At 71.2% G+C, this 110846-nt stretch carries 110 protein-coding genes, 3 tRNA genes and 2 pseudogenes (2 of these 115 cut by a window edge); 47 read left to right on the top strand and 68 right to left on the bottom strand.

Going from position 1 to position 110846, the window contains the following annotated elements:
* Positions 1–305 carry the 3' portion of an ASCH domain-containing protein gene (locus H1W00_RS08215; RefSeq protein WP_241732831.1) on the top strand. 109 nt of this gene lie to the left of the window's left edge, so only the last 305 of its 414 coding nucleotides appear in the window; its start codon lies off the left edge, out of view; the stop codon is at positions 303–305.
* A 74-nt stretch (positions 306–379) separates the two neighbouring features.
* Here H1W00_RS08215 and H1W00_RS08210 read toward each other — a convergent pair whose 3' ends face one another.
* The 4 genes and pseudogenes from H1W00_RS08210 to H1W00_RS08205 form a co-directional block, all read right to left on the bottom strand.
* The gene (locus H1W00_RS08210) at positions 380–760 is read right to left on the bottom strand and encodes a hypothetical protein (RefSeq protein WP_241732830.1); all 381 of its coding nucleotides are present in this window, start codon (positions 758–760) and stop codon (positions 380–382) included.
* Positions 761–772: 12 nt separating this feature from the next.
* Positions 773–820 (bottom strand): annotated as a pseudogene (locus H1W00_RS17160) (hypothetical protein); the annotation flags it as partial.
* A 104-nt stretch (positions 821–924) separates the two neighbouring features.
* The gene (locus H1W00_RS16245; RefSeq protein ID WP_206679987.1) at positions 925–1209 is read right to left on the bottom strand and encodes a hypothetical protein; all 285 of its coding nucleotides are present in this window, start codon (positions 1207–1209) and stop codon (positions 925–927) included.
* 105 nt (positions 1210–1314) lie between these two features.
* Positions 1315–2001 carry a hypothetical protein gene (locus tag H1W00_RS08205; RefSeq protein WP_241732829.1) on the bottom strand — a complete coding sequence of 229 codons (687 nt, stop codon included), beginning with the start codon at positions 1999–2001 and terminating at the stop codon, positions 1315–1317.
* Between the two features lie 154 nt (positions 2002–2155).
* On the opposite strand from H1W00_RS08205, the gene H1W00_RS17055 reads away from it, so the two are divergent.
* A complete protein-coding gene (locus H1W00_RS17055) occupies positions 2156–4129 on the top strand; it encodes an ATP-binding protein (RefSeq protein ID WP_181755256.1) in 1974 nt (657 codons plus the stop codon).
* Positions 4126–4773, top strand: a complete 648-nt coding sequence (locus tag H1W00_RS08195) for a response regulator transcription factor (RefSeq protein WP_181755255.1) — start codon at positions 4126–4128, stop codon at positions 4771–4773. Before H1W00_RS17055 ends, H1W00_RS08195 begins: the two co-directional genes overlap by 4 nt.
* Positions 4774–4860: 87 nt before the next feature.
* Here the strand turns inward: H1W00_RS08195 and H1W00_RS08190 are convergent, their stop codons facing one another.
* Positions 4861–8379, bottom strand: a complete 3519-nt coding sequence (locus H1W00_RS08190; protein WP_181755254.1) for an SdrD B-like domain-containing protein — start codon at positions 8377–8379, stop codon at positions 4861–4863.
* Positions 8380–8596: 217 nt separating this feature from the next.
* On the opposite strand from H1W00_RS08190, the gene H1W00_RS08185 reads away from it, so the two are divergent.
* The gene (locus H1W00_RS08185) at positions 8597–10276 is read left to right on the top strand and encodes a sigma-70 family RNA polymerase sigma factor (protein ID WP_181755253.1); all 1680 of its coding nucleotides are present in this window, start codon (positions 8597–8599) and stop codon (positions 10274–10276) included.
* Between the two features lie 133 nt (positions 10277–10409).
* On the opposite strand, the gene H1W00_RS08180 is transcribed toward H1W00_RS08185, so the two are convergent.
* Genes H1W00_RS08180 through H1W00_RS08170 form a run of 3 tightly spaced genes read right to left on the bottom strand, consistent with a single transcriptional unit; the run spans position 10410 to position 13227 of the window.
* The gene (locus H1W00_RS08180) at positions 10410–11987 is read right to left on the bottom strand and encodes an FMN-binding glutamate synthase family protein (RefSeq protein WP_181755252.1); all 1578 of its coding nucleotides are present in this window, start codon (positions 11985–11987) and stop codon (positions 10410–10412) included.
* Positions 11988–12040: 53 nt separating this feature from the next.
* Positions 12041–12703: a histidine phosphatase family protein gene (locus H1W00_RS08175; protein ID WP_181755251.1), complete on the bottom strand. Its 663-nt coding sequence runs from the start codon at positions 12701–12703 to the stop codon at positions 12041–12043.
* Between the two features lie 26 nt (positions 12704–12729).
* Positions 12730–13227 carry a winged helix-turn-helix transcriptional regulator gene (locus H1W00_RS08170; protein WP_181755250.1) on the bottom strand — a complete coding sequence of 166 codons (498 nt, stop codon included), beginning with the start codon at positions 13225–13227 and terminating at the stop codon, positions 12730–12732.
* Between the two features lie 54 nt (positions 13228–13281).
* On the opposite strand from H1W00_RS08170, the gene H1W00_RS08165 reads away from it, so the two are divergent.
* Genes H1W00_RS08165 through H1W00_RS08150 form a run of 4 tightly spaced genes read left to right on the top strand, consistent with a single transcriptional unit; the run spans position 13282 to position 18097 of the window.
* Positions 13282–14643 carry an MFS transporter gene (locus H1W00_RS08165; RefSeq protein ID WP_181755249.1) on the top strand — a complete coding sequence of 454 codons (1362 nt, stop codon included), beginning with the start codon at positions 13282–13284 and terminating at the stop codon, positions 14641–14643.
* Positions 14640–15410 (top strand): acyl-CoA thioesterase, encoded by a 771-nt coding sequence (locus tag H1W00_RS08160; protein WP_181755248.1) that lies wholly within the window; start codon positions 14640–14642, stop codon positions 15408–15410. Before H1W00_RS08165 ends, H1W00_RS08160 begins: the two co-directional genes overlap by 4 nt.
* 29 nt (positions 15411–15439) lie before the next feature.
* Complete coding sequence (locus tag H1W00_RS08155; protein WP_181755247.1) at positions 15440–16690, top strand: hypothetical protein; 1251 nt, start codon at positions 15440–15442, stop codon at positions 16688–16690.
* Positions 16691–16732: 42 nt separating this feature from the next.
* Complete coding sequence (locus H1W00_RS08150) at positions 16733–18097, top strand: NAD(P)-binding protein (RefSeq protein ID WP_181755246.1); 1365 nt, start codon at positions 16733–16735, stop codon at positions 18095–18097.
* A 14-nt stretch (positions 18098–18111) separates the two neighbouring features.
* Here H1W00_RS08150 and H1W00_RS08145 read toward each other — a convergent pair whose 3' ends face one another.
* Positions 18112–18588, bottom strand: a complete 477-nt coding sequence (locus H1W00_RS08145) for a nucleoside deaminase (RefSeq protein WP_181755245.1) — start codon at positions 18586–18588, stop codon at positions 18112–18114.
* A gap of 107 nt (positions 18589–18695) precedes the next feature.
* Here H1W00_RS08145 and H1W00_RS08140 point away from each other — a divergent pair, with 107 nt between their 5' ends.
* Complete coding sequence (locus H1W00_RS08140; protein ID WP_181755244.1) at positions 18696–19037, top strand: YciI family protein; 342 nt, start codon at positions 18696–18698, stop codon at positions 19035–19037.
* Here H1W00_RS08140 and H1W00_RS08135 read toward each other — a convergent pair.
* A complete protein-coding gene (locus H1W00_RS08135) occupies positions 18928–20145 on the bottom strand; it encodes a DUF6544 family protein (RefSeq protein WP_181755243.1) in 1218 nt (405 codons plus the stop codon). The two genes, H1W00_RS08140 and H1W00_RS08135, sit on opposite strands and share 110 nt — an antisense overlap.
* 117 nt (positions 20146–20262) lie before the next feature.
* Between H1W00_RS08135 and H1W00_RS08130 the strand changes: the two genes are divergently transcribed.
* The 5 genes from H1W00_RS08130 to H1W00_RS08110 all read left to right on the top strand — a co-directional run bounded on the left by H1W00_RS08130 (position 20263) and on the right by H1W00_RS08110 (position 24373).
* Positions 20263–21180 (top strand): ABC transporter ATP-binding protein, encoded by a 918-nt coding sequence (locus tag H1W00_RS08130; protein WP_181755242.1) that lies wholly within the window; start codon positions 20263–20265, stop codon positions 21178–21180.
* Positions 21177–22784, top strand: coding sequence for an ABC transporter permease (locus tag H1W00_RS08125; protein ID WP_181755241.1), 1608 nt, complete (start codon positions 21177–21179; stop codon positions 22782–22784). The genes H1W00_RS08130 and H1W00_RS08125 overlap by 4 nt, the downstream gene beginning before the upstream one ends.
* Before the next feature lie 11 nt (positions 22785–22795).
* Positions 22796–23173, top strand: a complete 378-nt coding sequence (locus tag H1W00_RS08120; RefSeq protein ID WP_181755240.1) for a PNPOx family protein — start codon at positions 22796–22798, stop codon at positions 23171–23173.
* Between the two features lie 65 nt (positions 23174–23238).
* Positions 23239–24075 carry a sigma-70 family RNA polymerase sigma factor gene (locus tag H1W00_RS08115; RefSeq protein ID WP_181755239.1) on the top strand — a complete coding sequence of 279 codons (837 nt, stop codon included), beginning with the start codon at positions 23239–23241 and terminating at the stop codon, positions 24073–24075.
* A 61-nt stretch (positions 24076–24136) separates the two neighbouring features.
* Positions 24137–24373 (top strand): hypothetical protein, encoded by a 237-nt coding sequence (locus H1W00_RS08110; protein WP_181755238.1) that lies wholly within the window; start codon positions 24137–24139, stop codon positions 24371–24373.
* Positions 24374–24379: 6 nt separating this feature from the next.
* On the opposite strand, the gene H1W00_RS08105 is transcribed toward H1W00_RS08110, so the two are convergent.
* Complete coding sequence (locus tag H1W00_RS08105; RefSeq protein WP_181755237.1) at positions 24380–25024, bottom strand: M23 family metallopeptidase; 645 nt, start codon at positions 25022–25024, stop codon at positions 24380–24382.
* 38 nt (positions 25025–25062) lie between these two features.
* Between H1W00_RS08105 and H1W00_RS08100 the strand changes: the two genes are divergently transcribed.
* Positions 25063–25818: a glycoside hydrolase family 16 protein gene (locus H1W00_RS08100; RefSeq protein ID WP_181755236.1), complete on the top strand. Its 756-nt coding sequence runs from the start codon at positions 25063–25065 to the stop codon at positions 25816–25818.
* An 18-nt stretch (positions 25819–25836) separates the two neighbouring features.
* Here the strand turns inward: H1W00_RS08100 and H1W00_RS08095 are convergent, their stop codons facing one another.
* Positions 25837–26355, bottom strand: coding sequence for a mycothiol transferase (locus tag H1W00_RS08095; RefSeq protein WP_181755235.1), 519 nt, complete (start codon positions 26353–26355; stop codon positions 25837–25839).
* Entirely contained in the window at positions 26345–26968 is a 624-nt protein-coding gene (locus tag H1W00_RS08090) for a MerR family transcriptional regulator (protein WP_181755234.1), read from the bottom strand. Before H1W00_RS08090 ends, H1W00_RS08095 begins: the two co-directional genes overlap by 11 nt.
* A gap of 78 nt (positions 26969–27046) precedes the next feature.
* On the opposite strand from H1W00_RS08090, the gene H1W00_RS08085 reads away from it, so the two are divergent.
* A complete protein-coding gene (locus tag H1W00_RS08085) occupies positions 27047–27460 on the top strand; it encodes a DUF8059 family membrane protein (RefSeq protein ID WP_181755233.1) in 414 nt (137 codons plus the stop codon).
* A 4-nt stretch (positions 27461–27464) separates the two neighbouring features.
* Here H1W00_RS08085 and H1W00_RS08080 read toward each other — a convergent pair whose 3' ends face one another.
* On the bottom strand, positions 27465–28235 hold the full coding sequence (locus H1W00_RS08080) for an AfsR/SARP family transcriptional regulator (RefSeq protein WP_181755232.1): 771 nt from the start codon (positions 28233–28235) through the stop codon (positions 27465–27467).
* Positions 28236–28483: 248 nt separating this feature from the next.
* On the opposite strand from H1W00_RS08080, the gene H1W00_RS08075 reads away from it, so the two are divergent.
* The 3 genes and pseudogenes from H1W00_RS08075 (at position 28484) to H1W00_RS08060 (ending at position 31123) form a co-directional block, all read left to right on the top strand.
* A complete protein-coding gene (locus tag H1W00_RS08075; protein WP_181755231.1) occupies positions 28484–29407 on the top strand; it encodes a manganese catalase in 924 nt (307 codons plus the stop codon).
* Between the two features lie 112 nt (positions 29408–29519).
* Positions 29520–30578 (top strand): annotated as a pseudogene (locus H1W00_RS08070) (putative manganese transporter).
* Positions 30579–30643: 65 nt separating this feature from the next.
* Positions 30644–31123 carry a hypothetical protein gene (locus H1W00_RS08060; protein WP_181755228.1) on the top strand — a complete coding sequence of 160 codons (480 nt, stop codon included), beginning with the start codon at positions 30644–30646 and terminating at the stop codon, positions 31121–31123.
* On the opposite strand, the gene H1W00_RS08055 is transcribed toward H1W00_RS08060, so the two are convergent.
* Positions 31120–31416, bottom strand: coding sequence for a DUF2277 domain-containing protein (locus H1W00_RS08055; RefSeq protein WP_181755227.1), 297 nt, complete (start codon positions 31414–31416; stop codon positions 31120–31122). The genes H1W00_RS08060 and H1W00_RS08055 overlap by 4 nt on opposite strands.
* A 426-nt stretch (positions 31417–31842) precedes the next feature.
* Here H1W00_RS08055 and H1W00_RS08050 point away from each other — a divergent pair, with 426 nt between their 5' ends.
* From H1W00_RS08050 to H1W00_RS08040, 3 genes are all read left to right on the top strand, one after another.
* Positions 31843–32364 carry a phosphoribosylamine--glycine ligase gene (locus H1W00_RS08050; protein WP_181755226.1) on the top strand — a complete coding sequence of 174 codons (522 nt, stop codon included), beginning with the start codon at positions 31843–31845 and terminating at the stop codon, positions 32362–32364.
* A 168-nt stretch (positions 32365–32532) separates the two neighbouring features.
* Positions 32533–35646: a hypothetical protein gene (locus tag H1W00_RS08045; protein WP_181755225.1), complete on the top strand. Its 3114-nt coding sequence runs from the start codon at positions 32533–32535 to the stop codon at positions 35644–35646.
* A 291-nt stretch (positions 35647–35937) separates the two neighbouring features.
* Positions 35938–36855 carry a tocopherol cyclase family protein gene (locus H1W00_RS08040; RefSeq protein WP_206679986.1) on the top strand — a complete coding sequence of 306 codons (918 nt, stop codon included), beginning with the start codon at positions 35938–35940 and terminating at the stop codon, positions 36853–36855.
* A gap of 4 nt (positions 36856–36859) precedes the next feature.
* On the opposite strand, the gene H1W00_RS08035 is transcribed toward H1W00_RS08040, so the two are convergent.
* Positions 36860–37456, bottom strand: a complete 597-nt coding sequence (locus H1W00_RS08035; protein ID WP_181755223.1) for a malonic semialdehyde reductase — start codon at positions 37454–37456, stop codon at positions 36860–36862.
* An 85-nt stretch (positions 37457–37541) separates the two neighbouring features.
* On the opposite strand from H1W00_RS08035, the gene H1W00_RS08030 reads away from it, so the two are divergent.
* On the top strand, positions 37542–37961 hold the full coding sequence (locus H1W00_RS08030; protein WP_181755222.1) for an SAM-dependent methyltransferase: 420 nt from the start codon (positions 37542–37544) through the stop codon (positions 37959–37961).
* 27 nt (positions 37962–37988) lie between these two features.
* On the opposite strand, the gene H1W00_RS08025 is transcribed toward H1W00_RS08030, so the two are convergent.
* Both H1W00_RS08025 and H1W00_RS08020 read right to left on the bottom strand, forming a co-directional pair.
* Positions 37989–38798, bottom strand: coding sequence for a PIG-L deacetylase family protein (locus H1W00_RS08025; protein ID WP_181755221.1), 810 nt, complete (start codon positions 38796–38798; stop codon positions 37989–37991).
* Positions 38799–38837: 39 nt separating this feature from the next.
* Entirely contained in the window at positions 38838–39845 is a 1008-nt protein-coding gene (locus tag H1W00_RS08020) for an NAD(P)-dependent alcohol dehydrogenase (protein ID WP_181755220.1), read from the bottom strand.
* A 69-nt stretch (positions 39846–39914) separates the two neighbouring features.
* On the opposite strand from H1W00_RS08020, the gene H1W00_RS08015 reads away from it, so the two are divergent.
* Positions 39915–40541 (top strand): maleylpyruvate isomerase family mycothiol-dependent enzyme, encoded by a 627-nt coding sequence (locus H1W00_RS08015; RefSeq protein WP_181755219.1) that lies wholly within the window; start codon positions 39915–39917, stop codon positions 40539–40541.
* A gap of 7 nt (positions 40542–40548) precedes the next feature.
* Here H1W00_RS08015 and H1W00_RS08010 read toward each other — a convergent pair whose 3' ends face one another.
* The 5 genes from H1W00_RS08010 to H1W00_RS07990 all read right to left on the bottom strand — a co-directional run bounded on the left by H1W00_RS08010 (position 40549) and on the right by H1W00_RS07990 (position 45349).
* Complete coding sequence (locus H1W00_RS08010) at positions 40549–41379, bottom strand: alpha/beta hydrolase (RefSeq protein ID WP_206679985.1); 831 nt, start codon at positions 41377–41379, stop codon at positions 40549–40551.
* Positions 41380–41488: 109 nt separating this feature from the next.
* Positions 41489–42430 (bottom strand): serine/threonine dehydratase, encoded by a 942-nt coding sequence (locus H1W00_RS08005; RefSeq protein ID WP_181755218.1) that lies wholly within the window; start codon positions 42428–42430, stop codon positions 41489–41491.
* A 31-nt stretch (positions 42431–42461) separates the two neighbouring features.
* The gene (locus tag H1W00_RS16240) at positions 42462–42935 is read right to left on the bottom strand and encodes an SRPBCC family protein (protein ID WP_181755217.1); all 474 of its coding nucleotides are present in this window, start codon (positions 42933–42935) and stop codon (positions 42462–42464) included.
* A 6-nt stretch (positions 42936–42941) separates the two neighbouring features.
* Positions 42942–44363 (bottom strand): SDR family NAD(P)-dependent oxidoreductase, encoded by a 1422-nt coding sequence (locus H1W00_RS07995; RefSeq protein ID WP_181755216.1) that lies wholly within the window; start codon positions 44361–44363, stop codon positions 42942–42944.
* Between the two features lie 221 nt (positions 44364–44584).
* Positions 44585–45349, bottom strand: a complete 765-nt coding sequence (locus tag H1W00_RS07990; RefSeq protein ID WP_181755215.1) for an SIP domain-containing protein — start codon at positions 45347–45349, stop codon at positions 44585–44587.
* Positions 45350–45368: 19 nt separating this feature from the next.
* Here H1W00_RS07990 and H1W00_RS07985 point away from each other — a divergent pair, with 19 nt between their 5' ends.
* From H1W00_RS07985 to H1W00_RS07965, 5 genes are read left to right on the top strand one after another with little or no spacing between them, the layout of a single operon-like run.
* Positions 45369–47321, top strand: a complete 1953-nt coding sequence (locus tag H1W00_RS07985) for a M13-type metalloendopeptidase (protein WP_181755214.1) — start codon at positions 45369–45371, stop codon at positions 47319–47321.
* A gap of 1 nt (position 47322) precedes the next feature.
* Complete coding sequence (locus tag H1W00_RS07980) at positions 47323–48531, top strand: MFS transporter (RefSeq protein WP_181755213.1); 1209 nt, start codon at positions 47323–47325, stop codon at positions 48529–48531.
* Positions 48532–48588: 57 nt separating this feature from the next.
* Entirely contained in the window at positions 48589–49779 is a 1191-nt protein-coding gene (locus H1W00_RS07975) for an HNH endonuclease (RefSeq protein WP_181755212.1), read from the top strand.
* Positions 49776–51128 carry a TrpB-like pyridoxal phosphate-dependent enzyme gene (locus H1W00_RS07970; protein WP_181755211.1) on the top strand — a complete coding sequence of 451 codons (1353 nt, stop codon included), beginning with the start codon at positions 49776–49778 and terminating at the stop codon, positions 51126–51128. Before H1W00_RS07975 ends, H1W00_RS07970 begins: the two co-directional genes overlap by 4 nt.
* A 13-nt stretch (positions 51129–51141) precedes the next feature.
* Positions 51142–51711, top strand: a complete 570-nt coding sequence (locus tag H1W00_RS07965) for a GNAT family N-acetyltransferase (protein ID WP_181755210.1) — start codon at positions 51142–51144, stop codon at positions 51709–51711.
* On the opposite strand, the gene H1W00_RS07960 is transcribed toward H1W00_RS07965, so the two are convergent.
* The 15 genes from H1W00_RS07960 to H1W00_RS07890 form a co-directional block, all read right to left on the bottom strand.
* The gene (locus H1W00_RS07960; protein WP_181755209.1) at positions 51698–52657 is read right to left on the bottom strand and encodes a DUF6226 family protein; all 960 of its coding nucleotides are present in this window, start codon (positions 52655–52657) and stop codon (positions 51698–51700) included. The two genes, H1W00_RS07965 and H1W00_RS07960, sit on opposite strands and share 14 nt — an antisense overlap.
* Positions 52620–53333 (bottom strand): ABC transporter ATP-binding protein, encoded by a 714-nt coding sequence (locus H1W00_RS07955; RefSeq protein ID WP_181755208.1) that lies wholly within the window; start codon positions 53331–53333, stop codon positions 52620–52622. The genes H1W00_RS07960 and H1W00_RS07955 overlap by 38 nt, the downstream gene beginning before the upstream one ends.
* The gene (locus H1W00_RS07950; RefSeq protein ID WP_181755207.1) at positions 53330–54472 is read right to left on the bottom strand and encodes an ABC transporter permease; all 1143 of its coding nucleotides are present in this window, start codon (positions 54470–54472) and stop codon (positions 53330–53332) included. Before H1W00_RS07950 ends, H1W00_RS07955 begins: the two co-directional genes overlap by 4 nt.
* Before the next feature lie 76 nt (positions 54473–54548).
* A complete protein-coding gene (locus tag H1W00_RS07945; protein WP_181755206.1) occupies positions 54549–55121 on the bottom strand; it encodes a TetR/AcrR family transcriptional regulator in 573 nt (190 codons plus the stop codon).
* A 7-nt stretch (positions 55122–55128) separates the two neighbouring features.
* Complete coding sequence (locus H1W00_RS17050) at positions 55129–57927, bottom strand: esterase-like activity of phytase family protein (RefSeq protein ID WP_194956249.1); 2799 nt, start codon at positions 57925–57927, stop codon at positions 55129–55131.
* A 62-nt stretch (positions 57928–57989) separates the two neighbouring features.
* On the bottom strand, positions 57990–59612 hold the full coding sequence (locus H1W00_RS07935; RefSeq protein ID WP_181755204.1) for a carbohydrate-binding domain-containing protein: 1623 nt from the start codon (positions 59610–59612) through the stop codon (positions 57990–57992).
* Complete coding sequence (locus tag H1W00_RS07930) at positions 59609–60364, bottom strand: polyphosphate polymerase domain-containing protein (protein ID WP_181755203.1); 756 nt, start codon at positions 60362–60364, stop codon at positions 59609–59611. Before H1W00_RS07930 ends, H1W00_RS07935 begins: the two co-directional genes overlap by 4 nt.
* Entirely contained in the window at positions 60361–60912 is a 552-nt protein-coding gene (locus tag H1W00_RS07925; protein ID WP_181755202.1) for a DUF4956 domain-containing protein, read from the bottom strand. Before H1W00_RS07925 ends, H1W00_RS07930 begins: the two co-directional genes overlap by 4 nt.
* 75 nt (positions 60913–60987) lie before the next feature.
* Entirely contained in the window at positions 60988–61929 is a 942-nt protein-coding gene (locus tag H1W00_RS07920; RefSeq protein ID WP_181755201.1) for a quinone oxidoreductase family protein, read from the bottom strand.
* Between the two features lie 85 nt (positions 61930–62014).
* Positions 62015–62087: transfer RNA gene (locus H1W00_RS07915), tRNA-Ala, on the bottom strand.
* A gap of 19 nt (positions 62088–62106) precedes the next feature.
* On the bottom strand, positions 62107–62814 hold the full coding sequence (locus H1W00_RS07910; RefSeq protein WP_338072856.1) for a histidine phosphatase family protein: 708 nt from the start codon (positions 62812–62814) through the stop codon (positions 62107–62109).
* Positions 62811–63170 (bottom strand): ribosome silencing factor, encoded by a 360-nt coding sequence (gene rsfS / locus H1W00_RS07905; protein WP_181755200.1) that lies wholly within the window; start codon positions 63168–63170, stop codon positions 62811–62813. Before rsfS ends, H1W00_RS07910 begins: the two co-directional genes overlap by 4 nt.
* Complete coding sequence (gene nadD, locus H1W00_RS07900) at positions 63167–63793, bottom strand: nicotinate-nucleotide adenylyltransferase (protein ID WP_181755199.1); 627 nt, start codon at positions 63791–63793, stop codon at positions 63167–63169. The genes rsfS and nadD overlap by 4 nt, the downstream gene beginning before the upstream one ends.
* Before the next feature lie 2 nt (positions 63794–63795).
* Complete coding sequence (locus tag H1W00_RS07895) at positions 63796–63945, bottom strand: hypothetical protein (protein WP_181755198.1); 150 nt, start codon at positions 63943–63945, stop codon at positions 63796–63798.
* Positions 63946–63958: 13 nt separating this feature from the next.
* Positions 63959–65203, bottom strand: coding sequence for a glutamate-5-semialdehyde dehydrogenase (locus tag H1W00_RS07890; RefSeq protein WP_181755197.1), 1245 nt, complete (start codon positions 65201–65203; stop codon positions 63959–63961).
* Between the two features lie 35 nt (positions 65204–65238).
* Here H1W00_RS07890 and H1W00_RS07885 point away from each other — a divergent pair, with 35 nt between their 5' ends.
* Complete coding sequence (locus tag H1W00_RS07885; RefSeq protein WP_181755196.1) at positions 65239–66291, top strand: FUSC family protein; 1053 nt, start codon at positions 65239–65241, stop codon at positions 66289–66291.
* On the opposite strand, the gene H1W00_RS07880 is transcribed toward H1W00_RS07885, so the two are convergent.
* From H1W00_RS07880 to H1W00_RS07840, 9 genes are all read right to left on the bottom strand, one after another.
* A complete protein-coding gene (locus H1W00_RS07880; RefSeq protein WP_181755195.1) occupies positions 66263–67399 on the bottom strand; it encodes a serine hydrolase domain-containing protein in 1137 nt (378 codons plus the stop codon). The two genes, H1W00_RS07885 and H1W00_RS07880, sit on opposite strands and share 29 nt — an antisense overlap.
* A gap of 19 nt (positions 67400–67418) precedes the next feature.
* Positions 67419–67958, bottom strand: a complete 540-nt coding sequence (locus tag H1W00_RS07875; protein WP_181755194.1) for a QsdR family transcriptional regulator — start codon at positions 67956–67958, stop codon at positions 67419–67421.
* 56 nt (positions 67959–68014) lie between these two features.
* Positions 68015–71005, bottom strand: coding sequence for a hypothetical protein (locus tag H1W00_RS07870; RefSeq protein WP_181755193.1), 2991 nt, complete (start codon positions 71003–71005; stop codon positions 68015–68017).
* 62 nt (positions 71006–71067) lie between these two features.
* Positions 71068–72153 carry a glutamate 5-kinase gene (gene proB / locus H1W00_RS07865; protein ID WP_181755192.1) on the bottom strand — a complete coding sequence of 362 codons (1086 nt, stop codon included), beginning with the start codon at positions 72151–72153 and terminating at the stop codon, positions 71068–71070.
* Complete coding sequence (obgE, locus tag H1W00_RS07860) at positions 72150–73730, bottom strand: GTPase ObgE (protein ID WP_181755191.1); 1581 nt, start codon at positions 73728–73730, stop codon at positions 72150–72152. The genes proB and obgE overlap by 4 nt, the downstream gene beginning before the upstream one ends.
* Positions 73731–73812: 82 nt before the next feature.
* Positions 73813–74067, bottom strand: coding sequence for a 50S ribosomal protein L27 (rpmA, locus tag H1W00_RS07855; protein WP_181755190.1), 255 nt, complete (start codon positions 74065–74067; stop codon positions 73813–73815).
* 12 nt (positions 74068–74079) lie between these two features.
* Positions 74080–74385: a 50S ribosomal protein L21 gene (gene rplU / locus H1W00_RS07850; protein WP_078701245.1), complete on the bottom strand. Its 306-nt coding sequence runs from the start codon at positions 74383–74385 to the stop codon at positions 74080–74082.
* Between the two features lie 97 nt (positions 74386–74482).
* A complete protein-coding gene (locus H1W00_RS07845) occupies positions 74483–76750 on the bottom strand; it encodes an Rne/Rng family ribonuclease (RefSeq protein ID WP_181755189.1) in 2268 nt (755 codons plus the stop codon).
* A gap of 134 nt (positions 76751–76884) precedes the next feature.
* Positions 76885–77661: a TIGR03936 family radical SAM-associated protein gene (locus H1W00_RS07840; RefSeq protein ID WP_338072855.1), complete on the bottom strand. Its 777-nt coding sequence runs from the start codon at positions 77659–77661 to the stop codon at positions 76885–76887.
* Positions 77662–77725: 64 nt separating this feature from the next.
* On the opposite strand from H1W00_RS07840, the gene H1W00_RS07835 reads away from it, so the two are divergent.
* The 3 genes from H1W00_RS07835 (at position 77726) to H1W00_RS07825 (ending at position 80619) form a co-directional block, all read left to right on the top strand.
* A complete protein-coding gene (locus tag H1W00_RS07835; protein WP_181755187.1) occupies positions 77726–78538 on the top strand; it encodes a CAP domain-containing protein in 813 nt (270 codons plus the stop codon).
* Between the two features lie 2 nt (positions 78539–78540).
* Positions 78541–79740 (top strand): MFS transporter, encoded by a 1200-nt coding sequence (locus tag H1W00_RS07830; RefSeq protein ID WP_181755186.1) that lies wholly within the window; start codon positions 78541–78543, stop codon positions 79738–79740.
* Positions 79741–79839: 99 nt separating this feature from the next.
* A complete protein-coding gene (locus tag H1W00_RS07825; RefSeq protein WP_181755185.1) occupies positions 79840–80619 on the top strand; it encodes a hypothetical protein in 780 nt (259 codons plus the stop codon).
* Between the two features lie 16 nt (positions 80620–80635).
* On the opposite strand, the gene H1W00_RS07820 is transcribed toward H1W00_RS07825, so the two are convergent.
* From H1W00_RS07820 to H1W00_RS07810, 3 genes are read right to left on the bottom strand one after another with little or no spacing between them, the layout of a single operon-like run.
* A complete protein-coding gene (locus H1W00_RS07820; protein WP_181755184.1) occupies positions 80636–81034 on the bottom strand; it encodes a hypothetical protein in 399 nt (132 codons plus the stop codon).
* Between the two features lies 1 nt (position 81035).
* Positions 81036–82967, bottom strand: a complete 1932-nt coding sequence (locus H1W00_RS07815) for a TIGR03960 family B12-binding radical SAM protein (protein ID WP_181755183.1) — start codon at positions 82965–82967, stop codon at positions 81036–81038.
* 38 nt (positions 82968–83005) lie between these two features.
* Entirely contained in the window at positions 83006–84751 is a 1746-nt protein-coding gene (locus tag H1W00_RS07810; protein ID WP_181755182.1) for an Ig-like domain repeat protein, read from the bottom strand.
* A gap of 155 nt (positions 84752–84906) precedes the next feature.
* Here H1W00_RS07810 and H1W00_RS07805 point away from each other — a divergent pair, with 155 nt between their 5' ends.
* The 4 genes from H1W00_RS07805 to H1W00_RS07790 are packed head-to-tail and all read left to right on the top strand — an operon-like array spanning position 84907 to position 88318.
* Complete coding sequence (locus tag H1W00_RS07805; RefSeq protein ID WP_276568723.1) at positions 84907–85638, top strand: response regulator transcription factor; 732 nt, start codon at positions 84907–84909, stop codon at positions 85636–85638.
* The gene (locus H1W00_RS07800; protein ID WP_181755181.1) at positions 85638–87056 is read left to right on the top strand and encodes a sensor histidine kinase; all 1419 of its coding nucleotides are present in this window, start codon (positions 85638–85640) and stop codon (positions 87054–87056) included. The genes H1W00_RS07805 and H1W00_RS07800 overlap by 1 nt, the downstream gene beginning before the upstream one ends.
* Positions 87057–87092: 36 nt before the next feature.
* Positions 87093–87839, top strand: a complete 747-nt coding sequence (locus H1W00_RS07795; RefSeq protein ID WP_181755180.1) for a PspA/IM30 family protein — start codon at positions 87093–87095, stop codon at positions 87837–87839.
* Entirely contained in the window at positions 87836–88318 is a 483-nt protein-coding gene (locus H1W00_RS07790; protein WP_181755179.1) for a DUF2505 family protein, read from the top strand. Before H1W00_RS07795 ends, H1W00_RS07790 begins: the two co-directional genes overlap by 4 nt.
* A gap of 3 nt (positions 88319–88321) precedes the next feature.
* Here the strand turns inward: H1W00_RS07790 and H1W00_RS07785 are convergent, their stop codons facing one another.
* Together H1W00_RS07785 and H1W00_RS07780 are read right to left on the bottom strand one after the other, a co-directional pair.
* A complete protein-coding gene (locus H1W00_RS07785) occupies positions 88322–88618 on the bottom strand; it encodes a hypothetical protein (RefSeq protein WP_181755178.1) in 297 nt (98 codons plus the stop codon).
* Positions 88615–90021: a wax ester/triacylglycerol synthase family O-acyltransferase gene (locus H1W00_RS07780; RefSeq protein ID WP_276568722.1), complete on the bottom strand. Its 1407-nt coding sequence runs from the start codon at positions 90019–90021 to the stop codon at positions 88615–88617. The genes H1W00_RS07785 and H1W00_RS07780 overlap by 4 nt, the downstream gene beginning before the upstream one ends.
* Before the next feature lie 158 nt (positions 90022–90179).
* On the opposite strand from H1W00_RS07780, the gene H1W00_RS07775 reads away from it, so the two are divergent.
* Positions 90180–90902: a hypothetical protein gene (locus tag H1W00_RS07775; RefSeq protein WP_181755176.1), complete on the top strand. Its 723-nt coding sequence runs from the start codon at positions 90180–90182 to the stop codon at positions 90900–90902.
* Positions 90903–90910: 8 nt separating this feature from the next.
* On the opposite strand, the gene H1W00_RS07770 is transcribed toward H1W00_RS07775, so the two are convergent.
* Positions 90911–92026: a P-loop NTPase gene (locus H1W00_RS07770; RefSeq protein ID WP_181755175.1), complete on the bottom strand. Its 1116-nt coding sequence runs from the start codon at positions 92024–92026 to the stop codon at positions 90911–90913.
* Positions 92023–92655 (bottom strand): hypothetical protein, encoded by a 633-nt coding sequence (locus H1W00_RS07765; RefSeq protein ID WP_181755174.1) that lies wholly within the window; start codon positions 92653–92655, stop codon positions 92023–92025. Before H1W00_RS07765 ends, H1W00_RS07770 begins: the two co-directional genes overlap by 4 nt.
* Positions 92656–92756: 101 nt before the next feature.
* Here H1W00_RS07765 and H1W00_RS07760 point away from each other — a divergent pair, with 101 nt between their 5' ends.
* Positions 92757–93002, top strand: a complete 246-nt coding sequence (locus H1W00_RS07760; protein ID WP_181755173.1) for a helix-turn-helix domain-containing protein — start codon at positions 92757–92759, stop codon at positions 93000–93002.
* On the opposite strand, the gene H1W00_RS07755 is transcribed toward H1W00_RS07760, so the two are convergent.
* Together H1W00_RS07755 and H1W00_RS07750 are read right to left on the bottom strand one after the other, a co-directional pair.
* On the bottom strand, positions 92959–93450 hold the full coding sequence (locus H1W00_RS07755) for a hypothetical protein (protein ID WP_181755172.1): 492 nt from the start codon (positions 93448–93450) through the stop codon (positions 92959–92961). The two genes, H1W00_RS07760 and H1W00_RS07755, sit on opposite strands and share 44 nt — an antisense overlap.
* A 47-nt stretch (positions 93451–93497) precedes the next feature.
* Complete coding sequence (locus H1W00_RS07750) at positions 93498–93926, bottom strand: Hsp20/alpha crystallin family protein (protein WP_276568721.1); 429 nt, start codon at positions 93924–93926, stop codon at positions 93498–93500.
* A 91-nt stretch (positions 93927–94017) separates the two neighbouring features.
* Between H1W00_RS07750 and H1W00_RS07745 the strand changes: the two genes are divergently transcribed.
* The 3 genes from H1W00_RS07745 (at position 94018) to H1W00_RS07735 (ending at position 95383) form a co-directional block, all read left to right on the top strand.
* Positions 94018–94329 (top strand): MerR family transcriptional regulator, encoded by a 312-nt coding sequence (locus tag H1W00_RS07745; protein WP_181755171.1) that lies wholly within the window; start codon positions 94018–94020, stop codon positions 94327–94329.
* 131 nt (positions 94330–94460) lie between these two features.
* Positions 94461–94943 carry a LysM peptidoglycan-binding domain-containing protein gene (locus H1W00_RS07740; protein ID WP_181755170.1) on the top strand — a complete coding sequence of 161 codons (483 nt, stop codon included), beginning with the start codon at positions 94461–94463 and terminating at the stop codon, positions 94941–94943.
* Positions 94940–95383, top strand: coding sequence for an Rv3235 family protein (locus H1W00_RS07735; RefSeq protein ID WP_181755169.1), 444 nt, complete (start codon positions 94940–94942; stop codon positions 95381–95383). The genes H1W00_RS07740 and H1W00_RS07735 overlap by 4 nt, the downstream gene beginning before the upstream one ends.
* Positions 95384–95410: 27 nt before the next feature.
* On the opposite strand, the gene secA is transcribed toward H1W00_RS07735, so the two are convergent.
* From secA to H1W00_RS07685, 10 genes are all read right to left on the bottom strand, one after another.
* Complete coding sequence (secA, locus tag H1W00_RS07730) at positions 95411–98152, bottom strand: preprotein translocase subunit SecA (protein ID WP_181755168.1); 2742 nt, start codon at positions 98150–98152, stop codon at positions 95411–95413.
* A 9-nt stretch (positions 98153–98161) separates the two neighbouring features.
* Positions 98162–99376, bottom strand: coding sequence for a DNA glycosylase AlkZ-like family protein (locus H1W00_RS07725; protein ID WP_181755167.1), 1215 nt, complete (start codon positions 99374–99376; stop codon positions 98162–98164).
* Positions 99373–100035 (bottom strand): response regulator, encoded by a 663-nt coding sequence (locus H1W00_RS07720; protein WP_286929526.1) that lies wholly within the window; start codon positions 100033–100035, stop codon positions 99373–99375. The genes H1W00_RS07725 and H1W00_RS07720 overlap by 4 nt, the downstream gene beginning before the upstream one ends.
* Before the next feature lie 28 nt (positions 100036–100063).
* Positions 100064–100687 carry a ribosome hibernation-promoting factor, HPF/YfiA family gene (hpf, locus tag H1W00_RS07715; RefSeq protein WP_181755166.1) on the bottom strand — a complete coding sequence of 208 codons (624 nt, stop codon included), beginning with the start codon at positions 100685–100687 and terminating at the stop codon, positions 100064–100066.
* Positions 100688–100729: 42 nt separating this feature from the next.
* Positions 100730–101422: a ComF family protein gene (locus H1W00_RS07710; protein ID WP_181755165.1), complete on the bottom strand. Its 693-nt coding sequence runs from the start codon at positions 101420–101422 to the stop codon at positions 100730–100732.
* Positions 101423–101483: 61 nt separating this feature from the next.
* A complete protein-coding gene (locus tag H1W00_RS07705) occupies positions 101484–103136 on the bottom strand; it encodes an LpqB family beta-propeller domain-containing protein (protein ID WP_181755164.1) in 1653 nt (550 codons plus the stop codon).
* Positions 103133–104662 (bottom strand): MtrAB system histidine kinase MtrB, encoded by a 1530-nt coding sequence (gene mtrB / locus H1W00_RS07700; protein ID WP_181755163.1) that lies wholly within the window; start codon positions 104660–104662, stop codon positions 103133–103135. The genes H1W00_RS07705 and mtrB overlap by 4 nt, the downstream gene beginning before the upstream one ends.
* Positions 104662–105360, bottom strand: a complete 699-nt coding sequence (mtrA, locus tag H1W00_RS07695) for an MtrAB system response regulator MtrA (protein WP_181755162.1) — start codon at positions 105358–105360, stop codon at positions 104662–104664. Before mtrA ends, mtrB begins: the two co-directional genes overlap by 1 nt.
* 2 nt (positions 105361–105362) lie before the next feature.
* Positions 105363–106790 (bottom strand): adenosylhomocysteinase, encoded by a 1428-nt coding sequence (ahcY, locus tag H1W00_RS07690; RefSeq protein WP_181755161.1) that lies wholly within the window; start codon positions 106788–106790, stop codon positions 105363–105365.
* A gap of 50 nt (positions 106791–106840) precedes the next feature.
* Positions 106841–108001 (bottom strand): PrsW family glutamic-type intramembrane protease, encoded by a 1161-nt coding sequence (locus tag H1W00_RS07685; RefSeq protein ID WP_181755160.1) that lies wholly within the window; start codon positions 107999–108001, stop codon positions 106841–106843.
* A 57-nt stretch (positions 108002–108058) separates the two neighbouring features.
* On the opposite strand from H1W00_RS07685, the gene H1W00_RS07680 reads away from it, so the two are divergent.
* Together H1W00_RS07680 and H1W00_RS07675 are read left to right on the top strand one after the other, a co-directional pair.
* Positions 108059–108135, top strand: a tRNA-Arg gene (locus tag H1W00_RS07680).
* A gap of 21 nt (positions 108136–108156) precedes the next feature.
* Complete coding sequence (locus tag H1W00_RS07675; RefSeq protein ID WP_181755159.1) at positions 108157–108375, top strand: amphi-Trp domain-containing protein; 219 nt, start codon at positions 108157–108159, stop codon at positions 108373–108375.
* An 11-nt stretch (positions 108376–108386) separates the two neighbouring features.
* Here H1W00_RS07675 and H1W00_RS16555 read toward each other — a convergent pair whose 3' ends face one another.
* Positions 108387–109124, bottom strand: coding sequence for a thioredoxin domain-containing protein (locus tag H1W00_RS16555; protein ID WP_181755158.1), 738 nt, complete (start codon positions 109122–109124; stop codon positions 108387–108389).
* Position 109125: 1 nt separating this feature from the next.
* Entirely contained in the window at positions 109126–109878 is a 753-nt protein-coding gene (locus H1W00_RS07665; protein ID WP_181755157.1) for a thioredoxin domain-containing protein, read from the bottom strand.
* 88 nt (positions 109879–109966) lie between these two features.
* On the opposite strand from H1W00_RS07665, the gene orn reads away from it, so the two are divergent.
* The 3 genes from orn to H1W00_RS07650 form a co-directional block, all read left to right on the top strand.
* Positions 109967–110575: an oligoribonuclease gene (gene orn / locus H1W00_RS07660; RefSeq protein WP_181755156.1), complete on the top strand. Its 609-nt coding sequence runs from the start codon at positions 109967–109969 to the stop codon at positions 110573–110575.
* Between the two features lie 54 nt (positions 110576–110629).
* Positions 110630–110705 (top strand) — tRNA-His (locus tag H1W00_RS07655).
* 48 nt (positions 110706–110753) lie between these two features.
* Positions 110754–110846, top strand: the 5' portion of a protein-coding gene (locus tag H1W00_RS07650; RefSeq protein WP_181755155.1) for a DUF1801 domain-containing protein. The gene runs 330 nt beyond the window's last position; only the first 93 of its 423 coding nucleotides appear in the window; it begins with the start codon at positions 110754–110756; the stop codon falls past the right edge of the window.

The following is a 110846-nucleotide window of genomic DNA, read 5'->3' as shown; positions in this document are numbered from 1 at the left end:
CGGGCATCCTGACCGAGTACGAGGTGGAGCAGGAGGAGCTCGAGCACGTCGGCGAGCGCCTCGCCCTGCTGGACGACGACGGGAACCGCATCGGGACCGTGGAGGTCACCGGCCTCTCGATCCACCCCTTCATCGAGGTGCCGTGGGAGTTCGCCGCCGCCGAGGGCGAGGGCGACGCCGACCTCGACGAGTGGCGAGCCGGCCACCGCGGCTTCTGGGCGACCGCCGGATCACCGGTCGAGGACGACACCCCGATCGTGTGCATCCGGTTCACCCTGGTCGACGTGGTCGAGCCCGGCGACTGATCCTTCGACCTTCCGGTCGCCGGGGCCACACCTTGGTACCAAGATCACCCGGACCGGCACCCCGCGCGGGCTCTTCACGCGGGCGGAAGCGCGCGGCCGAGCTGCTCGTACAGCGCCTCGACCGCGGCGGGCTCCAGCGGGCCTTCCGTCTCCAGCTTGGGATAGAGCTTGCGGGGCCACAGGACGTCGACCCCGTTGACGACGAAGTCGCCACCGAACAACGGCCATGCGGCCTCGATGAAACAGAGCACGCCCCGCACGGGAACCTCCGGACCGACAACGCCCCGGACCTTCTCACACTGCCCCAGCATTCCGTCGACGAGCTTCGTCCGATTCCGCCCCGCGACCATCAGCATCTCCACACGCGGACGCAGGATGCCGCCCTCGACCCGGAGCTTCGGCGCCTTGTCGACGTAGCGTTTCGGATCGATGACCCAGATGCCGGCGGGCGTCACGGCAATGTGGTCGATGTTGGCCCGGGATCCGGGGATGCGGCGATCGTGCAGGATTCGCAGCCGCTCGGACGCGCGAGCGTCGAGCGCAGCGCCGAGCTGCTCCTCACCCGTCGCACCCGTCGCCCAGGACTTGGTCGACTGACGCTCGTCACGCAGGGCAAGTATCAGTCCACCGATGCGAGGATGGCGGTCGCGAACCCCTGCTCGTCCTTCGCCTTGCGCCGTTCGTACTCACGACGCGCTGAGGCGCCCGCGGTGCCGGGATCCACAGCGACTGCTTCGTGCGCTTCGACCTCGGCCGGTGCGACCGGGCACTCGACGCAACGGACGGTCCGGCTGGACCGTTCCCAGACCGCGAGGGCACGCACGGGAAGCTCGGTCCCGCACACCCGATACACGCCGGCGAAGCGCAAGCGCATGCGCTTCGCGGTCGCCACCTCAGAACTCATCCGGCGACTCTAATCTCGGTTCGCGGCGGCGTCCTGGAATCCCGTCAGCCTCTGGAGCAACACGGACCGGCACCCCGCGCGGGGTGCCGGTCCGGGTGATCGGGTTCAGCGGTTGATGGGGCTGCGGCCGAAGGCGAGGCCCGCGAAGGCGACGATCAGCCACAGGCCGCTCACGACGCCCGGGAAGCCGGGCAGGCCGAAGGCGCCGACGGTGATCACGACGGGCAGGATCGGCAAGATGCTGAAGACGCCGATCCAGCGGGACACGAGGCGCTCCCTGAGCGACATCCACACGACGGCCGCGGCGGCGACGGTCACCCCGAGGTAGCCGATGTAGGCGCCGAAGTCGTTCAGGACGAACAGGATGTAGAGCCCCTCGGTGTCGAAGGCGCCCTCCTCGCTGCCGGTGTAGAGCCCGAACGCGCCGCGCCAGCCGTAGCCGAGCGACAGGGCACCGGCCGCGGCGGTGAGGGCGAGCGGCACCACGCGGGCCGCGGTGCTGGCGAGGGCGCGCGGCTCCACGTGACGACGCCACGCGGCGGCGAGGAACAGCAGCAGCCCGACGGTCAGGTACCCGACGACGATGCTGGCGTGCGCCTTGCCGGTGCTGACCTCCTCGACGACGGCCTGACTGAACGGCTCGTCGACGTCCCAGCCGGACGGGTGGATGTCGAGTGCGAGGGTCGCGACGATGCTGCCGATGCCGGCGGCGACGCCCAGGAGCGGCCAGCGGCCTCGTCCGACGGTGGCGGCGTGCTCGGCCTGCGGGTGGGGCGCGGCGGTGGTGGTCATGGTGAGTCCCTTCGGGTGGAAGAACGATGTCGATTCGGTGTCCCGATGCTGCGGGGGGACGTGTCCCGGGCGGCAGGGACGAGCACCCCCGATCGCCCGGGATTCCTGCCCGGATCCACTCCGGGACACCGCGGCTGCGTGCCACGATGTGCTCGTGCCTCGTCCCACCGACCAGCAGCTGCGCCGCCTCGCCGCGGCCTGCGTGGTCGTGTCGCTGGCGTGCTCGATCGGCGCGGTCGCGCTGCACCTCGCGGCGCAGGCCCGCTCCCCCGAGGTCCCGGTCTTCGCGTGGTCGAACCTGGCCTTCGGGGCCACCTGGCCGCTCGCCGGGCTCGTCGTGGTCCGCGCGCAGCCGCGGAACCGGTGCGGCTGGCTGCTCGTCGGCACGTCGTGGATCTCGGTCTACCAGCTGCTCGGCGAGTACAGCATCTGGAACGCCTACGTCTCCGACCTGCCCTTCTCCGACTTCACCGACTGGACCTCGATGTGGGGTTTCGCGGTCTACCTGCTGGTGCTGCCGCTGGTGCCCCTGCTCTTCCCCGACGGGCGGCTGCCGTCCCGCCGGTGGTGGCCGTTCGCCTGGTCGATCGTGATCGCGGCGTCCACCCTCGCGGTGTGCCGCATGCTGGTCCCGGGCCGCAGCGACATCGACCCGAACGTCGTGAGTCCCCTCGACCTGCCCGGCCTCGACGTCCTCAACTACGTCGTCCTCGCCTCGGCGCTCTACTGCAACCTCGTCGGCATCCCGGTCGCGATCGTCGCGGTGCTGCTGCGGATCCGCCGCTCGGTCGGCGTCGAGCGCGCGCAGCTGCAGTGGCTGGCCCTCGGTGGTGTGTTCGTCCTGGTCTCGCTGCTGCTCTCCGCCTTCCCCGAGACCCCTCCGGCGGTCTTCGCCCTCGGCCTGCTGGGCATCCCCTTCGCGATCGCCGTCGCGGTCGTGCGTCACCGCCTCTTCGACATCGACGTCGTCCTGGGCCGTTCTGTCGTCTTCGTCGCCGTCCTCGCGGTGGTGATGGCCTGCGGCGCGTGGCTGCTGCTGCGGCTCGACCCCGAGGTCGCCGGCACGCGCCGTGGGGTCTTCCTCATCGCTGCCCTGGCCGTCTCCGCGGTGCTGCTGCGCGCCGCGGTGCAGCACGGCGTCGACCGCTGGCTCTTCCCCGAGCGTGAGAGCTCGAGGCTGCTCGGCCGCCGCATCGCCGACGCGATGTCAGGCTCGACCGAGCCGCGGGAGGCGCTGCGCGAGCTGGTGGCCGCCGTGCGATCGACGATGCGCCTCCCGTACGTCGGCTTCAGCGGCCCGGGCACCCCGAGCGTGGAGAGCGGCCGCCGCCCCGACCACGTGGTCGCACTCGACGCCGTCGCGATGGGGCGCGAGGTCGGGATCCTCGAGATCGGGCCACGCCGCGAAGGCGAGGGTTTCACCCGCCAGGAGCGCCAGGTGCTCGAGGAGTCGGCGGCCCAGGCCGCGATGCTCGCCTACGCGGCCGGACTCGTGTCGGACGTCAAGCGCAGCCGGTCCTCGATCGTCGGTGCGCGAGAGGAGGAGCGGCGGCGCCTGCGCAACGACCTGCACGACGGGGTCGGACCATCTCTCGCGGCAATCGCCCTGCAGGCCGACGTGCTGGCCAGCCACCTCCGCGAGAGTGAGCACGGCGACCACGCCGTCCTGATCCGCGACCGGCTGCGCGAGACGGTGGCCGACGTGCGGTCCGTCTCGCACGGGCTGCGGCCACCGATCCTCGACCAGGTCGGACTCGAGGAGGCCCTGCGTCAGCTGGTCTCGGGCATCGAGCCACTCGTCGGCGAGGCCGACGTGCCTTCGTTGCCCGACCTGCCCGCCGCCGTCGAGGTGGCCACCTACGTCATCGCGGCCGAGGCGGTGACGAACGCCGTGAAGCACAGCGCGGCGTCCCGCGTCCGGCTGGAGGCACGGCGCACCCCGGACGGGATCTCGCTGACCGTGAGCGACAACGGCCGTGGCCTGCCCTCGCACCCGCGTCCCGGCGTGGGGCTCACGAGCATGCGCCAGCGGGCCGCCGAGCTCGAGGGGACGCTCGACCACCGCACGCCTCCCGGAGGAGGCACCGCCGTGCACCTGACGATCCCGCTGCCCGAGGAGCGCCCATGACCACCGTCCTCGTCGTCGACGACCACGAGCTGTTCCGCGCGGGGATGCTCGCCGTGCTCGGCAGCCTGCCCGGCATCGAGGTCGCGGGCGAGGCCGCCACGGGCGAGGAGGCGCTCGACGCCGTGACCCGGTTGCAACCGGACGTCGTGCTGATGGACCTGAGGATGCCGGGCATGGGCGGCCTGGCCGCCACCGGCCGGATCACCGAGCGGCACCCCGGGACCAAGGTCGTGGTGCTGACGATGAACGAGGACCCCGGCTCCGTCTTCGCCGCCCTGCGGGCCGGTGCCCGGGGCTACCTGCTGAAGGAGTCCGGCGCGGAGGACGTGCGCCGTGTCATCGAGGGCGTCACCCGCGGGGAGGCGGTCTTCGGGCCCAAGGTCGCCGAGCACGTCGTGCGGTTCTTCGCCGGAGGTGGCGCGGGCGCCCCCGCGACGGCGCCGTTCCCGCACCTGACCACCCGCGAGCGCGAGGTGCTCGACCTGATGGCCCGGGGACTCGACAACGCGAGCATCGCGCGCCGCCTGTTCCTCTCGGAGAAGACCGTCCGCAACCGCGTCAGCGACATCCTGGCCAAGCTCCAGGCAGGCACCCGTGCGGAGGCCGTCGCGAGGGCCCGCGACGCGGGCATCGGCGAGGGCTGAGCCGCGTCCGGACGCAACGGTGCCCCGGTCTTCCGACCGGGGCACCGTCACCTCCCCATGCTGTGGGGCGGTCGCGTCGCTCGCTCGTTACAGCGTGCGTCGCCGTCCGCTCCACAGGATCGCTCCGCCCGCCCCGAAGAGGGCGAGCATCAGCGCCACGAGCCCGAGGCCGATGCTGGTGCCGGTCCTGGACAGCTGTCCGTCCGACGCCTCGGCGGGCTCGCTCGAGTCGGATCCCCCAGAACCCGACCCGTCGGACACCGCAGGGTCGTCACCCTCCGGGTCCCCCGTCTCCTCCCCCGTGCCGATGCCCGTCGGCGGGGTCTTCACGACGACGCCGGCGTCCCACGTGGGGTCGATGCCCTGCGTCGCGGTGATCTCACGGTGCTCGTAGTCGCCCTGCAGGGCGGCGTTCGAGTCGTCGAGGACGATCACCACGGTGAGGCCGTTCGCCGGGTCCGCATCGGAGTCGAGGGCGTCGTCGCCCCCGGCGTCCCGCTGCGTGAACTCGTACGTCCGCTGCTGCTCGGGGGTGAGCGTGAAGCGCACCCGGTAGGTGCCCGCCGCGAGCTCGTCGAACGCGTACCGGCCGTCGCGGTCCGTCGTGGTGGTCGCCAGGACGGCGCCGTCCTCGTCGAGCAGCTCGACGGTGACACCGGGCAGCGACTTCTCGCCGGAGCCCTGGATGCCGTCCTTGTCCGTGTCGATCCAGACGCGGTCGCCGATCGCGTACGACTTCGTCACGAACCCGAAGTCGAGCGTCGGGTCACGGTCGCCGTCCTGCTGCAGCTCGCCGGGGACCGTCGCGGCCTCCCACGTGGACGAGTCGAGCACGCGGTCGCCCTCGCCGGCCTTGGTCGGCATATAGGGCTTCAGCGCCTCCGCCGACGCGTCGCGGTCGATCCGGACGGTGTACGTCCCGTCGCCGGTCAGCGCGGGCAGGCGGTCGAAGGTGTACGCACCGTCCGCACCCGTCGTGACGGGGCCGACCGGCTGGCCGAACACGTCCACCACCGGCTTGCCGTCGGGTCCGACGACCTCGAGGACGACGCCCTCGATGCCCGGCTCGCCGTCGTCCTGGCGACCGTCGCGGACGGAGTCCACCCACACGAAGTCGCCGACGGAGACCGAGCGCAGGGGCACGATCTCGGCAAACGTGTCGCCGATCCGGTTGACGATCGGGGCCGAGGCGTCGTTGACCTTCACGGCCACGTAGGCCGCGAGCGAGCCACCCGCCTGCAGGCGGGTGCCGTCCTTCTGCCTGATCGTGACGGACTCGCTGCCGGCGTCGTACGCCGCGACCAGGTTGCCGCCGATGTCGACCGGTCCGGTGCTGGGATCGGCGCCGGTGGCCCGATCTGCCTCGTCGACGAACCCGAGGAAGTCGACCGCGCCGGGCAGCTCGTCCACGACGGGCAGGATGGCGACCTGGTCGTAGCTGCCGTGAGGGATGAACTCGATCCGGTAGACGTAGCGGTCCTGGACCAGCGAGCCCGATCCGTCCATCTGCGCCGCGATCGACTCGGTCCACTCCTGCGCCACGTTGTCCCAGATGCGCTTGCGGACCTCCGCCTCGTCGCCGTAGGACGTGGCCTCGCTGACGGTGTCGGACCAGTGCAGCGGGACGCCGTCCAGCCCGAACAGCGTGGCCTTGTTCCGGATCGTCTTCGTCTCCTTGCCGACGAACTCCTTCGTGGTCAGCGCGATCGTGACCTGGAAGCGCTTGTCGGCTCCGCGGGCGCTGACGACGGCGTCGCCCGCGCTGCTCAGCTCGATGACGAGGTCGTCGTCGGCGTTCGTCCGGAGCTCGAAGTGCGAGGCGTCGAGCGCGACGCCGTCGTAGGTGCCCTTGACCGTCACGCCGGAGAGGTCGCCCAGGTCGTACACGTCGGTGTCGACGTGATCGACGATGCGGCTGTGGCGGACGTCGATGCCCTTGCCCGCGGCGACCGTGAACGTGTAGTCGACCGTGACCGACTCGCCCGGCTCCACCGACTGCTGACGCGCGGCGCCGGTCTTGGTGAACACGCTCGGGTCGTTGACCCCGCCCGTCGTGTCGGGCAGCGCGACCACCGTGACGTCGCGCGTCACGGAGTGCGGGTTGCCGTCGCGGTAGTGGAAGTCGGCCACGTTGCGCCAGCGGTACGGCGTCGCGTCCTTGATGGTCGTGCTGCCGGCGACGGCGAGGCCGTCGACGGTGGTGAGCTGCGCCTTCACCGCGATCGAGGCGTTCGTGGTCGCGTCCTTGCCGACGTTGACGAGCAGCCGCTGTCCGTCCACGCAGTACTGGCCGACGAACGCGTCACCGGCGAAGGCCGCCGCGCTCGTGGGGCAGGTCTCGGCCTTCGTCAGCGTGACGCCGGTGGAGGTGAGGAAGTCGGCCGCGTCGGTGCGCCACGACGCCTGGGTGGGCAGCGTGTCGCTGATGACCACGTTGCGGCCCAGGACCTTGTTCGGGTTGCTGCCGTCCCAGCCGCGCAGGTCGGCCTTGAGCGTGTAGGTGAGGTCGGCCGGAGGCGTGAGGTTGCCTGCCTCGTCGGTGACGATGTTCTTCGTACCCCAGGCGGCCGTCTTGCCGAAGAGCGCTCCCACGTTGGGTCCGGGGTTCGGGTTCGCCACGGAGTGCCGCAGGCGGACGCCCGCCTCGCGCACCACCGAGGCCGAGCCGAAGCTCGCCGTGTTCGTCAGCACCGTCTCGAACTGGCCGTAGCCGCCCGAGAGCCGGTCGTACTGCGCCTGCAGGAGAGCCTCGATCGCCGCCACGTCGGTGACCTCGGCACGGTAGGTGATCGCGAGGATCGACGGGCCGGGCAGGTCGACGTCGCCACTGAACTGCTGACCGGTGACGGTCGGGGCGAAGGTGAACGGTGCGGTCTTCCGGTTCAGTCCCGCGGCGTCCCAGCTGGTCAGCTGACCGCCGAAGGAGCCGGCCACGTAGCCGAGTCCCGCGGGCAGCCGGTCGGCGATCTCGAAGTCGTCGCGCGCCTCGGGCGAGTTGACCCGCAGCGTGTAGGTGAGGTCCTGGTCCACGATCTCGGGCTTGAGCCTCACCCGGCCGTCGACGACCGTCACGAAGCTCTCGAGGTTGCCCGGGGCGACACCCTTCGAGAAGCCCTCGGAGACGTTCGCGAACTCGTCGCCCGAGTCGCGGACGATGACCTCGATCGAGCTCTCCTGGCCGTCCACCTTCCAGACGATGGTGTCCTCGGCGCTGCCGTCGACCTGGTTCACGGTGAACTTCAGGTCGAAGACGCCCTGGTTCACGCCGCTCGGCCACGGATCCTTGAAGGTGATGGCGACCTTGTTGCCGTCCTGGCGGACCGACTCGATCGCCGTGTTGGCGGCCGGGACGCCGGTGACCTTCACGTTCGGACCGAGCTCGAAGTCCACCGTCGCGCCGGGCTGGACCTGGGTGTCGTACTGCACTCGCAGGGTCAGCTCGTCACCCTCGTTGACGACCTCGGTGCCGTGGTACGTGGCGCCGTTGAGCAACAGGTTCGACGTGATCCCCGAGGTCGCGGCGACCGCGGGAAGTGCCAGCACGGTCAGCAGCAGCGCCAGTGCCGCCACGACCGCGACCCGAGCGGCCGACAGTGTTCGTCTCATCGATGTGTTTCCTTCGTGGTGGAGCTTCTCGTCCCCGAGAACGCGAACGTCTGAACATGTACTGGAGTGACGGGAGCGAAAATCTCGCGCCAAGAAGCACGCAACGTGTCCCTGTTCACATTGGGACGAAACGAGACATTTGTTCCGGGTGGTGTCGTAACGTGGCGGCCGAAGGGGAGGCAGAGCAGGGCCGGGACACGGACCGCTCCACGAGGCGATGACGGATCAGGAAACGCTCGCCGCGCCACCTGACACCGAGCTGGTGGAAGGGGTGCGGTCCGGGGACGAGCACGCGATGGCGCAGCTGTACGAGCGCCACCGTGCGGACGCGCTGCGCGTGGCCAGGATCGTCAGCCAGGACACCGACGCCGACGACCTCGCCGCCGAGGCGTTCGCGCGCGTCATCACCAAGATCACCGAGGGCGGCGGCCCCACGTCGGGCTTCCGGCCTTACCTCCACACGGTCATCCGCAACCTCAACATCGAGCGCCGTCGGCAGGCGGGCCGCGAGCAGGCGGCGTCGGACAAGCCGTGGCTGCTCGACTCGACCGACGAGGTCGAGCCCGAGGTCTTCGACGAGGTCGACGCCGACCGCGCGGCGCGCGCCCTGCGCTCGCTGCCGGACAACTGGCAGCAGTTGCTGTGGAAGCTCGACGTCCAGGGCAGCAAGCCGGCCGAGGTCGCCCGTGAGCTGGAGATCCCCGTCGCCTCGGTCTCGAGCACCGTCTACCGCGCGCGTGAGGGCCTGCGCGTGGCGTACCTCGACCAGCACGTTCCGCGCGCGGACGACGGCGACTGCGCGTGGACGCGCGCACGCCTCAGCCGCCTCGCCCGGGGCAGCCTGACCTCGCGGGCGACCGCGAAGGTCCACCTCCACCTCAACCAGTGCGCCGAGTGCGCCGCGCTCTACGACGACCTCCACCGGCTCAACACGAAGCTGGGCGCCTTCGTCTGGCCCCTCGTGCTCGCGGGTGGCGTCTCCGCGGGTGGGTTCCCGTGGTCGGTTGGCGCTGTCGCTTCTCCCCCGCCCTCGGGCCAGTCGTCCGGCGCTGCTGGCGGAGCGGGGACAAGCGTCGGCACGAGCGTCGGCGGAGTCGTCGCGGGTGCACCCGTGGCCGCGGTCGCCGCGGGGATCGTAGGCTTCGTCGCCGTCGTGGCGGCCGGCGCCCTGTGGCTCACCAGCAGCTCGGCCGAGCCTTCCGCGGCCCGGGTCGTCACCCCGGTCCTGGAATCGGTCGTCGAGGAGAGTCCCGCGAAGCCGAAGCCTGCGGCACCCACCTTGGCCGGCCCCCTGGGACTCCTCGCGACGCCGCTCGGCGTGACGCCGCTGCCGTCCGGCGACGATCCGACGACGCCCGCGCCCACCGATCCGCCTCCCTCGGACGAGCCGGCGCCGGAGACCAGCCCCGGGCCCACGCCAGAGCCCACGCCGGAGCCCTCGCCCCAGCCGACGGAGCCCCAGCCGACGGAGCCCCAGCCCACGGAGCCCCAGCCCACGGAGGAGCCGCCGGTCGAGCCGGTCGACCTCGGCGTCGGCGAGCCCACCGTGGTGGCGACGGGCGAGGACTCCCACTGGGAGCTGACCGTTCCGATCTCCGCGCAGGAGGGCGCCGCCGCCGAGTCGTTCACGCTGAGCGTCGACCTGACCATGAACGACGTGACGGGATTCGTGGAGCGGCGCTCGGCCGGGTGGAGCTGCGGCCCCATCGAGGAGGGCGGATCGAACGGCGACCCCTACTTCTTCGACACGGTGACGTGCGACTACACGTACCAGCCGGGCCAGGCCGTGACGCCGCTGCAGCTCGTGCTCATGGCCGTCGAGCCCTCGGGAGCCGTCACCGTCCGCGGCGCGGGCAACGCCGACCCCGACGCCTCGTCGGACTCCCGCCAGTTCTGACCGGCGCCCGCAGCTCGGCGTCGCCCCCAAGCCCCACGCCCACTTTTGTGACGCTGCTCGGCCGTCAGAGCTCAAACAGAGCGAATCGCGTCACAAAAGTTGGGTCGGGGGTGAGCGCGCCGAGTCGGCCGGGTCAGCGGAGGGGCTGACCCGCCTCCCGCTGGTCCTCACCCAGGGCGGCCATGACGCCGATCAACTCCTCCTGGAGCTTCGGGCCGAGCTCGCCCCAGCCCTTCTCGTAGCCGTAGAGGTCGCGCAGGGACTCCGAAGAGCGCTGGCCGTCGAGGATGTCGATGTCGTCGGCGGTCATCATCCCCGGGTGCACCACGCCGACGGCCTCGGAGACCTTGAGCAGGTCGCGGCGCAGGGCCAGGACGTAGCTGGCGAGCCGGTCCTTCTTCGACGTCGGGTCCAGCCCGCGGGTGTAGCGCGGGTTCTGCGTCGCGACGCCGACCGGGCAGTGGTCGGTGTGGCACTTCTGGGCCTGGATGCAGCCGATCGACAGCATCGCCTCGCGCCCGACGTTGACCATGTCGGCGCCCAGCGCGAAGGCCACCAGCGCGTTCTCGGTGAGGCCGAGCTTGCCCGCACCGATGAACGTGAGGTCGTCGGTCAGCCCCGCCACCGCGAAGCGCTTGTAGACCTCGGTGAACGCGATCCGGAACGGGTAGGCGACCGAGTCCGCGAAGATCATCGGCGCCGCGCCCGTGCCGCCCTCGCCGCCGTCGATGTTGACGAAGTCGACCCCGCGCTCACGGGGTCCCATGAGCTCGATGAGCTCGTCCCAGAACTCCATGTTCCCGACCGCCGACTTGATGCCCACGGGGAGTCCCGTGGCGTCAGCGACGAGCTCGACGAAGTCGAGCATCGAGTCCACGTCGTCGAAGGCGGTGTGGCGGCTCGGCGAGGCGCAGTCCACCCCCTCGGGGATGCCGCGGATCTCGGCGATCGTCCGGTCGACCTTCGCGCCCGGCAGCATGCCGCCGAGGCCGGGCTTGGCCCCCTGCGAGAGCTTGATCTCGATGGCGCGCACCGGGGCCGACTGCACGAGGTCGACGAGCCGGCCGAGGTCGAACCGCCCGTGCTCGTCGCGGCAGCCGAAGTAGGCGGTGCCGATCTGGAAGACGAGGTCGCCGCCGTGGCGGTGCGCCGGCGCGATCGACCCCTCCCCCGTGTTCTGCATGCACCCGGCGATGGCCGCGCCCGCGTTGAGCGCCTGGATGGCGGGTGCGGAGAGGGCGCCGAAGCTCATCCCCGAGATGTTGACCACCGAGGCGGGACGGAAGGCGTGCCGCCGGCCGCGTGGCCCACCGAGCACCTTCGCGGAGGGCAGCGGCATCCCCTCGCTGCCGTGCGGCGCGGTGGTGGCGCCGGGGCCGGAGAACGTGCGGTGCTTGATGATCGGGTAGCCGACGACGCGCTCGATGTCGTTGTCGGTGCCGAACCCGAAGTAGCTGTTCTCGCCCTTGGCGCTGGCGTAGACCCAGCGCCGCTGGTCACGCGAGAACGGGCGCTCCTCGTCGTTGCTCGTGACGATGTACTGGCGCAGCTCGGGACCGACCGTCTCGACCCAGTAGCGGAAGTGTCCGAGGACGGGGAAGTTGCGCAGGATCGCGTGCTTCTTCTGCGTGAGGTCGTAGGCGACCACGCCGCCGAGAGCGGCGGCCGCCAGCCCCGCGAGACCCGCACCCGCCCGTGTGACTGGTTCCATCCCTCAGGTCTAACCCCCCGCGTGCCCGCTGTCGACTCGACCGGGAAGCGGCGTCAGTCCTCGTCGACGGGCTCGCCGGTCGGGTCGTCCTGCCGGACGTCGAGGTGGGCGCCGCCCACGGGACCCTCGGGCCAGCCCACGAGGGTCCATCCGTTCCGCGGATCGCCCTGGACCTCGACCAGGCCCGTGTTCGGCAGCGGCGAGCGCTCGACGAAATCGACGTCGATCCCACCCACCCTCGCGCTGGTCCACGCGCGGATGGCGGCACCGTGCGACACGGCCAGCACCGTCTCGGCGCCCGATTGCGCGATGTCGGCGATCGCGGCGTCGTAGCGGTCGAGGAACTCGTGCCCGTCCTCGCCGCCGGGCATCCGCGCCGCCAGCCGTCCCCGCGCCCAGGCGAAGGCCGTGTGGAGGTAGGTCAGGTGGGCGTCGTGGTGACCGGCCATCTCGAGGTCGCCCGCGCCGATCTCACGCAGGCCCTCCAGCGAGGTCGGCTCGAGCGACCTGGCCGCCGCCAGCGGCGTGGCCGTCAGGGTCGTGCGCCGCAGGTTCGAGACGAAAACGGCGTCGATCGCTCGCTCACCGAGGGCATCCGGGACGGCCTCGGCCTGACGGATTCCCAACGGGGTCAGCTCGGCACCCGGCGCCGCGGTGTCGAGCAGTCCGCGCACGTTGGACGGCGTCTGGCCGTGGCGCAGCAGCAGGAGTCGCATGGCTCCACCCTGTCATCCGCCCTGAGCTAGACGGCCGCGCGGCCGCTGTCGACGTGCTCCGGAACGATGCCGCCGTCAGGTGCCCCGGGCCCGTGGCGCAGCTCGAGGTCACGCCCGCGCAGACGCTCGCCACAGTCGGAACACGTGAGCTCGGCGTGGGCGACGTGGCCGCAGGTCGCATGGACGATCTCCACGGGAGCGCCCTCGGGAGCGAGCCACCGGTCGCCCCACTGGCGCAGCATCGTGAGGACGGGCCACAGGTCGCGACCCTTCTGCGTGAGCACGTACTCGAACCGCGGCGGCCGCTCCGAGTACTGCACCTCCTCGAGGATCCCGTGCTCCACGAGCGTCTGGAGCCGCGCGGACAGGACGTTCCGGGCAATCCCCAGGCGCGACTGGAACTGCTCGAACCGGGTCACGCCCATGAGCGCATCGCGCAGGATGAGCGGGGTCCACCACTCGCCGATCACCTCGAGGCTCTGGGCGATCGAACAGTTCATCTCGGAGAAGCTGCTGCGGCGCATGACCCCAGACTAGTCGGTTGCGTCACGCAACGCACTAGGTCTACAGTCCGTTTCGTGACACAACTGACCACGCGGACCGCCTCGCCTCGCGCTGTGATGGCGGTCGTCGCCGTCGGCGTCCTCCTGTCGGGGTTCGACCTGTTCATCGTCAACGTCGCGCTGAACGACATCGCCGCCTCGATCGGCGAGAGCGAGCTCGCGAACCTGTCGTGGATCCTGAACGCCTACGCGATCACCTTCGCCGCGCTGCTCGTGCCGGCCGGGCGGATCAGCGACGTCATCGGCAGCAAGAACGGGTTCCTGGCCGGCCTCCTGGTGTTCACGCTCGCGTCCGCCGCGTGCGCGTTCAGCCCCGACCTCGGCACGCTCGTGGCGTTCCGGATCGTGCAGGCCGCGGGCGCGGCCCTGATGATTCCCTCATCGCTGGGCCTGGTGCTGACCTCCTTCCCGGCCGAGAGCCGCGCGGGCGCGGTGCGGCTGTGGGCCGGTCTCGGCGGCGTCGGCGCCGCGCTCGGTCCCGTGGTCGGTGGCGTCCTCGTGCAGGTCGACTGGCGGTGGATCTTCCTGGTCAACGTCCCGCTGGGCATCACCGCTGCGGTCGTGGGCTGGCGCCTGCTGCCCGCCACCACCGGGCATCCCGGGCGGCGCCCCGGCCTCATCGGAGCGCTGCTGCTGGTGGCCACCGTCGCCACTCTCGTCCTCCTCCTGGTCGACGGCTCCGAGTGGGGCTGGACCTCCACGCGGACCCTGACGGTCGCCGCGATCGTGGTGCTCGGGATCGCGCTCAACGCGTGGGCCGTGGCGCGGTCCGCAGACCCGATCGTGAGCCTCACACTGCTCCGGGCACCTCACTTCGCCTCGATGAGCCTCACCCTCCTGGCGTTCCACGTGGTGTTCGGCGCCATGCTGCTGTCCGTCGTGCTGTGGCTGCAGGACGTGTGGGGCCTCTCCGCGCTCCAGACCGGCCTGGGCATCGCGCCGGGCCCGCTCCTGGTGCCCTTCGTGGCGGTGTACGGCGCCCGGTTCGTGTCGACGATCGGCCCGAGGGCGGCGATCGCGCTCGGCACGGTCGTGTTCGCCGTGGGCGTGGCGTCGTGGGCGGTGCTCGCCGGCCCCTCCACCTCGTACGCCGCGACGATCCTTCCCGGCATGCTGCTCACCGGCGTCGGCGTCGGACTGGTCGTTCCGTCGTCCATGGTGCTGGGCTGCAGCGCGCTGCCACCGGACCAGAGCAGCACCGGCTCGGCCGTCCTGCAGACCGCGCGCCAGGTCGGCATCGCGGTGGGCGTCGCCGCCCTCGTCGCGGTCCTCACGGCGCAACCGGCGGGTGCCGACGCCTTCGCGGTCGCCTGGTGGATGACCGCCGGCTTCGCCCTCGCGGCGAGCCTCACCGCGATCGGACGGTCCGCGCGATGACCGCCGTGATCGCCGACGTCCTCGACGGCGCGCACGACATCGACCTCCAGCCGTTCAACGGGTTCGGCGGTCTCCAGGGCGGGGTCGTCGCAGCGATCATGCTCCGCGAGATGCGCGCGGTGGCGTCGCCCGACCTCGTCCCCATCGAGCTGACGGCGCACGTCGTGCGACCCGTCACCGAGCGCCTTCGGGTGCGGCCCGAGCTGACGCACGACGGGCGCTCCACGAAGCTCGCCAGCGCGACGGCCACGTCAGGCGGCAAGACCGCAGCGGTGGCCACCGCGGTGCTCGCGGCTCCGCGCCGTCCGGACGTGCCGACGGATCCGGGGCGCCCACCCGTCGTGGACTTCCCGCTCGAGGAGGCGCGACGCTTCGTGGTGCCGCCCGAGTTCGTGCCCATCAGCACCCGGATCGAGATCCGGCCCGCCACCGCTCCCCTGCCGTTCTCCGGCTCGTCGGAGCCCAACCTGAGCGCGTGGATCCGCATCAACGAGCGGGTCGAGGACCCGTGGGAGCGGCTGCTCATCCTCTCCGACGCCCTGGCCCCGTCGTTCGCGGCGGTCCTCAGCGAGATGCGCCGGATCCCCACCGTGCGCACCACCGTCCGGTTCACGCCCGAGGTGGCCACCGAGGAGGTCGACTGGGTGCTCGTCGACTCCACCACGGTCGACGCGAGCGGCGACGGCTGGCTCACCGAGGACATCCGCATCTGGACCCCCGACGGCGTGCCGCTGGCGACCTCGTCGCAGCTGCGAACCCTCCGCTAGCGGGTCCGCCGCGCACTAGGCTCGCGGGCGTGAGCACGCGTGACTCGGTCGGCTTCGCCGCGATCGTCGGAGGCCTTGCCGGGGCCGCCCTCGCCTCGCGGCGTGGCACTCATGCGGTCGTGGCCTCCTCGGTGGCCGGAGGGGCAGCACTGGCGGCGTCCGAGGCCGTGGCCCGCGCCCGCCAGGGCAAGGACGAGATCCCCGCGCTGTGGCAGCGGATCGCCGTGAGCGCGGCGCTCGCCGCACCGCTGGGCTGGACCGCGGAGCGAGCGGGAGCCGGACCGAGGGCGATCAGCACGGTCACCGGTGCCGCGATCGGCGCACTCGGCCTGCGACCGCAGAAGGTGGTGATGGGCCCCGTGGTCGGCGCCGCCGTGGGCCAGGCCCTGCACCGCGGAGGAGCCTCCGGGGCACTGGCGGCCACCGTGACGGTCGTGGCGCAGCGCAGCCTCTCGGCGCTGATCTTCCGCGACCCGCAGGTGAGCCTGCTGGCCGAGCGCGCCCGCGCCGCCGACCTGCCGTTCGTGGTCCCGCGTCCTGCCCGGTCGAGGTTTGTCGGCACCGACTACGTCCGGGCCCTCGCCGAGGAGCTCGGCGGGACCTACACGGCGGACCACCCAGACACGGGCATCGTCGCGTCGCTCGATGCCCTGACCGGTCCCGACTTCGACCCGCAGCACGTCGATCCGCTCGTGCGGGAGTTCTACGAGCACACCACCCGGTTCGCGCTCGACATCGTCCCGCGGTGGCGTGCGTGGGTCCGGCCCGGCTACCTGCTCTACCGCCGCCTGGTCGCACGGCCGCTGGGCCAGGCCAGCATGCCGATGAACCAGCGCGAGGCCCAGCGCGGCATCCGCAGCCGCATCGACACGATCTCGGGCGTGGACGGCACCGTGTCCGTCCGCGGCTGGATCCGGTCGTTCGCCGACGACGACGAGCCGATCATGCTCGGCATCTACACAACCTACGCGCACGAGGGAGCGGGCTACGTCAGCGTCGGCTTTCCCCTGCCCGAGGGCAGCTTCACCGCCACCCTGCGTCCCCGCTCACGACCCGACGGGGGCCTCGCCCTCACCAGCCGCGTCGACGACGGCCAGGCCGGGCACTACCTGTCCTACGTCGACACCGTCGCCGACGAGCTGACCACCCTGTCGGTGCCGGGCTTCGAGGAGGAGCTCGACGTCTTCGTCCGCGACGGCGCCCTGCGCGCGGAGCACGCGTTCCGGCTCTTCGGGTTCGGCTTCCTCGTCCTGGACTACCGGATCACCCGGAGGTCCTGATGGGCCGTTGACGCCACGCGCGCGCGGGCGCACGGTGAACGTATGAGCACCCAGCTCGACGTGGACTACCTCGTGGTGGGCGCCGGCGCCATGGGGATGGCGTTCACCGACGCCCTGGTCGACCACGCTGACGCCCGCGTCGCCCTCGTCGACCGACGGCACGCCGCCGGCGGTCACTGGCTCGAGGCGTACCCGTTCGTCCGGCTGCACCAGGCCTCCGCGTTCTACGGCGTCGCGTCCACCCTGCTCGGCGGCGGGCGGCTCCAGGAGAGCGGACCCGAGCGGGGCCTGCAGGAGCGCGCGACCCGCAACGAGATCTGCGGCTACTTCGAGTCGGTGCTGACGACGCTGACCGACTCCGGCCGGGTGGAGCTCCTGTCCGGCTGCGAGTACGCCGGCGACCGCACGGTGGTGTCGCTGGTCTCCGGTGAGCGGTTCAGCGTGCCCGAGAACTGCCGGATCGTCGACGCCCACTACCTGGCCCCGAGCATCCCGGCGGAGCAGCCGCCACCCTTCGCCGTCGAGGACGGAGCACACGTGATCGCGGTCAACGACCTCGCCCGCCTGAAGGAGGCGCCGAGCGAGTACGTCATCGCCGGGGCGGGCAAGACCGCGACGGACGCCTGTATCTGGCTGCTGGCCCACGGCGTGGATCCCGATCGGATCACGTGGGTGCGTCCGCGCGATCCCTGGCTGTTCGACCGTGCCGTGATCCAGCCCGAGCCGGCGATCTTCCTGGGCATGGTCGCCGACCTCATGGAGACCGCCCGTGAGGCGGCCTCGCCCGAGGACCTCTTCCTGCGCCTGGAGGACGCCGGGATCATGCTGCGGATCGACCGCGACGTGGCGCCCACGATGGCGAAGTGCCCCACCCTGGGCCGGTGGGAGCTGGAGCAGCTGCGCACGCTCGAGCACGTCGTCCGCCACGGCCACCTCAGATCGGTCGGCCGCGGGCGCCTCGACTTCGCCGATGCATCCGTGCAGGTGGCGCCCGACGCCGTGGTCGTCCACTGCGCCGCGGACGGCCTGAAGTACCCGCCGCTCGTGCCGATCTGGGGCCCTGACGCGATCACGCTGCAGCCCATCCGCGCCGGCTTCCCGTGCTTCGGCGCGGCGCTCGCCGGCTACGTCGAGGCGACCCGCGACGACGACGCAGCGAAGAACCGCCTGTGCGCCCCGACGCCCTACGGCGACTCGATGCGGCAGTGGATCGCGATGACGGTCCTGGGCGGCCGCTCCGCCGCCGCGGCGACCTCGGAGGCCGACGTGAAGGCGTGGTCGAACGGGGTCGCCCTCAACCCCGCGCGCATCCCCGAGGGGTATTCGTCAGCAGCCCTGGACGACGCGCGCGAGCGCCTCGCGGCCCACGGTGTCCCGGGGATGCAGCGGCTCGCCCAACTGGTGTGACGACGCCCGACGGCTCAGTAGCGCACGCGATCGACGCGCTCGAGCCACGCCGCGAACGGACGCGACGCGGCCTCCGTGCGTGCGCTGACCACCGGGATGCCCCACGTGGCCCGGTCCCGGGCGAACAGCTCGTAGAACTCCCGGTCGTCGAAGCCACCGTCGGCGGCGTCGTCCCGATCGGCGGCGTACACGATCCGGTCGACGCGTGCCCACAGCGACGCCGCGAGGCACATGGGGCACGGCTCGCACGACGCGTACAGCGTGAGCCCGGCCAGGGAGAAGTCGCCGAGCGCCCGGCCCGCCTCGCGGATGGCGACGACCTCGGCGTGGGCGGTGGGGTCGAAGTCGCGCGTGACCCGGTTCTGGCCCGTGGCGACGACCTCTCCGTCACGCACCAGGAGGGCGGCGAACGGACCGCCTCCGGCCTCGACGTTCTCGACGGCGAGATCGATCGTCATGCTCAGCCAGCGCGCGTCCTCCGGGTCCGTCATGGGGCGAGCGTAAACGCTGTTCAACGCCGCTGAGTCCCTCCGGGTCCACAATGGCCAGTAGGTGCCTGTCAGCCCGACGGGTCGTGGCTCCCGGAAGGAACCGTGAGATGGCGAAATTTCTGATCTCGTTCGTCGAGGGTGCGATGCGGGTTCCCGAGGCCGAGCTGCCCGACGTGGTGAAGGCCGCTCACGCCGTGGTGGACGAGGCCAAGGACGCCGGCGTCTGGATCCTCGGCGGCGGCCTGAAGAACCACTCCGAGGCCACCGTCGTCACGCCCGAGCGCACCCTGGTCGACGGTCCCGAGCCCTCCGCGAACGGCGCCATCGCCGGCTTCGCGCTCATCGAGGTGCGGACGTACGAGGAGGCCCTGGAGTGGGCCGCCGAGATCGCGGCGGCCTGCCGGTGCGACCAAGAGGTGCGCGAGCTCCTGCCGAGCGCCCGGACCTGACCGGGTCGAGGTCGACGTCCTCGAACTCCATCTCCACGTAGGTGAACCAGCCCCGCGGGTCACGCCACCGACCCACTCCCGAGGAGACCACGTGGTGGCCCTCGTCGTCGGTGTGGCCGGCGAGCGGGGTCGACCAGGTCTGTGGGACGAACGCCGTCCCGTCGTCCGAAGCCCGGAAGCGATCCTCGGACACGAAGCTGACGAGCCGGTCCCCGTCGAACGTGAGCACCGCCGTCACCATCTGCCGGCCGTTCGTGAAGACGCCCCGCACCTGACGGTCGTCGATCTGCGTCCACCGGATCGGCGCCCCGACGATCGCGCCCGGCGCCAGCACCACGAGGTCGTTGAAGACCGTGACCGTCTCCCCCTGGTCGAGCTCGGGCCCTGAGGCGTCGAGCACCGTGGCCACCGACAGCACCTTGGCCCGCATCGTCGCCCGCGCCCCGGCGTAGCTGTGCAGCACGAGCACCGGCAGCGCGTACCGACTGGCCTCCATGAGGAAGATGCGGCGCGGGTCGGCCCCGAACGTGTTGACCTGCTTTCCCGCGAAGCCCATCCACGGAGCGTCCGGGCCGGTGCGGATGCGACCGGTGAAGTCGGCCCGCACGCTCGTGGGGCGCGGCCGGCCGACGGCACCCGCGCTGCGGACGTAGGCCGCCACGGGCGCGGGAAGCGCGTCGAGATCCTCCTCCGTGATCACCGGAGCGAGGGAGTCCGCCTGGGCGAGCGCCTCCTCCACCTGGTGGTGCCACTGCGCGTGGAAGCTGAACGGGCCACGCAGCAGGAACGAGTACGCGGCCACCACCAGCAGGAAGGCATTGACCACGGTGCCGGAGCCCGAGACGTCCCACGACGTCATGATCGCGACCTGCGAGACCACCGCCGCGACCACCGCCAGCAGCCACCAGCCCACCACCCGACCCAGGGCTGCGAACAGGGCCGTGACCAGCAGGAGCACCGCGGCGACGAGCCACAGCAGCCCCAGTCCGGTGGACTTCTCGAGGGTGGGATCGTCGGCCCACCCGAATCTCTCGGCGGCCCCCAGGAGGTGAATCAGGCCGTGGACGGTCACCAGCGCCACGACGGTCCACCGAAGGAGATTCGTCATCGAGATCACTCCCTTCCTCCACTGTCCTCCCGCAGCGGGTCACCCGCCACCGATCGCGCACCCTGTACAGCCGGGCTCCCGTCCACGACGATCGACGGGAGGACGAGAGGAGGACCGATGCCCCACTCCCCCACGTCCGGAGAGCCGGCGATCGTCGTCGACGGGCTCGTCAAGCGCTTCGGCTCGTTCCCGGCACTCGACGGACTCGACCTGAGCGTCGCCACCGGTGAGGTCCACGGCTTCCTCGGCCCGAACGGAGCCGGCAAGTCCACCACGATCCGCGTCCTGCTCGGCCTGCTGCGCGCGAGCTCGGGCACCGTGCGCCTGCTCGGCGGCGATCCGTGGCGCGACGTGGTCGCCCTGCACCGCCGGCTCGCGTACGTGCCCGGCGACGTCGTGCTGTGGCCGGGGCTGTCGGGCGGCGAGGCGATCGACCTGCTCGGCAACCTGCGCGGCGGCCTGGACGAGCGACGACGCGCGCACCTGCTCGAGCGCTTCGAGCTGGACCCCACGAAGAAGGGGCGCCAGTACTCCAAGGGCAACCGGCAGAAGGTGGCGATCGTGGCGGCGCGGGCGGCCGACGTCGAGCTGCTGATCCTCGACGAGCCCACCTCCGGCCTCGACCCGCTCATGGAGGCGGTGTTCCAGGACGAGATCGCGCAGGAGAAGGAGCGCGGCCGCACGATCCTGCTGTCGAGCCACATCATGAGCGAGGTCGAGGCGCTCGCCGACCGCGTGAGCATCATCCGTGCCGGCCGGGTGGTCCAGACCGGGACGCTCGACGACCTCCGCGGGCAGACGCGCCTCACGATCAGCGCCACGCTTTCGAGCGTGCCGCACGAGCGCCTCGGCGTCCTCCACGACGTGCACCTCGACGAGCACCAGCGGCTGACCGCCACGGTCGAGCCGGCCCGCATCAACGAGGCGATGGCCGCACTGACCGAGCTCGGGATGACGGCGCTGACGGTGTCGCCCGCGTCGCTCGAGGACCTGTTCCTGCGGCAGTACGGCGACACCGGCGAGGACACCCGATGACGACCGCCGTCAGGGCCTCGCCGCTGACCGGGACCGGCCCGCTGCTGAAGGTCTCGCTGCACCAGGACGCCCGCCTCATCGCGCCGTGGGTCGTGCTGATCTCGGTGCTGTCGGCGTCGTCGATCCTGGCCTACGCGTGGGTGTTCCCCGACGCCGACGACCGTCGCGCGCTGGCGGCGACGCTCGGATCGAACCCCGCCCTGTCGCTCGTCTTCGGCCCGGCGCGCGACCTGATGACGGCCGACGGGTTCAACGCCTGGCGTGCCGGCCAGCTGGGCGCGTTCTTCGCCGGGCTGATGGCGATCCTCATCGTGGTGCGCAACAGCCGCGCCAACGAGGACTCCGGTCAGGCGGAGCTCATCGCGTCGGGGGTGATCGCGCGCCACTCGCGACTCGCCGTCGCCGTGCTCATGGCCGCCGTCGCCGCCGTCGCACTGGGCGTGTTCTGCTTCGTCGTCACGCTGCTCTGCGGCGGTGGCGTGGTGCCGACCCTGATCCTCTCGGCCAGCTTCACCGCATCGGCGCTGATGTTCGCGGGTGTCGCGGCGGTGACGTCGCAGCTCGCCTCCGAGGCGCGAACGGCGAGCAGCATGGCGGTGGGCACGCTCGGCGTCTTCTACGTCCTGCGCGGCTACATCGACTCGAGCGACTTCCCCGACTGGGTCACGTGGCTCACGCCGCTCGGGTGGCTCGAGGAGACCCGGCCCGCCACGGAGAACGACCCGTGGCCGCTGCTGCTGGCACTGGCCTTCGCGGTGCTTCTCGTCCTGGCGGCGTTCGTCCTGCAGGGGCACCGGGACTTCGGCCAGGGCATGGTCGCCACCCGACCCGGCCCGGCACGCGCCGGGCTCGCCGGCAGTGCGTGGGGACTGGCGTTCAGGCTGCACCGTGGCCTGCTCGCCGCGTGGTTGATCGGCTTCGCCGGGCTGGGCCTGCTCTTCGGCACCATCGCCACCTCGATCGGCGACCTCATCGCCGAGAACCCGGCCGTCGGCGTCGTGCTCGCCGCGAGCGGCGTGGGCAGCCTGACCTTCGCGTTCCTCATGACGATCCTGCAGATCATCGCGATCATCGCCGCCGCCATGGGCGTGCAGGTCGTGCTGCGGATCCATGCCGAGGAGACGGACGTCCGGGTCGACCCGCTGCTGGCCACGCCGCTGCGGCGGCCGACCTACCTGGCCAGCAACGCGCTCGTGGCGTTCGGCTCCACGGCCGTGGCGATGCTGGTCGCGGGCACCACGCTCGGCCTCGTCGCCTCGGCGGAGGACGAGACCGTGGAGTTCGTCGACGTGGTGGCGCAGGCCGCCGCGACGATCCCGGGCGTGTGGGTGCTGGTCGCGCTCGCGCTCGCCGTGGTGGGCGCGGCGCCGTCGAAGCGCCTCGTCGGCTGGCTCGGCGTGGTGGCCACCTTCGGCCTGACGATCCTCGGTCCGACGTTCAACCTGTGGGACTGGGTGCTCGACATCAGCCCGCTGCGCCACGTGCCCGACGTGACGTCCGCGTCGCCGGAGTGGAGCGGCCTGGCCTGGCTCGTCGGCTTCATCGCCGTGTTCACCACCATCGGCTTCGCCGGCTTCCGCCGGCGTGACATCGACAGCACCTGACAGGAGAGTCCATGCCCTTCCTCGGCCGGTTCCCCGCCCTTCCCCGGGTCCTCAACCCGTACATGCTGCCGCTCGCGAGAAAAGTGCCCCCGCTGGTGGTGCTGCGGCACTTCGGCCGGCGCACCGGCCGCACGTTCGAGGCGCCGGTGATGGCGTTCGCCACGGGTCGCGGCCACATCGTGGCGCTCACCTACGGGCACGACCCGAACTGGGCGCTCAACCTGCTCGCGGCGGGCCAGGGCGAGATGGTCCGCGCCGGACGCAGGTACGCGATCTCCGACCCGCGCAGGCGCACCGACGCCCACGCCGACGTGCCCGCGCCCATCGCCGCGATCCTGCGCGCCATGGACGTGCACGACTTCCTCGAGTTCACGACGACTCCGCTCTGATCGGTCACATCCGGCACGTCCCGATCGTCAGCGGGGTGAACGAACGAGATGGAAGGGTGGACGCCGTGGAGCAGACCGAACAGTTCGAGGCGGAGCGACCACGCCTCGTCGCGATCGCCGGGCGCGTGCTCGGCGACCCGGCCGAGGCGCAGGACATCGTCCAGCAGGCGTGGCTGCGCCTGCACCGCAACGAGACCCCGATCGACGACCTGCCCGCCTGGCTGACCACCGTCACCACGCGGCTCTGCCTCGACCGGCTGAAGTCCCGCACCCCGGTGCCGTTCGAGGACGTCGACCCCGGCGAGACCGAGGGCGACCCGGCCGACGACGTCGCTCTGGCCGACACCGTCGGGATCGCGCTCAGCGTCGTGCTGGAGCGGCTGGCCCCGCGCGAGCGGGTCGCCTTCGTGCTGCACGACAGCTTCGGCTTCGAGTTCGGCACGATCGCCGCGGTCCTGGACACCACTCCGGCGGCGGCGCGCAAGCTCGCCTCGCGCGCCCGCGCCAAGGTGACCCAGCCGCGGCCCGAGGACAGCCTCACCGACTGGGAGGTCGTGGACGCGTTCATGGCCGCGGCGAGGAACGGCGAGTTCAACCGCCTGCTGCAGCTGCTGGCGCCCGACGCGCTCGTGTCGGCGGACGACGCGGCGATCCTGGTCGGCACGCCCGAGCGCATCGAGGGGCGCGGCGAGGTGGCCGCGTTCTTCAACGGCAGCGCTCACGCGGCCCTGCCCGTGTTCGTCGAGGACCGTCCCGGCACCGCGTGGTTCCTCAAGGGAGCCGCGCAGGTGGTGTTCGACTTCACCATCCGCGACGGCCTCGTGCAGGCCATCACGTTCCGCGCCGCCCCCGAGGTGCTGGAGACGGTGCAGCGCCGCGACGGCGCAGATCCCCGGGGCTGATCGGTCACACCGACGCCCTCCCACTCGTCAGACAGATGAAGGCCCAACGAAGGAGAACACCATGAAGACCATGACCTGCCGCGACCTCGGCGGACCCTGCGACCACGCCCACCGCGGCGAGGACGCCGACGCCGTGATCAACGCCCAGGACAAGCACCTGAAGGCCGCCGAGAAGGCCGGCGACGCCACCCACCAGGAGGCGCGCGACGCCATGAAGGGACGCTGGCGCCACCCGAAGAAGTCGCTCGGTTGGTACAACGACATGAAGAAGAAGTTCGCCGAGCTGCCCGAGGACTGACGCGGGTCACGCAGTCACGATCTCGGACTCGCCCGGGAGGGTGGGGCCGTCCGGCCCTCGGAACGCCAGTGGCAGTCCCCTGGCCACGTTCCACTCGAGGCTGTCGGTCACCTGGAGGTGCACGTGCGGCTGGGTGCTGTTGCCCGAGTTGCCGCAGGCACCCACCGCGCGGCCCTCGATGACCTCGTCGCCGACGGCCACCCGTACCGACTCCTGCCGCAGGTGCGCAAGCAGGACGAACGGCCCACCCTCCCCCATTGCGATCACCACGTGGTTGCCGGCGATTGCGGCGGCACCGGCCCGCACCCGCCGCGCCTGCGTGAGCGCGTACCGCAACAGCGTCGGCGCGGATCGTCGCACCTCGTGGTCTGGCTCGCCGTCGTGGGCGACCACCACACGACCCGAGCACGGCGCCAGGATCGGGAGACCGAAACCCACGAAGCCCTCGGGTGGTTCGGTGGCCACCGCCGCGCGCCAGCTCCACGGCGCCGACCGGCCCCGCTCGTCCACCGCGACGAAGTCGATCGCGTAGGTCGTCCCCATCAGGTGGGTGCCATGGCTCGGCACGCGCCGCGCCGGGCTGTTGCGAGCCAGCCACCGGCCGGTGAAGGGATACGCCAGCTCGATGGGCGCGATATGACCGTCCGTCATGGCTTCCACTCTGGCACCCGGCACGTGCACCATGAGGCATGCCGAGTGTCTTTCACGACGACTTCGACGGGCCGGGCCTCGACCGGTCGGTGTGGCTCCCCCACTACCTGCCCGCGTGGTGCTCGCTGGAGTCCTCCGCAGCGGACGTCGAGGTCCGCGACTCCTGCCTGACCCTGCGCATCGCGCCGGAACAGGGCCTGTGGTGCGCCGACGACCACCAGCCGCCGTTGCGCGTCTCGGGCGTGCAGAGCGGCAACCACTCCGGACCTGTCGGCAGCACGATCGGCCAGCAGCCGTTCCGCGAGGGCCTGACGGTGCGCGAGGAGCAGGAGACGTTCTGGGGCTGGACCCCGAGGCTCACGTCGCTCGAGGTGGTGGCGCGGATGGACCTGTCGCCGCGCTCGATGGCCTCGTGCTGGCTGGTGGGACGCGAGCTCGATCCGCGCGAGTCGGCCGAGATCTGCCTCTTCGAGGTCTTCGGCGACACGCTCCAGGCGGGCTCCGCGGAGGTGGGCGCCGGACTGCATGCCTTCCGCGATCCCGACGTGCCTGAGGACTTCGCGACGACACGGTTGCCGATCGACGTCGCCGAGTTCCACACGTACGCCCTCGACTGGACCGCCGACGAGGTGCGGTTCTCGGTGGACGGCAAGCCGCTGCGCACCTGCGCGAGCCCACCGGCGTACCCCATGCAGGTGATCCTCGCGGTCTTCGACTTCCCCGAGCGCGCGCCCGGCGCGGACCCCGATCACGTCCCCCGGCTCGTGGTGGACCGCATCCGCGAGACGGCCTGACACGACGACGAGGACCGGCTACTCCCCGACAGGCTCACCGGCGAGTTCAGCGACGATGTCGAGGTGCCCGAGGTGGCGCGCGTACTCCTGGATGAGGTGGAGCAGGACGCGCTCGAGCGTGGCGGGCGCGCCTCTCCAGTGCGGCCCGGGGCGACCGACGTCGGCCAGGTCGTGGGCCGCGATCACGGCCCGACTGCGTGCACCTTGGGTCGCCAGCGCAGCGATGACGTCCTCGGTGGCCTCATCGGGTGCCACGTGCCAGGGCTGGTCCCGCTCGTGGTGGAGTCGGTCACCCCACGGCGCGTCGACCTCACGGCCCTCGAAGGTCCATTCCAGCCATCGCAGCTCCACGAACGTGAGGTGCTTGACGAGTTCGATCGGGGTCCATCCGGACGACAGACGACTGCGTCGTCGCTCGGCCTCGTCGAGGCCCTCGGTCTTGGCGATCACACGATCGCGGAAGTAGTCGAGGTAGCGGATGAGGACATCCGCTCGTGAGTCGGCCGGGAGTGACGGGCTCGGGAATTCAGCTTCCACCCGTCCACGATGACACGCCCGAGCCCGCCTCGTGCGCCATCCGCCGCAGCGTCGTCAGCACGGGCTCGTAGAGCAGGGTTCCGACGATGAGCTTCTCCGCGGCGACGATCGGATCGGTCTCACTGGTGACCCGTGGGACGTCGACGGCGGCCACGGTCGCGGCGGCCTCGGCGTAGGCGTCCAGCACCTCGTCGGTGGCCGGGAAGTCGAGCTCGTCGACGGTGTCGAGCGCGGCCGCCAGCGTCCGGCGGTGCGGGCTGTCCGGCTCCAGGTCCCAACCGCGCCGGGCGAGCAGGGCATCCACCTGGCGCCGGGACTCCTCGGACGGCTCGTCCTGCACGGGCGCGGACAGGTGCCACTGCGTCACGCCGCGGGCCTCGTGCAGCGATCCGGACGCGTCGAGCGCAGCGACCACGGCGCGGACCTCCTCGAGCGCCAGTCCGGCCACGTCGGTGAGGGCGCGGACCAGGCGCAGGCGCCGCAGGTGCGACTCGTCGTAACGCGCCCACGTGGCGCCCTCCGTTGCGCCGGGCGGGACGAGGCCCGCTCGCAGGTAGTACTTGATCGTCGCGGTCGGCAGTCCGCTGCGTGCGGAGAGTTCGGCGAGGCGCATGACGCCATCTTGACAGATGGGATAGTCAAGGTCTCCAATAAATGGGATAGTTCCACTATCCGAACATTAGAGTCCTCCATGGAACCCCTGCTCTCCGACGCCTCCCGTCAGCTGGCCGGCATCCTCTTCCTCGCGCTCGTGACCGTCGAGACGGGCGGCCTCTACATGGTTCGCATTGTCACGGGTCGCGAGCGCGCCACGCCGTTCCAGGAGAAGTTCGCCCGCGCCGGTCACGCGCACGCCGGCGTGCTGCTGGTGCTCGCGCTCGTCTGCCAGCCGTTCGTCGACGCCACCGATCTCACCGGTATCTGGGAGTGGCTGGCGCGCACCGGCGTCGCGGTGTCGGCACTGCTGATGCCGGGCGGCTTCTTCTTCGCCTCGATGGGTCGCGGACGCACCGAGCCGAACCGGCTGATCGTCCTGGTCTTCGCCGGAGGACTTCTCCTGGCGGTCAGCCTCGCCACGCTCGGTGTCGGGTTGCTCGTCGCCTGACGCCTCAGGCCCGCGTCGCCCGCTTCGGCGGGCGGTGCCGCGACCGGGACGGCCGACGCTTCAGCGGAGCCACCAGCTCCTCGATGGCCGGCGACGGCGGCAGGCCCAGCTCGTCGGCCAGCAGCTGCTCGTAGCCCTGGTACTGGCGCAGCGCCTCGGAGTAGTTGCCCTCCGCGAGGTGCACCTCGATCACGCGGCGGTGCGCGGTCTCGCGCAACGGTTCGGACCGCACGGCCGTCAGGCCTGCGAGCAGCGCGTCCACGAAGCGGCCCCGCTCGCGCAGCCGGGCGGAGTAGCGCTCGAGGGCGTGGAGGCGCTTCTGCCGGTAGCTCTCGCGCTCGACGCTCAGCCACTCGTCGTCCCAGTCGGGCAGCAGGTCCATGCCGAGGATGGCGAGGTCCTGGACCCCCGGGTGCGACAGCGGGTCGGCGGCCGCGCACAGCGCCTCGGCGAGCGCCTCTCCCCTCCACACGTCCACCTCCAGGTCGGCGGCGAGCCGCAGCGACGTCGCCTCCGACCTCACCAGCTGCCGTCCGCGCGGCCGCGGCAGCCGCCACAGCACGGAGCGCAGGTTGGAGGCGGCCTGCGCCGGGGGCGCCTCCACCCAGAGCCGCTCGGCCAGTCCGGTGCGGGACGCGGGGCGATGGCGGTGCGCGATCGCGAGCAGGGCCAGCAGGCTGCGCGCAGGCACGGAGAGCACGACCGGCTCCCCGTCGAAGACCAGGTCGAAGCCGCCCAGCAGGGAGAGTCGTGGCGTGGGCGGTGAGCGGTCCATGGGCGACCTCGGATGCGTGCTCGGGTGGGTCTGGCCCCGACCGGCTGCAGGGCCTGCGGTGTCGCGCAGGTACCCCCCCCTGAGGAGGGGCCCAAACGCGGTTGCCACGTCACCGGCACGGCTCGGTCACGCGCCCGAGGCGCAACGGCGGCGTGAGCGTCGCGGAAGGTCGTACGACGGGGTGACGCGCGGCCTCCACGGTGGTGCCGAGCGGTGCGAACGGCGCACCCGAGGCGGAGGAAGACACCATGTACCGGCACACCAAGTCGCTCCAGTTCCAGGTCAAGCCCGAGCGCCCCGACGCGCTGTTCGCCGCGAAGCTCCAGGAGCTCGTGGGCGGTCAGTTCGGCGAGATGACCGTGATGATGCAGTACCTCTGGCAGGGCTGGAACTGCCGGATCCCCGGCAAGTACAAGGACATGATCCTCGACATCGGCACCGAGGAGATCGGCCACGTCGAGATGCTCGTGACGATGATGGCGCGGCTGCTCGAGGGCGCCCCGTCCGAGACCCAGGCCCAGGCGGCGGCAGCGAACCCCGCGCTCGCGGCGGTGCTCGGCGGCCAGAACGTGCAGCACGCGATCGTCACCGGCGGCGCCGCGATGCCGACCAACAGCCAGGGCGTCCCGTGGAACGGCGGCTACATCGTCGCGAGCGGCAACCTGCTGGCCGACTTCCGCAGCAACGTCGCGGCGGAGGCGCAGAGCCGGCTGCAGACCGCGCGCGTCTACAACATGACCGACGACCCGGGCGTGAAGGAGACCCTCCAGTTCAACCTCGCCCGCGACACCTACCACCAGCAGCAGTGGCTGCTGGGCATCGAGCAGCTCATCGAGGACGGCTTCACCGACGGTCTCGAGGACTCGCACAAGGACGAGGAGAAGACCGAGCACGCCCGCACGTTCTACTCCTTCACCGAGGGCAGCCGCGCCGGCGAGGGCCGCTGGGCCCAGGGCAACACGCTCATCGGCAACGAGGAGCTGGTCTTCGCCGAGGGCGTCCCGTTGACCGACGACGTCAACCAGGTGCCCCCGCCGGATCCGCTGCTCTTCTCGACCTACGACGGGAGCATGGGCCCCGGCACCCCAGGCAACGCCGGTGGCGCGTTCAAGCAGGGTGCCGAGAACCTCCTGCACAAGGCCAAGGAAGCCCTGACCGGCGACGACAAGTGAGTCGCGGCCCGCGTGAGAGGAGAGGTTCCGTGCTCGAGATCGTGATCCGTCCGATGGCCGACGCCTTCATGCAGGTGGGCGTGTTCGTGGCCCTGCTCGCCGCCCCGTTCGGCTGGGCCCGGTACCGCTGGGGCGACCGCTTCGACGCGGCGCTGGAGCGGCACCGTCGCCTCGGCCCGCTGGTGGCGGCACTGCTGACGTCCCTCCGGGGTGTGGCGGCGCGATCATCGTCATGGCGGTCTACTCACGCGGGGCCGTGTCGTACGGGGCTGCGGTCGCGGCGCTGGTGGCCACGATGGGCGACGCGTCGTGGGTGCTCCTCGCGGCGGAGCCGGTGCTCACACTGAAGTTGAAGGTGCTTCTGGTGATCACGGGCGCCGTGACGGGGTACATCGTGGACGCGGCGGGGCTCGCGCCCCGTCTGCGCCGCGACCGCGTCGTCCGGGCCACCGGGTCGAGCGCTGCTCCATCTCGGATCAGTGCGGTGGGGGTGCTGCTCAGGGAGGCAGCGCCCTCACCCGCACCTCCCGGCGGGGCGGTCGCGGCACCGGCGCTCACCGCGTTCGGTCCGCTGCCGTTGGCGCTGTGGATGTTCCTGGCGGGCGGACTGGTGGTGAGCCTGCCCGTCACGTTCCAGCTCCTCGACCCGGCGGCCCTGGGCGAGTCGCTGTTCGGCGGCGTCGACCCCTACCTGGCGCTCGGCGCGATGGGCACGGCGCTGTGCCTGGTGGCGTTCGTGCGGGACGGCTGCAAGGTGGCCGACGACGACCCCGAGACGGCGAACCCGAGCTCACTGGCCGAGGTCCTGCGTCATGGCGGACGCGAGGTCGCCTTCGTGACCGTCTGGGTGGCCTTCGCCTACGTGGCGTAGGCGCTCGTCTCGGCCGGCACGGGCTTCGACGGCTCGCAGCTGCCGCTGTTCGGTGCCGTGGGCGTGCTCGTCGGCGCGTGCGTCGGCCTGATCCCGGGCTGCGCGATCCAGATCGTCTTCACGGGGATCTTCCTGGCAGGCGGCATGCCGCTCTCCACGCTCGCCGCCAGCACGGTGAGCCAGGACGGCGACGCCCTCATCCCCCTGCTGGCGCTCGAACACCGATCGGCCCTGCTGGCGACGGTGATCACCACGATCCCCGCGGTGGTCGTGGGGTTCGGCATCCTGCTGCTGGGCTGAGCCACAGGTCTGTCCAAGTGGCCGCGCTCGCGCCACACTGGGGCTGAGCGCTCCGGGGGGACACGATGGATGTCAACACGTTCTACGCGGTCTTCTCCGCCACCTGCTTCACGCTGGTCGGCCTGTGGTGGGGCGTGACGCTGCGCGACACGAGCTGGGTGGGCGACCCGGTGCGCCGCCGCGCGATCGGCGGGGTCTACCTGGCGTTCCTGCTGCCGGCGCTGATGGGACTGTTCGCGCAGGTCGGCGGCGTGGAGCAGCCGGCGATCTGGAGGGTCAGCTTCATCGTCATCGCCGCGGCGGGCTGCTTGGCGACGGTGCGCCTGCTCACGTCCGGCCACGAGCCCGCCCTCACCGCGATCCGGGCCGGCTCCATCGCCGTCTACGTGCTGGTGGCGCTCATGGGCGTGTTCCCCGGCGCGGCCGACCTCGTGGGCCTGCGACCGATCCAGGCCGAGGCGCTCCTGCTGGTCCTCCTGGTCGCGCTGGGGCACGCGCTCGTGTGGCACCACCTGGTGCACGACACGGCGGCGAGTTCGGCCTAGGCCGTCGCGGTCCGGTTCCGGACCTCGCGCTCCATCCGCTTCTCGTGACGCTCGCGCCCCTTGATCGCCTCGAGCTCACGGCTCTTCGGCGGCGCCTTCGTGACGAGGTCGTCGAGCAGCCGCCGCGTCGCCTCCGCGATCTCGTCGATCGCCCGCTCGAACGCCTCGGCGTTCGCCTGCGACGGCCGCGTCGACCCGCTCACCTTCCGCACGAACTGCAGCGCCGCCTCACGCACCTCGTCATCGGTCGTCGCGGGCTCGAAGTTGTGGAGCACCCTGATGTTTCGGCACATACTCCGACGGTAACCCGTGCGTTGCGGGCACGAAAGGCGCGAAGTAGCTGCTCGTCCGCTTCGCGTCACGCGATGTCCAGGCCCTACTCCGTTGGGAACTGTTCAGCGACGCGTGAGCGAAAAGCCCTCCAGCCGTTGAGCGCACGGAAGTCGCGTGCGGCGCGGAGGACCCCCGACAAACGCGAGAGGCGACGAATCGCTCGCGGGGCCCAAGCGATACGGGGGCCTTCAGGGCCGCGCGAACCGTGTAGACGCATGAGCTGGCGGGGTCAGCTGCGCCGCACCTCGAGACGTCTTTCGCATAAAGCTGTCGAACTCGGTCCCAGCCACGCTTTGGTCCAGCGTCGCACCGGTCCACGCCAGCCGGGATCGTGCGGTAATAGTTGCAATCGGAAGTGTCAGAAACTGCGCATAGGGTGACGCTCCATGGATGCAACGGTTGCCGCCCTCTTGATCTCGGCCTTGTCTTTGGTGCTTGCGGGGCTCTCCCTGGGATGGCAGGTTGCCCAATGGCTGCTCGCCGGCGGCCGACCAAGAGCAACCCTCATCCATGGGCTGGTCGACGGGAACAGCGTCTACTCCGGCCGGGTGAAAGAGGGGGTGCCACATGATCTTTCCAGCCTGCGGCGGCAGGGAATCATTGGTACCCAAGTTGTCGGAATTCGGGTGACCAATCACGGTCGAGCACCAGTCTCAATCTCGAGCGTTGCGGTACATACTCGCGGCGGCGCTCTTACCCTCAACCCCCTCGGTGGCCTGATTGGCCCTTCATTGCCCTACCAGCTCCTGCCTGGAACCAACGAGACATGGTACGTAGACGCCGTGGACGTCGCGAAACTCGCATCGTCGTCCCGCGAGGTACTAAATGAGAACGTCCAAGGGATCTACATGACCGCTGCCTTGGGAACGGGTAAGAGCATCAAAACGCCCGAATTCTTGCGCGCGTAGTCCGACGCTCTCGTACCCAAAGGCGCGCCCGCGACGGCGGTCGTTGCTGGGAGTTTTCGGTTGTGCCATTTGCGCATCATCAGGCACCTCTACGATGCTCACGTCGGCCAGTCGCTGAGCCGAAACTGACATACTTCGAATACGGGCGTCGAGAAGCAGGGCGTTCGCTTGACGCCCGGCATCGGCCCTGAGAACTGGACTAAAATGCGCTCTGAGTACGACCATGACACCGTTCTGCGAGACCTTGTCACGGCGTATCGGAAGGCAAAAGTCGACCTGTACTACGACGACAACCCTCGCCGCCTCGAACTCGTTCAGTACGAGGAGGACTTAGCTCAAAATCTTCATAGGCTCCGCGAACAACTGGCGGGCGATGACGAGTCATGGGTTCGATGCCGGGATTTCACGGGTGGCTTCACGTTTGTCCCCAAGTCGTTGAGGGAGCCGGAGAGCGTTCGCCGCTCCTTTTGGTCGGTGCCAGCGAAGTCGTGGCGCGGTCATTGGGACGGGAACGAGGACAACCGTCCAACAGCAGAATTCCGACTAATGGCAACCTGCAGCATTGACTTCCATGTCCTTTCGACCCTCTGGATGTTGCACGTCGGCACGTTCTTGGACATGAACTTAAGTTCCTCAGCGCGAGGTAGCCGACTTCAGTACTTGGACTTTGGGTCAATCGATCACCTGAGCACTGGCTCGTTCAAGAATTACCGGTCCGCATACCGGAGTTGGCGCAATGACGGCCTCAGAAGGATGCGGGAGGGACTCGACTCCGGCTCGGAGATCATCGCGATGACTGCGGATGTCACGGCGTTCTATCACCGTCTGGACGTCAGCTTTCTCCTCAACGAACAATTCCTCGACGATGCCCTAAGCCTCGAACTTGGACCGTGGCAGCGGAAGCTACACCGGCTGTTCGTCGACGCGCTCCAGTCGTGGGCGGCGTTTGTGGCGGAAGAAATCGACTGGCACGGAGGCTGCGGACTGCCGGTCGGGCTCCCTGCATCCGCCGTCGTCGCGAACCTGGCACTGAGGGAACTCGACAACGTCATGGACGAGATGGATCCTCTCTTCTACGGACGGTATGTCGACGACATCCTTCTGGTAGTCGAAGACGAGGGTGACACGCCGAACCAGGCAGCATTCCTTCGCAAGCTCTCCAAACGAACTGGCGGGCTCCTCATCCTAGGGAGTACCGACCCGGCTTCCGACGAGCACGGCCTCCGGTACGTCCCCGATTACCTCACTGCCTCGAAAGTCGTGTTCGCGAACGATAAGAACAAGACATTCCATCTTGCGGCACCCAGCGGGTACGCCGTGATCGACGCCATCAAGTCCAACATCGAAGAGCGAAACAGTGAGTGGCGCGCGCTCGCAGTCGTCCCACCGTCGCTCGCCGAGATCGAACCGTCCATTGCTCAAGCTCGGCGCTCGGACGGGGACCCGGCCCTCAACCTTCGGGACGCCGACGAAATCTCGGCTCGCAAGCAATCATTCTCCATTCGCATCCGAGATTTCGAGGGATTTGAACGCAACCTCGGCCCCGGCGCATGGGAGGCCGAACGGAAGGAGTTCTTCCACGCCGTCCGCGAACACGTCCTGTCACTCCCTTCGCTGTTCGAGTTGGCGAACTATCTGCCCCGCATCTTTGCGTTGGGGGCGGCGTGCTCGGACGCGAAGGTTCTCCTCCCGACCTTCGCGGTACTTCCCACCCTCCCGAAAGAAGTCCGCGACACCTGCGACATCAAGGTCTCCGACATTCCAATCGATGAGCGGCGTCGCAATCTTGTGCTTGACCGGTGGGCAACATATCTCGCAGACCAAGCGATAGATGGCCTCGCACGCGGCTGGGTTGGCCCGATGACCGGGAGCATCCTCCGCGAGACCCGTGAATTGCTGACTCCGCTAAAGCCGCGGCACGCTGAGATCCTCTCGAAGGTCAGCGCCGTAGGAGATGCACATGTGCGGCTAGCGCAACGCGACTTGGCACATCGTCCCTACAGATGGGGTGTTCTCGGCTTTGCTAAGGGTGAGCAAGTGCCCGCAGCTTCGCGTCGGAAGGCGCCGCTGCATCCGGTCATACGGGAAGGGCTCAACGCTCTCGCCAGAGCGCTACCGAACTGGCGTGGTCCAGTTCTTGGCAACTTTCGGCACGGAAGCCACGACGCGGGGCTCGCGTTCGCTACACGTCCACCGTCGATGATGGAGTTGTATCGAGTCCTCGCGCCGCACGCTCCCAACGGGTACGGCATCGCTGACTGGACCCTCGTCGACAAGGTCTTGAAGGCGTTCCGCGGTTACGGGCACCCGAGGACCATGCTCGAGAACCGCAAGGACCTCCCCTCGGTGATCCATGTGCCGATGGACCGCCGCAGATCGCCTGTCCGGATCGCTTTGGTGATGATGGAGACCAACGAGCAGGACACCATCGAATCGGCAAAGGGAAGCGGCGCGTCGCTGACAGGCGAGCGCTACAACGCCATCCGTGCGCTTCTCGAGTCTGTTCGTAAGGGCGTCGATGACGGAGCCCACTTGCCGCCCAACAAGAAACGCGATAGACGGCCCGACTACGTCCTCCTTCCGGAACTCTCCATCCCGGAGAGCTGGTTCGACGAGTTCGCCCTCGGCCTTATGCGGTCCGGGATCAGCCTTATCGCAGGGATCGAACACCAACCGCGACCGAGCAGCGGCATTTCCAATCAGGTGTGGGCTGCGCTCCGAACGAACAACCTGACGACCGACTACTTCCTCTACCGCCAGGACAAGCAGAATCCGGCATACCCTGAGCGTCCCATCCTGACCGAAACCAAGACGACGTGGACGCCTGAATTTCGATGGTCGAACCCACCGGTCATCGAGCACGGAGGCTTCAGATTCGGACTTCTCATATGCAGTGAGTTCACCAACATCAACTACCGTGCTCATCTGCGGGGCGGTGTCGACGCCCTCTTCGTACCCGAATGGAACCAAGATCTACATTCGTTCGAGGCTCTCGTCGAAGCGTCTGCGCTTGACCTTCATGCATACATCGCTCAGGCCAACACTCGCGGATATGGAGACACCAGACTCCGGGCGCCAAGCAAAGAAGAGTGGGGGCGCGATGTTGTTCGGCTCCGCGGAGGCGAACACGACTACTTCGTGGTTGGCGAGATGGACTACGACGGTCTTAGAGCTTTCCAAAACGCCCCGCCGACAACTCCGCCGCAGAACAAGCCGAAACGACTCACCACGTTCAAGCCAACTCCCGACGGATTCGTCCCGGACCCGGCGCGCGCGACCTGAGCGCCGAGCAACACCAACCCGGTGCCCGTCTCGCTGCCTCCGAGAGGAGTTCCTCCGCATCGATCCGGGGGGGGGGGACGCCGCGGGATGTCATCGCGTCGAGCGAATGCCGCCAGTTGAGTCCTCTGCGATAGTGCGGAAATGACATCGCCGCTGCGTCGTGCCGTCGGATCCGTGAAGGTCACGTACCGCGCGAACGGGGCGGACAGGCCGTTCGGGGACCCTTTGCCTGCGCACGGGGTCGCGATGGAAGGCTACTTCTGGCGTTTCACCGACCCCGCCACTGGCCGCGTGGTGATCGCACTGAACGGAGTGAACCGGGCGGCCGACGGGACGTGGTCGACCCTCGGGATCGCGGCGCACCCGAATGGCTTCCTCCACACCACGGCGCACCCCGAGGGCCACGCCGACGAACACGAGCTGGGCGTGACCTCGGGTGACGCCCTCAAAGGCACGACCGACAGCCTCCACGTCGACCTCGCGCCGGACGCGCGGCTCGACGTCCGGATCACGAAGCCAGTGCCCTGGCCGCGGCGCAGCTTCGGCGGGTCGAGCGTGTTCCAGTCGGTCCCCGGGCTCAACCAGTACTGGCACCCGTGGCTGCTCGGCGGGTCCGCGCACGGCACGGCCGTGGTCGGCGACGAGACGTGGGAGCTCGACGGCTGGTCGGTCTACGCGGAGAAGAACTGGGGCAAGGGCGGGTTCCCCGACTCGTGGTGGTGGGGCCAGGCGCAGGGCTTCGCCGACCCGTCGGTGTGCGTCGCGTTCGCCGGCGGCGAGGTCACCGCGGGGCCGCTGCGCACCACCGTCACGGCCGTGGTCGTGCGGCTGCCCGACGGCTCGGTGATCCGCCTCGGCGACCCGGTCGTCTCACCCGTGCGGGCGGAGGTCACAGACGAGCGCTGGTCGCTCCAGGGCCGCAGCGCGCGGTGGCGCGTCGACATCGAGGGATCGGGCAGCCTCGCCAGCGCTCACGTGCTGCCGGTGCCCCTCCCCCTCGAACGGCGCAACGTGCCCGGCGCGATCGAGCACCTCGGCGCGCACATGCGCGTCACAGTGCGGCACCGGGGCAGCGTCGCGTGGGAGGGCGAGTCGCACGTCGCCGCGCTCGAGCACGGTGGCATCGACCGGGCGCGCGCCGAGGTCACGCGCCGGGGTCACGGGCCGGACGCCGAGGACGCTCCCCCGACGACCCGCCCGCTCCTCTGACGGCTCAGAGCGCGGTGACGACCTGCTCGTGCTCGAGACGCGGCAGGCGGTCGAACCAGGCGTTCTCGCCGGGGTGGCCGATGTTGACGACGACCATCGACTTGTAGCCGGTGCCGGCCAGCAGGTCCTCGTCGATGCCGGCGGCGTCGAACCCGGTCATCGGGCCCGCGGCCAGGCCTGCGGCGCGCACGCCCATCACGAAGTAGCCGACCTGGATGCCGGCGTTGAAGCGGGCCATCGCCTCACGGGCGTCCGCGTCCGGGAACCAGTCCTTGGCGCCCTCCGCGTGCGGGAAGACGGTGGGCAGGTGCTCGTTGAAGTTCGTGTCGGCGGCCAGCACGGCCACCAGCGGCGCGGTCGCCGTCTTGTCGCGGTTCCCGTCCGCCATGTGCTTCAGCAGCCGCGAGCGAGCCTCGTCGCTGCGGATCAGCACGACGCGCAGGGGCTGGCAGTTCATCGCGGTCGGCCCGTACTTCACGAGGTCCTGGATGGCCGCGACCTGCTCGTCGGTCACCGGCTCGTCGGTGAAGGAGTTGGCGGTGCGGGCCTCACGGAACAGCAGGTCCTGGGCTTCGGGGGACAGACGCAGAGAATTGTTCACATTTCAACTAACGCGCCACGCCGAGCCGAGGATTCCACGTCCGGAGCGTGTCTCCGCTCACGTCGACGGCTGCGAGGATGACGTCATGGACCCGAGTCCGAAGCTTTCTTCACGACTCGCGGAGGTACTCGACGTACTGCCGCTGCGGCCCGGGCTGCGCGTTCTCGAGATCGGCGGCGCGCCCGGTCCACTGGCCCGTGCCATCGCCGCGGGAGTGCGGCCGACCGGTTTCGTCCTCGTCGTCGACCGGTCCGAACGCGGCACCGCGGCCACCGAAAGAGCCTGCGCAGCCGAGATCCGCGACGGACTCGTGGGCGTCAGGTGCTCGCCCGTGGAGTCGTTCGCCCTCGAGCCCGGCGAGCCTCCTTACGACCTGGCGCTCGCGAACCGCGTGGGTGCCTTCGACGGGCGCCAGCCCGCCGCCGCCGCGGCCGCCCTCGAGGCGATCACCGCGGCGACGACACCCGGAGCGCCGTTCTACATCGACGGCCGGCTCTGGACGTGACCCCTTCGGGGCACCCTCGCGTCTCAGTCAGCTCAGGCCCAGCGGAGGTTCCTCGGGTGAAGCCCCTCCACTGAGCCCCATCGCCTCCCGCGCGATCGGCGGCGGGGCCTGGAAGTCGAAGGCGCGGAACAGCACGGCGTGCGCGACGCCCACTCGGCGTCCCTGCATCTTGGTGATCCCCGTGATCATGGGGCGCGGCGGCGGATGTCCCTCGATGCCCGCGAGGTACTGACCGTGCGCCTCGAGCGAGGCGATCCCCTTCTCGAGCGGCTCGCCCGTGACGTCGACGCCGTGGGTCGGCGCGGAGTCACCGGACACGAGCAGCCACCGCGGCGACCACGGCTCCAGCCCCTCCGAGAGCAGCTCGGGGAACACCCACCGGTTGCCGGCGTCGCGCACCGCGTCGAGGGCCGCCAGCCCGGCCACCCGGTGATCGGCCTGGTTCAGCCCCGCGACGAACTCGATGTCCCACGAGCCCACCAGGACCGCGTCGGGCCGGAAGCGCCGGATCGCCATCGAGATGTCCCGGCGCATCGCCAGCGAGTACTCCAGGATCCCGTCGGGGTAGTCGAGGAACTGCACGTCCGAGACGCCCACGATCTCCGAGGCGGCGATCTGCTCGCGCTGCCGCAGCTCGGCCGTCTCCTTGGGCGGCAGCGCGTCCATGCCGGCCTCGCCGCGCGTCAGCAGGAGGTAGGCGACGTCGATGCCCTCGCTCGTCCACCGCGCGACCGCGGACGACGTGCCGTACTCGACGTCGTCCGGGTGCGCCACGACGCACAGGACGCGCTCGAAGGCATCGGACGGGAGGGGTGGAAGCAGCTCATCGGCGCTCATCCTCGGAGCGTACGCCCGGCCGGGGCCGATGCGACAGGCTCACGGACGGATGACGACCCGGCCCAGCGCCCGGCCCGACATGAGGTGGCGCAGCGCCTCGGGCGCCTGCTCGAGCGGGAACGTGCGGTCGACCACCACGCGCAGTTGCCCGGTCTCCATGAGCTGCGTCAGCGTGCCCATCAGCTCGCGCTTGTCCGGGGAGGCGAACGACGGGCCGCGCAGCTGGGGGTTGACCGCGGAGCGCGCCATGAGCCCGAGCTGGAGCGGGATGCCGCCGAGCCAGTGGTGTCCGCCCGCACCGAACGCATCGTGGCCGATGAGGAGGTAGCGACCGTGCGGGTCGAGCACGCGGCGCACCTCCCGGAACGGATGGTTGCCCGGCACGTCGAAGATGACGTCCCAGCGGTCGCCGCTGCGGGTGAAGTCCTCGGCGGTGTAGTCGATCACGCGGTCGGCGCCGAGCGAGCGAACCAGGTCGAGCTTGCTCGTGTGCTCGACCGCCGTGACCTCCGCGCCGTACGCCTTGGCGAGCTGCACCGCGATCGCGCCCACTCCCCCGCCGGCCCCGTTCACCAGCACCCGCGATCCCGCCGGCACCCACCGCTGCGGGAGGTTGTTGAGCGCGATGAGGCCGGCCGTCGGCACCGCCGAGGCCTCCTCGAACGTGACACCGGAGGGCTTGTGCGCGAGCCCCACCTCGGGCGCGGTCGCGAACTCGGCCCAGGCGCCGCCGTTGCGCCACTGGACGCCGCGGATCGTCTCGCCGAACACCTCGTCGCCCGGCTTGAACCGCGTGACCTCGCGGCCCACCGACTCGACCACGCCCGCGACGTCGGTGCCGGGCACCTGCTGGCGCGGACGCCGGACCCCGGAGCCCATGAGCCGCAGGACGGTGGGCTTCCCTGCCACGACGTGCCACACGTCCGGGTGCACCGACGCGGCCCGCACCCGGACCAGCACCTCGTCTTCAGCGGGCTCCGGGCGGTCGATCTCACCCACGCGGAGATCGTCGACGGACCCGTAGCGGGTCTGCAGGACGGCTCTCATGCTCGGCACCGTAGTGGACGACGGGTCCGTAGTCTGAGCGCCAACCGGTTCCGACCCTAGGGAGTGCGCATGACCGACGTCTGGCCGATCGTCCACGCCGAGCGCGATGCGCTGATCGCCGATCTGGAGCAGCTGCCCGCCGCCGCCTGGGACACCCCGTCCCTGTGCGCCGCGTGGACGGTGCACGTCGTCGTCGCGCACCTCGTGGACACGGCGCTCACCACGCGCGTCGGTTTCGTCGCGGGACTCGCGCGCGCACGGTTCGACTTCGACCGCCAGAACGACCGGGGCGTCCGGCGCCATCGCGGCGCGACTCCTGCGGAGACGCTTCGAGGGCTCCGTTCGGTAGCGAAGCGCACGACCACCCCACCCGCGCCGCTCGACAGCCGGCTCGTGGAGGCGATCGTCCACGGCGAGGACATCCGGCGGCCGCTGGCCATCGCCCGCGCCTACCCGCAGGAGGCCGTCGAGCGGGCGATCCACCTCCAGTCCCGCACGCCGCGGTCGTTCGGCGGTGGGAAGGAGCTCCTCACGCACGTGCGGCTCTCGGCAACGGACTCCGACGTCGCGCTCGGCGACGGCCCCGAGGTCAGCGGTCCGGCGCTGTCCCTCCTGCTCGTGCTGACGGGACGGGCGGTCGCGCTCGAGGACCTCGAGGGCCCGGGCCTGGAGCCGCTCACCGCCGAGCTTCGCTGAGGAGCTTTCACCTGACCTCGTTCGCCAGGCGCAGGACGGCGTCGGCGACCGGCGCCCCGAACATGACGGCGTCGTTGTGGTCGGCGGTGAGCTCCACGCGCTCGAACAGCGACGGGACCTCGTCCGCGACCTGCTCGCTGAGCGCCGTGGGGACGATCGAGTCGCGGTTCCCGTAGATCACCGTGACGGGCACGTCACTGTCCGCGAGGTGCTCGGAAACGGGGAACCGGTCGCGCAGCAGCAGGCGCACCGGCAGCCACGGGTAGTGGTGGGCCCCAACGTCGGCGAGCTCGGTGAACGGCGACCGCAGCACCACGCCCGCCGGCGGCGTCCTGACCTGGAGCGCCGCCACGACGCCGGTGCCGAGCGACTCGCCGAAGTGGATGGTCCGCGAGGGCGGGTAGCCGAGCTCCTCCAGCGCGACCGCGGCGGCGTCCGCATCGGCGGCGAGTCCCGACTCACTCGGCCGGCCTGGGTTCCCGCCGTAGCCGCGGTAGTCCATCAGCAGCACGGCAAGCCCGCGACGGCTCAGCGCCGTGGCGAACTCGGCGCGGCTCAACCGGTTCCCGCCGTTGCCGGGTGCGACGAGCACCGCGAGGCCCTTGTCGGTCGCCTCCGCCGCCGGGACGAACCAGGCTTCGAGGTCGAGCCCGTCCTCCGTGCGGAGAGTGACGTCCCGCGCGCCGTCGACCACCTCAGCGGCCGACGGCACCGGCTCGGAGTCCGGGAAGTAGATCAGCTGGCGCTGCAGGAACCACACGGCGAGCACCCCCGTCCCGACGATCAGCAGCGTCACGAGAAGGACCACCATCAGCCTCCTGCTCAGCGGCGCGGTCATCCCTCATGCTCGCGGCGGGACCCGCCCGAGGCAACCGCACGACCGGAGGGAAGTTGAGTCGCTGAGGCCCATATGTGGGCCGAATCGACCCATCATCAGGACCGCGAGGTCAGCGCGCGGGTCGCGAGGCCAGGGTGGCCGTGTCGGTGTTGGCGCCGCACACCACGACCGCGACGCGCTCGCCCGGCTGCGGCACGTACCGCCCGGAGTGCAGCGCCGCGTAGGCCGCGGCGGCGCCGTGCTCGGACGGCACGCGAAACTCGTCCCACAGCGCCGACCGGGCCGCGACGATCTCGTCGTCGGTGACCATGACCGGAACCGGCGACTCGGCCTCGACCGCTGCGAAGGCGAGGTCGCCGAGGCGGCGCGCGCCCAGCGAGTCGGCCGCCACTCCCGAGACGGACACGTCGACCGGGCCGCCGGCCTCCATCGCGCGGTGCAGCGTGGGGCACAGCTCGGGCTCGACCGCGACCACCCGGGCCCGGCCGAGCGCCGAGGCCGCGACGCCGGCGAACAGCCCGCCGCCCCCGACCGCGACGACGATCGTGTCGATCGACGGCTCGTCCTCGAGGATCTCCTCGGCCAGCGTCCCGGCGCCGGCGGCGACCTCCACCTGGTCGTAGGCGTGCGCGAGCACGGCCCCGGACTGCTCCGCGAAGTCGACGGACGCTCGGTACGCCTCCGCGAACTCGCTGCCGACCCGCCGCACCTCGGCTCCGTACGCCGCGATCCGGTCCACCTTCACCTGCGGCGCCGACTCGGGCACGAAGACGGTGGCCCTCAGGCCGAGCTCGCGGGCCGCGAAGGCCTGCGCCAGGCCGGCGTTCCCGCCCGACGCCACCACGATGCCGGCGTCGGTGATCTCACCGGCCTCGACACCGGCGAGCTGGCGATTGAACGCGCCGCGGGTCTTGAACACACCGCAGTGCTGGAGTTGCTCGAGCTTCAGCCACAGGGAGTCGTCGGCGGACGCCCGCCACAGCGGCGTGCGCCGCACGCGGCCTTTGATGCGTTGCGCTGCTGCCTGCACATCCTGCCGGGTGACCGTCACGCGTCCAGTATCGCGATCGCGCGCGACGCGCTCAGAGGGAGTCGAGGACGACCGGGTCCTCGCACGCCCGCGCCCACGCCGCGATCCGGGCGCGGATCTCGCGACCGAGCAGCCATTGGCCGATCGGCTCGGCGACGAAGCGCAGCCACGACGGGCGCACGGAGTAGGTGTACTTCCAGACGGCGCGCGTGCCGTCGCGCCCGTCCCGGACGTCAGGCACGAACCGCCAGCCGCCGCCGAACGAGGCGAAGAACCACGGACCCGTCACCATCGTCATGCCCACCGAGGTCGGCGGGCGGTAGGAGACGTACTCGGAGACCATGCGCGGCCCGACCCGGGCGCGGGTGTGCGTGCGCACGCCCTTGGCAGGCCGGTCCGCGTCGATCAGGTGCTGCTCACGGATGAAGGGGTCCCAGCGCATCCGGACGGCGCCCGTGGTCTGCGAGACCGCGAACGCCGTGTCGGGCGGGACCGGGACCCACGCCTCCGCCGTGACCTGGGGCATCGAGCCTCAGTGACCCCCGCCGATGGCGGCCGGGCCCGCCTCGCGGCGGATGTCGATCACGTGGCCGGTCATCGACGCGACCAGCACGTCGAGCGAGCGACGGGCGACCTCTTCCGACGACAGCAGCGTGCCCTCGGGCTCCTCGCCGAACGCCTTGGTGCGCATCGGGGTGCCCGTGCGCTCGGGGTTCACGCAGTTCACGCGCACCTCACCGGCCCACTCGTCGGCCAGCGCCTGGGTGAGGTTCACGGTGGCGGCCTTCGCCGACGAGTACAGCGAGTAGCCCTTGCGGCCGCGCGTGTAGGACGAGGACGTGAAGAGCAGCAGCGAGCCGTTCGAGTCGGCCAGCAGCGGCCGGAACTCCTGCGCGATGAAGATCGGCGCGAGGTAGTTGATCTCGGTGGCGGCCCAGATCGTCTCCTCCGACGTGTCCGCGAGGTCGCCGATCGGCAGGACGCCCGCGGTGTTCACGACGTAGTCGACGCGGCCGGCCTTCTCGATGACCTCACGCGCGGCCTCGGCGACGTCCTCGCGGCGGTCGACGTGCGTGCCCGTGGACGAGCGCGAGAACGCGTACACCTGGGCGCCGTACGACTCGGCCAGCTTCGCGATGTCGCCGCCGATCCCGTAGGAGCCGCCGAACACGACCATCGTCTTGCCCTCGAGCGCGGCGCGGTACCCCTCGTCGTCGAGCTCCTCCGGCGTCTCGGCGGAGGCCAGCTGGAAGAGCTTGTCGGCAATGTAGACGTCGATCGGCTCGGTGACCTTCATGTTCCGCTCGTGACCCTGGACGACCGCGATCGGCACGTCGGGGCGGTAGCGCAGCACGACGGTGCAGTCGTCGGTGGCGGTGAAGTCGGGGTCCTGCCACGCCTTCTCGTAGGCGTCGCGGATGATCGACGCGCGGAACGCCTGCGGGGTCTGGCCGCGGCGCAGCAGGTCGCGGCGCAGCACGTCGGAGATCGTGTCGAGGTCGCCGGAGCGCTCGTCATGAACCTGCACCACGGTGTCGGCCGACGGGATCGCGGTGTCGACGGCCTCGTAGGTGCCCAGCGCCTCGACGACGTCGGTGATGATCTTCTGCGAGACGAGCGGGCGGACCGCGTCGTGGAAGAGGACGTTGCACTCCTCCTCGCCGAGCGCCTTCAGCGCCAGGCTGGTGGTCTCGTTGCGGGTCGAGCCGCCCTCGAGGACCTGCGTGACCTTCGGGTAGGCGCCGTCACGGACGATCGCGTGCACCGGGTCGAGGTGGCCCTGCGCCATCAGGATGATGATCTCGTCGATCGAGTCGGCGGCCTGGAACACGGAGATCGTGTGCTCGAGGATCGTCTTGCCGGCGATCTTGATGAGCTGCTTCGGGATGGCCAGGCCCACCCGGGTCCCGGTGCCACCGGCGAGGATCACGGCCACGTTGCGCAATTCGGTCACCAGTCGAGGCTACCGGTGAGGCGTCACGGGATCTCGATACACCGTCTCGCTGCGCTCGCCGGCACTCGATCACCGGCGGCGGAGGGCCATATCGAGACCATGGGCACGGAGCCGGTGGTCGAGTAGCTCACGAGCGCAGCGAGGGGCGTATCGAGACCACGGCCACGGAGCCGGTGGTCGAGTAGCTCACGAGCGCAGCGAAGGGCGTATCGAGACCACGCTCAGGCGCCGGGGCGGATGACCGCGTCCTGCTGCTGCTTCTTCCAGGCGCGGAAGCCCTCCTCGGTCTCGCCGCAGCGCCAGTAGGCCGAGACGGAGATGTCGGGGCGGGCCACGCGGCCGTCCATCAGGTAGGGCCGCACGGACTTCAGCAGCGCCGACTCCCCGTGCACGAAGGCCTGCACGCGCCCCTCGGGCCACGCCCACGCGCGCACCGCCTGGTCGAGCAGCGTGGTGGAGCCGGGCGCGTCGCCGTCGCGGTACAGCCAGTTCACGTCGACGCTCGCCGGGCTGGGCAGGTCGATCTCGTGCCCGGGTCCGTCGACCTCGATGAAGGCCGTGGCGGCCGCATCGGGCTCGAGCGCCTCGATCGACGCGGCGATCGCCGGCAGCGCCGCCTCGTCGCCCACGAAGAGGTGGTGGTCGGCGTCGGGGCTGGGTCGGTACGCACCACCGGGGCCGCGGAACCGCAGCGTGTCCCCGGGCTTCGCGCGCAGCGCCCACGGGCCGGCGAGGCCCTCGGTGCCGTGCGTGACGAAGTCGATCGCGAGCTCGCCGGCCGCGGCGTCGACCCACCGCACCGTGTAGGTCCGCAGCACCGTGTCGTCACCGTCGGCGAAGACGAGCTTGACGTAGGTGTCGGTGGAGTCGAGGTGGTGCGCGAGGTACTCCTCGAACGCGGGACCGCCGAGCACCACGCGGCGCAGTCGCGGCGCCAGGTCCTCGGTGCGACGAACGATCAGTTCAACCTCGGTCTTCTGAGCCACGCTGTGTAGCCTAAACCGCGTGACCAACGGCCTCGATCCATCGACCTTCGACTCCCAGATCCGCCCCCAGGACGACTTGTTCCGACACGTGAACGGGCCGTGGCTGCGCGAGACGCCGATCAAGCCCGACCGGGCCACCGCGGGAGGGTTCGTCGATCTGGTCGACGAGGCCGAGATCCTGGTCCGCTCGATCGTCGAGAAGGCCGCCGCCGAGCCGCAGGACGACGAGCAGCGCAAGATCGGCGACCTCTTCGCCAGCTTCATGGACACCGAGCGCATCGAGCAGCTCGGCGCGGCCCCGCTGGCCGACGACCTCGCCCGCATCGACGCGATCGACTCGGTGCCCTCGCTGGTCCGCACCCTCGGCACGCTGGAGCGCGAGGGCGTCAACAGCATCATCGGCCTCTACATCGCCCCCGACCGTGGCAACCCCGACCGCTACGTCACGCACGTCGTGCAGGCCGGCATCGGCCTGCCCGACGAGTCGTACTACCGCGACGAGCAGTTCGCCGACGTCCGCGACGCCTACCGCGACCACATCGCCACGATGCTCGAGCTCGCCGGGTTCTCCGACGCCAGCGAGCGCGCCGACCGTGTGCTCGACCTCGAGACCCGCATCGCGTCGCACCACTGGGACCGGGTCGCCGTGCGCGACGCCCAGAAGACCTACAACCTCAAGACCCTCGACGAGCTCGGCGCGCTGACGCCCGCGTTCGACTGGCGCTCCTGGGCCGAGGCCGCCGGCATCGAGCAGGCCGTGCTGGCCGAGGCGGTCGTCTCGCAGCCGTCCTACCTCGAGGGCCTCCAGACCCTCCTCACCGACGACGTCCTGCCCGCGTGGCAGGACTGGCTGCGCTGGCAGCTGGTGCACGGCGCGGCGCCGTTCCTGTCCGACGACTTCGTCGAGGAGAACTTCGCGTTCTACGGCAAGACCCTCCAGGGCACCGACGAGCTGCGCCCGCGGTGGAAGCGCGCCATCGGCTTCGTCGAGGGCTCGATGGGCGAGGCCGTCGGCAAGATCTACGTCCGCACCGAGTACCCGGCCGAGGCGAAGTCGCGCATGGAGGAGCTCATCGCGAACCTGCTCGAGGCCTACCGCATCAGCATCCGCGAGCTGCCCTGGATGAGCGACGAGACCAAGCAGCGCGCGCTGGCCAAGCTCGACGCGTTCACCCCGAAGATCGGGCACCCCGAGAGCTTCAAGGACTACGACGCCCTCGAGACCGACCCGACCGACCTGGTCGGCAACGCCCGCCGGGCCCAGTCGGTGGCGATGGACCGCGAGCTGGCCAAGATCGGGCAGCCGATCGACCGCGACGAGTGGTACATGACGCCGCAGACGGTCAACGCCTACTACAACCCGACGATGAACGAGATCGTCTTCCCCGCCGCCATCCTGCAGCCGCCGTTCTTCGACGCGCAGGCCGACGACGCGGTGAACTACGGCGCGATCGGCTCGGTCATCGGCCACGAGATCGGCCACGGCTTCGACGACCAGGGCTCGCAGTACGACGGCACCGGCGCGCTGAGCAACTGGTGGACCGACGACGACCGCGCGGCCTTCGACGCCCTCGCCGCGCGGATCATCGCGCAGTACGACGACCTCAGCCCTGAGAACGCCGACGGGCAGACGGTCAACGGCGCGCTCACGATCGGTGAGAACATCGGCGACCTCGGCGGACTGGGCATCGCTCACCTCGCGTTCCGGCTGGCGCAGCAGGACAAGCCCGCGGAGCCCATCGACGGGCTCACCCCCGACCAGCGCTTCTTCCTGGCGTGGGCGCGCGCGTGGCAGGGCAAGGTGCGCCCGGCCGAGACGATCCGCCGCCTCACGGTCGACCCGCACTCGCCCCCGGAGTTCCGCTGCAACCAGGTCGTCAGCAACATCGACGCCTTCTACGAGGCCTTCGACGTGACGCCGGACGACGCCCTGTGGCTCGACCCGGCCGAGCGCGTCACGATCTGGGCCTGAGGTGACCTGGCCCGCGCAGCGCCGCACCGTCGGCACGCTGGCCCTCGCCCAGGTGGTCGGCGGCATCGGCAACGGTGCCGGGCTCGCGGTCGGCGCCCTGCTGATCGAGGACGTCACGGGCTCGGCCGGCTGGGCCGGTCTCTCCGTCGTCGCGATGACGCTGGGCGCCGCCGGCTTCACCATCCCGCTGTCGAACTTCGCGGTGCATCGTGGACGCCGGCCGGCGCTGACGGCCGGCTGGCTGGGCGGTGCCCTGGGTGCCGTCACCGTCGTCATCGGTGCCGAACTGGCCTCGCTGCCGCTGCTGCTGCTCGGCTTCCTGCTGTTCGGCTCCAGCACGGCAGCCAACCTCCAGTCGAGGTTCGCGGCCGCCGACCGTGCCGAGCCCGCAGCCGTGGGCCGATCGATCTCGCTCGTCGTGTGGGCCACCACCATCGGCTCGGTGGCCGGCCCGAACCTCACCGGTCCGGGTGCCTCCGTGGCCCGCGCGCTCGGCATCCCCGAGCTCGCCGGTCCGCAGGTGTTCTCCGCCATCGCGTTCACGGGCGCCGGGCTGCTGACGTGCCTGCTGCTCCGTCCCGCTCCGCCCGCCCGTCGCGCCGCCGCCGCCCCGCCCCCGCCGCGGATCGCCGCCGCACTCCCCCACGTCCGCGGCACCACCGCCGTAGCGATCGCCTCGGTCGCCCTGTCGCACGCGGTCATGGTGGCGGTCATGGCGCTCACCCCGGTTCACATGTCGGGCCACGGCGCCTCGCTGTCGATCATCGGCTTCACCATCAGCCTGCACATCGCGGGCATGTTCGCGCTCTCGCCCGTCTTCGGGTGGATGACCGACCGCTGGGGCGCCGAGCCCACGATCCTGATGGGCCAGGCGGTGCTGATCCTCGCGTGCGGCATCGCCGGCACGGCCGGGGAGTCCAACGTGCAGATCACGGTTGGCCTGGTGCTGCTGGGGGTCGGCTGGTCGATGTCGGTCATCGCGGGCGCCGCCCTGCTCACCCGCAGCGTCGACCCCGAGGTGAGGCCGCTCGTCCAGGGATTCAGCGACCTCACCATGAACCTCGCCGGCGCGTTCGGCGGACTGGTGGCGGGCGTCGTGGTGGCGCTGTGGAGCTTCGGTGCGCTGAGCGGCGTGGCCGCGCTGCTGACGCTGCCGGTCGTCGCGGCGATCCTGATGGCCTCGCGGCCGCCTGCGCGCAGTCTCACCTGACGAGAAAGCCCAACGCTTTCGGCCCCTTTCTCGAACATCTGTTCTACACTGGTCGACATGACCTCGCCCGCAGTCGATGCCTTCCTCGAGGTGCGGCGTGCGCGGGCACAGGCGGAGTTCGCCGAGTGGAACCTCGTGCTCACGCATCGCGAGCGGGAGATCCGCCGGATCGACGCCGGCGACGAGGTGTCGATCGGCAAGGAGCTCGCGCGGCGCGGGATCGCGCTCGAGATCGCTCAGCTGCTCGGCATCACCGAGAACTCGGTCTGGCGGATCGTCGTGCAGGGCGAGGAGGTCCGCGACCGCACTCTCGCCGTCTGGGGGGCGTTCCGCGACGGCGTCCTCGACGCGCGCCGCGTCGGCCTCATCGCCGACACCGTGGCGAAGCTCCGCTCCCCCGAGGCGATCGAGGCCCTCGACCGGACGGCCGTCGGCTACGCCGCCGAGCACACCCCCGGAGAGCTGCGCAGCTGGCTGAAGCGGCTGCGGGCCCGGCTCGAGCCCGAGCAGTTCGAGGACGACGCGGCCCGCGCCACCGAGCAGCGCCACGTGGAGATCTCGCACAACGACGACGGCACCTCGTGGCTGAGCGCCCTGCTGCCCACCGGCGTCGCCGTCGCCGTGGGCAATCGCCTGCGGGCCGCGGCCAAGGCGCTGCCCAAGATCGACCCCGACACCGGCGAGCGCGACCGCCGCACCCGCGAGCAGAAGCAGGCCGACCTGGTCGCCCACTGGCTCACGTGCAGCGAGGGCACCACCACCGACATCCGGGCCGAGATCGCCATCACGATCGACTCGACCGACCTGATCGGCCTCACCTCCGGCAGCGGATTCACCCGCGGCGACCGCGAGCCGGTCCCGGCCGAGTGGGCTCGCGAGCTGGCCACGAGCGAGCACACGCTCCTGCGCCGTCTGGTGCTCGACCCGCTCGGGAACGTCATGGACACGACGAAGCTCGGCTACCAGCCCAGCGACTCACTCCGCGAGGCGCTGCGCTGGCGCGACGGCACCTGTCGGGTCGCAGGTTGCCAAGCGGACATCAGGGACACCGACCTCGACCACGAGCTGGCGTACGACCGCGGCGGCACCACCTCGGCCGAGAACCTGAGATCCCTGTGCCGCCGGCACCACAACATGAAGTCGCACGGCCACCTCCATCGGCGCCACCTCCGGCCCCCGGTGCAGTTCGCCGAGTCCTACCTGCGGGGGGCTCCCGTGGTCTATCGCGCCACTAGGCTCGCCGCGTGACCGATCAGATCAGATTCGTGCTCTCCGAGTCCGACATGCCCACGCACTGGTACAACATCGTCCCGGACTTCCCCACGCCGCCGCCTCCGCCGCTGCACCCCGGAACTCACGAGCCGGTCGGTCCCGACGACCTCGCCGCGCTGTTCCCGCCCGAGCTGATCGCGCAGGAGGTCACCTCCGAGCGCTTCGTCGAGATTCCCGAGCCGGTCCGCGACGTCTACCGCCAGTACCGGCCGTCGCCGCTCGTGCGCGCACGTCGCTGGGAGAAGGCCCTCGGCACGTCCGCCCGGATCTACTACAAGTACGAAGGCGTCTCGCCGGCCGGCTCGCACAAGACCAACACGTCCGTGCCGCAGGTCTACTACAACGCGATCCACGGCATCAAGCGACTGACCACCGAGACCGGAGCCGGCCAGTGGGGTACCGCGCTGGCCTACGCCTGCTCGCTGTTCGGGCTCGAGTGCGAGGTCTGGCAGGTCGGCGCCTCGTTCGACACCAAGCCGCAGCGCCGCACCCTGATCGAGGTCTTCGGCGGCAAGGTCCACCGCTCCCCCAGCCGTCTGACGGAGTTCGGGCGCTCCCTGCCCGAGGACCACACCGGCTCGCTCGGCATCGCGATCAGCGAGGCCGTCGAGGTCGCCGCCCAGGACGAGACCATCAAGTACGCGCTGGGCTCGGTCCTCAACCACGTGCTGCTGCACCAGACGATCATCGGCGAGGAGGCGCTCAAGCAGCTCGCCATGGCCGGCGAGTCCGGTGCCGACCTGGTGATCGGCTGCGCCGGGGGCGGCTCGAACTTCGCCGGCCTCACGTTCCCGTTCCTGCGCGAGAAGCTGGCCGGGAACCAGTCCCCGCGGATCCTGGCCGTCGAACCGTCCTCGTGCCCGACCCTGACCCGCGGCGAGTACCGGTACGACTTCGGTGACACGGGTGGCATGACCCCGCTGATGAAGATGTACACGCTCGGCCACGACTTCGTGCCCTCGCCGATCCACGCCGGTGGCCTGCGCTATCACGCGATGGCGCCGCTGGTCTCCCATGCCTTGCACGAAGGACTGGTCGAGGCGGTGGCGCTGCACCAGAGCGAGTGCTTCGACAGCGCGGTCGAGTTCGCGCGCACCGAGGGCATCGTGCCCGCGCCCGAGTCGTCCCACGCGCTGGCCCAGGCGCGCCGGGCCGCGTTGGAGGCCACGGAGCAGGGCACCGAGCCCGTCATCGTCGTGGGCCTGTCCGGCCACGGCCTGCTCGAGCTGGGCGCCTACGACTCGTACCTCAACGGTCGCCTCGAGGACGATCCGCTCTCGGACGAGGACCTGCAGGCGGCGCTGGCCAACGTCCCCGTCATCTGATGTCATTCGACGCATGACGATCGAGGTGCGTCCGGCGACCGAGTTCGACGACGTCCGCACGATGGTGGGGCCCAAGCGGCCCGATGCCGAGTCGTGCTGGTGCCTCAGCTATCGCGTCCCGGGAAAGGTCAACCGCGAGCTGCACCGCGAGGCGCGCGGCGAGTACGTCCGCGAGCTGATGCAGCAGGGCCCGCCCGGCGTCCTGGCGTACGAGGGTGACGAGGTGGTCGGCTGGGCCGCGATCCACCCGCGCGCGGACACCTCGTTCGCGACGAACCGCAAGATCCCCCACGTCGACGACCTCGACGTCTGGAGCCTGTGGTGCGTGCGCGTGCGTCCCGGGCACCGGGGACAGGGCATCGCGCACCACCTCATCGAGGACGCCGTGGAGTACGCCCGTTCCCAGGGCGCGCCCGCCGTGGAGGCCTACCCCGTCGACAACGACGGCGCCAAGGTCGACCTGACGATGGCCTACGTCGGCACGCGCGCGTTGTTCGAGCGCGCCGGTTTCGCCAAGGCCGCCGACACCGACTCGGTGCTCAACCGGTTCCCGCGGGTGCTGATGCGGCTCAGCCTGTCCTGACCGGCCACGGTCCCCAGCGGTGCGGCGTGGTGGGCAGGTCCAGCGGCTCCGGCTCCCCCGAGCTCCCTCCCTCATGGTGCCCGGGATCCACGTGGCGGCCGTCGAACTCCACGTGGATCTTCCACGGGGCACTCCCCTCAGGACCCCGGCGCCATTCGGTCATGGCGCCCTCCACGATCGCGAACACAGCCGTTTCGAGCTCGTCGAGCATGTCGGGAACGGAGTCGTCGCACGCGTCGCAACCGCAGCCGGGCCACCAGTTCAGGTAGCCGAACCCGGCGCGAACCTTCACGCCGGGCAACGTGGCCCGGGACGTCACAGCGGCGAGCGTGGCTCCGTCGCCGGAGCGCGGCGTCAGCGTCACGTAGGTCTGCTCGCCCCTGACGAGCTCGGCCCGGTTGACGTCGTAGCGCTGCTCCAGGTGATCGAGCAAGGCTCGGGCCGTCGTGATGATCGGCTCGAAACGCTCGGGGTGAGCGCACTCGCTGTACATGCTCTTGGGCGTCTCTCCGACGCCCCACCGGTTGCCGTACTCGATCGGCCGCCCCTCGTCGTCCAGCCACGTGCCGAGGTCGAGCTGCGGTCTCACGTAGTCGCGCAGCACCCCGATCGGCACCGGGAACGGGAGGACGTGGGTCGCGGGATCGGCACCGATCACTGACGCGCCGCCGAACTCGTCCTCCACGACCGTGACCTGCTCGGTCGTGGCCTCGCCGATGCGCACGGGCAGGTGATCTCCCGCGGGTGTCGTCAGCGTGTACTGGTCGGCCAGGTAGCCGATGCCCCGCTCGTCGAGCGCCTGCTCGGCCTCGTGCCAGTCGACGCCCGGGGGCGTGGCGCGGCGGCCGAGGAGGTCGAACGCGGCGATGTCGTCACCGTCGAGCTCGATCCACCCGACCACCTCGCCGTCAGCGCGGCGGTGCGGAATCCATCCTTCGGGCAGCATGGGCCAACCCTGTCAGAGATCCGTCGACCATCTCCAGCACTCGGTCGCAGTGCTCGAGGACGTCGTGGTCGTGGGTCACCATGACCACGGCGACGTTCGCGTCGCGGGCGCGATCGGCGAGCAGCTGCACGACCTCGTGACTGCGACGCCGGTCGAGCGCCGCCGTGGGCTCGTCGACCAGCAGGAGGCTCGGATCGTTCACCAGGGCGCGAGCGATGCCCACGCGCTGGCGCTCGCCGCCGGACAGGTGGCCCGGGCGGTGCTTCGCGCGATGGGCCATGCCCACCGAGTCGAGCACGGCCGCAGGGTCGACCCGGCGGCTTCCCGCGAGCCGACTCGCCAGCCGCAGCTGGTCGGCGGCCGTCAGCGCGGGCAGCAGGTTGCCCGACTGGAAGACGAAGCCGATGTGCGCCAGCCGGAAGCGCGCGGCGGCGCCCTTCGAGAGGGTGGCCAGATCGGTGCCGTGGACGCGGACCGAGCCCGAGTCCGGGTGGGACAGCGCACCCGCGACGGCCAGCAGCGAGGACTTGCCCGAGCCCGACGGGCCCACGATGGCCACGAACTCGCCCGGCTGCACGGTCAGCGAGACCGCGTCGAGGGCGCGGACGCGCGAGTCGCCGTCGCCGAGCTCCAAGGTGGCGTCGACGATCTCCAGGGCGGGGGTGGTGGTGTTCATCGGCGGCCTCCCAGCGCGGCGAGTGGATCGATCCGGGTGATGCGCAGGACGGAGACGGCGGCGCCGAGCAGACCCAGCGCGATCGTCAGCGCGGAGGCGACGGCGATCGGCCCCGCCTCGAGCTCGAACGGCATCGCGTCGGGCATGACCGCACCCATCGCCACGCCGGCCGCGACGCCGATGCCGGTGAAGACCAGGAGGACGACGGTCGCCTGGGCGAGGCTGTCGCGCAGCAGGTAGCGGCTGGACGCGCCCATCGCCCGCAGCACGGCGAGGTCGCCGGCGCGCTGGATCGTCCAGACGGTGAAGAAGGCGCCCACGACGAGCGCGCAGATCACGTAGAGGAAGACCTGGATCATGCTGAGGGTCATCGTCTCGGCCTCGTAGCCCGGCGAGGCGTTGAACGACTCGGTGAGCGTCATGCTCGTCGTCCCGGCGGCGCGGTCGGCCGCGGCGAAGTCGACCTCCGCGCCGTCCTGCGCCTGCACGGCGATGGCACTGAACAGGGGGTAGTCCACGGCGGCGGTGGTGGCCTGCGTCGGCGGGCCGGGCTGCACGGAGTTCGAGGCGATGAGCTGCCAGGTCTCCAGCGGCAGGTACGCGACGTCGACGTGGCCGAAGGTCGCCTGGCCCTCGGTGAACCCAACGACGGTCAGCTCCACGTCGATCCGGTCGAGCGTCACGACGGTGCCGATCTCGACCCCGTCGTCGGCGAGCGTCTCGGATACGACGATCCCGTTCACGCCGGCGATGCCGTCACCGCTGGACGTGGCCGGGGCCAGGAAGCCGTTCGGGTCGACGCCGAAGAGCGTGAGGTCGACCTGCTTCCCCGCGTCGGTCGTGCTGTTGACGATGCTCACGCCCAGGGGCTCGGCGGCCTCGACGCCGTCGGCGTCACGCCACGGGGCGAGCTGGTCGGGCTCGATGATCGAGCGGCTGAACGCGTTGTCCTTCATCGTCCCCTCGTCGAAGGCGAACGCGGTGACCGGCATGGCCTTGAGCCCGGAGACGCCGTCGTTGACGAGTCCGGTGGACAGTCCGGAGAGCAGGACGACGAGCACGGAGATCAGCGAGACCACCGCACCCATCAGGGCGAATCGGCCACGGGCGAACCGCAACTCGCGCAGCGCTAGGAACATGCACATCCCTCGGGGTCGGAACGTCCCGACACTATGTCGGGAAGATACCGACAGTGTGTCAGACGCTCCCAGCGCGTCAGTCCCGGGGCAGTCCCGCCGTGAGCATCGCGAACACGTCGTCGGCGGTCGTCCCGGCATCGGCGCCGTGCTCGATGAGCTGGACCCCCGACCCGAGTGCACCCTGGACGAGATGGACGAAGCGGTCCGGGATCCCGAGCTCCGTGAGGACCTCGGCGACCGGCCGCATGAGCGCGTCGTGGAGGACCATGAGGTCGTCGAAGCGCGTCGGCGAGAGATCGGCCTGGCGGAGCGCACCGGCGAGGCCATGGTGACCGTCGGCGGTCATCCGCATCGTGGCGTCGACGAGAGCGCGCAGGCGTGGGAGGCCCGGCTCGACCTGCGCCATGGACTCGTCGAGGCCCCGGTTCCACCGGTCGAACGCCTCGATCGCCACGGCGACGAGCAGGTCGTCCTTCGACGGGAAGTAGTCGTAGAAGCTCGACCGCGACATCCCGGCGCGCTCGGTGACGGTGCCCGGCTTGATCCCCGCGATGCCGTCCTCCCGCAGGACGTCCTCGGCGGCGCGCACCAGCGCGGCGCGTTGCGCCTCGCGGTGCGCGCCGACCGTGGGCGCGGAGATCTTGGGCATCAGCCCATTATGGCCTGACGGTGACCGCGGTTCGTGCCGAAGTCGAGCCCTTGGTCTGCTCCGAGCCGAGGTAGACCGCGCGGATCCGCTGGCTGGAGCGGAGCTTCACCGTTGCAACGGCCTTCCCGTTCGACAGCCGCACCGTCTTCAGCACCTTCGAGCCGGCCATGAAGCGGACCTTGCCGGTGGGCTGGTGGCCCGCCGCGCGGACCGTCGCGACCACCTTGACCGGCTTCGAACGCTTCACCGCTCGCTTGACCGCGAGGGAAGTGCGGCTCGAGGCCTTCACGACGGTGACGGTCACCGGCGTGCTGGTCGAGGCCGCCGCCAGCGCGGACCCGGTGAACCGTGCCGTCAGGCTGTGGCGCCCGACTGCGAGCCTCGGCAGCGTGACGGTGGCCCTGCCACCGGCGACCTTGGCTCGGGCGACGACCTTCGCGCCGTCGCGCAGCTCGACCGCACCCGCAGCCGCTCCCCCGACCGAGACCGTCGCGGTGATCCGCTGCGCGTACTCGGCCCGCGAGGCCGAGAGTCGCAGCCCCGTCGTCGTGGCGACCTCCTGCTCGAACGCGTCGGCGGCCCGGCCGAGACGCAGGAACACGGTCTCGCCCGTGGCGTCCTTGAGCCCGTCGTTGTCGGTGACGCCGTAGAGCGAGCCGTCCGCCGCGATCGTGAAGCCCTCGAGCTTCTCCTGCGTCCAGCCCTGCGTCTCCCTCAGGTGCGGGAGGACGTCGATCGCGAGGCGCTTCTCCAGGATCGGCAGCTCCTCGGCGGCGTCCTTCGGGATCGTCACGGTGTAGATGCGCTTGTTGCGCGCGGCCGGGCCGTTCAGCTTGTCGCGCTCGATGACCGCGAACGTGTCGGCGTCGATCGCCGTGATCTCGGACAGGCCGACCCAGTCGCCACTGCCGCGCAGCGGGTTCTCGAGCTCGTAGCCGAACCAGTGAAAGGTCTGGTCGGCCACGTCGTAGCGGCCGATCCGTGCGACGTCCTCACCCGTGAGCGGGCGCTGGAGCGCGAACCAGACGTGCTCGCCGGCGGCGTCGGTCGTGGCGGTGACGCCCTCGAGGCCCCACTTGCCGAGCTTCGCCGTGATGTCGGCGGGCAGGCTCACGCGCTCCTGCACCGCGCCCGCGTCGTCGGTCCGCACGAGCACGTTCGCGGGGCCGGTGGCGCCCTCCGAGGCCAGCCAGAAGCCGCCCTGCGGACGCTTGAACAGGCCCTCGATGTCGAGCGGAGCGGGCGCGCCGCCCTCGGTCACGGCCACCGTGTCGGTGATGCGCGGCGGCGAGGCGGAGACGTCGACCCGGTAGAGGGTGCCGTTCTTGACCACCGTGTCGGCGGCGGTCCACAGCGTGCTCGTGTCGGTGGGATCGGCGGTCAGCGCGCCGAGCGCCTGCCAGCCGATCGGGTCGCCGCCCTGGTCCTCGGAGAGGATCGACGGGAAGGCCGCCTTCCCGGGCTTCCAGGCGTAGAGCCCGACCGTGGCGCGCACGGAGACGCTCGCGTCATCGGTCTCGCTGGAGACTGCGAACAGGCCGCGCGACGGGATCGGCAGGAGGCCCTCCGGTCCGTTGGTCGTCGGCATCACCTGGACGAACTCCGGCTTCGCGGGGTCGCTCATGTCGTAGACGGCGACGAAGTTGCTGCGCTCGGAGCCGACGAAGGCGTAGGTGGTGCCGTCGAACTCGGCGACGGCCAGGCCCTCGGGCTCGGAGCCCTTCTTCGCGGCGCGGTCGTCGTTGTACAGGCCGTGCTTCACGGCGAGGCGCTCGAAGGTGTTGCCGGCGTCCCACACGACGTCGCCATCGGTGTCGAACACGGTCCAGCCACGGCTGCCGCCCTTCCAGTCGCCCTCGTTCGCGGTGGCGAGATGGTCGTCGTCGATCCACGCGATCGCGTCGGGCTCACGCACGACCGACGGCAGCGAGTCGGTCAGCGAGATCTTGCCGTCCTTCTTCGCGTCGATGCCCGTGAGGTCGACCGAGCCCGCGCTGAAGGCCTTCGTGACCTCGCCGGTGGCGGTGTCGATCAGGACGATCCCGTTGTTCTCCTGCAGGGTCACCGCGAGGGTGCCCTTGCCGTTGATCGAGACGTACTCGGGCTCGGGGTCGGTCGGCTCGGCGATCCCGGCCGCTGCCAGCGTGTCCGCGTCGAGGTCGACGCGGCGCAGGCTCCAGTCGGCGGGGCCGCCCTCGAGATCCAGCAGCTGCACGAAGCCGCCCGGGGCCTGCGGCAGGTCGCCCTTCGCGCGGCCGTCGGGGGTGAAGTCCTCGTCGCGCTGGTTCTCCATCGCGATGGCCGCGACGGACTTCTTGGCGTCGAGCGCGATGGAGTCGGGCTGGCCGGCCAGGTCGATGCTCCGGACGCGGACGCCGTCGGACAGCCGCACGACGTCCAGGCGGCCGCTCGGCTCGGTGAAGGACGCCGAGGTGTCCACGACGACCAGGACGTACTTCCCGACGATGCTCACCGAGGTGGGCTGGTCGTCGGCGTCGCCGAGCTCCTCCAGCGACAGCGAGCCGTCACCGCGCGGGTTCGAGGGGTCGCTGATGTCGAGGAAGCCGATGCGCTTGCCGAGGGCGTCGGTGTAGACGAGCGTCCTGCCGTCGTCGGACACCGCGGAGATCTCGGCGACGGTCTCGGCCGAGGCCGGCGTGCCCGGGGGCACGTTCTGGAACACCGGGTAGGTCGCGAGGCGGTGGAACGACTTCTCGGGGGCCGCGTCGGCGACCGAGGTGGACAGGAGCGGGAGGGCCGTGGCCAGCACGGCGGCGCCGGCGAGGGCTGCGAGGGAACGTGACACGGGCGTCACTGTGTCGGCCTCGCGCCAACGCCGGGCCGCCCCCGGCTGAACGTCGCGTGAACTCAGCGTTGACGCTCAGGCGGCGCCATGTCGCCGCCGGGCCCGCCCTCGGGACCTCCCCCGCCGCGTCCGCCCTGCATCCCGCCCCCGGTGCTCTCGCCCGCGGTGACGGAGGCGACCTCCTCACCGTCGACCTGCACCGTGTAGGACGTGCCGGTCTCGATGTCGTCGCTGGCGACCAGGAGGTTCGCGGCGGTCTTCGCCAGCGTGTGCGTCGCGACCTCGTTGCCCTCCGCGTCGAGCACGGTGACCGTCGCGCCGGCCGCTGCAGTGCCCAGACTCGCCTGCAGCCAACCCTGCTTCGAGCTCTCCGTCGGGGCCTCGGCCATCCCACCGCTGCCGACCGCGAGCAGGGAGCCACCGTCGACGGTCGTGCCTCCGGCGGCATCGAGGGCCCCGTTTCCGTCACGGGTGGGCCCGTCGACCACCACCGTTCCGCCGGTGATCGTGGTGGTGCCGTTCGAGTCCAGCCCGTCGCCCTCGGCGTCGACCGTCACGGTGCCGCCCGATATCACCAGATCGACCCCGTCCTCGGCCGCCATCGACTCTCCCGATCCGCTGGACGCGTTGATCCCGTCGTCGGTCGCCGTGAGGTCCACCGTGCCGTCGGTGATGCTGACGACCGTGCCCTGGACGGCCTCCTCGGACTCGTCGACCACGACGTCACCCCCGGAGATCGCGACCACCGCGCCTGCGTTGAGGCCCTTCGGCGAGGGGTCCTCCTCGGTCGACGGCGCCGTCGCGGTGACGTCCAGCGAGCCCGATGCCACCAGCACGTCCGTGGTGGCCGAGACCCCGTCGTCGCCGACGTCCGCGGTCACCGCGGCACCGTCGAGCAGGACGTACCCCGTGCCCGCGTCGGTGTCGTCGTCGGACTTCAGCCCGTCGCCCCCGGCCGTGATCGAGATCCTCCCACCGTCGAGTGCCAGGTAGTCCTTGCCGCGGATGCCGTCGTCGCCGGCCTCGACACTGATCTCGCCACCCAGCACGACGAGGCCGTCCTTGGCCGTGATCCCGTCGGCTGCCTGTGAGGTCACGGTCAACGCGCCGTCGCCCGCGATCGTCAGGTCGTCCGACGACCACAGCGTCGCGTTCGCGGCGTCCTCCTCCTCGTCGTCGGCCGCGGAGTCCGCGCCGTCGGCGAGCGTGTTCTGCGACCCCTCGGCGAGGACGACGGTCGTCTCATCCGCCTGCGTGACCACCAGCGGCGAGTCGGCCTCCGAGGTGATGCCGACGCCGTCGAGCACCAGCTTCACCTCACCGTCGCCCTCACTGGCGACCACGACCTGGCCGTCGTCGAGCGAGCCCGTGAGGACGTACGTCCCCGCCGCGCCGATCGTCACGGTGTCGCCGTCGATCGCCACAGCAGCGTCGTCCGACGTCGTGGACGCGCCGTCGGCCAGCGTGATGCTGATCGCGCTCGCCGCGTCGTACTGCGCGGCGTCCTCGGCGTCGTCGCGGTTCGCGTGCGGGGCGACGTTGTCGGCGAGGGCCTGCTGGGCCGTCACGGCCCCGGTCGTCACGTCCTGCGACGCCTCGTCACCACCTCCGCAGGCAGCGAGCAGCAGCAGTCCGGCGGCGGCGGTGAACGCCGCGACGCGACGCTTCCAGTTCGGGGTGGTCATCGGATCTCCTTGAGGGTTCGCGCCCACTTCAGGGGCGGCAGGTCGGGGTCGAGCGCGGCCAGACCGACCGCGAACTTCGAGAGGGTGGTGGGTCGGTGCCCGCGACGCCAGAGCAGCCGGTCGAACGCCGACGGGCTGGAGCGGCTCTTGGTCTCGACGATCGCCAGGCCGGGCCGGTGGAGGCGAGTCCCGCGACACGCGCGTTCGTCGGTCCACCCGAGGTCGAGGTCGATCGTCACGCGGCTCCCGTCGGGAAGCAGCAGCGTCCGCCGGCGGTACGAGGTCACGACCACGGGCTCCAGGTCGGCGGCGCGCACGCCGGTCACTCCGCCTCGGGCCAGGGCCGCGTCGACGAACGTCCGGGCCTCGCGCCCGAGCGGCACCCGTCCCGGATCGGGGTGCTCGATCCGCTCCTTGGCCGTCGTGCCGCGTGGACCGGGCACCTTCACCTCGAGCCAGCAGGTACCCGTGTCCTCGTAGGCGCGCGACCGGACCTTGAACCGGCGGCGCCGGCCGCGGCCGGCCAGGTGGTAGGCGGCCAGGTCCGGGGTGTCGAGGTACGTCGAGCGGTAGGCGAACGTCCGGAGACCGTCGATCTCCAGCTCGCGCGTGCCGGCGGGAGCGTCCTCCAGCAGTTCATCCACGGCATCGGCCCGCACGAGGTACTTGCGGTCGACACGCGTCAGCAGCGCCGCGTCCTGCACCAGCTCGGCGAGCCCGACCGGCTCCAGCCGCTGGGCCAGGAGGGTCATCGGGAGCCGCCCAGGCCACGAACGACGAGCGTCGTCGTGTCGTTGACGAGATCGGTCCGGCGCACCTCGATCTTCCCCGGCTCGGCGCCCAGGAGGACGGTGAGGTGGGAGGCCAGCTCCGACGGGTCGGTGATCGCCCGGTCGATGACGAGCTCCTGACCGCCGCCACCACCACCCGCGAGCCGCTGGTGGTCACCGATCCACAGCACCGCCAGCAGCGCCACCATCAGACCCGGCGCGAGCCAGGAGTCGGCCGGGGCCAGTCCTCCCAGCAGGCCGAGTGCCAGAGCGACGAAGTAGTAGGCGACCTCGCGCTGCGAGAGCTCCTCCGAGCGCAGCCGGATGATCGACAGCACGCCGAAGATCCCGAGACCGAGTCCGGCACTCACGCCACTCGAGGACAGCACGGCGGCGACGGCGAGGACGCCGACGTTGACCGCGAGGTAGGCCACCACCAGCTCGCGACGGCCGCCGCGCGGCAGGAACAGGACGAAGACCATCACGGTGATGGCGACGAGATCGGCTGCGTAGCCCAGGTACGAGTTCATGTGAACAGCACACCAACGCAGCGTCAGCGGTCGGTGTGGCTCGCTTGTGGGCCGGCTGTGGACGCCGGGGACGACTCAGGGGACGAGGACGATCTTTCCCCGCACGGCCCCACGCTCGCTGATCCGGTGCGCCTCGACGACGTCGTCCAGCGGCATGACCCGCCCGATCTCGACCTCGAACGCGCCGGCGGCGACGAGGGGCAGCACGGCCGCGACGGCCTCGTCGCGCCATCCCTGCTGCTCGGGGGTCAGCGGCTCGGGCGAGCCGCCGGACCAGGCCTGCAGGCCGAGCTCGTGGTACTGCGCACCCTGCACGATCGTGCCGATCCGCGTGTGGTCGACCAGCTCCATGCTCGCCGCGAGCGCCTCCTCGGTGCCCGCGCAGTCAAGCGAGACCGTGAAGCCCTCGGGCGCGGCCTCGCGCAGCCGGTCCAGCAGCCCCTCGCCGTAGGCGACCGGGACGGCGCCCAGCTCGCGCAGGCGGTCGTGGTTGCGCGACCCCGCCGTAGCGACGATCTCGGCCCCGAAGGAGCGCGCCAGCTGGATGACGGCCTGGCCGACGCTTCCGGACCCGCCGTGCAGGAGCAGCCGGTCGCCCGTCTCGACGCCCAGCGACCGCAGCACCTGGTACGCGGTGGAGACCGGCACGCCGAGCGCGGCGGCGACCTCGAAGTCCACGCCGGAGGGCAGAGCGGTGAGGTTCCCCGGCGACGCCACCACGTGGGTCGCGTAGGTGCCCTGCGTGTTCTGCACGACCACGGCATCGCCGACGCCGCAGCCGTCGACACCCGGACCGACGGCGGAGATGACGCCCGCGCCGTCGAAGCCCGCTCGGCGCGGCTCGTCGAACGGCGGCGACGGCCGGATGCCCGCCCGCAGCTTGATGTCGATGGGGTTCACGCCCGCCGCCCGGATCTCGACGACCACCGTCCCCTCGCCGGGGGTGGGCTCAGGGCCTTCGTGCAGCTCGAGGACCTCGGGTCCGCCGGTCTGCGAGTACGTCACGTAGCGCGCCATGGGAACAGTCTGTCGCACGGACAATGAGAAGAGCGTCGCACTGGACATGAGAAGAGGCCGACCCGGTGGGTCGGCCTCTGTCCGGTGGAGCATAGGAGATTCGAACTCCTGACCTCTTCCATGCCATGGAAGCGCGCTACCAACTGCGCCAATGCCCCGCTAACAACCTCGACAAGATTACCTGCTCGCCCCCGAGTTCCCCAAACCGGGGTCGGGTTCGTCCGCCTCGTCGTCGGACATGACCGGCTCGGGCAGCGATCCGGAGTTCCATTCCGCCAGCCGCCACTGCGACATGTCCTCCCACCGGGCCTCCTGCAGCACCGACCAGTGGCAGTTCGACAGGCCGCCGAACTGGCGCCACGACTGCTCGGCGATCCCGAGGAACGTGAGTGCGCCGGTGCGCAGCACGGCACCGTGGGCGACCACGACGAGCGTCTCGCCGAGCGGCAGCTGCTCGATGTGCTCGCGCAGGGCCACGTCGAGGCGGGCGCCCGCCTGGGCGTGCGTCTCGGCACCCTCGATGCGGGTCTCGTCGCCGTCGGCCCAGGCCTGCATCTCCGTGGGAAAGCGCTCCCACGACTCGCGCCACGTCAGGCCCTCGCGCGCGCCGAACGCCAGCTCGCGCAGGCGCGGGTCGAGCTCGACCTCCAGACCGGTGCGTGCCGCGAGCGCACGCGCTGTGTCCGCGGCGCGCGACAGGTCGGAGCTGACGATCCGGGCGGGCTGCAGCGACGCGAGGCGCGCGGCGGCGTCCTCGGCCTGCTGGCGCCCCACTTCGTCGAGCGGGATGTCGGTCTGGCCCTGGACGCGGCCGGCGACGTTCCACTCGGTGCGCCCGTGCCGCCACAGGATGACCCGGCGGCCCGGGTTCGATCCCGGCTTCACGGCAGCTTCAGGTCGATGGTGGGGCAGTCGCTCCACAGCCGCTCGAGGGCGTAGAACGCGCGCTCCTCGGAGTGCTGCACGTGCACGACGATGTCGCCGTAGTCCATCAGGATCCAGCGCGACTCGCGCTGGCCCTCGCGGCGGATCGTCCTGGCGCCGATCTCGAGCAGCTTCTTCTCGATCTCGTCCTTCACGGCGTTCATCTGCGGCTGGTTCGCGGCCGAGCACAGCAGGAAGACGTCGGTGATGGCCAACTGCTCCGAGACGTCGAAGGCGATGATGTCGGCCGCCTGCTTGTCGGCGGCGGCGAGTGCGGCGGCCCGAGTCAGTTCGATCGCGCGATCGGTGGCGGTCATGAGGGGTCCTTCGGTGGGTCGAGGGGTTGGTAGAGGCGGTGCTTGCCGATGTACTGGACGACGCCGTCCGGCACGAGGTACCAGACCGGCTCGCCGCTGTGCACCCGTGCGCGGCAGTCGGTGGAGCTGATCGCCAGGGCGGGGATCTCCACCAGGGTGACCCGCTCCCTGGGCAGTCCCTCGAGCGTGGACTCGTCCATCTCGTGCCCGGGACGGGTACAGCCGACGAAGTGCGCCAGCTCGAACAGCTCGCCATGGTCGCGCCAGGTCAGGATCGCGGCCATCGCGTCGGCGCCGGTGATGAAGTACAGGTCGTCGTCGGGGTACCGAGTGGCGAGCTCGCGCAGGGTGTCGATCGTGTAGGTGAGGCCGGGGCGGTCGATGTCGACCCGGCTCACGGTGAAGCGCGGATTGGCCGCCGTGGCGATGACGGTCATGAGGTAGCGGTCCTCGGTGGGCGAGACCTGACGCTCGGACTTCTGCCAGGGCTGGCCCGTGGGGACGAAGACGACCTCGTCGAGGTCGAACCACGACTGCACCTCGCTGGCGGCAACGAGGTGTCCGTGGTGGATGGGATCGAACGTGCCGCCCATCACGCCGATGCGGCGGCGACGGTCGGTCATGCTCAGGTGTGCTCGCGACCCAATCCGAAGAGGAAGGTGATGAGCAGCAGCACCATCAGGATCCCGAGGGCGATGCCGCCGATGATGTACGGGTTGATGGCGGCCTCGCCGTGGTGGGCCGCTTCCTCGGCGGCCAGCATCAGATCGAGCATGGGCGACAATCTATCAGCGCGTCTGGCCGGTGCCGGTCACCACGTAGGTGGTGGTGGTCATCTCGGTCAGTCCCATCGGCCCGCGGGCGTGCAGCTTCTGGGTCGAGATGCCGATCTCGGCACCGAATCCGAACTCGCCACCGTCGGTGAACCGCGTGGACGCGTTGACCATGACGGCCGCCGAGTCGACGCCCATCGTGAAGCGGCGCGCAGCCTCCAGCGATCGCGTGACGACGGCCTCGGTGTGGCCCGAGCTGTAGCGGCGGACGTGGTCGATCGCCTCGTCGACCGAGTCGACGACCCGCGCCGAGATCTGGGCGTCCAGGTACTCGGTGGCGTAGTCGTCCTCGGTGGCCGCGTCGACGCCGTCGAACGCACGGAAGGCCTCGTCGCCGTGGATCGAGACGCCGCGGTGCTGGAGCTCCTTCACGACGCGCGGCAGGAACTCGTCGGCCACCGCACGGTGCACGAGCAGCGACTCGGCCGCGTTGCACACGCTGTTGCGCTGGGTCTTGGAGTTCAGGACGATGTCCAGCGCCATGTCGAGGTCGGCGTCCGCGTCGACGTAGACGTGCACGTTGCCGGTGCCGGTCTCGATGACCGGCACGGTGGACTGCTCGACGACCGTGCGGATGAGGCCGGCTCCCCCGCGCGGGATCACCAGGTCGACGAGACCGCGGGCGGTCATCAGGTCGGTCGACGTGCTGCGGTCCTCGGCGCTGATCGCCTGGATCGCGTCGGCCGGCAGGCCCGCCGAGGCCACGGCGTCGCGCATGATCTCCACGATCACGGCGTTCGACCGGCGGGCCGAGCGGGACCCGCGCAGCAGCGACGCACTGCCGGCCTTGAGGCAGATCGCGGCGGCGTCGGCCGTGACGTTGGGACGACCCTCGTAGATCATCCCGATGACGCCCATGGGCACACGGATCTGCTGCAGCTGCAGCCCGTTCGGCAGCGTGGAGCCGCGCACGACCTCGCCGATCGGGTCGGGCAGCGCGGCGATGTCGCGCACGCCCTGGGCGAAGGCGGCGACGCGGTCGGCGTCGAGCGCCAGCCGGTCAATCACGTTCTCCGGGGTCCCTTCGGCCCGCGCCTCCGCCACGTCGTCACCGTTCGCGGCGACGATGCGGTCGGTGCCGGCGACGAGCGCCTCGGCCATCGCGGTCAGTGCCGCGTCCTTGTCCTTGCGCGTCGCGAGTGCCAGCACGCGCGCGGCGTCACGCGCGCGGAGAGCGGCCTCGCGGACCTCGGTACCCATGCGGCGAGTGTAGTTCGACGAATTAGGCTCGGGGAGTGCCGTCCCGCCCGTCGCTCCCGCGCCGCGCGTGGACGTCGCTGACAGCCTTCGCTCCCCACGGGGACGCGCACTGGATCTCGCTGCGTGCCGGCGTCAGCTTCGGCGTCCCGCTGCTGCTCTTGTGGTGGATCGACCGCCTCGACCTCGTCCTGCCGGCGACCTTCGGCGCGTTCACCGCCCTGTACGGACGGGCGAACGCGCACCGACCCCGAGCGGTCATGCAGGCCTCGGCGGGGACCGTGCTCGTCGCCTGCGTCGCGCTGGGCACCTCGCTGGGCGCGCTGGGTGCCGGGCCCTGGTGGTCGGCCCTCGCGCTCACGGTGGCCGCCGCGATCGCCACGCTCGCGTCCCACGCGTGGGCCTGGCATCCCCCGGGCGCGCTCTTCCCCGTCTTCGCCGTCGGCGCCACGGCCGGTGCGCGCGTGGACGGCGGCGACGTCGCGCTGCATGTGGCCGTGGCCGCCGTGACGGCCGTGCTGGCCATCCTCGTCGGCGGCCTCGGCGTCCTCACGCCCGCCCGGCACCGCCCGCGTCAGCCGTGGGACGCTCCCCTGCACGCGGCCCTCCGGTCGTCGCGGACCGGCGAGGAGGTGGCCCGGGTGGCCCTCGTCGTCGGGCTGGCTGCCGCCGTGGCCACGACGCTCGACCTCGGTCACGCCTACTGGGCCGCCGTCGGCGCCGCCGCCGTGTCCTCGGGTCCGAGCACCGGCCACCAGGTCCAGCGCGGCCTGCACCGCGCCGTCGGCACGATCGCCGGCGTGGTCGTCGCCGGCGGCCTGCTGGCGCTTGACCTGCCGGTGCTCGCGACGATCCTCGTGGTGATCGTGCTGCAGATGGTCGCCGAGCTCCTCGTCGGCCGGAACTACGCGGTCGCCCTCGTCGCCATCACGCCGACGGCGCTGCTCATGGTGAGCCTCGGGTCGAGCGTGCCCGCGTCCACGCTGGTGGTGGACCGGGTGCTCGACACCGTCCTGGGTGTCGCCGTCGGTCTGGCGGTGGTGCTGGCGTGGGACCGCTGGCTCACCCCACGGCGGCGAGGATCTCGCTGACGTAGCCCGCGGAGCGCTCCGAGCCGATGATGCCCGGCGCCATCTTGTTCATGACGTAGGAGATCGTCAGGCCGCGGTCCGGGAACATCACCGTGAGGGATCCGCCCCAGCCGCCCCAGAAGCAGATCCTGCCGTCGGGGATGTAGGGCAGGGTCGCCGGCTCGGGCAGCGCGAACCCGATGCCGAATCGCAGCGGCACGCCGAGGACGAGGTCCACGTTCCGCGACTGCTCACGGAAGATCAGGTCGATGGTCGAGGGCGAGAGCAGCGTGATCCCGTCGACCTCTCCCCCGCGCGAGACCACGGAGAAGGTCCGGGCCAGCGCCCGCGCGTTCGTGTGCGCGTTCAGGGCGCCGAGCTCGGCGCGGCGCCACGCGGTGGTGTTCGCCGCGGCAGCGTCCGCGATCGGACCCATGAACGTGCGGGCCATCGGCGACTCGAGATCGATCTGCGAGAAGTCGATCGGCAGCGGCGGGGGCGGCACGATCTCGGCGATGCGGTCGTCGTCCTGCTCCTTCGCGCCGATCTGCAGGTCGGTGCCGAGCGGGCCGGCGATCTCCTCGGCGACGTACTGCGTGAGGGTCCGGCCGGTCACCCGCCGGACGATCTCGCCGAGCAGGTGGCCCTGGTTCATGGCGTGGTAGCCCGAGGCCGTGCCCGGCTCCCACCACGGCTCCTGCGCGGCCAGCCGCGCGGTCGACTCCTCGCGGTCGTACATGTCCTCCACGACGAAGGGCTGGTCCCAGCCGGAGACGCCCGAGGTGTGCGACATGACGTGGCGCACCAGCACGTTCTCCTTGCCGTTCTTGGCGAACTCGGGCCAGTAGGTGGCCACGGGCTCGTCCACGTCGACGAGTCCGCGCTCGACGAGCGTCAGCATCGCCAGTGCGGTGACCTCCTTGGTGGTCGACCAGACGTTGACGATCGTGTCCCGCTCCCACGCGCGGGTGCGGGCGACGTCGGCGTGCCCACCCCACACGTCGACGAGCGTCTCGCCGTCGAGGTCGACCGCGATCGCGGCACCGAGCTCCTCACCCGACTCCAGATTGGCGGCGAAGACCTCGCGCAGCCGGTCGAATCGCGGGTCGGTGTCTCCGTGAACGGTCATGTCTCTCTCCTTCATCCGGTCACCCCAGGAGGGCGACGAAAACTCGGTACGCCGCATCGGCGTCGGGGGCTGCCCCGGTGATCAAGTCGGCGTAGATGAACGACTCCGCGACGCGGACCACCACGAAGGCCAGGGCGTCGGGCGCCAGGTCCACCGGTCCTGGCGGCTCGCTCGCGATCAGCCCGGTCACGAGCGCGAGCATGCGCCCCTGCGTCGGCAGCTCGGCAGTGGTGAGGATCCGCAGGGCCCGCGCCGGATCGCGGTGCAGGAACTCGCGGAACCACGGCTCGTCGATCAGCAACCGCACGTAGGCCCGCAGGACGCGGGCGGCGCGGTGCGGCGTGCCGGGCGGGTACGCCTCGACGGAGGCAGGCCACGCGAGCTTCTCGGTGGTCTCCCAGAGCGCCTCGGCGATGAGGCGGTCACGACGGCCCACGCGGCGGAAGACGGTGCTGCGGTCGACTCCCACCTCGGCCGCCACGCGTCCGACGTCCACGGGCTCGCCGGCGATCAGCGCGTGCCGGGCCGCGCGCACGATGGCCTGCGTCGTGTGATCCACGCCACGCATCCTGCACCATGCACGACCCCTGTGCAATGTTTTTCAGATTTGGTGCATCAGGCCGGAGGCAGCGGCACCGCCAGGGTCGGGTCCGTCGGGGGCACGTGCACCTGCTCACCGGTCCACTGCGCGATGGCGATCCGGTACTCGGGCGAGTGCTGGTAGCCGCCGTGGGTCATCACGAGCGACCCGGGATCCCCCGACCCGGTCGGGCGCACCTCGAGCGTCGGCCTGTCGTAGACCGGGTCGTCGCAGTCGGAGTAGACGCGATACCCCAGCGGGTCGCCGCGCCGGAACAGGTTCACCCAGTGCTCGGGTCGGGCCAGCAGGAACCGCAGCCCGGTGCCGGCCGGCTCACCGCCCGGCCTCCCGTCCGGGACGTCGGGCCAGGCCTCGCGCAGCCCCGTCGCTCCCGGCGTCGGGACGTAGCCCAGCGCGTCGGGTCCGGCCGCGGCGGGGAAGATCCGGCCGTAGATCGCGCGCACCTGGCTGCCGTAGGTGAGCAGCCTCAGCTGCTTCGCCCGACCGTTGAGCCGGCAGGCCACCGCCACGCAGATCAGCGAGCCCTGACTGTGTCCCGACAGCACCACGGCGCTCGAGTCGTCGTCCCCCAGCGCCCAGCGGGCGCGCGCCGTGATCTCGGGGACCACGCGCTCGGCGTAGCAGGGCGGCGCGAAGGGATGGGCCGCCCGCGGCCAGAAGGTGGTGACGTCCCACAGGATGCCCACGTTGCGACGGGCCGTGGGCGAGCGCCGCACCCGGGCGCCGGCCATCATCAGCCCGATGCTGCCCAGCAGCGCGATGTAGAGCGAGACCGTGGCGACGTCCCGCAACCCCGGGTACACCGACCACGGGGCTCGCCCGCCCGAGGAGAGCGCCAGAGTCGTCAGCGCCAGTGCCGTCGTCAGCGTGCCCGAGCCGTCGAGCAGGCGCTCGACCCGGTGGGCCAGCCCGGCCGCGACCCGGGCGTCCGTGACGCCGTCGCGGTCCTGCGAGGGAACCTCGGGATCGTCGCCGACGACGAGGTCGCGGATCGCCGGTGCGGCCTTCGTCCGGTACAGCACCACCATCACCGCGGTCAGCACACCGCCGAGGACGAGCATCGACGACAGCATGAGCGGGGTCCACACCAGCACCTGGGGCACGACGAGCGGCGTCTGCGGCGGATCGTTGACCTTGAGCGCCACCCTGCCGTCGGCGGCCACGACCCGCAGGCACGGCACCAGGGCTCGGTCGAGGATGCACGAGGGCGACACGTCGAGCGCACCCGCCGTGCGGAAGCCCTTGGACTCACCGGTGCACGGCTCCTGCGCGGGGTAGGCGGGGTCGTCGCCCCGACCGAAGCAGGACCCGACCAGTTGCACCGTGGTGGTGCCCGGCGGGAGCAGCAGCACCGCCTTGTCGACCATCGTCGACGCCGTCGCGTAGGAGGCCACACCGTCGCTCTCGCGCGCGAGCGCGTCGGTCCGGACCGTGCCGTGGGTGACCCGCACGGCACCGTTCTCCAGGACCACGCGGGCACCGTCGAGCCGCACATCGCCGGCGGCGACGAGCCGCGGCTCGCCCTGCGCCGACACCGGGGAGCGCTCGTTCCGGACGGTGATGAGGTCGGCCACGGTCTGCGAGTCGCCGTTGAGGAAGTTCGAGGCGGCGACCGCCCCGGCGGACGTGAACAGCAGCGCCACCATCGTGGCGGCGCCCAGCATCACGGACGCTCCGGCACCACCCCACGCGACGCAGCGGTTCCCGGCCAGCCGGCTGCGGTTGCGGTGGAACAGCAGCAGCAGGCCCCACGCCGCGAGGGTCTCCACCGCGAGCCACCCGGCCGGGACGAACCAGCCCGACGCCACCAGCGCGACCATCGCGAGCACCACCACGAAGGTCCACCGCAGGCGCACGCGGCCACCCACGAACACGATGACGTGGACCACCGTGAGCAGGACGAAGAGTCCGATGAACCACAGGTTCGAGCCGTACCAAGCGAGCTCCTGCTTGGCGAAGGAGAGCTCCGCGGCCCACAGCGCCGCGAGGTGTGCCACCACCACCCCCAGCGCCACCCACGCCAAGGTGTCCAGCGGCAGCTGTCGCATCAGACGGCCCGGGCCCGTCCACGGGAACACCCGTCGCGTGAGTCGGCCCAGGTTCGGCTCGTCGCGGTACTCGAGGTCGTCCTCGTCGACCGTCATGGTGCGCAGCACCACGAGCACCATGATGAGCGCGGCCGCGAGCGTGGTGGGCCACAGCCAACCCCCACTCCCCCGGACGAGCATGTGGATCCCGGTGTAGAGCACCACCGTGGTCAGTCCGGCGGCGATGTGCAGCCGCTGCAGACGCCGCGTGCGCTGCTCCCCGCGCCACATCAGTGGGTGCTCCAGGATGCTGGCGCGCGGCTCGGCCCGCTCCGCGTCGGTCATCGTGACCTCGGTCTCGTGCACCGCGGCCTCGTACCGCGCCAGGCTCTGGAACGACAGCGCGACGAGCGCCAGCAGCGCGCCGAGGGGCACCAGCGACATCACGGCGATGCGCGCCCCGGCGGACAGTCCGGCGATCCGGTCCATCCAGTCGGGCAGCACGGGGCACGCGATCGCGTTCGCCCGGAAGCACTGCCACGCGACGAGGTCGATCGCGATGAAGCTCACGGTGAGCATGGCGATCACGGTCAGGATCACGGCGCTGACCCGCACCGCACGCATCCCCCACCGGGCCTGGCCGTTGTCCTCGCCGGCCTGCGTGCGCGCCCAGAACGCGAGGTTGACCAGCGCGAACGGCAGCAGCACGAGCCACAGCACACGGGTGACCCAGCCCAGGACGCCACGGACGCCCGAGGTCAGCTCACCCCACGAGTACGCCTCGAGGGACAGGCCTGCCGGCAGGGTGCGCAGCGGCGGGGCGGCGCCGCCGGCGGTGCGGTAGAAGCCGGTGAGCCGGTCGCCGGCCACCTGGACGACGTCCTCGGGCGGGACGCCCAGCATCGAGTCGGTCGGCGTGCCGCGGACGCCGTGCACGCGCAGCTCCATGACGACCTTGCTGGGCTGCGGTGCGGACATCGGTCCACCTCCCGTGACTCGACCGTGTCACTGGTGGTGAGTCCGTGGCAAGGGGTCCTGATTCAGGACATGAGGATGAGGTCGTCGCGGTGGATGACCTCGCGCTCCCGCTCGGGACCCAGCTCGGCCGCCAGGTCGGCGGTGGAGCGCCCCAACATCTCGGGCAGCTCGTCGCTGTCGAAGTTCACCAGCCCGCGGGCGATCACGACGTGCTCGGGGTCGACCACGTCGACCGGGTCGCCCGCCGCGAAGTCGCCCTCGACGGCCACGATGCCGGCGGCCAGCAGGGAGGCACCCCGCTCGACCAGGGCGCGTCGCGCGCCCGCGTCGAGCACGAGGCGCCCGCGGGTCTCGCTGGCGTGCGCGAGCCACATGAGCCGCGCCGCGCGGCGCTTGCCGGTGGGCGTGAACAGGGTGCCGACGGACTCGCCCTCCACGGCCTCCACCGCACGTGCGGCCGACGTGAGCCGCACCGGGATGCCGGCCGCCGTGGCGATCCGTGCAGCCTCGAGCTTGGTCACCATGCCGCCCGTGCCGACGGCCGAGCCGACCCGGGCCACGTCGATGCCGGCGAGGTCGGCCTCCGAGCGCACCTCGCGGATGGGCCGGGAGTCGGGCAGGTCGGGGTGTCCGGTGTAGAGGCCGTCGACGTCGGACAGCAGCAGGAGCTCGTCGGCGTGCACCAGGTGCGCCACGAGCGCGGCGAGCCGGTCGTTGTCGCCGAAGCGGATCTCGGACGTGGCCACGGTGTCGTTCTCGTTGACCACCGGCACCACTCCGAGCTCGAGGAGCTTCGCGAAGGTCTGGTGGGCGTTGCGGTAGTGGCTGCGCCGGCTGACGTCGTCGACCGTGAGCAGGACCTGGCCCACCACGAGCCCGGCCGCCGCGAACGACTCCGAGTAGTGCGCGATGAGCGCGCGCTGGCCCACGGCGGCCGCGGCCTGCTGCGTGGGCAGGTCGCGAGGGCGTCGCGGCAGGTTCAGCGGGCCGAGTCCCGCGGCGATGGCACCCGAGGACACGAGGACGACCTCGTCACCGCGCGCCCTCACCGTGACGACGGCATCGACCACCGTGCCGATCCGGTCGGGGTCGAGATGACCGTCGGGGGTGGTCAGCGATGACGAGCCGACCTTGACGACGACCCTCACTGCTCGTCCTCGTCGAGCTCGTCGTCGCCGGGGTACTCCTCACCGATCGTCCAGTCCGGGATGATCGTGCTGGGGTCGAACGGCTCGGGCTCGCGGCCCTCGGCGCGCAGCGCGACGGCCTCCAGCTCCCAGGCACGGCGCGCGGCCAGCAGCTCACGACGCTCCTGGTTCGTGCGGCGGTTGCTCTGGTCGAGGCGCAGGTCCTCGCCGCGGCGACCGAGCACCTCGGCGCCCGCGGTGATCGTGGGATCGAAGTCGAAGACGACCTCGTCGCGACCCAGCTCGAGCTCGTTGGCGGCACCGATGACGATGTCGTCGCCGGCGGTCGCGCCGAGGGACAGCAGGTGGTCCTCCACGCCGAGCCGGTTGAGCCGGTCGGCGAGGAAGCCGACGGCCTCGTCGTTGCTGAAGTCGGTCTGGCGCACCCAGCGAGCGGGCTTCTCGCCGATGACGTGCCAGCGGCCGTCGATCTTGCGGACCTCGAACTCGCGGCCCACGCCCGAGGGCGCCGGCGGGCGCAGCACGATGCGGGTGGCCTCGCGGTGGGGCTCGGCGGCGCGACGCGCGGCGACGATCTCGGCCATCGCGAACGACAGCTCGCGCAGGCCGGCGTGGCTCGCGGCCGAGACCTCGAACACCCGCAGGCCGCGCTCGCGCAGCTCGCCGATGACGAACTCGGCGATTTGGGCGGCGTCGGGGACGTCGGTCTTGTTCAGCGCCACGAGGCGGGGCCGGTCGGAGAAGTCGACGCCCGCGTACTGGCCGTAGCGGGCGAGTTCGGCCTCGATGATGTCGAGGTCGGTGAGCGGGTCGCGACCGGGCTCGACCGTGGCGCAGTCGATCACGTGCACGAGGGCGGCACAGCGCTCGACGTGGCGCAGGAAGTCGTGACCGAGGCCGCGTCCCTCGCTGGCGCCCTCGATGAGGCCAGGAACGTCGGCCACGGTGAACGTGGTCTCCCCCGCACGCACGACGCCCAGGTTGGGCACCAGCGTGGTGAACGGGTAGTCGGCGATCTTGGGACGGGCCCGCGAGAGCGACGCGATCAGGCTGGACTTGCCGGCCGAGGGGAACCCGATCAGGCCGATGTCGGCCACGACCTTGAGCTCGAGGGTGACCGTGCGCTCCTCGCCCGGCTCGCCCTTGAGCGCGAAGCCGGGGGCCTTGCGCTTGCTGGAAGCCAGCGCGGCGTTGCCGAGCCCGCCGCGGCCGCCGGCCGCGATGACGAGCTCGGTGCCGGTGCCGACCAGGTCGGCCAGGACCTCGCCGTTCGCGTCGCGCACGACGGTGCCGTCGGGAACCCTGAGGACGAGGTCCTCGCCGTTGGCGCCGTTGCGGTTCGAGCCCGCGCCGGGCGCGCCGCTGGTGGCCTTGCGGTGGGGCTCGTGGTGGTAGTCGATCAGCGTGGTGACGTCGGGCGTCACGACGAGGATGACGTCGCCGCCGTGTCCGCCGTTGCCGCCGTCGGGACCGCCGAGCGGCTTGAACTTCTCCCGGTGGACCGAGGCGACGCCGTTGCCGCCGTTGCCTCCGGACACGTGCAGGGTCACCTGGTCAACGAACGAGGGGATCGCCATGGGTTCTCCTGGACGGTGGGTGGGAAAAAAGAGAAAGGGCAGCCCGCATCAGCGGACCGCCCTCCTCAGGAAGATCTGCGCGTCACTGCCCCGGAACGATGTTCACGACGCGACGGCCGCGCTTCGTGCCGAACTCGACCGCGCCGGGGGCGAGGGCGAAGAGCGTGTCGTCGCCGCCACGGCCCACGTTGGAGCCGGGGTGGAAGTGGGTGCCACGCTGACGGACGATGATCTCGCCCGCGTTGACGAGCTGGCCGCCGAAACGCTTGACGCCGAGGCGTTGGGCGTTGGAGTCGCGACCGTTCTTGGTGGAGGCTGCGCCCTTCTTGTGTGCCATGTCGTCAGTCCCTTACTTGGAGATTCCGGTGATCTTGACCTGGGTGTACTTCTGGCGGTGACCCTGGCGCTTCTTGTAACCGGTCTTGTTCTTGTACTTCTGGATGATGATCTTGGGGCCCTTGAGCCCACCGATGACCTCGGCGTCGACCTTGACCTTGGAGGCGTCGGCACCGGCCGTCACCTGGTCACCGTCGACCACCATGACCGCGGCGAGCTGGACGGTGTCGCCCTCGGTCGCCTGGACCTGGTCGATCGAGATGACGTCGCCGACCGCGACCTTGGCCTGGCCGCCGCCATTGCGCACGATTGCGTACACCACGGGATTCCTCACTCTGTACTGAAAAAGACTGGGTCTTGAACTGGGTCCTGCAAAAAAAGTCTGAGCGGCGCGCCGAGCGCACCGACTGTCGATTCTACTCGGGTGCCCCGTCGTCGGTCAAAACGGGTGCCTCCTGGGCCTGCGGCGCCTCGGCCACGGGCTGCGGTTCCGGCGCCTTCTCGGCCTGCGGCTGCTCGGAGCTGGACTCCTCGTCCTTGCCCTGACGCTGCTGGCGTCCGCCACCGTTGCCGTTGCCGCCACCGCTGTTGCCGCCGCGGCCCGAGCGCCCGCCGCGACGTCCGCGACGCTGGCCGTCGTCCTTCTTCGGCTCGACGGGGGCGTCCTGGATGACGACGCCGCGACCCTGGCACTCCTCGCAGTCGTGGCTGAAGGACTCCAGCAGGCCGGTGCCGATGCGCTTGCGCGTCATCTGGACCAGGCCCAGCGAGGTGACCTCAGCGACCTGGTGGCGCGTACGGTCGCGGCCCAGGCACTCGACCAGGCGACGCATCACGAGGTCGCGGTTGCTCTCGAGCACCATGTCGATGAAGTCGATGACGATGATGCCGCCGAGGTCGCGCAGGCGCAGCTGGCGCACGATCTCCTCGGCCGCCTCGAGGTTGTTCTTGGTGACGGTCTCCTCGAGGTTGCCGCCCGAGCCGGTGAAGCGGCCCGTGTTGACGTCGACCACGACCATCGCCTCGGTGCGGTCGATGACGAGCGAACCGCCCGAGGGCAGGTGGACCTTGCGGTCCAGCGCCTTGTGGATCTGCTCGTCGAGGCGGCGGGCGGCGAAGATGTCGTCGTCGCCTGTCCCTCCTGAGCCTGTCGAAGGGTCCCAGCGCTTGACGCGCTCCTCCAGATCGGGCGCGACGTGGGCGATGTACCCGGCGACCATGTCCCAGGCCTCGTCGCCCTGGATGGTCAGCGACGCGAAGTCCTCGTTGAACAGGTCGCGGATGACCTTGATCATCAGGTCGGGCTCGGAGTACAGCAGCTGGGGCGCCTTTCCGGCGGCCACCTTGCTCTCGATGTCCTCCCAGCGTGCGGTCAGCGCGGCGATGTCGCGCTGCAGCTGGTCCTCGGTGGCGCCCTCGGCGGCGGTGCGCACGATGACGCCGGCGCTCTCGGGCAGGGCCTCCTTGAGCAGGCCCTTGAGGCGCGCACGCTCGTTCTCGGGGAGCTTGCGGCTGATGCCGTTGCTGCCGCCGCCCGGGACGTAGACCAGGAAGCGGCCGGGCAGGCTGACCTGGCTGGTCAGCCGGGCGCCCTTCTGGCCGATCGGGTCCTTGGAGACCTGCACGAGCACGGTCTGGCCCGGCTGGAGCGCATCCTCGATCTTGCGCTGCTTGCCGTTCTGGATGTTCGACCAGTCGACCTCGCCGGCGTAGATGACCGCGTTGCGGCCCGCGCCGATGTCGACGAACGCCGCCTCCATGCTGGGCAGCACGTTCTGCACCTTGCCCAGGTACACGTTGCCGATCAGCGACGTCTGGGACTCGCGGGCGACGTAGTGCTCCACGAGGACGCCGTCCTCGAGCACCGCGATCTGCGTGTAGTCGTCGCGCTGGCGCACGACCATCTCGCGGTCGACCGCCTCGCGACGGGCCAGGAACTCGGCCTCGCTGACGATGGGCGCCCGGCGGCGGCCGGCCTCGCGGCCCTCGCGGCGGCGCTGCTTCTTGGCCTCGAGGCGGGTGGAGCCGGTGACGCCGGTGATCTCGTCCTCGGCGGTGCGGCCCTCACGGACCTTGACGACGGTGTTCTCGGGGTCGTCGGGGGAACCCTCGGCGCCCTCGCCGGCGCGCGCACGGCGGCGGCGGCGACGGGTGGTGGTGGAGCCGGAGCCCGACTGGTCGTCGTCGCCGGACTCGGAGTCGGACTCGTCGGAGCCGGACTCGCCCTCGTCGTCGCCGTTGTCCTGGTCGCTCTTGCGGCGGCGGCGTCCTCCGCGGCGGCGCCGGCGGCGTCCGCCCTCGCCCCCGTCGTCGTCGCCGGAGCCGTCCTCGTCGTCGTCCTGGTCGCCGTCGGCGTCGTCCTGCGGCTCGACCCGCTTGCGCTCGCGCGGGGGCGCCAGCTCGGCCGGCGGCGCCTGGAACATCGCACCTACCGGGGGCAGCGTGGAGACCTTGGGCGCGACCTCGGGGGCCTCGTCCTGCTCGTCGTCGGCGTCCTCGTCCTCGTCGGTCACCGGATCGGGCTCGGGGGCCTCCTCCACGGGCGGGGCGAACACCGCCGCCGGCGGGCCGGCGGGACGACCCGCGGCGCGGCGGCGCGTGCGGGTGGTGGTGACCAGCGGCGCCTCGGAGGCGTCGTCGGTGGGAGTCTCGGGCGTGTCGGCCGCGTCGTTCGGATCGAGCATGTGCTCTCCTTCGCCCGGCAGCGGCGCAGCCACCCACCGGGCTGGTCAATGGTCCCGTGGGACCTCAAGTCTGTCTCAGGACGGCGCTTAGGCCTGTCACTCGACTTTCCACCCGACCTGCCGCGGTCGACACCTCACGGTGCGTCGCGGCCGGTGGCGAGCGGATCGCCGACCGTACCGGTCCGAACATCCAGCGGCCCTTGGCTCGAGCGGGTCGCCAGCGGCGCCTTCTCGATCGGCAGGCCGCACAGGGTGCGCAGTCCGGTGATCACGTCGTCCGGTCGTACCGACGGGGTGTCATGGCGTACGACCACGTCCAGTATCGCACACCCCTGCGCGCCGGTCCGGTCATCGACGTCCAGACGGACGACGGCGGCGCGGCAGTCGAACGTGCGCAGACCACGCTTCATCATGCGCTCGACGAGCACCTCGTCGCGGGCCAGGAAGGCCTCGACGGCGGCCCGGGCGGCCTCCGGGAAGACCTCGGGCAGCTCGATGGACCAGCGGCTGGCCTCGAGCAGGTCGGCCAGCGCCCCGCCGGGCGACACGACCACGTCGACGACGTCGAGACCGTCCGGCAGCGCCGCGTCGAGGGCGTCGCGGACCTCGGCCGGGGCCATGGCCCGGGTCAGCCCGATCTCGGCGAACTCGGCCTCGCTCGCCGCGCCGGTCGGGGAGGCGCCCGCGTAGGAGATCTTCGGGTGCGGCGTGTAGCCCGAGGAGTGCCCGATCGGCAGGCCGGCGCGGCGGATGGCCCGTTCGAAGGCGCGGGCGAAGTCGCGGTGGCTGGTGAACCGCATCCGGCCCCGCTTGGCGTACCTCAGGCGCAGCTTCTGCACGATCGGCAGCTGCGGGTTCGGGGCCTCCGGGTTCGGGGTGCCTTCCAGGGTCCTGCTGCCGTCGTTGCTCACCCCACCAGCGTACGGCGGCCCGTTCCGGGGCCGGGGTCCCGTCCGCGCCGCTACCGTTGGTCCCATGCGTCACACGATCGCCCTGCTCCTGACCGCCTCCGCGCTGGTCCTGGGCAGTGCCCCCGCGGGAGCCGCGGCGACGGTTCCCACCAAGGTCGCGGGATTCAGCACGGCGAGCCAGACCGCCGCGCCCGGCGCCACGGTGCGGCTCGCGGTCAAGGTCACCGTCAAGGGCAGGGCGTCGGCGCGGCGGGTCGTCTCGCTGCAGCGGCACGTCGGCGGCCGGTGGGTGCGCGCCGATCGCGCCCGCACGACCAAGTACGGCCGCGTGGTCCTCACCCATCGCCTCGGAACGAAGGCGGGCGCGGCGACGAAGCTGCGCGTCCGCGTCGCGGCGAAGGGTCGGCTGCGCGCCGTCAACACCCGGGTCAGGACCGTCACCGTCCGAGGTCCGTGGACGCCCGACGCGCGGTCGAAGGAGATCCTGTCGCGCGTGAACCAGGCTCGCTCGACGGCGCGCTCGTGCGGCTCGGAGTCGTTCGCCGCCCGCGGTCCCGTGCGCCTCGAGTCGCGCCTGTCCGCCGCCGCGCGACGGCACGCCGTCGACATGGCGACCCACGACTTCTTCAGCCACACCGGGTCGAACGGATCCGACCTGAGCGACCGCGTCGACGCGCAGGGGTACGACTGGTCCCGGCTCGGCGAGAACATCGCCGCCGGCCAGGACTCGGCGAAGCAGGTCGTCGACGCGTGGCTGGCGAGCCCGGGCCACTGCAGGAACATCATGGGCCCGTTCACCGAGCTCGGCGTCGGCTACGCGACGGGCGACACCCGGTACGGGACGTACTGGGTCCAGGACTTCGGGACGCCGCGCTGACCGTGAGCTCCTCCCCCACCACGCCGACCACCGGCGGCCGCTGGCTCGTCGGCGCGGCCATCGTCCTGCTCGCCCTCAACCTGCGCGTCGTCGTCGCGAGCCTCGGCGTCGTCCTGCCCGAGGTGCGCCAGGACCTCTCCATGACGCCGACCACCGCGGGAGTGCTGACGACCCTCCCGGTGCTGTGCTTCGCGGTGATCGGCTTCAGCTCGGGCGGACTCGTCCGCCGCTTCGGGCTGCACCACGCCACCGTGGCCCTGCTGGCCCTGCTCGCCGCCGGCCTCGTCGCCCGGACCCTGCTCGACGACACGGTGCTGTTCCTCAGCACGACGGCGATCGCCCTGGCCGGCGCCGCCGTCGGCAACGTCATCCTGCCACCCCTGGCGAAGGTCCACTTCCCCGATCGCATCCCGCTGATCAGCGCTCTCTACGGGGCCGCGATCATGGCGGGCGCCACGATCGCGTCGATCACCACCGTCCCCCTCAGCGAGGCGCTCGGCGGCTGGCGCCCCGGGCTGGCGGCGTGGGCCCTGCTCGCCGCCCTCACGGTCCTGCCGTGGCTGACCCTGCTGCGGCACGACGTCCACACCGGCCCCGCCACGGGCGACCGTCTGCCGATGAGGGAGATCGTCCGCTCGCCCCTGGCGTGGGCGATGGTCGCCTGCTTCGGTGCCCAGTCGGCGGGCGCCTACGCGCAGTTCGGGTGGTACCCCGAGATCCTCATCGACGGAGGCGTCGGCGAGCACCAGGCCGGCGTGCTCCTGGGGGTCATCACCGGCGTCGGGATCCCCCTGACGCTGGCGCTGCCGTGGCTCATGGCCCGGACCGGTGACACGCCCGTGCTGCCGCTGTTCTTCGGCACCGTCACGGCCGCCGGATGGCTCGGCGTGCTGCTGGCACCGGCGAGTCTCCCGGTGCTGTGGTCGGTGCTGCTCGGGCTCGGCGGCGGCGCCTTCACGTGGGTCCTGGCGATGATCGGCAAGCGCACCCGCACGCCCGCCGCCACGACGGCACTGTCCCTGCTGACGCAGGGGCTCGGCTACCTCCTGGCGGGACTCGGCCCCTTCGGCGTCGGCTCCCTCCACGACGCCACCGGCTCGTGGGACGCACCCCTCATCGCCCTCATCGCCTCGACCGTGGTGATCACCACGGCAGGCATCGTGATCAGCCGTCCCCGGATGCTCGAGGACACCCTGCGCTAGGTCGGTCCGGGTTCGCAGTGGCGTCATGGTCGGCCAGTTCGTCCGTCCCCTTCGTGGACGCACTCGCCGTTCACCCATCATCTCTCCCGAAGGAACCGCGTGAACACCACGACCCGTCGCCTCACCGGCGGCGTCGCCGCCGCCGCTGCTGCCCTCCTCATCGCGCTGTTGCCGTCCGTGGCGCATGCCGATGAGTCGAGCGACGTCAGCGACGTGTGGCTCAGTGCCCAAGATCTCCGGGTGAACTCCGGTGCCTGCAGGACCGCACGGCTGAAGATGCATCACAACGGCGGACACCTCGAACGAATCGCCGCCGAGGTCGAGATCTGGAAGGGCTCTCGTTACGTCGGCGAGACCTTCGACTTCCTCTACGACTCCTCCGCGCCATTGACCGTGGAGCACCTGTGGTGCCCGTATGAGGGACTTGGGCGATTCCGAGCCGGTCCCAGTGATGTCGAGTGGAGCTACACGGTCGAGACGTCCCACTGGGACTCCTACCTGGAGATGTGGATCACCGACACGGACTATCGCGAAGGCGACCTCCGCGATCGTTCGCAGGCATCATTCCTCGTGAAGCAGGACGCTCGCCTGTCCCGACCCACCGGCAGGACGTCCGGCAGGACGCGAACTCTCTCGACGAAGCTGACCCACTACAACGTCGGTGCCTCACAGTGGAAGGCCATGAAGAAAGCACCCGTCAAGCTTCAGCGCCGCCCATCGAACGGGCGTGGACAGTGGAAAACGATCAAGAGCGTTCGCACGTCCTCCACGGGGCGGGCCACGGCGACGGCGAAAGCCACCAAAAAGTTCCAGTACCGCTTCGCCTACAGCGGCTCGGGTACCACGTGGAGCCGTACGTCGGCGGCGGTCCGCCGCTGACGGAGCGTCGGTTCGGTCAGTCGGGCGTGTCGAACCGGCGGTCGATCACGTCGAGCGCGTAGGACAGCACGGCCCCGGCGACGCCGAGCACCAGGCGGGGATGCGGGACGTTCCGGCGGACGAGCGCCTGCTCGAACGCGCGGTCGATCGCGAACCCCGCGACCATCGTTCCTGCAACCAGGGCGCCCACGCCCACGCCGACCGCGCCCGACTGCGGCGCCGGCACCGGCTCGCGCGAGGCGGCGATGACGTCGGGACGGGTCAGGGCGACATAGGTCGCTCCGCCGGCCAGAACGCCCGAGGCGGCCCCGACGGCGAGCCTGACCCCGCGCGAAGCGCGTCCGACGGGCACGATCGAGGCCAGGCCGGTGAGCGCGGCGAACGCCAGCGACTGGCGCGGCGACTGCTTCCCCATCTCAGACCACCGACAGGGGCAGGAGCTTCTGCCCGGTCGGGCCGATCTGGATCTCCAGATCCATCTCAGGACACACGCCGCAGTCGAAGCACGGCGTCCAGCGGCAGTCCTCGACCTCGGCGGCGCCGTCGGGGTCGATGGAGTCCTGCCAGTCCTCCCACAGCCACTCGCGATCGAGGCCGGAGTCCATGTGGTCCCACGGCAGCACCTCGTCGTGGTCGCGCTCGCGCGTGGTGAACCAGTCGAGGTCGACGCCCAGCGGCGTGAGCACCTCGGCCGACTTCTGCGCCCAGCGGTCGTAGCTGAAGTGCTCGCTCCAGCCGTCGAAGCGACCGCCGTCGCGCCACACCGCCTCGATGATCTGCCCCACGCGGCGGTCGCCGCGCGAGAGGAGTCCTTCGACGATGCCCGGCTTGCCGTCGTGGTAGCGGAAGCCGATCGCCTTGCCGTAGCGCTTGTCGGACTGCACCGAGGCGCGCAGCTTGCGCAGGCGCTCGTCGGTGGTCTCGTGGTCGAGCTGCGCGGCCCACTGGAACGGCGTGTGCGGCTTGGGGACGAAGCCGCCGATCGACACGGTGCACCGGATGTCGCGGCGACCCGAGACCTCGCGGCCGGTGTCGATGACGCGCTTCGCGAGCTCGCCGATCTGGAGGACGTCCTCGTCGGTCTCGGTGGGCAGGCCGCACATGAAGTAGAGCTTCACCTGGCGCCAGCCGTGCGAGAACGCGGCTGAGACGGTGCGGATCAGGTCGTCCTCGCTGACCATCTTGTTGATGACCTTGCGGAGGCGGTCGCTGCCGCCCTCGGGCGCGAACGTGAGGCCCGAGCGGCGGCCGTTGCGGCTGAACTCGTTGGCGAGCGTGATGTTGAAGGCGTCCACGCGGGTCGACGGCAGCGAGAGCGACGTGTTGGTGCCCTCGTAGCGGTCGCCGAGCTGCTTGGCGACCTCGCCGATCTCGGAGTGGTCGGCACTGGAGAGGCTCAGCAGGCCGACCTCCTCGAAGCCGGACTCCTTCAGGCCGTTGTCGACCATCTGCCCGATCGTCTGGATCGAGCGCTCGCGGACCGGGCGCGTGATCATGCCCGCCTGGCAGAAGCGGCAGCCGCGCGTGCAGCCGCGGAAGATCTCCACGCTGAAGCGCTCGTGCACCGTCTCGGCGAGCGGCACGAGCGGCTTCTTCGGGTACGGCCAGCTGTCGAGGTCCATCAGCGTGTGCTTCGCGACCCGCACCGGGACCCCGGGACGGTTCGGCGCGATCGCGCCGATCTGGCCGTCGGGGCGGTAGGAGACGTCGTAGAACTTCGGCACGTAGACGCCGCCGGACGCGGCCAGGCGGGCGAGCACCTCGTCGCGGCCGCCGGGACGACCCTCGGCCTTCCACTCGCGCACGACCTCGCTGATCGCGAGCACGACCTCCTCGCCGTCGCCCATCACGGCGGCGTCGACGAAGTCGGCGATCGGCTCGGGGTTGAAGGCGCTGTGCCCGCCCGCCAGCACGATCGGGTGCGAGTCGTCGCGGTCGACGGCGTGCAGCGGGATCCCGGCCAGGTCCAGCGCGGTCAGCATGTTCGTGTAGCCGAGCTCGGTGGAGAAGCTGAGCCCGAACAGGTCGAACGCCCCGACCGGGCGGTGCGCGTCCACGGTGAACTGCGGGATGTCGTGCTCGCGGAGCACGGCCTCCATGTCGGGCATGACCGCGTACGTGCGCTCAGCGAGGATGCCGTCACGCTCGTTGAGGACCTCGTAGAGGATCTGGACGCCCTGGTTCGGCAGGCCGACCTCGTACGCGTCGGGGTACATCAGCGCCCAGCGGACGTCGGCCTCGTCCCAGTCCTTGACGGTCGAGTTCAGCTCGCCGCCGATGTACTGGATGGGCTTGGAGACCCCCGCGAGCAGCGGCTCGAGCCGGGGGTAGACGGAGTCGACAGGCATGGCACAAGCGTACGTGGCCGCGGGCAGTGCGCCGGACGCTACTTCGTGACGGTCAGCGTGCGCGCGCCGCTGGCCGACGGCTCCATCAGCCCGGTGCCGCCGAACGAGGCCGTGATCGCGTGCTTGCCGACCGCGAGCCTCGGCAGCGTCACGACGACCTTGCCCTTCGAGGCGGACGTGAGCGTGGCGGTCGCGATCCGCTTCGTCCCGTCCATCACGACGACCGAGCCGGACGTGATCCCGGCCTTGCGGGCCGACAGGACCGTGATCGTCAGCTTCGCCTGCGCGGTCGACTTCACCGAGGTGGCCGACAGCGCGGTGGCCGTGGTCGTGGCCTCCTGGACGACGAGCGGGACCTCGGCGCTGGTCGACGCGAGCTGGTAGGCGGCTCCGCGATACTCCACCGAGATCCTCCGCGTCCCGGGCGCCAGGCCCGGCACGGGGATCGTGAGGGTGCCGCGGGCCGCGGGCGTCAGGGTCGCTGCGGCGACCTTCGCGCCGTCGGCGAGCACCCAGACCTCACCCGTGGTGGGGGCGACGCGGCGTGCGGTGTCCACGGTGGCGGCGACCTGCGCCGGCTCCGTCGAGCGCACCGTCGCCTTCGCCACCGCGGCGGACACCGTGGTGGGCTCGACGACCGAGAACGCCGTGGTCCGGGCCTTGGAGCGCTTCACGGTCTTGGAGCCCCAGTAGGTGGCCCGGATCGTGTGCCGGCCGGCGGTGAGCGCCGGAAGGCGCACCGAGACCTTGCCCCGGCGAGCCTTGGTGAGGACCGGCGACGCGATGCGCCGGTCGTCGACGTACACCGAGACCGCGTTGGTCGTGGTGCGGCCGTCGGACGGCGTCACGGCGACCGTGGCGACCGGACGCGAGCCCGCGGCGACGGTCGTCGACGGCAGGGTGATCGTGGTCTTCGCCGACACCACCTTCGGGGGATTCGTGACGACGACCTTGATCGTGCGGCTGGTCGACTTGCGGACCTTGGCGTTGCCGTCGAACACGGCGGAGACCCACTGCTTGCCCCGCTTCATCCGCGGGAGCGTCACCGCGAGGGATCCTGCGTGACCCGGCTTGAGCGTGACGGTCTTGACCGTCACGCCACCACGACGCAGCCGCACCCGGCCCTCCGGCACGACGCCCTTGGAGGCCTTCACGCGCACGGTGACCTTCGGCTGGATCCGGGTGCTGACCTTCGCCGGGCCCGAGACGGAGACGGCCGACGCCACCGCGGGTGCGGGGGCAGGCGTGGGCGACGGCTCGACTGGCGCGGGTGCGACCGGCGCCTTCTGGTCCTTGAAGTGGATGAACCGCTCGGGGTACCAGGAGTCACCCGTGTTGACCCGGTACCGGCGGTACGTCTTGGAGGTGTAGCTGTCCTCGGACAGCACGAGGAAGCCCGAGCCGACCTGCTCGACGTAGGCGACGTGGCTGGCGGCCTTCGACCACTGGGCGATCGCCCCGACGGCGGGACGGTTGTCGACGGGGTAGCCCAGCTTCTTGGCGTTGGTGTGCCAGTCGCGCGCGTTGCCCATGAGGATCCGCGGCTCGGGGACGCCGGCCCTCTTCATCCGGTACGCGGCGTAGTTCGTGCAGTTGTGCCCGGCGTACATCCGCCAGTGCATGAGGTGCATGACGTCGGCGTATCCGGAGGTGTCGCACTTGGCGACCTGCGCCTTGGTCTTGGCCGTGCAGATCAGGGTGAACGCCTGGGCCGACGTGGTGGTGGCCGAGAGCCCCGACACCACGAAAAGGCACACGAGTCCCACCAGTCCCAAACGACGCATGGCCGACAGCCTACGACACCGACACGCCGAAATGAACTTAAAGTTGAACTTTAGGGTTCCTCTGTGTTAATGACACCGCTGTCATTCCGGGGCTCACAGCCACTCCACAGCCGATGCTCAACGGTTTCGCCCCCACAGGCGGGAGACTGGACCGCATGAGCGTCACGCCCGACCTGACCCGTCCGGACGGCACCCCGCTGCGGGTGCTGGTCGTGGACGACGAGCCCAACATCGCCGAGCTCCTCCAGATGGCCCTGCGCTACGAGGGCTTCGAGGTGCGCACGGCCGGCACGGGGCGCAAGGCCGTCGCGGCGGCGCGGGAGTTCGCTCCCGACGCGATGATCCTGGACTGGATGCTGCCCGACTACGACGGTCTCGAGGTGCTGGCGAAGGTGCGCGCCCTCTCCCCCGACGTACCGGTGATCTTCCTGACCGCCCGCGATGCCGTGGAGGACCGGATCGCCGGGCTCACGGCCGGCGGCGACGACTACGTGACCAAGCCGTTCAGCCTCGAGGAGGTGGTGGCCCGCCTGCGCGCGCTGCTGCGGCGCGCGGGCGGACGCCGCCAGGACCCGAGCTCCACCCTCGTCGTCGGTGACCTGGAGCTCGACGAGGACAGCCGCGACGTCACCCGCGGCGGGACGCCGATCGAGCTGACGGCCACCGAGTTCGAGCTGCTGCGCTACCTCATGCGCAACGAGCGCCGCGTCGTGTCGAAGGCGCAGATCCTCGACCGCGTGTGGGACTACGACTTCGGCGGCAACGACAACATCGTCGAGCTGTACATCTCCTACCTGCGCAAGAAGATCGACGCCGGGCGCGAGCCGATGATCCACACCAAGCGCGGGGCGGGCTACATCCTCAAGGCCGCTCCGGCGGCACCGTGATGCGTCCCCGCACCCTGACCGGACGGCTGATCGCCTCCGCCGTGGCCCTGGTGTCGGTGGTCTGCCTGCTCGTGGCGCTCACCGCCACCGTCATCATGCGGTCGACGCTGATGGAGCGGCTGGACGGCGACCTCCAGCAGGCGGTGGAGCGCGCCGAGCGCGTGGAGGGGCCAGGGCGTGGCGGCGGAGCGCTCGTGACGGACTGCGGCGAGCTGCCCACCCTCCCCCCGGGCCAGAACGCCGGCAGCGTGACGGCCGTCTTCGGGTCCGCCTGCCGCATCGGCGTCCAAATCACCGCGGCCGGGGGGCTGAGCCAACTGCCGCCGGCGGCGGTCGACGAGATGAGCCAGGCCGAGGTCGGCGACGAGCCGCGCACCATGGACCTCCCCGACGTCGGCTCGTACCGGGTCGCCGCCACGACCAACGCCGCCGGCGACCGCGTGGCCTTCGGCCTGCCCACCGCCGGGGTCGACGACACGATCGGCAGCCTGGTCCGCTGGGAGATCCTGCTCTCACTCCTCGGCATCGGCGTCGCGGCCGTCGGGGCGCGCCAGATCGTGCGTCACCAGCTGCGGCCCCTGCGCCAGGTGGCGGCGACGGCCCACGAGGTCGCCGAGACGCCGCTGGCCTCGGGCGCGGTGGCGTCCATCCCGCGCGTTCCGGACGAGCTCACCGACCCGACCAGCGAGGTCGGGCTGGTCGGCTCCGCCTTCAACCAGATGCTCGGGCACGTCGACGACGCGCTGCGCGCCCGCCACGAGAGTGAGCAGCAGGTGCGCCAGTTCCTCGCCGACGCCTCCCACGAGCTGCGCACGCCCCTCACGACGATCCGCGGCTACGCCGAGCTGAGCCGCCGCACCGACGCCGACCCGACCGAGGCCATGGCCCGGATCGAGTCCGAGGTGGGACGCGTGACGACGCTCGTCGAGGACATGCTGCTCCTCGCCCGACTCGACTCGGGACGCCCCCTCGAGCAGAGCGAGGTGGACCTCACGCACCTGGTCGTCGAGGCCGTGGCCGACGCGCGCGTGGTCGACCCCGACCGGCGCTGGCGGCTCGAGGTGCCGCCGGAGCCCGTGACGGTCATCGGCGACGAGCTGCGCCTGCACCAGGCGCTCACCAATCTGCTGACGAACGCCACCCGCCACACACCCGAGGGGACGACCGTCACGGTGCGCGTCCTCGCCGGTCCGACCCGCGTGGAGGTCCACGACGACGGCCCGGGGGTCCCCGAGGAGCTGCAGCCGGTCGTGTGGGAGCGCTTCACGCGCGGCGACTCCTCGCGCACCCGGTCATCGGGCGGCGCGGGACTGGGCATGTCGCTGGTCCGCGCCATCATGCTCGCCCACGGGGGCGAGGCGTCGCTGACCAGCCGGCCCGGCGACACGACGTTCGCCCTGGCCTTCGCCGCCGATTAGTTGCGGCCTGTTTGGACGGTGCACCATGATCGACGCATGGCTCAGAAACAGTCCATCCTCGGACGCATCTCCCAGTTGACGAAGGCGAACATCAACGCGCTGCTCGACAAGGCGGAGGATCCGCAGAAGATGCTGGACCAGATGGTCCGCGACTACACCAATTCCATCGCCGAGGCGGAGCAGGCGGTCGCGCAGACGATCGGCAACCTGCGCCTGGCCGAGGCCGACCACGCCGAGGACGTCGCCGCCGCGAAGGAGTGGGGCGGCAAGGCGATCGCCGCGTCCAACAAGGCCGACCAGCTGCGCCGCGAGGGCCACGCCGGCGAGGCCGACCGGTTCGACCAGCTCGCCAAGCTCGCGCTGGGCAAGCAGATCGCCGCCGAGAACGAGGCCAAGGCCGCCGCGCCGATGATCGCGCAGCAGAGCGAGGTCGTCGAGAAGCTCAAGACCGGCCTGGTCGGCATGCGGGGCAAGCTCACCGAGCTGAACTCCAAGCGCGACGAGCTCGTCGCCCGCCACCGCTCGGCCGAGGCGCAGGCGCAGGTCAACGACGCGATCAAGTCGATCGACATCCTCGATCCCACCAGCGAGCTGAGCCGCTACGAGGACCGCGTCCGCCGCGTCGAGGCCCAGGTCCTCGGCCAGCAGGAGCTCTCCACCTCCAGTCTCGACTCGCAGTTCGCCGAGCTGGAGGCCGACGCCGGCCAGCTCGAGGTCGAGGCCCGCCTGGCCGAGCTCAAGGGGCTCGGCCAGGGCACCCCCACCCCCGAGGAGAACGCGTGAAGCTCACCGAGAAGTTCGAGTACCCGGCCAGTCCCGAGCAGGTCTTCGGACTCGTCAGCGACCAGGGCTTCCGCGAGCGGTCGTGCGAGCGCCAGGGCGCCCGCGACTACACCGTCACCGTGGAGGAGCAGGGCGCGGCCACCGTCGTCACGATCGTGCGCACGATGGAGTCGGACATGCCCGACTTCGTCAAGAAGCTCACGGGCGACTCGGTCACCGTGACGCAGGTCGAGAAGTGGGGCCCGGCTGATCCCGCCGGCACCCGCACCGCCGAGGTCTCGGTGGACATCCACGGCCAGCCCGCCCGCATGCGCGGCACCTCGACGATCGCCGGGTCCGGGAACGTCACCACCATGTCGGTGGACGGCGACGTGAAGGTGTCGCTGCCGCTCATCGGCCGCCGCATCGAGCCGGAGGTCGCCAAGGCGATCACGGCCTCGCTGCGTGACGAGGTCGAGTACGGCAAGACCCAGATCTGAGCCTCAGTCGCCCAGGAGCTCGATGACCTCGTCGAGCTCCTGCGGCGCATACCAGGCCAGGTCGCCGCTGCCGTCGGCGTCGAGGTGGAACGACTGCACGTCGCTCAGCCGGATCGGCGCGTCCGCGTCATCGAGCTCGGCGCACACCACCACCGCGCCCTGTTCGGCGACGGTCAGGAGTGCGTCGTACTCGTCCTCCTCACCCTGCGAGGCGGCCGTGAAGCGCTCGGGTGTGACCGGCTCGTCCTGGGCGAGGGTGCGCAGCAGGGCGACGTCGGCCGCCGCGTAGACACGGGTCATGTAGGCCTCTTCCGTCCGCGGGGAGCCCGGGCGCGCCGGTGACCGATCGTCTCGGTCAGCTCCTCCAACGCCTCCAGGATGCACTGCCCCAGGACGTCGGCGTCGGGCACCGCCTCGCGATCGGTGACGATGCCGAAGAAGACGTGCCCGTCGTACGACGTGACCCCCACCGAGATCGCCCGGTGGCCCGTCAGCGGGATGGCCGGGAAGATCTCCTTGAGCTGCTGCCCGGCCATGTAGACCGGGTCCTGCGGGCCCGGCACGTTGGTGATGACCAGGTGGTAGGGCCGGTTCGCCTCGTCGGCGGCCACGCGCGCACCGACCGCGTGGAACGTGGACGTGGCGAAGCCGGGCAGGTTGGCCAGCTTGTTGGCGGCCACCGCCGACCCCGTCTCGCGGTGACCCTTCAGGGCGTAGGACACCTGGTGCAGCCGCACGACGGCGTTGGACTCCCCCACCGGCAGGTTCAGCATGAGGCCGCGCACGAGCGGCCCGAGCGAGGTCGGGTGACCGCCCTCCGCCGGCCCGTCGCGGGTCACCGACATCGGCACCATCGCGCGGAAGCTGGTCTTGGCGGTGACGGGCTCGGCCCGGGTGAGCATCCAGCCGCGCAGCCCGCCGGCGATCGCCGCCAGGATCACGTCGTTGACGGTTCCACCGTGCTCGTCGCGGACCCGCCGGAACGCCGTGAGCGGGGCACTGACCGAGGTGAAGCGGCGGTGCCGCGACGGGGACGCGGTGAGCGCCCCGTGGGCGGTGCCGTCCGGACCCAGTCCCGGCAGGCGGGAGACGACACGCGACCACTGGTACTCGCCGCTCCACAGCAGCTCGGCCGGGTGGCTGACCTGCGAGCGCACCGAGCCGGTGAGCAGCTCGAGCGTGCCGGGGGCGGACCGAGGGGTCCACTCCTCGTGCGGGATCGCGCGGTCGCGCTGCGTCTCCTCCAGCAGCACCTGTGCCAGGTCGACGGTGTGCGAGCCGTCGACGAGCGCCTGGTGCGACTTGAAGAGCAGCGCCAGCTCACCGCCCTGCAGGCCCTCGATCAGGTAGAGCTCCCACAGGGGACGCTCGTGGTCGAGCCGGCGGGCGATGAGCCGGCCCACCAGCTCGTGCAGGGCGTCGCGCCCGCCCGGCTTGGGCAGGGCCGAGCGACGTACGTGCAGGGAGAGGTCGAAGTGCTCGTCGTCGACCCAGACCGGCATGCCGATGCCGCCGGGGATCCCCCGCGGCACCTGCCGGTAGCGGGGCACGAGGTCGATCCGGTCGTTGATGACCTGGATCAGACGGTCGTAGTCCAGCGGCCGGTCACCCGGCGCGAGGATGGCAAGGGAGGCGACGTGGCGGGGCGTCTCGGGACGATCCTGGTGCAGGAACATCGCGTCGAGAGGACTCAGTCGTTGCATGCGCTCCCCTGCTGTCCTGGCGAAGATCCGGTCCGGCGGTAGCCCCGAAACTTACCACCCGTCGCGGCCACCGGAGCGGCAACGAAAAGGGGCGCGAGTCGCTGACAGCGGACCCGCCGTCGTGCCATCCTGCCTCGAAGGAAATCAGAGGAGCGATGATGCGCCTGAGGACGGACGCGGCGCCTGCTGCGAAACGACTGGCCGCCGCCTCGTGCGTCGGAGCGGTCCTGGGCCTGCTCGTGGGAGGGGTGGGCGGACGGCTCTTCATGGGGCTGCTCGCGAGCCTCAACCGCGAGGACCACGGCGTCATCACGAGCGACGGCTTCCCCATGGGCGAGGTGACCACGAGCGGCACGTTCCAGCTGCTCGCCACCGGCACGGTCCTCGGTGTGCTGGGCGCCGGGATCTACCTCGCGCTGCGCGGGCTGGCACCCGGACCGACGTGGTTCCGCCGCGCGTGCGCCGCCGTCGGCGGCACGGTGATGGTGGGGGCGGTGCTCGTCCACGAGGACGGGCCCGACTTCACCCTGCTCGAGCCCACGTGGGCCGCGATCGCCCTCACGCTCGCGGTCCCCCTCGTCTTCCTGCTGCTGATGCCGCCGGCGGTGGACCGGCTCATGCGCGACGACGGCGCCCTGCTGCGCGGCCGCTGGACGTGGGTGGGACTCGTGCCGTGGATCTTCCCGCTGCTGCCCGCCGCCGTCCTGCTCGTCGCGGGCTGGCTCCTCGCGCGCTGGGCCGGGCCACGGATGCCGACGGCGGGACCGTGGCTCGCACGCGGCGCGCTCGTGGCGCTCTTCGTCGTCGGGGCCGTCACCCTCACCTCGGAGGTCGTCGCGATCTACGACACGGTCGGCGAGGGGCGCTACCTCCTGCGCTGACGGCCGGCTCATCGGGCGGTCACCAGCTCGGTGGCGAGCCGCTCCACCCGCGTGACGTAGCCCGACGTCGGCACCACCTCACGCAGCGGCCGGCCGGTCATGAGCGCGAGGTCGTGGCCCGGTCCGTCCTGGGGCAGGAACGCCCACGGCGTGTGCCCCGTGAGCTCGCGCACCGTCTGGGCGACCTCGCGCTCGGTCCAGCCCAGCGAGGCCCGGAACCCGTTCAGCACGAGGCGCGGCGGGCGCCGCCACGGGGCGGCGTCGTCGAGCGCGCGCACCAGTCGGGCCAGCCCCACCGGGTCGACACGGCCGACCGCCAGCACCTCGTCGGCCAGGTCGAGCACGCGGCGGGTCACCAGGTCGCGCGACGGCCCCTGTCCCATCGCGGCCTCCACACCGAACCCGCAGTCGACGACGACGAGGTCGTGGTCGCGCCGCAGCCCGCGCAGGACGGTCTCGAGGGCGTCGGGGCGCAGGTGGTGCCACATGTCGGACCGGGGCAGGCCGGTGAGCACGTCCCAGTGCGGGCCGAGGCTGAGCAGGTGCGTGTCGATGGCAGCCGCGCGACCGCGGGTGACGTCGCGGCACGCGGCCATCACGCCGCTGACGTCGTCGAGCACGCCGAGCAGCTGCCCGATCGACCCGCCGTACACGTCGGCGTCCACGAGCGCGGTGCGGCGACCACGGGCCGCGGAGGCCGCCGCGAGCGACACCGCCAGGCTGCTGCGGCCGGGCGCGCCGGTGGCGCCCCACACCGCCACGAGCGTCCCGGGATCGGCGTCGCGCTCGGGCCGCGCCACGGGCACCGACGCCGCGGCGGCGAGGTGCCCGAGCCGGGCGTCGTGGTCGATGCCGAGCGCGGCCCCGTCGCCCTCCACCGCGGCGCAACGGACTCCCAGCTCGACGAGGTGCTCGACGACGCCGGCGTCGAGACCGGGACTGCCCACCGCCACAAGGGCGAGGTCGAGCCGGTGCGTGCCCGCGGTGGCGAGCAGGTCGGCGACGTCCACGCACCGGCGCACCAGCAGCATCCGCGGGTCCTGCTCGATCTCGGCGAGGGCCGCGGCCTCCCAGTGCGCCCCGCACGCCGCGACCGCGACGCGCAGCGGCTCGGTGGCGGTCACGGGACCCGCACGACGGTCAGGTGCCCCGTGGACAGGGCGGAGACCACGTCGGCCCCGGGACCCCCGCGTCCCGCGTCGACGACGAGCGTGCGGGTGCCCGTGCCGTCGACCCGGGAGACCGAGACGACGGAGACGTCCACGAGCACGCGGCGGGTGCGGGCGCCCGGGTCACCGGACTCGCCGGGGCCGGCCCACACGTCGACCCGCTCCCCCGCCTCGAGGTCCGGTGGTGCGGTCCCGCCGGGAACGGCCATCGCCAGCTCGCGGCCCCGGTCGGCGGAGTCGGCGATCGCGTCGCGCACCAGGAGCGTGCCGGGAGAGGCATCGCGCGCCCACACCCCGCGGGGCACGCCGTCGCGCGTGGCGAGCAGACCCGCTGTCGCCGCCGACTCGAGGCGCCCGGAGACGGGAGCGAGGTCGGCCGGATCGACGGGCTCGCCGGCTCGGACCTCGGCACGGACGAGCCAGTAGTCGGTGGAGTCGCGTGCGGTGGCCACGAGCCAGCCGCCGGCGATCGCGGACATCAGGACGAGGACGGCACCCAGGACGAGTCGTGGATTGCGCCATCTGGAGATCGAGGTGCGCCGGGCGAGCGCGCGCCGGGACGTGTCACCCCCCGTGACATGCATGTGCCAGTCATACGGGGTCGCGACGTGGCACGGCCACCGGTCGTCCACAGTCCGGTCGTGACCTACGCCTCGTCGCAGGTCCTGCGTGTGAGAATGGCGTCATGGCCCCCCAGCACCAGTTCCTCACGGCGAACGACGTCGCCGAGACCCTGAAGGTCGACGTGCGCGTCGTCTGGGGTCTGCTGAAGTCCGGCGAGCTGCGCGGCTTCCAGGTCGGAGGGCGCAAGATGTGGCGCATCGAGGCGAGCGCGCTCGAGGACTACATCGCTCGTCAGTACGAGCGCACCGCGCGCGACACCGGGGTCAGCGCTGCACGAGAGCCGCAATCCATCCCCACGGCAGACTGACCCGCCGGTCGCCGGCGGCCACCTGGACGAAGTCGGCACCGACCGCGACGATCGGACCCTCCACGGCCCGTCCGTCGCGACGGACGACCCGCACCTCGACCCCCGCGTCCCTCACGGCGCGGGCGACCTGACGACGGGTCCGCGACGTCGCCGGTGCGGTCGCGGCACGGCCGTCGCTGCCCGACACGGCGGTGACCGCCTCCGGCAGCACGATGACCCGACGGCCCGCGTCCTCGACGAGCAGCACGTCGCCGACGCCGGCGACCCGGCCGCCGATCTCGCCGAGACCCGCCACGTCGAGACGGACGTCCGGGCCGCCGAGCAGGTCGGTCCAGCCCAGGGCGGCCCACTGCTCCTCGCGCAGGTCGTCCGCGAGGGCGTCACGCTCGTCGGCGTGCTCGTCGATCGCCGCGCCTTCGAGGTCGGCGAAGAGTCGGTCCCAGCGCATGAGGACACCGTAGGGCCTTCGACGAAGGCCCTACGGTGTCGTGGGGATCAGGCCTCGATCGAGGCGGCGTCGCCGCTGCGGGCGCCGCCGATCTCGATCTTGCGCGGCTTCGCGCGCTCGGCCACGGGGATGCGCAGCCCGAGGACGCCGTCCTCGTAGGTGGCCTCGATGCGCTCGAGGTCGAGGTTGTCGCCCAGCACGAGCTGGCGGCTGAAGGCGCCGCGCGGACGTTCGGACGCCAGCATCTCCCAGTCGCCGTTGCGGGCGACCCGCTCGGCGCGCACCGTCAGGACGTTGCGCTCGATGTCGAGGTCGATGCTGTCCTTCGCCACCCCGGGGAGGTCGAACTCCACGACGAAGGTGTCACCCTCGCGCCACGCGTCCATCGGCATGAACGCCGGGCGGTTGGTCGTCCCGAGCAGCTGCTGGGTGATGCGGTCGAAGTCGCGGAACGGGTCGGTCGTACGGATCATCATCGTCGGTTCCTCCTTGCGAGTGATGGGTGGATCTCATCCGTTAAAGCCTATATTGGCGAATTCATATTCCTTGTCAAGTACAGTTCAGGTCATGGAGTGGACGGCCAGGCACGAGGGCGACGAGGACGGCGTCTACGCCATCTCGGTCGCCGCCGAGATGGTGTCGATGCAGGTGCAGAACCTGCGCGTCTACGAACGCCGTGGACTGCTCGAGCCCCTCCGCACCGCGGGCGGCACCCGCCGCTACAGCCGCGCCGACATCCGGCGGCTGGTCCGCATCCGCGACCTTCTCGCCGACGGGCTGAACCTCGCCGGGATCGAGCGCGTCCTGGCGCTCGAGGAGCAGCTCGCGCGTCTGCGCCGGGAGAACGAGCGCCTGCGGCGCCGCCCCACTTCGCACTGAGCCTTCATCCACACGGTCCCGTCGCCGGCATTGACGGGCTCCGCGGCATGCGGTTCGCTGGTCGCTCATCACGTCATCTGTCGTCAAATGCATTCATCCGACGTCAGTGACAGTCACGATCGGGGGATCGGATGCTCGACCTGTCGACCTCGGGACCCGAGGAGGCACTGCGCGTGGTTCTGGCCGGGGTGCTCGCGCTGTGGATCACCTGGTGGGGCCTGGTCCTGCTGGTGGCGCTGGCCGACAGGCGGCTCGCGGCCCGGCTCGCCCCTCCCCTGCTGCGGGCGCTGCTCGTCACCGGCGCGGTCGTCTCGGTGCAGTCACCCGCGCGAGCGACGCCCGGCGGCGTCGAGACCCTGCACGGGCTCGCCCTGCCCGACCGGCCGCTCACGGCCGCACCGGAACCGAAGCGGCCACCGCCGGAGCCGTCGGCCCACGTCGTGGCTCCCGGCGACAGCCTCTGGTCGATCGTCCGCAGCCGGTCCCCCGGAGCGGACGACGCCAGCGTCGGGGCCGCCGTCGACCGCTGGTACCGCGCCAACCGCGACGTCATCGGCGACGACCCCGACCTCATCCAGCTCGGCCAACGCCTCGATCCGCCAGGAGCACCATGATCACCGCCACCGCACTCGCCACCGATCCGCTCGGGCCACGGCAGGTGCCCCTGCCCTTCGCCCCCTCACCGCCGCTGGTTCCGGTGCCGGCCGAGCGCGGCGACGCCAGCGAGCTGCGGCATCGCTGCGCGCGGTTCACGCAGGCGCTCGCCGAGGTCATCACCGGCATCCGGCCCGTGCGCCAGCTGGGGCCGTGGCTGAGCCGTGACGTCTACGAGCAGCTGCACCGGTACGTCGCGGAGCGGTTCGTCGCCGGCGGCCCGCGCCACAGCCCGCGCGTGGTCTCGGTGCACATCGCGATGGTCGACCCCGCCGCGGCGGAGATCGCAGCCCGGATGGTGCACCGGGGCCGGTCCCACGCGCTGGCGGTCCGGCTGCAGCGCGGTCGCGACCACCAGGGGCGCACGACATGGCGCTGCACGGCGGCCGAGTGGGCGTAGCCCCTCAGCGCGCCGTGCAGGCGTGGGTCAGCGGTTCTTCTTGCGCGACTGGCGAGCGGCCTTGGCCTTGCGGCGTGCGGCCTCCTTGGCCTTGTTCTGGCGCGCCAGCTCGTTCGGGTCGAGCTCCTCGTCGTCGTCGACGACGGACTCCTCGACCGCGATGGCCGAGCCGTCCTCCGACGGCGCCGAGTACGAGAGCTGCTTGGGCGTGGTGTCCGGCTCGAGGCCCTTGGCCGAGATGTGCGGGGGCTCGTCGCCCTCGTCGTCCTCGTCGACCTCGATCTCGACGCTGAGGTTGAACAGGTAGCCCACGGACTCCTCGGAGATACCCTCCATCATCGCGTTGAACAGGTCGTAGCCCTCGCGCTGGTACTCCACCAGCGGGTCGCGCTGGCTGTAGGCGCGCAGGCCGATGCCCTCGCGGAGGTAGTCCATCTCGTACAGGTGCTCGCGCCACTTGCGGTCGAGCACGCTCAGCACGACACGGCGCTCGAGCTCACGGGCGACCTCGTCGCCCAGCTCGGCCTCACGCTTGTCGTAGGCCGACAGGGCGTCCTCGACGACCCGCGCCCGCAGCGTGGGGGCGTCGATCCGCTCCAGTCCGCCGGCCTCCTCGACGACCTGCTCGTGGTCGAGCGAGATCGGGTAGAGGGTGCGCAGCGCGGTCCACAGCTTGTCGAGCTCCCACGACGTGGGGTAGCCCTCGGTGGCCGCGACGACGTAGGCGCCCGTGACGTCCTCGATCATCTGGCGCACGCGCGGCTCGAGGTCCTCGCCCTCGAGCACCCGGCGGCGCTGGGAGTAGACGACCTCGCGCTGGGCGCTCATGACGTCGTCGTACTTGAGGATGTTCTTGCGGGTCTCGAAGTTCTGCGCCTCGACCAGGCCCTGCGCCGAAGCGATCGACTTCGTGACGCGCTTGTTCTCGATCGGCACGTCGTCGGGGATCTTCATCGTCTGCAGGATCCAGTTGACCCACTCGCCCTTGAACAGGCGCATGAGGTCGTCCTCGAGCGACAGGTAGAAGCGGGTGGAGCCCGGGTCGCCCTGACGGCCGGAGCGGCCACGCAGCTGGTTGTCGATGCGTCGGGACTCGTGACGCTCGGTGCCGATGACGGCCAGGCCGCCGGCCGCGACGACCTCGTCCTTCTCGGCCGCCACCTGCTTCTCGATGCGCTCGAGGGCCTCGGTCCAGGCGGCGTCGTACTCGTCGGGGGTCTCGACCGGGTCGAGGCCCTTGCTGCGCAGCTCGGCGTCGGCCAGGAACTCCACGCTGCCGCCGAGCATGATGTCGGTACCGCGACCGGCCATGTTGGTGGCGACGGTGACCGCGCCCTTGTGACCGGCGCGCGCGACGATCGCGGCCTCGCGGTCGTGGTGCTTGGCGTTCAGGACCTCGTGAGCGATGCCCTGCTTCTTGAGCTGCTTGCTGAGCCGCTCGCTCTTGGCGACGCTGGTGGTGCCGATCAGCACCGGCTGGCCCTTGGCGTGACGCGCGGCGATGTCGTCGACGACGGCGTTGAACTTCGCGTCCTCGGTGCGGTAGACGAGGTCGGGCAGGTCGTCACGGCGGATCGGCTTGTTCGTGCGGATGGGCACGACGCCGAGCTTGTAGATCTTGTCGAACTCGGCCGCCTCGGTCATGGCCGTACCGGTCATGCCCGAGAGGGTGGAGTAGAGACGGAAGTAGTTCTGCAGGGTGATCGTGGCCAGCGTCTGGTACTCCTCGCGGATCCGGACGCCCTCCTTCGCCTCGATCGCCTGGTGCAGGCCCTCGTTGTAGCGGCGGCCCTCGAGCAGGCGGCCCGTGTGCTCGTCGACGATCAGGACCTCGCCGTCGATGACGACGTAGTCCTTGTCCTTCTTGAACAGCTCCTTGGCCTTGACGGCGTTGTTCAGGAAGCCGATGAGCGGGGTGTTGACCGCGTCGTACAGGTTCGCGATGCCGAGCTGGTCCTCGACCACGTCGATCGCCTTCTCGGTGACCGCGACGGTGCGCTTCTTCTCGTCGACCTCGTAGTGCTCGTCGATGCGCATCCCGTCGATCATGCGGGCGAACTCGCCGTACCACTTGACCTCGTCCTCGGTGGGGCCGGAGATGATCAGCGGCGTGCGAGCCTCGTCGATGAGGATCGAGTCGACCTCGTCGACGATGGCGAAGTTGTGGCCGCGCTGGACGCACTCCTCGAGGGAGTCGGCCATGTTGTCGCGCAGGTAGTCGAAGCCGAACTCGTTGTTCGTGCCGTACGTGATGTCGCAGGCGTAGGCCTCGCGGCGCTGGGCGGGCGTCTGGCCCGCGACGACGACGCCGACGGTGAGGCCCAGGAAGTGGTGGACGCGGCCCATCATCTCGGACTGGTACTTGGCCAGGTAGTCGTTGACCGTGACCACGTGGACGCCCTTGCCGGACAGCGCGTTCAGGTAGGACGGGAGCGTGGCGACGAGGGTCTTGCCCTCACCGGTCTTCATCTCGGCGATGTTGCCCAGGTGCAGCGCGGCGCCACCGAGGATCTGCACGTCGAAGTGACGCTGGCCGAGCACGCGCGTGGCGGCCTCACGAACCGTGGCGAAGGCCTCGGGCAGGATGTCGTCGAGGGACTCGCCGGCCTCCAGCCGCTCCTTGAACTCGTCGGTCATGGCGCGCAGCTCGGCGTCGCTCATGGCGGAGAACTCGTCGCCCAGGGCGTTGACCTGGTCGGCGATGCGGTCGAGGCGCTTGAGGATCTTGCCCTCGCCGGCCCGCAGGATACTGTCGATGATCTTCGGCACCCGGCCATCCTAGTGCGGGCGGGCACACTCCGTCGCCAGCGTATGAGCCAGATCTCCCCGCTCCCCCACCTCGACGCCCTCCAGCCCCAGCCATCCGGCGAGCCGGTGCAGCTCCTGCGCCAGCTCGGCGGCAGTGGAGTCGGGCGCGTCGGGCTCGGCGAAGGCCCCCGGCACCAGCAGCCGGCCGCGCGCGCGATCGGCCTTGAGGTCGACCCGAGCCACGAGGCGGTCGCCCAGCAGGAACGGCAGGACGTAGTAGCCGTGCACGCGTCGCTCGGCCGGCACGTAGATCTCGATCCGGTAGCGGAAGTCGAAGAGGTGCTCGGTGCGCGTGCGCTCGAAGACCAGCGGGTCGAACGGGCTGAGCAGGGTGCGTGCCTCCACCCGGCGCGGACGCGCCGCCTCGGCGTGCAGGTAGGCCTGCCGCTTCCACCCGTCGATGGTCACCGGCTCGAGCGTGCCGGCGGCGACGAGCGTGCTCACCGCCGCAGCCGTGGGGACGGGCGCCAGACGGAAGTAGTCGCGCAGGCACTGCACGGTCGCGACGCCCAGGGCCCGGGCGGCGTGGCCGACGAGCGTCAGGTGCGCCTCCTCGTCGGACGGCTCGGGCAGGGCGAGCACCCGAGTGGGCAGGACGCGCTCGGGCAGGTCGTACTCTCGCTCGAACGCGGCGTTGCGCCGGGCCGACGACACGCGACCGACGAAGAAGAGGTACTCCAGCGCCTGCTTCGTCTGGGACCAGTTCCAGCCCCAGTGCGTCCGGTCGCGCTCCTGCGCACCGAGCCGGGCCTCCAGCTCGCGCGCCGTGATCGGGCCCCACTGCGCGACCGCCGACTCGACCTGGTCGATCAGGTCGGGATTCTCGTCGGCGGTGCGGGCCATCGCTCCCCACATCCCACGCCCCGAGCGCATCTTGTGGCTCATCGCCGGCCACAGGTCGACGTCGACGAGGGACGCCTCGTGCGCCCAGTACTCGAACAGCAGCCGCGGCGCGCGACCGGCCGCCCGGTGCAGCAGCTCGGTGTCGTAGGGCCCGAGGCGCGAGTAGAGCGGCAGGTAGTGGGCGCGCTGCAGCACGTTGACCGAGTCGATCTGGAAGAACCCGAGCCGCTGGGCGGTGCGGGCGACGTGCTCGCGGCGGACCTCGGCCGGCTGCGAGCGCGTGAACCCCTGGGCGGCGAGCGCGATGCGTCGCGCCTGCAACGCCGAGAGGCGTGGTGTCACAGCACGTCGTCGATGAGCTTGCTGCGGACGGCGTACATGGCCGCCTCCATCCGCGACTTCATCTGCAGCTTCTCCAGGATGTTGCGGATGTGGTTCTTCACCGTGTTCTCGCTGATGAAGAGCTCTCCGGCGATGTCGCGGTTGCTCTTGCCGTGGGCGACGAGGCGCAGCACCTGGAGCTCGCGGGCGGTCAGGCTGGTGGACGGGGCCGGCCCCTTCGCCATGTGCACGAACTCGTCGAGCAGCTTGGTGGCCATGCTCGGGCTGATCAGCGACTGCCCCGCGGCGACGAGCTTGACCGCCTCGGCGACCTGGTCGTACGTGGAGCCGTCCTTGAGCAGGTAGCCCGCTGCACCGGCCTTGATCGACTCGTAGAGGTCGGCCTCGTCGTCGCTGGCCGTGAGCATGATGATGCCGGTCGTGGGAGCCGTCTCCTTGATGGCGCCGCAGATCTCCACGCCGCTGCGACCGGGCATGCGGACGTCGAGCAGCACGACGTCGAACGGCTCCTCCGCGATCCGCTCGAGGGCCGCGTCACCGTCGTCGACGTCCTCGATCTCGAAACCGCCGTCGGCACCGAGGACCATGGTGACGCCCCTCCGGAAGAGCTCCTGGTCATCGACCAGGAGCACCCGGATCGCATCCGCGTTCGTAGTCACGGCACGATCATGCCACGTCCGGGGACTTTCACCCCTCGACCTTGAGCCGAATGACGCCGTAGTCGTAGCCCTTGCGCCGGTAGACGACGCTCGGTCGCATCGAGTCCTTCTCCACGAAGAGGAAGAAGTCGTGCCCGACGAGCTCCATCTCGTAGAGGGCCTGGTCGAGGGTCATCGCGACCGAGGTGTGGTCCTTCTCGCGCACGACCAGCGGCCCGTCGCCCTGCACCTCCATGCTGGCCACCTGGCGCACCAGCGGGTCGCCGGAGTCCTCCTCGGGCGCCCCGGCGACCTGCAGGTCGGCCGTGGCCTCCTCGAGCGTGCCGGGAGCGTGCTTGTCGCGGTGCCGGATCTTGCGGTCGACCACCTTGCGCAGACGCCCCTCCAGCTTGTCGACCGCGGCGTCGAGCGCCGAGTGCTGATCCGTGGAGGCCGCCTCCACCCGGACGGCGGGACCGCGCGAGTGCAGCGTCATCTCCACCTTGGCGGCCTTGTCGTGCTGGCGCGGGTTCTTCTCGTGTGTCACCTCGACCTCGACCCGATTGATCCGCTGGCGACCGTCGAACTTCTCGATCCGCTGGAGCTTCTCGGCGACATGGGAGCGGAACCGCTCCGAGATCTCACTGTTGCGTCCGGTGACCACGATTTCCATGTCCGACTCCTTCTCCAGTGTCCGAGGTTCCGAGCTTCTCGGCTACCTCGACCGTAGCCCGTCGGGAGGGTGACCCGCCACCGCTGCGGACCCCGCCGAGGCCACCACGACCGCCGCCGCTCCGAGTACCTCGACGACCCCTGCCGCCGCGAGTGCACGCGCCGCCTCGCGGGCGGTGGAGCCCGTGGTGACGACGTCGTCGACGACCACGATGGGCCCCCGCGGGACCGCGATCGACCGCATGCTGCCGGCGAGGTTGCGCGATCGTTCGAGGCGGCCGAGGGCGTGCTGGTCACCGGTCTGCCGGACGAGCCTCAGGCAGCCGAGCGAGGTGGCGTCGACGCCGACCGCGCCGAGCGACCGGGCCGCGGCGGTGGCCAGGTCGGCCACGAGGTCGCGACCCCGCTCGCGACGCGACCGGCGCGTGGAGGGCACGGGGACGAGCGTCACCGACCGCTCGGCACCGAGCAGCGTGATGACCGCGGCGGCGAGGTGGTGGGCCATGAGCGCATCGAGCGCGTGGGTGCCGCCCAGCTTCCAGGCCAGCAGCGCGTCGCGGCGCGAGCCGGCGTGGATCCCCGCGCCGACCACGTCAAGGCCCTCGAGCGAGACCCGGGCGGGCTCGGGCGTGAGGGCCGCCGCGCACCGCCGGCAGACCCGGCCTCCGGGCGACCCGCAAAGCGGGCAGGACGCGCCGAGGACGAGGTCGGCCGCCGCCTGCCACCACCGCTCCATCGGCCCAGTGTGGGCGGGCGACGCCGGGCGGACCAGAGCGAACGCCGCACCTGTGGACGGGTCAGGCGATGCCGCGCGCGACGGGCACGTCGACCGGCACCCAGCGCGTGCGGTCGAGCATCCAGACCCCGCCGTCGGCGTCGATCAGGTAGAGGTCGGGCGAGGCGGCCGCGGTCGCGACCAGGCCGACGGGAACGATGTCGGGCAGCAGCTGACCGCCGCCGGGCCACGCGTCGACCGCGCCGGTGCCGTCGATGCGGACCGAGCGGATCTGCGTACCGCGCGGCCCGAGGTGCGCCACCCGCGAGCCGTCGACCCAGACGACCTGGCGCGCGGGGTCCTCGGTGGCCTGCTCGACCGGGCGGGTCAGGCGCACGACCCGGCCCTCGGCCCGCACGACCCCGCCGAGCAGGAGCCGGCCCCCGGCCGTGGCTGCGTAGCGGGCGCCGTCGGGCGAGACGGCGAACGACGAGACGTCGGCGAGGCCCGGGCTCGGCACGAGCGAGAGCGACGTGCCGTCGTGGACCCTCACGCGGGCCCGTCCCCCGGGTCGGTCGACGAGCCAGGCCTGCGCGTCGATGTCGAGCACCGGCCGCAGGAAGCCCTCCCCCGCGACCTCGAGCGGGTCGGAGCCGTCGGCGGCCGTGATGCGTGCCCGGTCGGCCCACACGCCGACCGCGCGGTCCTCCGCGACGACCACGGCGGAGGCGCCTTCGTCGGAGCGACCCCAGGCGCCCGGCACCGGCTGCTGCGCGCGGGGGCCCACCTGGTGCACGATGTCGCCGGCCACCACGTAGGCCCAGCGCCGCGACTTGTCGGGACCGAAGGAGGCCCACCCGCCGGCGTCCTGGACGAGGTCGCCCGTGGGCGCCACGACGGTGCCGTCGCCGGTGATCTGGATGTCCGTGACGGCCGGGACCTGCCTCAGCGTCCACGCGACCTGGGCCGAGATGCGCTTCTGCGTGGTGGTCGACAGCTCGCCGACGCGTCGCGAGAAGTCCACCTGGGCCACCCCGGCCACCACCGGCACGGAGGCGCGCAGGTCGTCGGCGGGCGGCACGGCGGTGGTCAGGCCCGGGGCCGAGTCGGGCTGCGGACCGAGGGCCAGGCTCGTCATGAGGGAGGTGGCCAGCTGGTCGCCCACGACCTCGTGGACCGGCACGGGCACCAGGTGACGGCCGGTCTCGTCGAGGAAGTACAGGTCGAACGCGCGCACGTAGTCCTCGAACCAGTCGCGGCTGACCAGCACCCCGTCGGGTGGGTTGGAGATGCGCCACTGACCGTCGATCCGGGCGAGGTCGAACTCGATCCGGCGGTTCCCGTCAGCAGGCGTCAGGCGGCCCTGCTCGTCGAGTCGCACGTCGGTGGACAGGTCGATCCGGCTCGAGCCGACCGACTCGGAGAACACCTGGGCCTCGGTGTAGACCGTGGTGCCGCCGCCGGGCCGCCACTGCTGCGCCGCCTCCGCCGTGAGGTACTCCGCGGCGACGCGGTGGGTCACCGGGTAGGCGAGCATCGCGTCGAGGAACCCGCGCACGGTCTGGGCCTCGGTCATGCCGGGGATGGGTCCCGACGGGGTGTAGCGCACGGTGCTCTCACCCAGGCCGGCCTCGTCCTCCACGCGCTCGACCGGGCCGGACGTGGGGATGCCCGCGCACCCCGTCAGCAGGGCGGCGACCAGCGTGAGCACCAGGGCGACGGAGCGGCGGCTCATGCGAACACCGACCTCGTGACGGGCGACCAGACGCGCTCACCGGCGACGCGCGGGAGGGTGAGGATGAACTCCGTGCCCTGGCCCTTGCGCGACCAGACCTCGAGCGTGCCGCCGTGGAGGGCGGCATCCTCGCGGGCGATCGCCAGCCCCAGGCCGGTGCCGCCCTGCGACCGCGCCGGGTCGCCGCGCCAGAACCGGTCGAACACGCGCCGCACCTCCTCGGGCTCCATCCCCACGCCGTGGTCGCGGACCGCCAGCGACACGCGGTCGGGCGCCTGCGCGACGATGACCTCCACCCGCGAGGACTGGCTGTAGCGCGCCGCGTTCACGATGAGGTTTCGCACCATGCGGTCCACGCGCCGGATGTCGGCGTCGACGACGGCCGGGACCCCGACGCCCCGCGCACGGCCCACGATCCCCGCCCGCGACAGCACCTCGTCGGCGGCCGCCGCCTTCGCCACGGAGGCCAAATCGACGGGGTCGAGCTCGAGGGTGGCCGCGCCGGCGTCGAACCGGCTGAGGTCGAGCAGGTCGGACAGCAACGCCTCGAAGCGGCCGACCTCGGTGTGCAGCAGCTCGGCGGCACGGGCGGTCTGCGGGTCGAACTTCGGCCGCGCCTCGAACAGAACCTGGCCGGCCATCTGCACGGTCGTCAACGGAGTGCGCAGCTCGTGCGAGACATCGGAGACGAAGCGCTGCTGGAGCCGGGAGAGGTTCTCCAGCCGGCGGATCTGGCTCTGCAGGCTCTCGGCCATCTGGTTGAACGAGGTGCTGAGGCGGGCGATGTCGTCCTCGCCCTTGACGTGCATGCGCTGCTCGAGGTTGCCCGCGGCGAAGCGCTCCGCGATCCGGCGGGCCAGGCGGACGGGCTCGACGACCTGGCGGGCCACCAGCCACGCCACGAGCGTCACCATCACCAGCAGGGCGGCACCGCCGGCGAGCAGCGCCGTGCGCACGAGGTCGAGCGTCTCCTGCTGGTCGGCCATCGAGAAGACGTAGTAGAGCGCGTACTGGTCGTTGGAGCCCTGGGCGGTGACGCGGCCCCCGACCGTCACGACCGGGAGATCGTCGCCGGCACCGAAGGGCGCCAGCTCGGAGAAGGTCCAGAACGTGCCCTGGTCGGCACTCACACGCTCGACGAGCGACTCCGGAACCTCCTCGATCCCCACGTTGCCCGAGGCCCGGACGGGCGCGCCGCCCGCCTCGGCCAGGGGGCCCTGCAGGACGAGCTCGTAGGCGCGGTTCTCGCCGCGCGTGGCGGCCAGCGAGTCGACCAGCTGGGTCAGGGCCGGCGACTGGCGCGCCGGCTCGCTGTCGACCGCCGCGTCGAGCTGGGACTGGGCCTGCTCGAGGCCCGCGCGGGCCTCGGCGATGGCGGCGTCACGCCGGTTGTCGGCCAGGCCGCCGGCGACGTCACGCAGCAGTGCCCAGCCCACGATCATGATGACCGCGATGCTGAGCAGCAGGGTGTTGATGACGACCCGCGTCCGCAGCGAACGGCGCCACAGCCCGACGAGCCGGCGCATCAGTTCGCCGGATCGATCGCCTGGTAGCCGACGCCGCGCACCGTGCGGATGACGCTGGGGTTGTCGGCGTCGTCCTCGATCTTCTGACGCAGACGGGTCATGTGGACGTTCACCAGCTTGGTGTCGCCGGGATGGTGGTAGCCCCACACCTTCTCCAGCAGCGCCTCGCGGCTGAAGACCTGCTCGGGCGCGGAGATCAGGCACGCGAGCAGGTCGAACTCCAGCGGCGTGAGCGAGACCGGGCGGCCGTCACGGGTAACGGTGTGGGCCTGGGGGTCGAGCACGATCCCGCCGAACTCGATCCGTGCGCCCATCGGGTCGCTGCGGCGCAGCCGGGCGCGGATGCGCGCGATCAGCTCGCTGTTGCGGAACGGCTTGGTGATGTAGTCGTCGGCCCCGACGCCGAGCCCGTCGACGATGTCGCGCGTGTCGCCCTTGGCGGTCAGCATCACGATCGGGACGCCCGAGACCTCCCGGATCTGGCGGCACACTTCCATGCCGTCCAGACCCGGGAGCATCCGGTCGAGGAGCACGACGTCGGGCTTGAAGGCCTCGAAGGCCTCCATCACCGCGTCGCCGGTGCGGCACACCGACGTACGGAAGCCCTCGCCCTGCAGGACGATCGTGAGCATCTCGGCCAACGACGCGTCATCGTCGACGACCAGCACCCGATCGTTCTTGGGGCGACGTTGCGACATGCTCAGTAGCGGTAGTGGTCCGACTTGTACGGACCTGCCACGTCGACGCCGAGGTACTCGGCCTGGGCCTTCGACAGCTCGGTGAGCTCGACACCGAGGGCGTCCAGGTGCAGGCGGGCGACCTCCTCGTCGAGGTGCTTGGGCAGCACGTGCACGCCCAGCTCGTACTGGTCGGCCTTGCTGTACAACTCGATCTGCGCGAGCACCTGGTTCGTGAAGGAGTTCGACATCACGAACGACGGGTGGCCCGTGGCGTTGCCGAGGTTCAGCAGGCGGCCCTCGGACAGCACGATGATCTTCTTGCCGTCGGGGAAGATCCACTGGTGGACCTGGGGCTTGATCTCGTCCTTGACGATGCCGGGGATCTTGGCCAGGCCGGCCATGTTGATCTCGTTGTCGAAGTGACCGATGTTGCCGACGATCGCCTGGTGCTTCATCTTCTCGAAGTGCTCGACCCGGATGATGTCGAAGTTGCCCGTCGTGGTGATGAAGATGTCGGCGGTCTCGACGACCGACTCGAGGCGCTTGACCTCGTAGCCGTCCATCGCGGCCTGGAGGGCGCAGATGGGGTCGATCTCGGTGACGATGACGCGAGCACCCTGGCCGCGCAGCGACTCGGCCGAGCCCTTGCCCACGTCGCCGTAGCCGCACACGACGGCGACCTTGCCGCCGATCATGACGTCGGTCGCGCGGTTGATGCCGTCGATCAGCGAGTGGCGGCAGCCGTACTTGTTGTCGAACTTGCTCTTGGTGACCGAGTCGTTGACGTTGATCGCCGGGAAGAGCAGCGTGCCCTCGCGGAAGCGGTCGTAGAGGCGCAGCACGCCGGTGGTGGTCTCCTCGGAGACGCCCTTGATGTCCTTGGAGATGTTCGTCCAGTGCTGCGGCTTGGTCTCCAGCGAGCGGGCCAGGACGCGCAGCACCTCCTTGAACTCCTCGTTGTCGGTGCTGTCCTGCGGCGGCACGGCGCCGGCCTTCTCGTACTCGACGCCCAGGTGCAACAGCATCGTGATGTCGCCACCGTCGTCGAGCAGGACGTTGGGGCCGCCCTCAGCGAAGTCGAAGACCTTCTCGGCCTCGTCCCAGTACTCGGCCAGCGTCTCGCCCTTCCAGGCGAAGACCGGCGTGCCCTGCGGGTCGTCCGGCGTCCCGTTCGGGCCGACGACGACCGCGGCGGCGGCGTGGTCCTGGGTGGAGAAGATGTTGCAGGTCGCCCAGCGCACGTCGGCGCCGAGGGCGGTGAGGGTCTCGATCAGGACCGCGGTCTGGATCGTCATGTGCAGCGACCCGGCGATACGGGCGCCGGCCAGCGGCTTGGTGTCGCCGTAGCGCTCACGCATGGCCATCAGGCCCGGCATCTCGTGCTCCGCGAGCTCGATCTCCTTGCGGCCGTACTCGTGGAGGGACAGGTCCTTGACGCGATAATCCATACCCACCAGCGTACCGGCGAGTACCGAGCCTCAACGAATCGACGCCACACTCACCTCGAGCCGGGCGGCAGGGCGGGCGGGAACCGCAGGAACGGGCGCAGGTGCCACATGCGGTCGAGCAGCGCGTAGGTGCGGTCGGGACCCTCGGGCTTGGCCCGTCCGGTCATCACCGCGTCGTGCAGGAAGGCGACCTCGGTCGCGAGCTGCTGGTACCGGTCGACGGCCTCCGCGGCGATGGGTCCGTAGCGCGCGGCGAACACGCGGGCCTGGCGCCGGCGGCCGAAGCGGACCAGCCACGGCACCTCTGCCGGGTGGAGCCAGCCGCGCCGCGCCATGTCGCCCAGGGACCGGGCCATCACGTCGAACTGGCGCATGCGCAGCACGACAGCCGTGACGCCCAGGCCGAGCAGGAGGCACGCGAGCACGACGTACGCCAGCAGGAAGCCCACGCCGCCCCCGACCACGATCGAGCCGTTCCACAGCGCGTGGAGGCCGACGCTGACGAGGTAGCCCAGCGCCACCAGCCCCCAGCGCTGGGCGCGCGAGGTGCGCGAGACCGACAGGCCGACGGCGATGCCGATCGCCGACGCGAAGAGCGGATGCGCGAACGGGCTGAAGAGCCCGCGGACCACGAACGTGGCGGTCGCCATCTCGGTGCCGGAGTAGGGCACCTCATCGAAGCCCAGGTAGCTGGCGGCGTAGTAGCCGACGTTCTCCATCGCGGCGAAGCCCAGCGCGACCAGGCCCGAGACGATGAGTCCGTCGAGGACCCCGTCGATGATGCGGCGCAGCCGGACGAGCGTGAGCACGACGAACAGGCCCTTGGCGAACTCCTCGGCGACGGGCGCACCGAAGGCGATGAGCCAGTCCTCGCTCATGCCCAGGCGCGACATCCCGATCTCCATCGGCAGAGCGATCGCCACGGCGATCACCGCGCCCCAGACGAACGCGGCCGCCTTGTAGCGGAACGGCTCGGGCTCGACGCGGTCGAGCCACCAGTACATGGCCAGCGCTGCCGGGAGGGGCACCAGGGCGTAGACCACCGCGAGGGAGGCGCCGGTGACCGATCCCGACGTGGAGGCCAGGAAGATCGCGCCGGCGGCGCCGGCCAGGGCGGAGATCCAGACCAGCACGACGAGGAGCTTGCGACCACGCTGACGGAACGGGTCGTCCTCGCGCGGCAGGGCGGCGGGCGCCTCGGTCGTCGTCACGTGGACAGCCTAGAGCGGAGCCACGACACCGAACGCCCCCGATAGTGTGGGCCGCAGGCGCCCGTAGCTCAGCTGGATAGAGCAAGAGCCTTCTAATCTCTAGGTCGCAGGTTCGAATCCTGCCGGGCGCGCCAGCCGAATCGAAGGAGAGAACCGTGAGCGACCTGTTCGAGATCGACCAGACCCAGCGACTTCGCCGCGAGGAGGCCGCCGCCAGGCTGCACGCCCTCGCCGACGCGCTCGCGCGCCACAACTCCGTGGAGTTCGAGAAGAACGGCCACCGCATCACGGTCGACGTGCCCGACGAGGTCGAGCTGACCGTCGAGGTCGAGATCGGTGACGAGAACGAGCTGGAGATCGAGCTGCGCTGGTGACCTGACGGCCGTCAGGACGCGAGCGCGTCCTCGACGGCCGAGCGCACCTCGAAGACGTCATCGAGCTTCTCGCCGTCGACGAACACCGACGGGGTGCCCGTGACGTCGCGCTCCCGCGCGGTCTCGCGTGCCTCGTTCAGCCAGGGCACGAACCTGCGGTCCTGGATGCACGCGTCGGCGCCGGGGACCCCGGCGTCCTGCGCCAGGGCCGCGAGCGCGGTCTCGGACGGCTCTTCGTCACCCGAGGCGTAGCCCGCGCCGAACAGCGCCGACTTCATCGCCCAGAACGCCTCCGCGCCCTGGGCATCGGCGACGCAGAAGGCCGCGTTCATCGCGTCGTGCGCAGGGCCGGTGCCGGCGGTGCCGTCGAGGATCGTCATGGGCATGAAGCGCAACACGATGTCGCCGCGCTCGGCGCGGTCGTCCAGCCACGCACCGTGCTCGGCCTCGAAGTCGGCGCAGTGCGAGCACAGGAAGTCCTCGTACACCTCCACCACCGGCGCGCCGGCCGGCGCGGCACCGGGGTGCTGCACGCCGCCGGACGTCACGTTCCGCGGCTCGACGACCGGACCGTCCGCGGCGTCGTCGCCGCCCAGCGCCGAGAGACCCCAGGCGACCCCGAGCACCAGCACGAGGGCGCCGACGACCGCCGCGAGCGTGAGCGTGGTGCGCTTGCGGCGCTCCGCACGCTCACGCTCGAGGCGAGCCTGCTCGGCCCGGGCGCCCCGCGCCTTGCGGTCGTTCGTCACGTCAGGACTTGGACGCCTCGGCGATCGCGGCCTGCAGCTCCTGCGGCGTGCGCGCCTCGGAGGCCTTGCCGTTGATGTGCACCGTCGGGGTGCCCGAGACCTCGCGCTCGTCGGCCGACTTCTCCTGCATCTCGTCGATCCACGGGACGAACTTCTCGGTGCGGACGCACGACTCGACGTCCGGCGCGCCGGCCTCCTCGGCCAGTTCGATCAGCTCGGCGTCCTCCGGGCCGGCTCCGCCCTCGGCGGGCTGGTTGGCGAACAGCGCGGTGTGGACCTTCCAGAAGGCTTCCGGGCCCTCCTGGTCCACGGCGCACATCGCCACATTGGCCGCGCGGCGTGAGTAGTCGTTCGTGCTCTGGTTGTGCAGGAACGAGAACGGCATGAAGCGCAGGGTGATGGCGCCCGACGCGGCCTGGTCCTGCAGGAACTGGCCACTGAGCTGTTCGAAGGAGCCGCAGGCGGGGCACAGGAAGTCCTCGAACACCTCCATCACCGGAGCGTCGGGCTTCGTCTGTCCCGTGGCCGGGAAGTCGACACCGCCCTCGGTCAGGTTGGCCGGCTCGATGACCTCGGTGCTCTTCGCGTTGTCGTCCGAGAGGGACTTGACGCCCCAGCCTGCGGCGGCGATCAGCACGAGGACCACGACGACGATCGCGACGGTGATCTTGTTGCGCTGCTTGCGCTCGGCCTTCTCGCGCTCCTTGCGCATCTGCTCGGCGCGGGCGGCGCGGGCCTGGCGGTCGTTCGTCACGTGCGGGCTCCTCGGGACATGGACGCGGTACGGCCGGAAGCCTACCCGGTGCGGCCCATCCGTCAGTGGCGCGCACTAGGGTGGCGGGGTGAACGACAAGCTGGTGTGGATCGATTGCGAGATGACGGGCCTGTCGATCCGCGACGACGCCCTGGTCGAGATCGCGGCGCTCGTGACCGACTACGACCTCAACATCCTCGGCGACGGGGTCGACCTCATCATCAAGCCCCCGCAGGCGGCGCTCGAGCAGATGAACGAGGTCGTCACGCAGATGCACACCTCCTCTGGCCTGCTCGACCAGCTGGCCAGCGGCATCACGCTGCGCGAGGCCGAGGAGCAGGTGCTCGAGTACGTCCGCCAGTACGCCACCGAGCCGGGCAAGACTCCGCTCGCCGGCAACTCGATCGGCACCGACCGCGCCTTCCTGGCCCGCGACATGGTCGAGCTCGAGACGTGGCTGCACTACCGGGTGATCGACGTGTCCTCCATCAAGGAGCTGGCGCGCCACTGGTTCCCCCGCGCCTACTTCGCGGCACCCGAGAAGGGCGGCGCCCACCGCGCGCTGGCCGACATCCGCGAGAGCATCGACGAGCTGCGCTACTACCGCCGCACCGTCTTCACCCCCGATCCGGGGGTCGACACCGAGACCGCGCGCGCCGTCGCCGCGGAGATCCTCGGGGGCACCCCCTCCGAGTAGGACCTGCGCGAGACGTCCGGTAGACTCGTCGCGCTGTGCCGCGAGGCGCACATGGTGGGTGTAGCTCAGTTGGTAGAGCACCGGCTTGTGGTGCCGGTGGCCGCGGGTTCAAGTCCCGTCATCCACCCCATGAACGGCCCGGAATCGATGATTCCGGGCCGTTCGTCATGATGGAGTCATGGCCGAGCCGAAGACGCAGCCCACCGACGCCGACGTGGGCGCCTTCCTCGCCGCCGCCACGCCCGCGCGCCGGCGTGAGGACGGTCAGCGG

It is taken from the genome of Aeromicrobium phoceense, from assembly GCF_013868155.1.
GTDB lineage: Bacteria > Actinomycetota > Actinomycetes > Propionibacteriales > Nocardioidaceae > Aeromicrobium > Aeromicrobium phoceense.
This window is presented reverse-complemented; position numbering and strand designations above follow the sequence as displayed.

Excerpts from the sequence above, each read along its gene's own strand:
- H1W00_RS07930 (WP_181755203.1), bottom strand. The coding sequence starts at position 60,364 with ATGACCCTCCTGGCCCAGCGGCTGGAGCCGGTCGGGCTCGCCGAGCTG.
- H1W00_RS08030 (WP_181755222.1), top strand. The coding sequence starts at position 37,542 with ATGGACCCGAGTCCGAAGCTTTCTTCACGACTCGCGGAGGTACTCGAC.
- H1W00_RS07705 (WP_181755164.1), bottom strand. The coding sequence starts at position 103,136 with ATGAGCCGCCGCTCCGTCGCCCTGGTGCTCACGCTGGTCGCCGCCCTG.
- H1W00_RS08205 (WP_241732829.1), bottom strand. The coding sequence starts at position 2,001 with ATGACCACCACCGCCGCGCCCCACCCGCAGGCCGAGCACGCCGCCACC.
- H1W00_RS16245 (WP_206679987.1), bottom strand. The coding sequence starts at position 1,209 with ATGAGTTCTGAGGTGGCGACCGCGAAGCGCATGCGCTTGCGCTTCGCC.
- H1W00_RS07870 (WP_181755193.1), bottom strand. The coding sequence starts at position 71,005 with ATGTCCGCACCGCAGCCCAGCAAGGTCGTCATGGAGCTGCGCGTGCAC.
- obgE (WP_181755191.1), bottom strand. The coding sequence starts at position 73,730 with ATGGCGATCCCCTCGTTCGTTGACCAGGTGACCCTGCACGTGTCCGGA.
- H1W00_RS08180 (WP_181755252.1), bottom strand. The coding sequence starts at position 11,987 with ATGGAACCAGTCACACGGGCGGGTGCGGGTCTCGCGGGGCTGGCGGCC.
- H1W00_RS07810 (WP_181755182.1), bottom strand. The coding sequence starts at position 84,751 with ATGCGTCGTTTGGGACTGGTGGGACTCGTGTGCCTTTTCGTGGTGTCG.
- H1W00_RS07945 (WP_181755206.1), bottom strand. The coding sequence starts at position 55,121 with ATGCCCAAGATCTCCGCGCCCACGGTCGGCGCGCACCGCGAGGCGCAA.
- H1W00_RS08125 (WP_181755241.1), top strand. The coding sequence starts at position 21,177 with ATGACGACCGCCGTCAGGGCCTCGCCGCTGACCGGGACCGGCCCGCTG.
- H1W00_RS07805 (WP_276568723.1), top strand. The coding sequence starts at position 84,907 with ATGAGCGTCACGCCCGACCTGACCCGTCCGGACGGCACCCCGCTGCGG.
- H1W00_RS08020 (WP_181755220.1), bottom strand. The coding sequence starts at position 39,845 with ATGAGAGCCGTCCTGCAGACCCGCTACGGGTCCGTCGACGATCTCCGC.
- H1W00_RS07960 (WP_181755209.1), bottom strand. The coding sequence starts at position 52,657 with ATGCTGCCCGAAGGATGGATTCCGCACCGCCGCGCTGACGGCGAGGTG.
- H1W00_RS07795 (WP_181755180.1), top strand. The coding sequence starts at position 87,093 with ATGGCTCAGAAACAGTCCATCCTCGGACGCATCTCCCAGTTGACGAAG.
- H1W00_RS07935 (WP_181755204.1), bottom strand. The coding sequence starts at position 59,612 with ATGACCACCCCGAACTGGAAGCGTCGCGTCGCGGCGTTCACCGCCGCC.
- H1W00_RS07950 (WP_181755207.1), bottom strand. The coding sequence starts at position 54,472 with ATGTTCCTAGCGCTGCGCGAGTTGCGGTTCGCCCGTGGCCGATTCGCC.
- H1W00_RS08135 (WP_181755243.1), bottom strand. The coding sequence starts at position 20,145 with ATGACGAATCTCCTTCGGTGGACCGTCGTGGCGCTGGTGACCGTCCAC.
- H1W00_RS07820 (WP_181755184.1), bottom strand. The coding sequence starts at position 81,034 with ATGGGGAAGCAGTCGCCGCGCCAGTCGCTGGCGTTCGCCGCGCTCACC.
- nadD (WP_181755199.1), bottom strand. The coding sequence starts at position 63,793 with ATGACCGACCGTCGCCGCCGCATCGGCGTGATGGGCGGCACGTTCGAT.
- H1W00_RS08130 (WP_181755242.1), top strand. The coding sequence starts at position 20,263 with ATGCCCCACTCCCCCACGTCCGGAGAGCCGGCGATCGTCGTCGACGGG.
- H1W00_RS08195 (WP_181755255.1), top strand. The coding sequence starts at position 4,126 with ATGACCACCGTCCTCGTCGTCGACGACCACGAGCTGTTCCGCGCGGGG.
- H1W00_RS07755 (WP_181755172.1), bottom strand. The coding sequence starts at position 93,450 with ATGCGCTGGGACCGACTCTTCGCCGACCTCGAAGGCGCGGCGATCGAC.
- H1W00_RS07760 (WP_181755173.1), top strand. The coding sequence starts at position 92,757 with ATGGCCCCCCAGCACCAGTTCCTCACGGCGAACGACGTCGCCGAGACC.
- H1W00_RS08055 (WP_181755227.1), bottom strand. The coding sequence starts at position 31,416 with ATGTGCCGAAACATCAGGGTGCTCCACAACTTCGAGCCCGCGACGACC.
- H1W00_RS08025 (WP_181755221.1), bottom strand. The coding sequence starts at position 38,798 with ATGAGCGCCGATGAGCTGCTTCCACCCCTCCCGTCCGATGCCTTCGAG.
- H1W00_RS08015 (WP_181755219.1), top strand. The coding sequence starts at position 39,915 with ATGACCGACGTCTGGCCGATCGTCCACGCCGAGCGCGATGCGCTGATC.
- H1W00_RS08105 (WP_181755237.1), bottom strand. The coding sequence starts at position 25,024 with ATGACGGACGGTCATATCGCGCCCATCGAGCTGGCGTATCCCTTCACC.
- H1W00_RS16240 (WP_181755217.1), bottom strand. The coding sequence starts at position 42,935 with ATGCCCCAGGTCACGGCGGAGGCGTGGGTCCCGGTCCCGCCCGACACG.
- H1W00_RS07750 (WP_276568721.1), bottom strand. The coding sequence starts at position 93,926 with ATGATGATCCGTACGACCGACCCGTTCCGCGACTTCGACCGCATCACC.
- H1W00_RS07845 (WP_181755189.1), bottom strand. The coding sequence starts at position 76,750 with ATGCTCGATCCGAACGACGCGGCCGACACGCCCGAGACTCCCACCGAC.
- H1W00_RS08050 (WP_181755226.1), top strand. The coding sequence starts at position 31,843 with ATGGATGCAACGGTTGCCGCCCTCTTGATCTCGGCCTTGTCTTTGGTG.
- H1W00_RS07775 (WP_181755176.1), top strand. The coding sequence starts at position 90,180 with ATGCGCCTGAGGACGGACGCGGCGCCTGCTGCGAAACGACTGGCCGCC.
- H1W00_RS08080 (WP_181755232.1), bottom strand. The coding sequence starts at position 28,235 with ATGGACCGCTCACCGCCCACGCCACGACTCTCCCTGCTGGGCGGCTTC.
- H1W00_RS08010 (WP_206679985.1), bottom strand. The coding sequence starts at position 41,379 with ATGACCGCGCCGCTGAGCAGGAGGCTGATGGTGGTCCTTCTCGTGACG.
- H1W00_RS07835 (WP_181755187.1), top strand. The coding sequence starts at position 77,726 with ATGCGTCACACGATCGCCCTGCTCCTGACCGCCTCCGCGCTGGTCCTG.
- H1W00_RS08090 (WP_181755234.1), bottom strand. The coding sequence starts at position 26,968 with ATGCGCCTCGCCGAACTCTCCGCACGCAGCGGACTGCCGACCGCGACG.
- H1W00_RS07735 (WP_181755169.1), top strand. The coding sequence starts at position 94,940 with ATGATCACCGCCACCGCACTCGCCACCGATCCGCTCGGGCCACGGCAG.
- H1W00_RS07965 (WP_181755210.1), top strand. The coding sequence starts at position 51,142 with ATGACGATCGAGGTGCGTCCGGCGACCGAGTTCGACGACGTCCGCACG.
- H1W00_RS07815 (WP_181755183.1), bottom strand. The coding sequence starts at position 82,967 with ATGCCTGTCGACTCCGTCTACCCCCGGCTCGAGCCGCTGCTCGCGGGG.
- H1W00_RS08140 (WP_181755244.1), top strand. The coding sequence starts at position 18,696 with ATGGCGAAATTTCTGATCTCGTTCGTCGAGGGTGCGATGCGGGTTCCC.
- H1W00_RS07890 (WP_181755197.1), bottom strand. The coding sequence starts at position 65,203 with ATGGGTACCGAGGTCCGCGAGGCCGCTCTCCGCGCGCGTGACGCCGCG.
- H1W00_RS07895 (WP_181755198.1), bottom strand. The coding sequence starts at position 63,945 with ATGCTCGATCTGATGCTGGCCGCCGAGGAAGCGGCCCACCACGGCGAG.
- mtrB (WP_181755163.1), bottom strand. The coding sequence starts at position 104,662 with ATGCGCCGGCTCGTCGGGCTGTGGCGCCGTTCGCTGCGGACGCGGGTC.
- H1W00_RS07955 (WP_181755208.1), bottom strand. The coding sequence starts at position 53,333 with ATGAACACCACCACCCCCGCCCTGGAGATCGTCGACGCCACCTTGGAG.
- H1W00_RS08060 (WP_181755228.1), top strand. The coding sequence starts at position 30,644 with ATGGATGTCAACACGTTCTACGCGGTCTTCTCCGCCACCTGCTTCACG.
- H1W00_RS08100 (WP_181755236.1), top strand. The coding sequence starts at position 25,063 with ATGCCGAGTGTCTTTCACGACGACTTCGACGGGCCGGGCCTCGACCGG.
- mtrA (WP_181755162.1), bottom strand. The coding sequence starts at position 105,360 with ATGTCGCAACGTCGCCCCAAGAACGATCGGGTGCTGGTCGTCGACGAT.
- H1W00_RS07975 (WP_181755212.1), top strand. The coding sequence starts at position 48,589 with ATGACCTCGCCCGCAGTCGATGCCTTCCTCGAGGTGCGGCGTGCGCGG.
- H1W00_RS08160 (WP_181755248.1), top strand. The coding sequence starts at position 14,640 with ATGACCGCCGTGATCGCCGACGTCCTCGACGGCGCGCACGACATCGAC.
- H1W00_RS07740 (WP_181755170.1), top strand. The coding sequence starts at position 94,461 with ATGCTCGACCTGTCGACCTCGGGACCCGAGGAGGCACTGCGCGTGGTT.
- H1W00_RS07710 (WP_181755165.1), bottom strand. The coding sequence starts at position 101,422 with ATGGAGCGGTGGTGGCAGGCGGCGGCCGACCTCGTCCTCGGCGCGTCC.
- H1W00_RS08120 (WP_181755240.1), top strand. The coding sequence starts at position 22,796 with ATGCCCTTCCTCGGCCGGTTCCCCGCCCTTCCCCGGGTCCTCAACCCG.
- H1W00_RS08145 (WP_181755245.1), bottom strand. The coding sequence starts at position 18,588 with ATGACGGACCCGGAGGACGCGCGCTGGCTGAGCATGACGATCGATCTC.
- rsfS (WP_181755200.1), bottom strand. The coding sequence starts at position 63,170 with ATGACCGCCACCGATCGCGCGATCGAACTGACTCGGGCCGCCGCACTC.
- H1W00_RS08110 (WP_181755238.1), top strand. The coding sequence starts at position 24,137 with ATGAAGACCATGACCTGCCGCGACCTCGGCGGACCCTGCGACCACGCC.
- H1W00_RS07920 (WP_181755201.1), bottom strand. The coding sequence starts at position 61,929 with ATGGCGCGCTACGTGACGTACTCGCAGACCGGCGGACCCGAGGTCCTC.
- H1W00_RS08085 (WP_181755233.1), top strand. The coding sequence starts at position 27,047 with ATGGAACCCCTGCTCTCCGACGCCTCCCGTCAGCTGGCCGGCATCCTC.
- H1W00_RS08150 (WP_181755246.1), top strand. The coding sequence starts at position 16,733 with ATGAGCACCCAGCTCGACGTGGACTACCTCGTGGTGGGCGCCGGCGCC.
- H1W00_RS08185 (WP_181755253.1), top strand. The coding sequence starts at position 8,597 with ATGACGGATCAGGAAACGCTCGCCGCGCCACCTGACACCGAGCTGGTG.
- H1W00_RS07880 (WP_181755195.1), bottom strand. The coding sequence starts at position 67,399 with ATGACCGTTCACGGAGACACCGACCCGCGATTCGACCGGCTGCGCGAG.
- H1W00_RS07765 (WP_181755174.1), bottom strand. The coding sequence starts at position 92,655 with ATGCATGTCACGGGGGGTGACACGTCCCGGCGCGCGCTCGCCCGGCGC.
- H1W00_RS08075 (WP_181755231.1), top strand. The coding sequence starts at position 28,484 with ATGTACCGGCACACCAAGTCGCTCCAGTTCCAGGTCAAGCCCGAGCGC.
- ahcY (WP_181755161.1), bottom strand. The coding sequence starts at position 106,790 with ATGGATTATCGCGTCAAGGACCTGTCCCTCCACGAGTACGGCCGCAAG.
- H1W00_RS07745 (WP_181755171.1), top strand. The coding sequence starts at position 94,018 with ATGGAGTGGACGGCCAGGCACGAGGGCGACGAGGACGGCGTCTACGCC.
- H1W00_RS08175 (WP_181755251.1), bottom strand. The coding sequence starts at position 12,703 with ATGCGACTCCTGCTGCTGCGCCACGGCCAGACGCCGTCCAACGTGCGC.
- H1W00_RS08170 (WP_181755250.1), bottom strand. The coding sequence starts at position 13,227 with ATGCGCCGCAGCAGCTTCTCCGAGATGAACTGTTCGATCGCCCAGAGC.
- H1W00_RS07780 (WP_276568722.1), bottom strand. The coding sequence starts at position 90,021 with ATGCAACGACTGAGTCCTCTCGACGCGATGTTCCTGCACCAGGATCGT.
- H1W00_RS07925 (WP_181755202.1), bottom strand. The coding sequence starts at position 60,912 with ATGAACTCGTACCTGGGCTACGCAGCCGATCTCGTCGCCATCACCGTG.
- H1W00_RS07785 (WP_181755178.1), bottom strand. The coding sequence starts at position 88,618 with ATGACCCGTGTCTACGCGGCGGCCGACGTCGCCCTGCTGCGCACCCTC.
- rpmA (WP_181755190.1), bottom strand. The coding sequence starts at position 74,067 with ATGGCACACAAGAAGGGCGCAGCCTCCACCAAGAACGGTCGCGACTCC.
- hpf (WP_181755166.1), bottom strand. The coding sequence starts at position 100,687 with ATGGAAATCGTGGTCACCGGACGCAACAGTGAGATCTCGGAGCGGTTC.
- H1W00_RS08190 (WP_181755254.1), bottom strand. The coding sequence starts at position 8,379 with ATGAGACGAACACTGTCGGCCGCTCGGGTCGCGGTCGTGGCGGCACTG.
- H1W00_RS07800 (WP_181755181.1), top strand. The coding sequence starts at position 85,638 with ATGCGTCCCCGCACCCTGACCGGACGGCTGATCGCCTCCGCCGTGGCC.